The sequence below is a fragment of the Pseudarthrobacter sp. CCNWLW207 genome, assembly GCF_037203945.1.
Lineage (GTDB): Bacteria > Actinomycetota > Actinomycetes > Actinomycetales > Micrococcaceae > Arthrobacter.
The window spans coordinates 1-114,098 of the sequence record NZ_JBBCBS010000010.1 but is presented as its reverse complement, the minus strand read 5'-3'; the positions used below and the strand labels follow the sequence as shown (position 1 = coordinate 114,098).

Sequence of the window (114,098 nt, the reverse complement as noted above, 5' to 3'; positions counted from 1 at the left end):
ATCGGCCGCCTGGTTCAGGAACGGACTCCAGCCCAATGGCGGGTGGTGGACCGGCTCCGGCTCCTGCAGGGCGGTGGCGGCCGGCATGGCAGCCAGAAGGAGGTGGCCAAGGAGTTGGGAATTACGGAACAGTCGGTGAGCCGTGCCGTGCTCAGGTCCGGATGGCAGGAAGAATGGGCGGCTAGGCCCGCCGCGGCAATGCTCCTGGCGCACGCTCATTCCCAGATAGAAGGAGACCGGTGAACGCACTCTGGATAACCGCGGCCCTGCTGGTGGCCGGATTCGCCGGCTGGCCAGTGACCGCGCTGGTCTTTCGGCTGGCCAGGACCATCGATGACAAGGCGGATGCGGCCAGTGCAGCGGACCGGGCGCTCGAGGACCCGTCAGCCGACGTTACGGTGGACACCTTTCCCGCAGTCCCGCAGCCCCGCCCAGGACAATCCGTGGACGGCGAGCTGACAGCGGACGGCGGGAGGCCGTCGTCGGACGTTCCCTCTCCGGCGCCACCCGCTGCGGCCCAGCGGATCCTGCGTGGTGGGGCGATCATCGGCGTGCTGGAGCGCCTTGCGGTTTGCCTGGCCATCCTGGCCGGCCAGCCGGTGGCCATCGCGTACGTGGTGGCGATCAAAGGACTGGGAAGGTTCGCCGAGCTGAAGGAAACACCCGTGGCCGCGGAGCGGTTCATTATCGGGACCCTCACCTCCATGCTGTGGGCCGCCGGGATTGCGGCTATCGTCAAAGTGCTGTTTCTGTCCTAAGCCACCGGCCCGGCATGTGGGGTTTTGCGGCATTGCCCGGATCGGCGAAGGCCCGCCGCGGGGGATAGGGTGTCCTTATGACTGTTTTTGCTGTTGAGTACGTTTACGCTGCCAATTCCTCTGCCGCCCGCGATGAGAGCCGTCCCGCACACCGTGCCTGGCTGTCCACCCTTGCCGAGGACGGCCGGCTCCTGACCAGCGGACCCTATGGCGACGGCGCCGGTGCCCTGCTGATCTTCAAGGTCCAGGACGAGGCGGAGTTGAACGAACTGCTCAAGCAGGATCCCTTCGCGCTGGCAGGCACCATCGCCGGGATCCGGACCACCGAATGGACCCCCGTGATCGGCATCCTGGCCGCCCACGCGTCCTGATATCTGACCTCCCTCCTCTTTCGATCCACCTACCCAAGGAGTCCACGTGACCTCGGTCAGCCTGGGAATGCCGTCAGCACCGCCGCCCGTTCTTGCCCCGCGCCGGAAGACGCGCCAGATCAAGGTCGGATCCGTGGGGGTCGGCTCGGACAGCCCCATCAGCGTGCAGTCCATGACCACCACACCCACCACGGACATCAACGCCACCCTGCAGCAGATCGCCGAGCTCACGGCGTCCGGCTGTGACATCGTTCGGGTGGCCTGCCCGTCCGCGGACGACGCCGAGGCGCTGCCCATCATTGCCCGCAAGTCCCAGATTCCGGTCATCGCGGACATCCACTTCCAGCCCAAGTACGTTTTCGCGGCCATCGAGGCAGGCTGCGCCGCGGTCCGCGTGAACCCGGGGAACATCCGCAAGTTCGACGACCAGGTCAAGGAAATCGCGAAGGCGGCCAAGGACCACGGCACGTCCATCCGGATCGGCGTCAACGCGGGCTCCCTGGAGCCGGGCATCATGAAGAAATACGGGAAAGCCACCCCTGAGGCACTCGTGGAATCGGCAGTCTGGGAAGCGTCCCTGTTCGAGGAGCACGGCTTCCACGATTTCAAGATTTCGGTTAAGCACAACGATCCCGTGATCATGGTGGCGGCCTACGAGATGCTGGCCGAAAAGGGAGACTGGCCCCTCCACCTCGGCGTCACGGAGGCCGGGCCGGCCTTCCAGGGAACCATCAAGTCCGCCACCGCCTTCGGCGCACTGCTGTCCAGGGGCATCGGCGACACCATCCGGGTCTCACTTTCCGCCCCGCCGGTGGAGGAAATCAAGGTCGGCAACCAGATCCTGCAATCCCTCAACCTGCGCCCGCGCAAACTGGAGATCGTCTCCTGCCCGTCCTGCGGCCGCGCGCAGGTGGATGTCTACACCCTGGCCGAACAGGTCACCGCAGGCCTGGAAGGCATGGAAATCCCGCTGCGCGTGGCAGTGATGGGCTGTGTCGTCAACGGACCTGGCGAGGCCCGTGAGGCTGACCTCGGCGTGGCATCGGGCAACGGCAAAGGCCAGATCTTTGTGAAGGGTGAAGTCATTAAGACTGTCCCCGAGGACCAGATTGTTGAGACACTGATCGAAGAGGCCATGCGTATCGCCGAAGAGATGGGGGAGGCCGATGGCGAAGATGCTGTCAAGGGTAGCCCCGTGGTTAGCGTCTCATAAGGACGGCACCGCGCCGGCAGGGATCTCCGTTCGAACCCTGGCCGGTGCGGACACGTCGGCACTGCGGCGCCTGGCCCAGCAGGATCCGGTAGCCAACGTCTTCATCCTTGCCCACTTGCGCTCGGCCGGGACCGCCGCACCCACCACGGGTGGCGCATCGGTCCTTGGCGTGTTCGACGACGGCATGCTGGTGGGTGCCTGCTGGACGGGAGCCAACCTGGTCCCGGTTGAGCTGGATCCCGCCTATGCCGGTCTGGTTGCCGCGGCGGCCAACCGTTCGGGCCGCCGGTATGCCTCGGCTTTTGGCCCCGCGGAACCCGTCCTCGCCCTGCATGCTGAACTGGAGCTGTTGGGCCACACGGCCCACGAGGTGCGCTCCGAGCAGCCTCTCCTGACCCTCGCGGGCCCGCCTTCGGTGGAACCAAACACGGAACTCACCCTGGGCAGGCTCGCGGACTTTGACCGCATCCTCCCTGCCTGCGCCGCCATGTTTGAGGAAGAAGTGGGCTATTCGCCTTTCCTGGGGGGCCGCGAGTTCTACAGCCGGCGGGTCGAAGGGCTGATCCGGCAAGGACATTCGCTGGTACACCTCAACCCCGCCGGCGACGTCGTCTTCAAGGCCGAACTTGGAGCCGTGACAGCGGAGGTAACGCAGGTGCAGGGTGTGTGGATGAACCCTCAATATCGGGGCCAGGGCCTCAGCGCGGGCTACATGGCCGCCGTTGTCGACCACGCCCGGAAGATCGCACCGGTCACCAGCCTGTACGTGAATGGCTTCAATTCCCGCGCCAGATCCACGTATGAGCGCGTCGGGTTCACCCAACGGGGAACCTTTGCCACTGTGCTGTTCTAAGCCAGTATCTTGAGGGGGCCGTGCTCGTCATGGGCGCGTGTCAGTTGTCCAGTCCGTCCAGTTCTCCCGTGAGGTAATGCTGGACGTTCGGAGCCAGCAGCCGAACCACATCCTCAGGCGAGGCAGAGGCAAGCGGTTCCAACTTGACCACGTAGCGGACCAGCATGAGGCCCACCATCTGCGTGGCTACCAGGTTGCCTCGCAATGCCACTTCCTCGGGTGGGCCGGGAATGCCGGCCATGATGCGGCTGATGATCGTCCTGGTCACCACCTCCCGCAGCAACAACGTCTTGGACTTGGAGCCAATGGTGCCCCGGATGAACGCCACCAGGCTGTGCTGGGCCGGGCTCTCCCACAGCCGCAGTACCGCCCGCACAATTGCTTCCGCCCGATGCTCGGGGTCGTGCTGGTCCACGCCCTCCAGGACCTGTGCCGGGTCGGCCGGGAGTGCCACGCTCAGCGCGAAGAGCTCATCCTTTCCCTTGAAGAAATGATGGATCATGGCGGGGTCAACGCCGGCCTCCCGTGCCACCTGCCGAAGGCTTGTGCCCTCGAAGCCATGCTCGGCGAAGAGGCGGCGGGCCGTGGCCAGGATGTGTTCCCGGGACTCGCTTGCTCCTTCGCGCCGCCCCCTCCTGCCCGATCCTGGCTTTCGGACCTCCTGCGTGCCGCTCATGCAGTCTGCCGCCGGAGCGTGAGGGACGCCAGTACCAGGACCCCCAGGACGATGGCCAGCATGGTGGTGGCATCCGACCACAGTTGGTCCGTGGCCTCGGTGTTCGCAGCGATCTCCTGCAGGGCATCGACCGAAAACGTGAGGGGCAGGACGTTCGAGATGGATTCGAGGACCTCGTTCATCCGGTCACGGGCAACGAACAATCCGCACAGCAGAATCTGGGGCACCACCACAACCGGCATGAACTGGACGGCCTGGAATTCGGTCCGGGCGAACGCAGAGCAGAGCAGTCCCAGGGCCACACCCAGTACGGCGTTGATCACCGCAATCATGACCACCAGGCCGGGGCTGCCCTTGATATCCAGGTCGAAGATCCAGTAGGCGACGGCCGTGGCAACCAATGACTGCAGGGCGGCCATGATGGAAAACGCGAGCCCGTAACCGAACAGCAGATCGGCCTTGTGGATGGGCGTGGTCAGGAGCCGCTCCAGCGTCCCGGACGTCCGTTCCCGCAGCATGGTGATCGAGGTGACCAGGAACATCACCACAAACGGGAAAATGGCCAGCATCATCAGGCCCACCCGGTCGAACGTCCTGGGCATCCCCGGCGGGAGCGTCTCATTCTCGAAAAGGAAATACACCGCCGTCAGCAGCAGCGCCGGGACCACCAGGATCAGGGCGACGCTGCGGTGGTCGTGCCGCAATTGGTCCAGGACCCTTCGGGTTGTGGCCAGCATCATCAACAGGTTCATGACCGCACCGTCCTTTTCGGGGTTGTGCTGCTTTCCGGGGAGGCTGTGCCGTCGCGGGTGACTGCGACTTCGGTTGCCGCCGTTCCTTCCGCTTCCCGGATCATATGCAGGAACGCCCTCTCAAGGTCTGTGCTGTGACCGCGCCTGCTGAGTTCGGCCGGCGTCAGCTGGGCCAGGAGCCTGCCTTCGCGCAGCAGCAGCAGGGAACCGCAGTGGCTTGCCTCCTCCATCACATGGCTGGAGACCAGGAGCGTGGTCCCCGCCTCCGCCATGGACCGGAAGCGGTCCCAGAGGTCGGCCCGAAGAACAGGGTCAAGGCCCACTGTGGGCTCGTCGAGGACCAGCAGGCGGGGACGGGCAACCAAGGCGCACGCCAGCGAAACCCGGCTGAGCTGGCCGCCGGAGAGGTCGGCTGTTTTTTGCCGTGACTGCTGTTCAAGCCCGACGGCGGCAATTGCCTCGGCGGCATCGCGTCGCCCTTTCCGGTGCATCGCTCCGAAATAGCGGACATTGGCTTCCACGGTCAGGTCCGGATAGACGCTGGGGGACTGGGTTACGTAGCCCACCCGGTGCCGTAGCGACGGATGGCCGGCCGGAAGGCCCAGTACCGTCACGGATCCCGAGCTCAGCCGCTGTACTCCCACGATGGCCCTCATCAGGGTGGTCTTTCCGCTCCCTGACGGCCCCAGCAGGCCGGTGATCCTTCCGGCCGGGATGGCAAAATCCAGGCCCTGAAGGACGGGAATCTTTCCCCGGACCACGTGCAGGGACCTGGTGGCCACCGCGACGTCATCTCCGGGCCTGGCCAGGGCCGCTGCTGCTGAGTGGGACACGACTGCCTCCGGGTGATGGTGACTGTACGCTGGCGAAAATCTATAAATTCACCACTTGATGAATTAAAAATAGACCCCCATTGGAGGGTCGTCAACAACTTCGAATGGAAAAAACCCTTGTCAAGGTGTCGGCGATCACATAAGTTCGATCTAGCTGCGCTGGAGTGTGGGTGGGCGGTCTCACCAGTCCTCACCAGTACCAAGCGTCAACGCCGTGGAGCCACGCCCGGATGCAATGACCAGCCGTTTACGGCCAGGGGCTTTGCATCGCCGGGCGTGGCTCTATCGCGTCCTGGCCGATGACCTGAGTGGCCCGCAAGGAGTCCTGCCGCAGGGGAAGGGCAGGCTTTGCCGGTAGATTAGTACCCAGACGAATTGCCCGGCCCTGCATCCAGCAGCCATTCCCCAGAAACGGATACCGCCCCGTGGTCACAAGACTGTCCCAGCTTTTCCTGCGCACCCTGCGTGAAGATCCCGTCGACGCCGAGGTGGCCAGCCACCGGCTTCTGGTCCGGGCCGGCTACATCCGGCGCGCGGCGCCCGGCATCTACACCTGGCTGCCGCTCGGGCTCAGTGTGCTGCGCAAGGTCGAAGCCGTCATCCGCGAGGAAATGGCGTCGATCGGGGCCCAGGAAGTTCACTTTCCGGCGCTGCTGCCGCGGGAACCCTACGAGGCCACCAACCGCTGGACCGAATACGGTGAGGGCCTGTTCCGGCTCCAGGACCGCAAGGGCGCGGATTACCTGCTGGCACCCACACACGAGGAAATGTTCACGCTCCTGGTCAAGGACCTGTACTCCTCGTACAAGGACCTTCCCCTAAGCCTCTACCAGATCCAGAACAAGTACCGCGACGAGGCGCGCCCCCGCGCGGGTCTGCTGCGCGGACGCGAGTTCATCATGAAGGACTCCTACTCCTTCGACGTGGACGACGCCGGCCTGGACGCGAGCTACATGGCCCACCGTGGCGCCTACCTCAGGATCTTCGAGCGCCTGGGCCTGGAGGTTGTTCCGGTTGCGGCCACCGCGGGCGCCATGGGCGGGTCCAAGAGCGAGGAATTCCTGCACCCCACCGAGATCGGCGAGGACACGTTTGTGCGCTCCGCCGGCGGTTACGCGGCAAACGTGGAGGCAGTCACCACCGTGGTCCCTGAGGACATTGATTTCACGGATGCCCCCGCCGCGGAAGTCCTGGACACCCCGAACACCCCCACGATCGACACGCTGGTTGCCGCCTCCAACGAGCTTGCTCCCCGCAGCGAGGCCGACGGCGGCCCCTGGACGGCCGCCGACACCCTCAAGAACGTTGTCCTGGCAGTCACCCTGCCCACCGGAGAACGCCAGCTTGTGGTTATCGGCCTGCCGGGTGACCGCGGCGTTGACCTGAAGCGCGTGGAAGCCAACATTGGTTCGTTCCTGCCCATCGCAGGCGAGATCGGACTGGAAGCAGCCAACGACGACGACCTCAAGAAGCAGCCCCTCATCGTCAAGGGCTACCTGGGCCCCGGTCTGACCCTGGACGAACCCCTGCTGGGCAGCGAAAGCTCCACCAACCTCCTGTACCTGGTTGATCCCCGCGTTGTCAGCGGCACCGCCTGGATCACCGGAGCCAATGAGGCCGGCAAGCACGTGTACGGCCTCGTCGCAGGACGCGACTTCGGCTGGGACGGCGTGATCGAATGCACCGACGTCCGCGAAGGCGATCCTGCCCCGGACGGCTCCGGCCCGCTGGAGATTGCCCGCGGCATCGAGATGGGCCATATTTTCCAGCTTGGCCGCAAGTATGCCGAAGCCCTTGAACTGAAGGTCCTGGACCAGAACGGCAAGCAGGTAGTGGTCACCATGGGTTCCTACGGCGTGGGCGTCACCCGCGCCGTCGCCGCCCTTGCTGAGTCCAACCATGACGACAAGGGCCTGACCTGGCCCCGCGCCGTCGCTCCCGCGGATGTCCACGTGGTGGCTGTAGGCAAGGGCGAAGAGATCTTCACCGCAGCCGAAAAACTGGCCCTGGATCTTGAGGCCGCAGGCCTGGACGTCATCTATGACGACCGGCCCAAGGTGTCCCCGGGCGTCAAGTTCGGCGATGCCGAACTTGTAGGCGTCCCCACGATCCTGGCTGTTGGCCGCGGCCTGGTGGACGGCGTTGTGGAGATCAAGGACCGCCGCAGCGGCGAAGCGGAGAACGTTGCAGTGGACAAGGCGGTTGACTACGTGGTCACTGCCGTCCGCAACAGCTGACCCGCAGCGTTGATCTCGGGTTTCGAATCGGTCCAGCTCACCACCCTCATTTTGATTGTGGTGGCTGGATTCGCTGCCGGCTGGGTGGATGCAGTTGTTGGCGGCGGGGGACTGATCCAGCTTCCGGCGCTGCTCCTGGTGCCTGGCATTACCCCCGTCCAGGCGCTGGCCACCAACAAGATGGGCTCGATTTTCGGGACCACAACCAGCGCTGTCACCTACTACGGGCGGGTCAAACCGGACCTGAAGACTGCACTGCCCATGGCGGTGATCGCCCTCGGCGGCAGTTTCGGCGGGGCGGTCCTGGCGGCCACCCTGCCGGCAAGCGTGTTCAAGCCCATCATCGTGGTAGCACTTGTCGCCGTCGCGCTTTTTACTGCCCTCAAGCCCAACGTCGGGGACATCACGGTGCTGCGCCACGACGGACACACGCACTACGTGGTGGCGTGCCTGATTGGGGCGGTGATCGGCTTCTACGACGGCCTCATCGGGCCGGGCACCGGCTCGTTCCTGGTCATCGCCCTGGTCTCAGCCATGGGGTACGCCTTCCTGGAAGCCAGTGCCAAGGCGAAGATCGTCAATATGGCCACCAATGCCGGTGCGCTGCTGTTCTTCCTGCCCCACGGCTCCCTGCTCTGGGGCGTCGGGCTGCTGTTGGGCGCGGCCAACATGGCGGGTGGATACCTCGGCGCCCGCACCGCGGTCAGCCAGGGGAGCCGCTTCGTCCGGATCGTCTTCCTGGTGGTGGTAGGTGCCTTGATCATCAAACTCGGCTACGACGTCTGGCAGGAGAACTTCGCGGAGGCGTAGCATGCTCCTATGTCAGCAGGCGCTGGGCAATATTCCGAGGCACTTGAGGCCGCCGCACGCCACGCCCAGGAGTGGCTGGCGAGCCTGCCGGACCGGCACGTTGGTCCGGGCGTGGCAGCCCACGATCTCGTGGACGTCTTCGCCGGACCGTTGCCACAACAGGGCATGCCCGCAGCAGACGTGGTGGACTACCTCGCGCTCAAGGCGGAGCCGGGCCTGATGGCCATGCCGTCCGGCCGCTTTTTTGGTTGGGTGATCGGCGGGACGCTGCCTGCTGCACTGGCGGCCGACTGGCTTGTCAGCGCCTGGGACCAGAACTCCGGCCTGCGTTACGCCACCCCGGCGATAGCGGCCATTTAAGAAGCCGCCGGCCACTGGCTGCTGCAGCTGTTGCACCTGCCCGGGGACGCCGACGTCGGCTTTGCCACCGGTGCCACCATGGCAAACTTCACCGGGTTGGCCGCCGCGAGGTGGCGCCTTATGGCGGACGCCGGCTGGGACCTGGACGCCGACGGCCTGGCGGGCGGACCCCGGATCAGGTGCTTCGTGGGACAGGAGCGTCACGAGACTATTGACCTGGGCCTGCGCTACCTTGGGCTGGGCCGCCCCGCTGAGGTCCCCGCGGACGCCCAAGGCAGGCTGATCCCCGGGGAGTTGGACCGCATGCTGGCCGAAGGTTCCGGACCAGCCCTGGTGTGCCTCCAGGCCGGAAACCTCCACTCGGGCTCTTTCGATCCGTTTGAGGACGCCATCGGCGTTGCCCGGCAGCATGGTGCTTGGGTGCATGTCGATGGTGCCTTCGGGCTGTGGGCCGCGGCGGTACCGGAACTTAGTGACCTCACCAACGGCATGGAGCTCGCCGATTCCTGGGGGACTGACGCACACAAGACCCTGAACGTACCGTATGACTGTGGCATCGCCGTCGTACGGGATTCCAACGCGCTGCGCAGCGCGATGGGGCTGCAGCACACGAGCTACCTGATCCACGACGCCGAAGGTCCGGGTGACCCGTTCGAAAAGGCCCCGGAGCTGTCGCGCCGGGGCCGCGGAGTACCGGTCTGGGCGGCCCTCCGCTCTCTGGGCAGCGACGGCGTGGCCGCGCAGGTCAGGGGCCTGGTGGAGGCGGCTTCCGGGATTGCAGCGGCATTGGCCGCCGTGGACGGCATCGAGGTGCTCAACGATGTTGAGTACACCCAGGTCTCGCTCGCCTTCGGAGATGACGCCACCACGAGGGCGGTGACGGCCCGGGTGATCGAGGACGGCAAGGTCTGGATGTCCGGATCGCGGTGGCAGGGCAGGGACGTCCTGCGTGTGTCAGTGAGCAATTGGAGCACGGACGCGGACGACGTCGGCACCGCGGTTGATGCGGTCACTTCGGCCTTTGCGGCGGTCCGGGCGGCCAAGGCCTGATATCGCCCTACCCCCAAGAGCCACGGTTTTTGTCAAGATCGGGGGACGTGGCCACCGTTTATCCCGCTGCCTCTGGACAAAAACTTCCAGCCTGTCCCGGTTCCGGCAGGGAATGCGCGGGCGGCAACACGTCCAGGGTCCGGCCGGCCAGGGTGCTGGCCACCCACAGCGAGCGTGCCAGGTCCCCTTCGTGGTGCGGGCGGCCGGCGTAGGAGAGGGCGTTCTCCACTTCGCGGGCAACACCCCACTGGCGTGCCACTTCACTGTCCAGGCCAGCTGCCTCGCTGAAGTCACAGCAGCGTTCCCGCAGCCCTGCCTGCGGGTCGCTGCGGGGGAGGTCCTGGATCCGGTTCCAGAGCAACGGTGCCACCGCGAATTCCGGTTCGCCGATCATGGGCTGCGGGTCGATGGCCGCGAAGCCTGGTCTGTCCTGCCATGTGGGACGGGCCAGGATGTTCAGGAAGTGGAAGTCGGTGTGCACCAGCACGTCGTGTCCGGAGCGGCGCCCCACGGCACCGCGGGTCTGGCAGACTTCCAGGGCGGCTTCCAGCAGCCACCGGGGGAACGGCCGGCCCTGCTGCTCCCAGTCCGCGGGCAGGTCGTCGCTCCACTGCTCGGCCCGCCCGGCGATGTGGTCGAACTCGAGCCATTGTGGCCGGTGGTCAGGCTCCAGGCTCAGCTGGCGGAGCAGGCCGCCCCACACGGTTACGGCGTCATCCATCGGGACATCCTGCAGCGAGGTGTCCGCGTCCAGCCGTTCCAGCAGCATGGAGCACGTTCCGGCGTCGGCTTCCAGCAACCGTACGGCGCCGTGCCCCGCCCACAGCTCCAGGGCGTGCCGTTCGACGCGGGCTTCATCATGCGGAAAGGCAACCTTGAGGGCGGCCAGTGTTCCGTCGTTGCGGCGAACCGGGACGACAATTCCGCCGTGTCCGTTCCATGGCACGCCACCGGGAGCCAGGTCGATGCCAAGGTCCCAATGCTCCATCCGGCCGCTCAACAGGGCAGGCAGTGCGGCCAGCCAGGCCCGTCCTGCGCTGTTTCTGCTGTATCTTCTGGCGAGGTCTACGGGGATCGGCACCTGAATCTGCTGGCTCATCGATTCCAGCGTAGTTGACCCAGGCTTCCAGGGGCGGAGATGCCGACGCGTCCTCATCCCGGCACATTGCGCCGGGATGACAGCGTTAGACCATTCCGCTGGCCCCGAGCAGGTTGCCAATGGTGAAAGTTGCCGCCAGGGCCAGCGCTCCGCCCACCACCACCCGGACTGCCGCGCGTGTTTTGGAACCGCCCCCGATCCAGGCTCCCAGCGCGCCGGTCAGGGCAAGTGCCACCAGCACGGTGCCAAAGGTCAGCGGAACCCGGGTCCCCGGCGGCGGCAGGAGGATGGCCAGCATCGGCAGGACCGCGCCGAGCGTGAAGGCCACAGCCGAAGCGAAGGCGGCGTGCCAAGGACTGACGATGTCCTCTTCGTCGATGTTGAGTTCAGCCGAGAGATGCGCTGCAAGGGCATTGTGTTCGGTCAGTTCCACAGCTACCCGGTGGGCGGTTTCGGGGGTGAGGCCCTTGTCCTGGTAAATTGCGGCCAGTTCCGCGAGTTCCTCTTCCGGCTCTTCGGCGAGCTCGCGCCGCTCCTTTTCGATCAGTGCTTTCTGGCTGTCGCTTTGGCTGCTGACGGAGACATACTCACCCAACGCCATGGACACGGCGCCGCCCACCAAGCCGGCAGCGCCCGCTGCCAGGATAGGTCCAGTGTTCGCGGTTGCACCTGCCACGCCCACCACGATGGCGGCTACGGAGACGATGCCGTCGTTGGCGCCCAGCACTCCGGCGCGCAGCCAGTTCAGGCGCTGGGCCACGTCGTTGTCATGAGGCTCGGTTTCGAGGTGGCGCTGCAGGTCCTTCTTGTCCGCCGGAACGCCGGCTGGCTCCTGGGAATCCATAAAATCAGCAAACCACCACTTGGGCCTGCTTGCCAGCATCAGGAATTACGTGGCTGGCTCAGATGTGGTGGGGACGGCGTTCCCGGGCATGTCCGGCAAGGGGGGAAGCTGTGACTCGTCCAGTTCAAGGCCGGGAATGGCTCCCGGGTCCCCGCCCCAAACGATGGTCCGCTTCGCGGCGGACACGAGGGCCGACACCGCCCAGCCACGGGTTGGAGCCGTGCTGAACGCCACAACGTCCCCATAGGCCGGCAGGGTGCCGGACTCAAGGTGTGACAACCCTGCGGCGGGCGCACTCAGGAATGCACTGTCGAGTACGTATCCGGGCGGCGTTGGCGGCACCGCTGCGCAGTGCATGGTGGCGTAGGCCTCAGCCTGCTCGGCGAGGTCCAGGTGTTCCGCCAACAGGGCGGACGCCTGGGCCGCGGCTGCCGGGTCGAGGCGCGTCAGCGCAGCCTGGTAGCCATAGATAGTCTCACGTTCGGAGTCCAGCGCGGCAGTGAGTGCCGAGTCCTCCCCAACACCACCACGATCGTCGTCCCCTTCGCCTGACGGTCCGGAACTGGGGCACTCGGCCGGCGTGCGGGTGGCCTGGCCCGCGGGAGCGTCGGGCTCCTGCCAGCCAGGCAGTTCCTCAGCCGGAATGCCGGCGGAAGCGGCTACGTTCCGGGCCACGAGTAACTGCGCGGCACCGGCGCCGGCGAGGAGGCGGGCCATGCCGCCGTCGGCTTCCAGCGCATCGGTGAGGCGCCTCGCCCCGCTGGCGGACAGGGCCGCCGCGAACTCGGCCGCGGTAGATGGAACGGCCGACGTCGGACCCCCGGGAGAGGCGGTCTGGCCGGCGGAAGAGTCAGGGGAGGCGGCCTGCCCCGCATCTGACCGGGTGGGGGAGGTGGGGGTGTCACCGGGCAGCAGCAGGGTCCGGGCCTGGATGGTCAGCAAAGTCACAACGCGGTCCAGCACTGCGGTATCCTCGGGCGCACCCGCTCCCGCGCCGGCTTCAGTCAGGTCCCTCCCGGCAGCCCGCAGAGCCAGGGTATCGGCCAGTGCAGCAGCCCGGGCACGCTCGGAAAAAGGCGTTTCCGCAGGTGCAGGGGGCTGATGGGGGATGAGGACCATGCCCAGGCTCATCACGAGCAGGGCTGTGAGCGAAAAAACGGCATACCGGAAATACCGCGTTCGGGCGCTGATTTCGGTGCTGTCGGCTTTCACAACAGACCATGTTGTCACGCCGGACGGCAAACCCGGTGCACCACTGCGCCCGGAAAATCGCTAGGCTAGTAGTCACAACATCATCTATCGGGAGGCGGCCGGCATCGTGAGTAATGCAGAAGCCACGACTTCATCAGACCGTACCGGAACGGGTAGGGCTGACGTTGCGCCTGCCTACAATCCGGAAGCTGCCCGGCTTCGGGCCTTACTTGAACCCTCGGTCCAGGCCAACCGCCTGTACCTTGAGGACGTCTCCATCATTCCCGGCTCGCACCGGGTGGTCCACGTGGTGGTGGACCTGCCGCAGGAGGAGACCGGCGGCGTCAATTTGGACGTCATCGCCGATATCTCCAAAGTCCTGTCCGACGTCCTGGACAACGACCCCGGCGATGACGGCCGTCCCTATGACCTTGAAGTTTCCTCTCCCGGCGTGGGCCGGCCCCTGACGGAAGAGCGCCACTGGCACCGGGCCCGGGGGCGCCTGGTCAAGGTCAACGTCATCCAGGGCGATAACGTCACCGGCAGGGTCAAAGCTGTGGACGAATCCGGCGTGACCCTCGTCCCGGAGATCGCCGTCAAAAAGGGTATGAAGCCCAAGCAGGGCGAACCCGTAAAACTTCCTTTCGACAGGATCCGCAACGGAAAAGTCGAGATCGAATTCAGCCACCTCGACGAGGCCGGTCTGGAACCTGAGCACAATGGACCTTCTGAGGAGGCCTGATGGATATTGACATGAGCGCACTGAGACTTCTGGAGCGTGAGCGTGAAATTCCGCTGGACCTCCTGATCCCCACCATTGAGCAGGCGCTCCTGGTGGCCTACCACAAGTCGCCCGGCGCCTTCGAGAAGGCCCGCGCAGAACTGGACCGCAAGAGCGGACACGTGACCATCTGGGCTGTGGAGATCGACGACGACGGTGCCCCCATCGGCGAGTTCGAGGACACTCCGGCAGGGTTCGGCCGCATTGCGGCAAGCACGGCACGGCAGATCATCCTGCAGCGCCTCCGGGACGTCGAGGACGACGCCGTCCTGGGCGAGTTCAAGGGCCGCGAGGGTGAACTCGTTGCCGGGCTGATCCAGCAGGGCAACAATCCGCACATGATCCAGGTCAACCTGGGCACGGTGGAAGCGCTGCTCCCGCCGCCCGAGCAGGTGCCGGGGGAGAAGTACACCCACGGCAACCGGCTCCGCGCCCTGGTTATCGACGTCCACCGCGGCACTAAGGGCCCGTCCGTCACACTGTCCCGGTCGCACCCGGGCCTTGTCCGGAAGCTCTTCGAACTGGAGGTGCCGGAAATCGCCGACAGGTCCGTGGAGATCGTTGCACTGGCCCGCGAAGCCGGCCACCGCACCAAGATCGCCGTCAAGGCCAACACCCCTGGCATCAACGCCAAAGGTGCGTGCATCGGTGAAATGGGCTCACGCGTGCGGGCGGTCATGACTGAACTGAACGACGAGAAGATCGATATCGTCGATTTCAGCGAGGACCCAGCGACCTTCATTGCCAGCGCCCTGTCCCCGTCGCGTGTGAATTCCGTCACGATCATCGACGAAGCCACCCGTTCGGCCCGGGTTGTCGTCCCGGACTACCAGCTGTCGCTGGCCATTGGCAAAGAGGGCCAAAACGCCCGCCTGGCAGCAAAGCTGACCGGCTGGCGGATCGACATCGTCTCTGACGCCGCGTCGCCGCGCGAAAACTGAACCTGACCAGGTCCGGCAGCCGACGGCGCATACCCTCCGTCGGCACGCCGGTTTCCGGCAGAATGGCCCCGAGGGGCTAGAATAGACAATGACCGCGCCTAACGGCCGGTATTCGTGCGCTCTTGCGTGCCCTCCCTGCAGTTTGCTGTGGCGGGCTGGCATGGGCTGGCAGCTAGTACGTCAGGAAGATGCTCACCGTGGCAGAAGTGCTTCACAGCGAGAATCAACCGCAGCGTACCTGCATCGGATGCCGGAAGAAGGGTCCGCGGTCGGAGCTCCTCCGGCTCGTGGCTGATGCCAGCGGTTCGTCCGCTGTCATAGTCGATGAACGACGCCGGATGGCTGGCCGGGGTGCATGGCTGCACCCCAGCGAATCGTGCCTGGCCCTGGCGGTCAAGCGGCGAGCATTCGGACGTGCCCTTAACGGCGCGACCGGGACCGCCGACGTCGAACGCCGGATCAAGGCAGGCGCGGGCGCTGAAGGCCCGCTGCGGTTACCTCCGGTAGCTGCAGCAACAACCGTCCAACCTGAAAGCGGGTCAGAAAACTGATGGAAACCCGATGAGTTCCCAGCGATGAGTGCGCAACGATGACAACTTTGTTGCGCTCTGCAATGGGCCCTGCAGCCGCAGCCGCGGTGAGGGTCCGCAGTAAGAAGTAGACGGTTCGTGCCTGGCTCGGTGCGGACCGAGACAGGAGAAATGTGGCCAAGGTCCGCGTACACGAGCTCGCTAAAGAGCTCGGTATTACTTCCAAAGATGCAGTGACAAAACTGCAGGAACTGGGCGAATTCGTTCGCTCCGCCTCTTCCACCATTGAGGCCCCGGTGGTGCGGAAACTCCGCAACGCCTACCCCGACGCCGCGGCTAAGGCCGCAGCTCCGGCAGCCGCGCCCAAGGCGCCTGCCCCGTCGGCAGAATCACGTCCGGCAGCACCTGCTCCGGGTCCAGCAGCCCCCAAAGCTCCGGCGCCTGCCGCTGCAGCGCCCGCAGCCCCGGCTGCGCCCGTTGCCGCTTCTGCAGCTCCGGCTGCACCAGCCCCGACTGCTTCGGCTCCGACTGGTTCGGCTCCGGCAGCAAGCGCTCCGTCCACCGGAGCCAAGCCCGGCGCCCGTCCCGCCCCCAAGGCAGAGACTCCGGCAGCACCCACCCGCTCAGGCGGAGCTGCACAGGGCGGCTCTGCGCCGCGTCCCGGCGGCCCCCGTCCGGGCAACAACCCGTTCGCCACGTCCCAGGGCATGCCCCGCGGCCGCGGCGATGGTGAGCGCGCTCCGCGTCCGGGTAACAACCCGTTCGCTACCTCCCAGGGCATGCCCCGCGCCGGTGGCCGTACCGACGGCGAACGCCCCGGTGGTCCCCGTCCGGCAGCCGGTGCCGGTGGCCCCCGTCCCGGTGGTCCGCGTCCGGCAGCCGGTGCGGGCGGTCCCCGTCCCGCAGCAGGTGCCGGTGGCCCGCGACCCGGGGCACCGCGTCCCGGTGGTGCCGGTGGAAACCGTCCTACTCCGGGCATGATGCCTAACCGCACTGAGCGTCCCGCACCGGCTGGTGCAGGCCGTCCGGGTGCCGGTGGCCGTGGTCCGGGACGTCCGGGTGGCGCTCCAGGTACCGGTGCTCCCGGTGCCGGTGGCGGCGCTCCGGCCGGCGGCGGCTTTGGCAAGGGTGGCCGCGGACGCGGTGGCACCCAGGGTGCTTTCGGTAAGGGCGGCGCAGGCCGTGGCAAGCAGCGCAAGTCGAAGCGTGCCAAGCGCCAGGAACTTGAGCAGATGAGTGCCCCGTCGCTGGGTGGCGTGAGCGTACCCCGCGGCGATGGCAACACCGTAGTGCGGCTCCGCCGCGGTTCGTCCATCACGGACTTTGCCGACAAGATCGAGGCAAACCCCGCAGCGCTGGTCACCGTTCTCTTCCACCTGGGCGAAATGGCCACGGCCACCCAGTCACTGGATGAGGAAACCTTCGCACTGCTCGGCGAGGAGCTTGGCTACAAGCTCCAGGTTGTGTCGCCGGAGGATGAGGAGCGCGAGCTGCTCTCCACCTTCGACATCGACTTCGAAGCAGAGCTGGAAGCCGAAGGCGACGAAGACCTCGAGGCACGTCCTCCGGTTGTCACCGTCATGGGCCACGTTGACCACGGTAAGACCCGCCTGCTCGACGCCATCCGCAAGTCGGACGTCATGGCCGGCGAACACGGTGGCATCACGCAGCACATCGGTGCTTACCAGGTCACGCACAACCACGAAGGCACCGATCGCAAGATCACCTTCATTGATACTCCGGGCCACGAGGCGTTCACCGCCATGCGTGCCCGTGGTGCCAAGGTCACTGACATCGCCATCCTGGTGGTCGCAGCGGACGACGGCGTAATGCCGCAGACCGTTGAAGCCCTCAACCACGCACAGGCAGCGAATGTGCCGATCGTGGTGGCCGTGAACAAGATCGACAAGGAAGGCGCCAACCCGGACAAGGTCCGCGGCCAGCTGACCGAGTACGGCCTGGTTCCCGAAGAATACGGTGGCGACACCATGTTCGTGGAGGTCTCTGCCCGCCAGAACCTCAACATCGACGAGCTGCTCGAGGCCGTCCTGCTCACCGCAGACGCCGCCCTGGACATGCGCGCCAACCCGAACAAGGACGCACGCGGTATCGCGATCGAAGCCAACCTGGACAAGGGCCGCGGTTCCGTTGCCACCGTCCTGGTGCAGTCCGGTTCCCTGCGCGTCGGCGACACTATCGTGGCCGGTACGGCCCACGGCCGCGTCCGCGCCATGTTCGACGACGACGGCAGCGCCCTGACCGAGGCCGGCCCGTCCCGCCCCGTACAGGTCCTGGGTCTGTCCAACGTGCCGCGCGCCGGCGACACCTTCTTCGTGACCGCTGACGAGCGCACCGCACGCCAGATCGCCGAGAAGCGTGAAGCAGCCGACCGCAACGCTGCACTGGCCAAGCGCCGCAAGCGCATCAGCCTGGAAGACTTCGACCAGGCTGTGGCCGACGGCAAGATCGACACCCTCAACCTCATCCTCAAGGGTGACGTGTCCGGTGCCGTGGAAGCCCTGGAAGACGCCCTGCTCAAGATCGACGTCGGCGAAGGCGTGCAGCTGCGCGTCATCCACCGCGGCGTTGGTGCCATCACGCAGAACGACGTCAACCTGGCGACGGTCGACAGCGCCGTCATCATTGGCTTCAACGTCAAGCCTGCCGAGCGTGTTGCCGAACTGGCAGACCGCGAAGGCGTGGACATGCGCTTCTACTCCGTCATCTACTCGGCAATCGATGACATCGAGATGGCCCTTAAGGGCATGCTCAAGCCGGAGTACGAAGAGGTCCAGCTGGGCACCGCCGAGGTCCGCGAAGTATTCCGTTCCTCCAAGTTCGGCAACATCGCAGGTTCCATCGTTCGCTCGGGCATCATCCGACGCAACACGAAGGCACGCATCAGCCGCGACGGCAAGATCATCGGCGACAACCTCACCGTTGAGACGCTCAAGCGCTTCAAGGACGACGCCACCGAGGTCCGTACGGACTTCGAGTGTGGTATCGGTCTTGGCTCGTTCAACGACATCACCGAAGGCGACATCATTGAGACCTTCGAGATGCGCGAGAAGCCGCGCGTCTAGTCGTCTGAGCTTTACAGGGTCGGGGTCGTTGGGTTTTCCCGGCGGCCCCGCCCCTTCGCCGGACGGCTGGCGATCTGCGATCGCCAGCCGCCCGGCTCCGACAGGCCCGATGCCACTCCCAGGCCGCCGGAAAAACCCAACGCGGGTCCGTCGTAGGCTCGCCTGAGGCGCGTGGCATCCAAACTAAACGTGCGACGCAGCCGCCAAGCCGCCGTCGTACATCCAAATTTTTAGGAGTTGTTCATGGCTGATCCCGCACGGGCTGCCAAGTTGGCGCAGCGGATTAAGGTTGTTGTTGCCGAGGCCCTGGGCCGGAAGGTTAAGGATCCTCGGCTTGAAGGCATCACTATTACCGATGCCCGGGTGACCAACGACCTGCAGCACGCCACCCTCTACTACACCGTGTTTGGTGACCAGGCTGTCCAGGCTGATGCTGCCAAGGGTCTTGAGAAGGCCAAAGGCGTGCTTCGCCAGGAAGTGGGCCGGAACGTAACGGTCCGGCTGACTCCCAGCCTTGAATTCGTGGCCGACCAGATTCCCGTGGTTGCCTCCAACCTCGAGGAACTCCTCCGGGCCGCGAAGAAGCGCGACGCCGAGGTTGCCGCCCTCGCCGAGAAAGCCAAGCACGCCGGCGACGCCGATCCCTACAAGCGTGACGTACCTGCCGATGTGGAGATCGACGAGGACGATTTCGACGAAGAGGACCTTGACGTCACCGACGACGAAGAACTCGACGAAGACGGCAACAAGTAGGCCTCTGACGCACCACAGCGTGGCTTACAGGAAGGCCCGGACTGCAACTGCAGTCCGGGCCTTCCAGCGTTTGCCGGGCTAGGATCTAGCTATGACCCTGGCGAGCGAGAACCATGAAGCTTCCCGATACCTGGAACAGGCCGTTGAACTGGCCGTGAAGAACGTTGCCGACGGCGGTGGTCCCTTCGGTGCGCTGGTGGTGACCGTGGACGGACGCGTCCATCAAGGCATCAACCGCGTCACCCGGGACAACGACCCCACGGCACACGCGGAAGTCGTAGCGATCCGGACGGCCGCGGCGGCCACAGCGAAGTTTGATCTGCGCGGGGCTGTTCTCTACACCAGTTGTGAGCCATGCCCGTTGTGCCTGGCGGCCGCCCTCTGGGCCCGCATCGACCGTGTCTACTTCGCCGCCGACCGGCACGGTGCCGCGGCAGCAGGCTTCGACGACGCCGTGTTCTATGACTATTTCAGCGGCACCCGGCCGGAACTGTTGCCGGTCGCCCAGGCTGCTGTGTCGGCGTCGGACGCCCCGTTTGAAGCGTGGCGGCGCAATAGGCGCCGCACACACTACTGACCCGGAAGGCAGAGTGCCCAGTGGAGCCCGGCGCAGTGGAACCAACGCTCATCAAGTGCCCCAACTGCGGGAAGACCAACAGGGTTCCCGCCGATGCCGGCGGCCGTCCACGCTGCGGCAGTTGCCGGTTGGACCTGCCCTGGATCGTTACCGCTGGCGATCACAACTTCACCTTGATTGCAGAACGGTCCCCGGTTCCCGCACTCATCGATTTCTGGGCTGCCTGGTGCGGTCCTTGCCGGATGGTGAGCCCGGTGCTGGACAAACTTGCCGTGGAACGGGCCGGCCGGATCAAGCTCGTTAAGGTGGACGTTGACCGTTCCCCGCAGCTTTCCCGGCGGTTCGACGTGCAGGCCATCCCCACGCTGATGGTTATCGTCGACGGAAGAGTGGTAGCCCGGCAGGCGGGGGCGGCGCCTGCGGCGGCGCTTCGCTCTTGGCTGGATGGGGCGTTGGCCGGCAGCCGCAGTTAGGGTTCTTGACTCAGGTCCGCTCCGGCAACCGGCCAACGCCCTCCACCAACTCGTCCAGACCGCCGCACAGCGCGATCCGCACCCAACCCTCGCCGATCGAGCCGAAGGCCGTTCCCGGCGCCAGCGCCACCCCCGAGCCGGCGAGGAACCGGCGGACCCAACCCCGGACGTCGCCGTCGCTCACGTGGGAAACGTCGGCCCAGAGATAGAAGGCCCCTTGCGCGCTCAAGTACGGAATCCCCTTGGCGTCGAGGATGGCCGAAGCCGCATCCCTGTTGGCCCGGTAGTGGGCGTGGGTGTCCCGGACGTAGTCCTGCGGTCCGGTAAGGGCCGCGAGCGCCGCATACTGCGAGGGCGACGCAACGCAGGAGACAATCGACTCCATCACGTTGTTCATCTTCTGCTCCAGCCCGGGCGGGCAGACCAGGGCACCAATCCGGAGGCCGGTCAGGCCGTACGTCTTGGACAGCGTCAGGGACGTGAAGACGCGCGCCTCACCGGGCTCGTCGCTATCGAACCGCGCCGGGCTGACGTGGGGAACATCGTAGGTGAAAGCCTCGTAGCATTCATCGGAAATGATCCAGAGGTCGTGCCGGCGGGCGAGTTCCACGAGTTGCCGGGTTAGTTCCTCGCCGAGGACTGCGCCCAAGGGATTGGAGGGCGAGTTCAGCATGAGCACGCGCGTCCGGTCCGTGATGAGGGCCTCGATGTCCTGGATCCGGGGCTGGAAGTCCTCCTCCGGATACAGCGGATACCCCACCGGGACGGCGCTGAGGAGCCGGCTGGTCATGGCGAACGTTGGGTAGCCGGGGTTGGGGATCAGGATCTCATCGCCGGGGGAGAGCAGCAGGCTCATGGCAAGGTGCAGGCCCTGCTGCGCGCCGGCCACTACGTACACCCGCTCGGCGCCGATGCCATGGCTGACGCCGGCGCTGAACCTGGCAGCAAACGCTTCGCGGAGTGCCGGGATGCCGGCGTTGGGTGTGTAGTTGGTCTCGTCCCTGTCCAGGCATGCCATTCCGGCTTCAAGGACGTGGCGGGGGAGTGCGAAGCCCGGCTCGCCGATACTCAGGACGATCGCCCCGGGACTGCGCCAGGCGGCCTCGGTGATTTCGCGGATCTGGTTGACGGGTACGTCACGCGCGTGCGCGGCAAGCTCAGGCATGATTGCCATCCTAGCCGTGGCCAGGATCCGGGGCAGGCCTTGATCTGGCCCCGGGAGTGTGGGCCGGGTCCGGCGTCGGCGCCGATATACTGGGAGGCGTGCTTTCTGGACTGGTGATAGTGGACAAACCGCAGGGATGGACCAGCCATGATGTGGTTGGTCGGATGCGGCGCATCGCCGGAACCCGGAAAGTGGGGCATGCAGGGACGCTGGATCCTATGGCCACGGGTGTCCTGGTGGTGGGCATTAACAAGGCCACGCGCCTGCTCACCTACATCGTGGGCACCTCCAAGACGTACACCGCCACCATCCGGCTGGGCCAGTCAACTGTCACTGACGATGCCGAGGGCGACGTCGTTGCCTCCACCAGCGCTGCCGCGGTTACGGATGAGGCCATTCACGACGGCGTCGCGGCCCTTACGGGGCTGATCCAGCAGGTGCCCAGCAGCGTCAGTGCGATCAAGGTCAACGGCGAACGGGCGTACGCCCGGGTTCGCTCCGGCGAAGAGGTCAAGCTCGCTGCCCGCCCCGTCACGATTCACCGCTTCGAAGTGCACAGCATCCACCGGGGAGCCGGCACCGGGCAAACGGACTCCACCGTAGTGGACATCGACGTCACCGTGGAGTGCTCCTCCGGCACGTACATCCGCGCCCTGGCCAGGGACCTGGGAAACGCGCTGGGTGTCGGCGGGCACTTGACGGCGCTCCGCCGCACCCACGTTGGCCCCTATTCGCTGGAGCAGGCACGGACCTTGGAACAGTTGGCCGAGGAACTCCAGGTCCTGGAGATGTCCGAGGCCGCCAGGGCGCTGATGCCCAACAGGGAGCTCACCGCCGAGGAAACCACGGAGATCTCCTTCGGCCGCAGGATCGCAGCTGGCGCCGAAGCAGGCAGTCCCAAGGCCGCCACCGCTGATCATCCAGCCGCAGCTTTTGCCCCTGATGGCAGCCTCGTGGCGCTCCTGGCGGATTCGGGCAACTTTGCCAAACCTGTGCTGGTTTTCGCGCCCGGCAATGGCACCCGGGAGTCCTAGGCATGGACGCATACTTCTATATCATCCTGGCTGTCGGCCTCCTCTCCAGCGGCATCTGCCTGGTGGCCGGAATCCTCAAGAAGGCCCCCAACGACCTCACCATCCTGTCCGTTGCCGGCGTCGAACTGGCCCTCGTGGTCTACCTCGTGGGCTCCATTGTCAGGGTGATGGCCGGCGAACCAATCGCAGGCGAAGCCTGGGAGTTCTGGGGCTACCTGGTTACAGCCATGCTCCTGCCACCCGCCGCCGTCTACTGGTCCATCCTGGAACGGACCCGCTGGAGCAACTTTGTCCTGGCCGCCGTCGGGGTGACCGCCCTGGTTATGGCCGCCCGAATGAACCAGATCTGGTACTGAAGTGGAAGAAGCCCGCAACGTGAAATCACCTCGCTCCGAAGCGACGCCGGACAAGGCAAACCCATCTGCCAAGGACACGCGGAACACCGGCCCCGGCAGGCTCCTGATCGCCGTCTATGCTGTGTTCGCCATCTCCGCCACCGCCCGGGCCGGCTACCAGATCCTGACGAAATTCTCCGAGGCGCCGCTGGCCTACCTGCTCTCAGCATTCGCCGCCCTCGTGTACGTGGTGGCTACCGTCTCCCTGGCCAAGCCCGGAAGTACCTGGTTCAAGGTCTCGCTGGCTGCGGTGCTGGTGGAATTGGTGGGCGTGGTGGTAGTGGGAGCACTGAGCGTGTTTGACCCGGTGCAGTTCCCGCACGAAACCGTCTGGTCTTTGTTTGGCCGGGGGTATGCCTTTATTCCGCTGGTGCTGCCGATCCTTGGCCTGGCCTGGCTGTACAGGCGGCGCCCGGGCAAACGCCAAGCAGTGGCTTGATCGTTTTCCGCTCCCGGGCCGGCCGGCCGCCCACGTCCGCGGCGCCGTCCTGGTGGGCCCGTGATACCGGGTAATCTTAGAGAGTTCCGGCGCCGGTCAGGCGCCGCGTACATGTCAGTTGCAGGCAGTAAAAGGCGAGGGTGATGGTCTACATCTGGAACGATCCGTCCGAGGTCCCGGCGGACTTCGGTCCATCCGTTGTCACTTTCGGCAACTTCGACGGCGTCCATCGCGGCCACCAGCAGGTGCTGTCCCAGCTGATCCGGTCCGCCCGCCGCAACGGCACCAAAGCCGTAGCGGTGACCTTCGATCCCCACCCCGCAGTGATCCACCGTCCGGAGTCGGCGCCCGAGATGATCATGGGCCTGCACGACAAACTCGAAGCCCTGGGGGAACTGGGCCTGGACGCCATCCTGGTGATGAAATACTCCCTGAACCTGGCGGCCCTTACGGCCGAGGAGTTCGTGGGCCAGGTCCTCGTTGACAGCCTCCACGCCAGCCACGTGGTGATCGGCCACGACGCCCGTTTTGGCCGCGGCAACTCCGGCGACCTGGACACCATGAAGCAGCTCGGCGAGAAATTCGGTTTCGACGTCCAGGTCATCAGCGAGTTCGGCTCGGAGGGCTACCCCCTGCATGACGACGACGGCAAGGACCGCCGCTGCTCCTCCACCTGGGTGCGTGAGGCACTGCGGGAGGGCGACGTCGCCACGGCCGCTGCCGTGCTCGGCCGCCCGCACCGGATGCGCGGCGAGGTGGTCCACGGTGCTGCCCGGGGACGGGCGCTTGGTTTCCCCACGGCCAACCTCGCCCATGAAGCAACCGGGCTCATCCCTGCTGACGGAATCTACGCCGGGTGGCTCGTTGACCAGGCCGGCACCCGCTGGCCTGCGGCCATTTCAGTTGGTTCCAACCCCACATTTGACGGCGTCAGCCGCCAGGTCGAAGCCCATGTGATCGACCGTCCGGACGAGTCCGTGGAGGACTTCGATCTGTACGGCCAGACAGTAGTGGTGGAATTCGTGGCCAGGCTCCGGGGGATGGTGGCCTATCGTGGGCCTGAGGCACTGGTGGACCAGATGCGCCTGGACGTGGTCCAGGCCCATGATCTCCTGGTCCGCCGCTGATCGGAGCACCCGCCAGGAAAGGCAGCCGAAGTGACCGTTGAAAAGAACACCAGGAAACTGGACAAGGGCATTGTCCGCGATTTCAGTTCCCGCATGAGCTACGCCTCGTACTTGCAGTTGCCCACCCTCCTCAGCGCCCAACAGCCCGTCAGTAAACCCGAACACCACGACGAACTGCTGTTTATCATCCAGCACCAGACCACCGAGCTGTGGCTAAAGCTGGTGCTTCATGAACTCCGCAGCGCAGCGGCCTGGCTCCGCGCCGACGACCTCGGCTCCGCGCTGAAGGGAATCGCCAGGGTCAAGCACATCCAGAAGACGCTCACGGAACAGTGGTCGGTCCTGGCCACGCTCACGCCCACGGAGTACTCCCAGTTCCGCGGCTTCCTCGGCAACTCATCAGGCTTCCAGTCCAGCCAGTACCGGGCCGTCGAATTTATCCTCGGCAACAAGAACCGCAAGATGCTGCCGGTGTTCGAATCCGATCCCGAGGCGCACTCCATGCTGGAGGAGTTGCTCACTGCCCCCAGCATCTACGACGAATTCCTGTCCTACCTCGCACGGCAGGGCTTCGACGTGCCCCTCTCCGTCCTGGAGCGGGACGTCACGCGCGCCCACGAATTCTGCCCGGAACTGGTGCCGCTGTTTAAGCACATCTATGAAAACGCTGCCGATAACTGGGGAGCCTACGAGGCCTGCGAAGAGCTCGTGGACCTTGAGGACAACTTCCAGCTATGGCGTTTCCGGCACCTCCGCACCGTGCAACGGACCATCGGCATGAAGTCCGGAACAGGAGGCTCCAGCGGTGCCGCTTTCCTGCAGAAAGCACTTGAGCTGACCTTCTTCCCCGAACTCTTCGCCGTCCGGACGGAGATCGGCCAGTGAGCATGGATGCCGGGAAGGTGAACGGACAGGAAACACGGCAGGACCCCGACGGCGGCGCCCTCCTCCGGCGGGCGGCAGAACTGGATGCCGCGGACCCGTTGGCTCCCTACCGGGACCTCTTTATCGGCACCGACACGCCACTGTCCTACTTGGACGGCAACTCGCTGGGCCGCCCGCTCAAGCGCACGCCGCAGGACATCAGTGACTTCATCCGGGACAGCTGGGGCGGACGACTGATCCGTGGCTGGGACGAGGAATGGCTTGAACTCCCGCACACCATTGGCGACCAACTGGGGCGCGCCGTCCTCGGCGCCGCCCCGGGCCAGACCGTCATCGCCGACTCAACAACAGTGGTGCTCTATAAGCTCCTCCGCGCGGCCGTGGCAGCAGTGGGCGACCCTGAGCGCACCGAAATCGTCCTGGACACCGATAATTTCCCCACTGACCGTTACCTCGTGGAGGGCATCGCCCGCGAGGAAGGACTGACCCTGCGGTGGATCGAATCCGATCCCTCGGCCGGGGTGACGGTTGCGCAGGTGAGGGAGGCAACCGGCCCTGCCACCGCCGTCGTACTTTTGAGCCACGTGGCCTACCGCTCAGGGTTCCTTGCCGACCTGGAAGCCATTACTGCCGCCGTCCATGACGCCGGTGCCGTAGTGGTCTGGGATCTCTGCCATTCCGCAGGCTCGGTGGAGATCGACCTGGACGGCGCCGGCGTCGATTTCGCAGCCGGATGTACGTACAAGTACCTCAACGGCGGCCCGGGTTCACCGGCCTTCGCGTACGTCAACAGCCGGCACCTGCCGGCGCTTCAGCAGCCGATCTGGGGCTGGATGGGCCGCAAAGACTCGTTTGAGATGGCCGCCGGCTACGAGCCCGCGCCCGGGATCCGGAGTTTCCTCAGCGGCACACCGGCCATTTTTGGGATGCTCGCGATGCGCGGCACCTTGGACCTCATCGAAGAAGCCGGCATGGCGGCAATTCGGGAAAAGTCGCTCAAGCTCACCGGCTTTGCCGTGGAACTGTTCGAAGCATGGCTGGAACCCCTTGGCGTCAGATTGACATCACCGCGCGACCCGCAGCAGCGGGGGAGCCACATCACGGTGGACCATCCGGCGTTCCGCGACGTGACGGCTGAACTGTGGGAGCAGGACGTCATCCCTGACTTCCGCGCACCCCAGGGAATCCGGATCGGTTTGTCGCCGCTGAGCACGTCCTTCGAGGAAGTCCACCGCGGCGTGGCCGCCATCCGGGAACGGCTGGAGGGCCGCGGTTTCGACAACCCGCGCGGCATGCCGGTAAACTAAACGTTGGATCCGGCTGCAGTCCGTGGCGGCTGGTTCTTGTTATGTGCAGGGACTCCGGGAATTTCCCAGGGATTCCCGCGCTGGCACACCCGGCAGTGAATTACTGATTCGGGCCTCACGGCACATCTCTAGGAGTTATTGTGGCACTTGACGCCGCTGTAAAGCAGTCCATCATCAAGGAATACGCAACCGGCGAAGGCGACACCGGTTCACCGGAGGTCCAGGTTGCAGTCCTGACTCAGCGGATCAAGGATCTCACTGAGCACATGAAGGAGCACAAGCACGACTTCCACACCCAGCGCGGTCTGCTGGCCATGGTTGGTCGTCGCAAGCGCATGCTCACCTACCTCAAGAAGACTGACATCGCCCGCTACCGCGCGCTCATCGAGCGTCTCGGCCTGCGCCGCTAGTCTGATTTAGGGGCGGCCCTTTCCTTTGCCGGAACGGGCCGCCTTCTTCAGTAGAAAAACTAAACAGGAGGATCAACCGCATCACGCATTCGCGGTCCTCGGTAGTGATCCCCGGGAAGCTTCGTTGACTGAAGCCCGGCCCGTGGGTCTCGATCGATGACCGGGTGCAGTGCAGGCCAGTAGACAGATGCTGGGCTGGGTTGATGCGGCTGGACTTCCGTTCAAATCAAGAAACGGAGGTGACTCTCTTGGAGGGTCCCGAAATCCAGTTCTCAGAAGCAGTCATTGACAATGGCCGCTTTGGCAAGCGTGTAATCCGCTTTGAAACCGGCCGCCTCGCCAAGCAGGCAGCCGGCGCAGCCATGGTGTACATCGACGAAGACACCGCGCTGCTGTCCGCAACCACTGCCGGCAAGCACCCGCGCGAAGGCTTCGACTTCTTCCCCCTGACGGTCGACGTCGAAGAGCGCATGTACGCTGCCGGCCGCATCCCGGGCTCGTTCTTCCGCCGCGAAGGCCGCCCGTCCACCGAAGCCATCCTGGCCTGCCGCCTGATGGACCGCCCCCTGCGCCCCGCCTTCATCAAGGGCCTGCGCAACGAGGTCCAGATCGTGGTCACCGTCCTGGCGATCAACCCAGACGAGCTCTACGACGTCGTGGCCATCAATGCTTCCTCCATGTCCACCCAGCTCTCCGGCCTGCCTTTCTCCGGCCCGATCGGCGGCGTCCGCGTTGCCCTCGTCGCTGACGAGAACGGCTCCCAGTGGGTTGCTTTCCCGAAGCACTCCCAGCTTGAGAACTCCGTGTTCAACATGGTTGTGGCCGGCCGTATCGCCGGTGACGACGTCGCCATCATGATGGTCGAAGCCGAGGCCACGGATAACTCCTGGAACCTCATCAAGGAACAGGGCGCCACCGCTCCCACCGAAGAGGTTGTCTCCGAAGGCCTCGAGGCTGCCAAGCCGTTCATCAAGGCACTGTGCGACGCCCAGGCCGACCTCGCCGCCCGTGCTGCCAAGCCGACCGTCGAGTTCCCGGTCTTCCTCGACTACGAGGACGACGTCTACGCCGCTGTTGAGGCTGCTGCCGCCGAGAAGCTCGCCGCTGTCTTCCAGATCGCTGACAAGCAGGAGCGCGACACCGCTTCGGACGCACTGAAGGACGAGGTCACCTCTTCCCTGGCCGGCCAGTTCGAAGGCCGCGAGAAGGAGCTGTCCGCAGCGTTCCGCTCGGTCACCAAGCACGTTGTGCGCCAGCGCATCCTCAAGGACCAGATCCGCATCGACGGCCGTGGCCTGACGGACATCCGCCAGCTCACCGCCGAGGTCGAGGTTCTGCCCCGCGTCCACGGTTCGGCCATCTTCGAGCGCGGCGAGACCCAGATCATGGGTGTCACCACGCTGAACATGCTGAAGATGGAACAGCAGATCGACTCGCTGTCTCCCGTAACGCGCAAGCGCTACATGCACAACTACAACTTCCCGCCGTACTCCACCGGTGAGACCGGCCGCGTGGGCTCGCCCAAGCGCCGCGAAATCGGCCACGGTGCCCTGGCAGAGCGCGCACTCGTGCCGGTGCTGCCGTCCCGCGAGGAATTCCCGTACGCCATCCGCCAGGTGTCGGAGGCCCTCAGCTCCAACGGTTCGACGTCGATGGGTTCGGTCTGCGCCTCGACGCTGTCCATGCTCAACGCAGGTGTGCCGCTGAAGGCAGCAGTTGCAGGTATCGCCATGGGCCTGGTCTCCGACCAGGTTGACGGCCAGACCCGCTACGCAGCCCTCACGGACATCCTGGGTGCCGAAGATGCTTTCGGCGATATGGACTTCAAGGTTGCCGGTACTTCCGAGTTCGTCACGGCCATCCAGCTAGACACCAAGCTCGACGGCATCCCCGCCTCCGTGCTGGCAGCAGCACTGAAGCAGGCCCGCGAAGCCCGCCTGCACATCCTGGATGTCATCAACTCCGCGATCGACACCCCGGATGAACTCTCCGAGTTCGCGCCGCGCGTCATCGCGGTCAAGATCCCGGTTGACAAGATCGGCGAGGTCATTGGGCCCAAGGGCAAGATGATCAACCAGATCCAGGAAGACACCGGAGCCGACATCTCCATCGAGGACGACGGCACGGTCTACATTGGCGCCACGAACGGTCCGTCTGCTGACGCAGCACGCTCCGCCATCAACGCCATTGCCAACCCGCAGGTCCCGGAAATCGGCGAGCGTTACCTGGGTACGGTCGTCAAGACCACCACCTTCGGTGCCTTCATTTCCCTGACTCCGGGCAAGGACGGCCTGCTGCACATCTCCGAGCTGCGCAAGCTGGCCAGCGGCAAGCGCGTGGACAACGTTGATGACGTTGTGTCCGTGGGCCAGAAGATCCAGGTGGAAATCACCAAGATCGACGACCGCGGAAAGCTGTCTCTCTCACCCGTTGTGGCTGAAGAGGAAGGCGCCGGCGAGCCCGAGCGCGTTCACGCTTCCGCCGGGGCAGAGGGCTCTGCAGACTCCGAGTAATCGGCTCCTGCACCACACAGCATGAATCGGCGGGGCCGGTGGATGATCCACCGGCCCCGCCGCTGTTACGATGGCAGCCAGATCCGGCTGCCGCTCCCGAAAGGCTTCAATGACTGTTGTACCCCTGCCGCTTGAGCAGAACCAGCCCGGTGACACCTTCGTCCACGGAACCGACGGCGGCTCCGTCGTCAGGCGTTCGGTGCTCCCCGGCGGCGTTCGGGTGCTCACCGAGGCGATGCCGGGCCAGCGCTCGGCAACGATCGGTTTTTGGGTGGGTGTCGGGTCGCGCGACGAGGCCCCGGGACAGCACGGTTCAACGCACTTCCTCGAACACCTGCTGTTCAAGGGCACCAAGCGGCGCACGGCCCTGGAAATCGCCTCGGCATTCGACGAGGTGGGCGGGGAATCCAATGCCGCCACCGCCAAGGAGAGCACCTGCTACTTCGCACGCGTGCTGGACTCCGATCTGCCTATGGCCATTGACGTCATTGCCGACATGATCACCGGCGCCGTCCTGGATCCCGCCGAAATGGAGCAGGAACGCGACGTCATCCTCGAAGAAATCGCCATGGACAGTGACGACCCCACGGACGTGGCACACGAAAACTTTGTGGCTGCCGTGCTGGGCACGCATCCGCTGGGCCGCCCCATCGGCGGCACCCCCGCAGCCATCCGGGCGGTTGCCCGCGACTCCGTCTGGGAGCATTACCGCCGGTACTACCGCCCGGACGAGCTGGTCATCACCGCTGCTGGAGGCCTTGAGCACGACGTCGTCTGCGGCCTGGTGGTGGAGGCGCTCCACGCCGCCGGCTGGTCGCTTGAGCCAGACGCAGCCCCCGTGGAGCGGCGCTCCACTGAGCGGGCGGACATCACCGGCACTGCCGGCCTGCATGTGGTCAAGCGTGCGGTGGAACAGGCAAACATCATCATGGGCTGCCCCACCATAGTGGCCACGGATGACCGCCGCTACGTCATGAGCGTTCTCAACGCTGTTCTGGGCGGCGGCATGTCCTCGCGCCTCTTCCAGGAAATCCGCGAGAAGCGCGGCCTGGTGTACTCCACCTACTCTTTCGCATCCTCCTACGCCGACGCCGGCTACTTCGGGATGTATGCCGGATGCACACCATCGAAGGTCCGCCAGGTGCTGGATCTCCTCGGTGCCGAGCTGGACAAGCTCGCCGAAGGCGGGATTTCCGACGACGAACTCCGCAAGGCCGTGGGCCAGCTCTGTGGCGGAATTGTCCTTGCCCTGGAGGACACCGGGTCACGCATGTCCCGGCTGGGCCGCGCCGAACTGGTGTCCGGCGAGTACCAGGACATCGATGAGACCCTGCGGCTGATCAAGGCCGTCACGGCCGAGGAAGTCCAGGACCTTGCGAAGGAGCTCGCCGCAGCGCCGCGTACGGTCACAGTGGTTGGCCCGTTTGAGGAAACCGAGACTTTCGGGCTCTGAGCGGGATGTTGCTGCGCCCCGACATAATGGAGCTATGAACCGGCCGCAGAGTGGCACCGTGCACGCTGTACTCGAGGACTTCCTGGGACACTGGCGCGGAACCACGCGGCTTGCGGCGTCCGCGTGGGGCCCCGAACGAACCGCCGAAGCGGAAGTGAATTACACCCGGGCGGCCGGTGGCTACGCGGTGGTGCAGAGCTACCGGCATACGGAAGCGGACGGCACCCATTTTGAAGGACACGGTGTCTTCACGGTCGACCCCGATCACGACGACGTTCTTTGGTATTACGTGGACAGCCTGGGGCTGCCTCCAGGGGCTCCGGTCCGCTGCACGTGGGTTGATGGGGTCCTTCGAGTGGAGCGCCATAGTGACCGGGGGACCGCACGCCATACATTCCGGGTGGACAACGGGGTGCTCACGCACACCGCAGAGCTGCGCCTCGGGGACGCACCCCACTTCGTGCCTTTTATGACTTCGGAGTGCCGCCGGGCCTGACTGCCCCGTCTTAGCGCGTACGTAAAGTGCGGCCTCGCAATGGCCGTGAACGTACAGCTGGGCGCGGTGAAAGCGCGACCCTTCAGCCAGTGGTTTCCAGAATCCGCGTCCGTGGCGCCCCGGCCAAGGCGGGAGCGGCGACTGGCGAATTCCACACCGTGGCCTTGAGGTTTGCCAGTAACCGCTCGGCCTGCTCGAGCGCGGCGAAGTCCAGTTCCACCACCACATAGTGGGCGTCGTCCACCGGCCGACATACCCTGTGGGACACTACCCCCGAGGCCGCGCGGTTCACCGGATCGCGGTCAAAAGCGGCCTTCCACATCTCAAAGTCCTTGATGCTGTGTTCTATCTGGAGGGTGAACATTTCGGCATTCTCCTTAGGGTCCGACGGCCACCTGTTCCGGCGTCAATTTTCATGGACACTGCCCAAAGTAGGCGCACCTCCCGGTTGCCGGTATCCCAGAAATCTGGAGTACGCCGGTCGACGCGTTGGCGGCTGAACTCGGGCGCATACTGGGGAAATGACCACTGCCTGGACGCTCACCCGGAGCCTGGATCGGATTCGGCTCCTGAGCGACTTGACCCCCGGCGATTCCAACCTGGACCATCAGGCCCTGCGCGTCGAGGTACTGGCTGAGGTGGGCCGGATAGTGCCGTTTGATGCCTTCGTCTGGCCCCTCTGTGATCCGGTGACCGCTACCGGCATTGCACCGCGCGCGCGAATTCCGTGCCCGGAGGAATTGCCGCTGGTTATCCGGCTGAAGTACGTGTCGTTGCCAGCCAGATGGACCGGCCTGGCGGCTTCGGGGGCGCAGGCCACAACTTTGCTGCACGCCACCGATGGTGACCTGTCCAAGAGCCTGCTGTGGAACGGCGTCCTGAGGCGATACGGAATCGCGGATATCCTGTCCACTGTCTTTGCGGACAAACACGGGTGCTGGGGGTGGCTCGACCTGTGGCGGCGGGATGGCCAAGACCCATTTTCTGACACAGAAGCCGGGTATCTCGCTGACGTGGCAAAGGAGCTGACGCCCGCCTTGAGACGGTCGATAGCCCGGCAATTCGAGGCGATTAAGAGGGACAAGCGCCGTCTACCGGACGATCCAGTCGCGACGCTACCGAATGGCGACAAGGGGCGCGGTGAGCTGCCGCCGCAGGCCGTGCTCACCCTGGACGAAGAGATGGCGGTCGTGGGCGAGACGGCGTCGACCAGGGAATGGCTGGAGTTGCTTCAGCCCGGGCCGCGCCCCTTTCAGGCCGTGCCGGCTGAGGTCCTGAATGTGGCTGCACAACTGCTGGCGCGGGAGGCGGGCGTCGATGATCATGATGCAGGAGCCCGTGTGCACATCGGCTCCGGGAGGTGGGCCATGCTGAGGGCTAGCCGAATGGCGTCTGCAGGTTCCGGTTCAACACCGCCCTTGGCCGTGACCATCCAGGAGTGCCCTCCGGCGGCCAGACTGGACATGTTTGCGCGGTCTTTCGGCCTGACGCCGCGCCAACGGGAACTCTTGGAGCTCGCGTCAGCGGGGGCGAGCACGTGCCTATACGGTCCAGGACCAGTTCAAACAGATCTTTGAAAACTGTGGGGTGCGGAGCCGCGCAGCACTGCTGGCCATAGCACTCGGAATTGTCCTTGGCGCACCCGGAACATCACCCCAAGAGTGACAATCCTCGGCAACAGCACAGTTCGGCCATTCTCCGTACAGCACGCGTACGGATTTACTACCAACTGGGTCCGCGGACTTTTGCTATCGCCAGGTCCGGATCGGAGACATGTTCCAGGTCCATGGAAGGCTCACGTTTCCGATCATTCACTGCATCCTGCAGCGCAGCAGGCAGTTGGGGTGGTTCCCAGTCGTGGTGTTCGCTCGGGTAGTGCCTGCCGGTGGGTGATGTCCAGCCGGGTGGTTTGTCATTGCAGGCGCCGGTGGGGGTCCAGGTTGTGGTGTGCTTGAGCCGGTGGTGTTTGCGGCAAAGTTGCCCGAGGTTGGATAGGCCGGTGGTCCCGCCGTCAGCCCAAGCCAGAATGTGGTCCGCTTCGTTGTCCAATGACTGGTTGTTGCAGCCAGGAAACGAACACTGCCGGTCCCTAAGTCTTAGCCATTGCCGCATCGCCGGCGGGATGCGGTAGCTGTTCCGGCCGATCTCCAGCGGCGCCCCATCACGGGGGTCAACCAGTATTCGGCGAAATGAGGACGACCCGTCAGCGACCAGCTTCCGGGCCATGGACGCCGGGATCGGCCCGTACCCGTCAAGATCGGCAGGTTCGTCCGTCAGCCCCATCAGCGCGAACACCGGCACCGTCACCAGGACCTGCGCAGCCGGTGAGGACACAGGGACCGCGTCCACGTCGGTGACCAAAACGTTGCCGGAGGCCGTGTCGGTGCTGCCATCTGCCGGGCTGCTGGGGGTGAAGCCGGCGCCGAGGAGCAGTTTGGCGGCGACGTCGGCGCGCAGCTGGGTCAGGGTCCGGCCCTCCGCCGGGCCCTGGAGTGCCCGGGCTGCTGCTGTGGTGCGGTTCCAGATCCCGGCGGCCTGGTCCGCTGGAAGGTAGGCCGAAAGCCAGGCCATGCCGTCCCGGTCCGGGGCGTACTCCAGCCTTCGGTCCAGGAAGCCTTTGGCATGGCGTCTCTCGATGCTCTCCGGATGGTGCCGTTCCCGCCACGCCCTGGCATTGGCCCGGAACCTGGACGGGACCAGGCCACCGGCCGGGCACCTCTTGGCTGCGTCCGGTGCGTCCGGGTCCAGAAAGTGGGCTTCCAACGCCGCCGCGCCAGCCGCATCCAGGTCGGTCGTTTCATCGACCATGACCCGCGCGTGCTGCCACGACAGGTCCCCCTCCTGCAGCGCAGCCAACGTCAGCGGCAGTGTGGTGATCAGCTCGTGTGACTGCCCCAGCAGGGCTGAGGCAGTCCGTTCGCTGACCGTCATCACACACGCGAGTTCCGAGACGATGCCCATCTCCTGCGCAAGGCGCTGGTGCGGCTGCTCATCCGGAGGGGACATCGCCCGCGTTGCGTCGGCGAACCCGGCAGCGGCGTGAACGATAAAGGCAGCCGTGGCAGCCTGCAGCCGGCACGCCTCCTGAAGGGAGTCCAGCCAGCCATCAGCCTCAGCCCTCAGCGGATCCGGAACGCAGGCACCAGCGGATTCCGGACCTGGAACAACGACGGCAAGCGCAGCGACAGAAGCCCTAATGACCTCCAAGGCACCGTCCGCTGTTGACTTCTCCATACCCCCATCATCCAGCGACGCACCAACAAAAACAGCACAGCAAATCGCCTATGTGGATAACCTCCCGGCCCCGTCCAAGACCACATTCGCAGTGGGCTTTGGCCGCGCCCGCGAAGCCAGCAAGTATGCGTTCGCGCGAGTGTAAACAGAACGAGTGTAAACGGAAGGGCCTAGCCCCCGGCGAACGGCGGGAGGACGTCCACCACATCTCCTGGCTGAAGTGCCACACCCCGGTCCCGCACAGCCACCTCGTTGAGCAGGAAGCTGCTCCGTGAAAGGATGCGCGGCAGAGGAGGAGTTCCGGCCGGCGGTTCGGGGCGCTGCACAGCCAGCACGGCCTCGAGCAGCGACTCAACCGTGGCGCCGACGGGCAACTCGAATTGCTCCTCTTCCACACCGGCAGCGGCGCGCGCGGCAGCGAAGTATCGTACGTTCAAGAATTCAGCCTCCGATGGCGCTCATGCTGCGATCAGGCTGGACGAAATCCGGGGCGTCCAGGCCCACGTGGTCCATGCCGTGTGCCTTGGGTTTGACCCACATGGCGTCCTGCCACCGTTCAGCCAAGGCGTCATCGCTGGCCCCCTCCCGCAGGAGCCCCAGGAGGTCAAACTCTTCCCTGGAGAAAAGGCAGCTCATGATCTTGCCTTCGGCGGTGATCCGGGTCCTGCGGCAATCAGAACAGAAAGGCTCAGTGACGGAGGCGATGATTCCCACGGTGCCCAGCACGGGCCCGTGCGCGTCCTCAGACCCGGCCACCCGGCGTCGTACTTCAAAGCGTTCCGCGGGGGCACCGTCGCGGGCACGCGGATCCGGGCTTAGGACATAGTCCACGGAAAGCAGCGAACGGATCTCGGCAGCAGTGATCATGTTCCGCCGGGTCCAGCCGTGGTCGGCGTCCAAGGGCATCTGCTCGATGAAGCGCAGTTCGTAACCTCGGTCCAGCGCCCATGCCAGCAGCGATGGCGACTCCGCATCGTTGATGCCCCGCATGAGTACGGCGTTGAGTTTGACCGGCCCCAGGCCGGCAGCCCACGCAGCATCCACCCCGGCCAGCACCTGGTCGAGGAATGGCCTGCGGGTCAGCTTGGTGAAGGTCTCCTCATGCAGCGAGTCCAGGGAGACATTGATGCGGGTCAGTCCGGCCGCCTTCAGCGCGGCGGCCTTTTTGGTCAGGCCCACCCCATTGGTTGTCATGGAGATCGGCAAATCGGGGTGGTTGTTCCGGAGCGCGGCGATTATCTCCACGAGGTCATGCCGGACAAGAGGTTCGCCGCCGGTCAGCCGAAGCTCCCTGACCCCCAGCCTGTCGACGCCGATTCGGACAATCCGAACGATCTCCTCAGCTGACATGACCGCCTGCTTGGCCAGCCACTCCAGGCCCTCGGCAGGCATGCAGTAGGTGCACCTCAGGTTGCACTTGTCCGTCAGCGACAGCCTCATGTCTGTTGCCCTGCGGCCGTAGCGGTCCACCAGCCCCGCAGGGGCATCGGCAGGGCGCGCGGCAGGCCTGGGCGGCAGGGAGGCGCCTGCGGCGTCGCGTGGCTGCGGCATGCCAAGCTGAACACTCATGAATTCAGGCTACGCCAAGTTTCGCCCGGGCAGGACGTCCGTGACGCAGTGAACCGCGACTGACATACCAGTCTCCGCAAATCAGCGAAGCCTTCGCGCCTGGCCAGTGCCGCTGGGCGCGGGCGAACCTATGCTGGAGTTGTGGACAAACCCGAGCGCAGTGAGGGAACGGCCGACGGCGGCACTCGACCCCCGGCAACGCCAGGAACCGCCGGTGCAGGCAACCGGAGCGCCCGCTGGGCCGCGGCTTCCGGAGTGGTGGCGGTGGGCGGCGGGGTGGTGTTCGGAGAGCTGGTCGCCGGCCTGGTGAGCCCGGCTGTATCTCCTATGACCGCGGTCGGTGGAGCCGTGATTGACGCAGTGCCGCCTGCAGTGAAGGACTGGGCCATTGCGGTGTTCGGCACGTCCGACAAAGTGGCGTTGCTGGTGGGGATGGCACTCGTTATCGCCGCGTTGGCTGCCCTGGCGGGAGTCCTCGAATACCGCAGGCGTTTTGCCGGCGCGCTGGTGATAGCTGTCTTTGGGCTCGCTGGGGCGGCCGCTGTCCTGACCAGGCAGCAGGCGACCCCCGCCGCCGTCGCGGTTCCGTTGCTGGTGGCGCTGGCAGCGGTGATTCTGCTGCGTGTTTTGACCGGCAGGCTGCACAGGTGGCCGGACAACCCGGCTTATGCCGATGTCGCAGGGCAGCCCCGGCGAAGCTTCCTGCAGTTCCTGGCCGGCGGGGCGGCGGTCACCGCGCTGGGCGGGGCCCTCGCCACGGTGTGGCGGGGTGCGGCCACCATTGTGAACGAAGCCCGCCAGCAGCTTCGGCTCCCTGCCGCGGGATCGGCCGCGCTGCCCATTCCGCCCGGCGCGGAGGTAGGGCTTGACGGCATGGAACCGTTGGTGACGCCCAACATCGACTTCTACCGAATCGACACGGCCCTCGCAGTGCCCGCGCTTGATCCCGGGAAATGGGTCCTGCGCGTCACCGGCCTCGTGGCTGAGGAAGTCGAACTGACCTTCGACCAACTGCTGGCCAAGCCACTGATCGAACGCCACGTGACCATCGCCTGCGTGTCCAATGAGGTGGGCGGCGATTTGATCGGCAATGCCCGCTGGCTGGGCTGGCCGGTCCGCGAACTCCTTGCCCTGGCCCGGCCGCGGCCGGACGCGGACATGGTCCTCTCCAGGAGCACCGACGGCTGGACGGCGAGCACGCCCCTGGACGTCCTCACTGACAGCCGGGACGCCATCCTGGCCATAGGAATGAACGGTGAGCCGCTGCCGCTGGAGCATGGGTTTCCCGTGCGTCTCGTGGTCCCCGGGCTCTACGGCTACGTATCAGCCACCAAATGGCTCACGGAACTGAAGGTCACCAGGTTCGCGGACGACGTCGCCTACTGGACAACCCGTGGCTGGTCGGACCACGGCCCCATCAAAACGTCGTCCCGGATCGACGTGCCGCGCAGCGGCCGGGCGATCACCACGGGCACGGTCATGTTCGGCGGAGTGGCCTGGGCCCAGCACACCGGGATCGGCAAGGTGGAGGTGCGTGTCAACCGGGGTGCCTGGCAGGAAGCCGAGCTTGCCCCCGGGATCTCGGTGGACACCTGGTATCAGTGGAAGTGCGGGATCGAACTGAGTCCCGGCCAGTATGAGGTCCAAGTGCGCGCCACCGACCTGGATGGCGAACCGCAGGCAGAGGAACGCCGGGCCGTTGCGCCCGACGGAGCCACCGGCTTCCACACCATTAGAGTTGACGTGAACCCGTAACTGGCCGCAACCGAAAGCAGTCACATGCCCAGTGTCCCGCATCCGCACGGCCACGCGCCCGCCCACGACGGCGTCCCCTCCGGCGGCTCGCACCGCACAGGCAACCACCGCGCCAGGTCGGTGGAGGAGCACCGAACGGCTGTCGTGGAGCTGCTGGCACCGCTGCGAGCTGCGGGCCGCACTGAACGGGTGGCCTTGCGGGATGCCCTGGGCAGGGGCCTGGCGCACGAGGTGACGGCGCCGGTCAGCCTGCCGCCGTTCGCCAACTCGCAAATGGACGGTTTTGCCGTCAACAGTGCAGCAATGCCCGACGGCGGCGCGGAGCTCCGTGTGGCTGCCCCGGTCCCGGCCGGTGCCATGCCGGCGCCATTGGAGCCGGGCTGGGCCGCCCCGATCATGACCGGCGCCATGATCCCGGCCGGCGCGGACGCCGTCGTCCCCGTCGAGAAAGCAGTACCGGACCGGTTCCCGGACCCGGAAACGGACAGCACTGTGTGGCTGCCATCCACGGCGTCTGGAACGTTTGTGCGGTCCGTCGGCAGCGACCTCGCCGCGGGAGAGCAGGCGCTGGCTACAGGGACCTTCCTCGGACCGGCCCAACTGGGGCTCCTGGCAGGGCTGGGTATCGACGAAGTGACCGTGCACAAGGGGTTGACAGTCCTTTTGGTCACCACGGGCGATGAAGTGGTGGAACCCGGCCAGCCGCTGCCAGCCGGCAAAATCTACAACTCCAATGGAACCCTGCTGGAGAGCGCCATGCGCCAGGCAGGACTGACGGTGGTGCGCACGCGGATTGCCACGGACAGCCCCGGTGAACTGCAGGCGCTGCTGGGCAGCCAAGCGTCTTCGGTGGACCTGATCGTCACTACGGGCGGCGTGAGCATGGGGGCTTACGAGGTGGTACGCCAGGTGCTTGAGGGGCAGGGCGCCGACTTCGTTCACGTCGCCATGCAGCCGGGAGGGCCGCAGGGGATTGGCACGTTCGAGGGCGTGCCCTTCCTCGGGTTTCCTGGGAATCCGGTGAGCTGCCTGGTGTCTTTCGAAATGTTCCTGCGGCCGGTTTTGTCCGAGCTCTTTGGAACGCCCGCGCACCGGACATCTGTCCGGGCCCGGCTGGCGCACGGCCTCACCTCACCCGCCCACAAGCACCAGGTCCGCCGCGGAAGCCTCCACAACGATGGCACAGTCCGGCTGGAAGGCGGCGAAAGTTCCCACCTGATGCACGCACTGGCAGGATCCAACGCCTTGGTGCACGTCCCTGTTGGGCTCTCGGCTCTCGTGGAGGGTGACGAGGTGGAAGTATGGATGTTGTGAATTCAGAACAAAGCCCCCCTGTGCTGACGCATCTGCGCCAGGACGGCAGTGCGCAGATGGTGGACGTGTCGGAGAAAGCCGAAACCACCCGGGAAGCCACCGCCACGGCCACCGTCAACACCACTGCAGAAGTCCTGGGCCTGCTGGGATCGGGCGGACTGCCCAAGGGGGACGCCTTGGCGGTGGCCCGCGTCGCCGGCATCATGGCTGCCAAAAAGACCCCCGACCTCATCCCGCTGTGCCATCCACTGCCACTGTCCAAGGTGACCGTGGATTTCGAGCTGGGGGCGGATTCGGTCGCCATCCTGGCCACGGTCAAGACCCGGGGAGTCACCGGCGTGGAGATGGAGGCCCTCACGGCGGCCTCCGTTGCCGCCCTCAGTGTGTACGACATGATCAAGGCCGTGGACAAGCACGCTGTACTGACGGACATCAAGGTGCTGGCGAAAAGCGGCGGCAAGAGCGGGGATTGGAAACTGTGAGCACTGAAAGTACTTTCCTGCCGGAGCCGCACCGGCATGGCGACGTCCAGGGCCGGAAAGCCGGCGTGGTCATCGCGTCCACACGCGCCGCGGCCGGGATCTACCAGGACGAAACCGGGCCGGTCATCATCGACTGGCTCACCGAGCACGGCTTCGAGGCGTTCCCTGCCATGGTGGTGCCTGACGGCGAGCCCGTCGGCGCGGCGATCAGGGCGCTGCTCACCCAGCGTCCCGCCGTCGTGATTACCAGCGGCGGCACCGGGCTCAGCCCGGACGACCGCACGCCCGACGTCACGCTGCCCCTGCTGGACCGGGAAATCCCGGGCATCATGGAGGCCATCCGGCGGGCAGGGGCGGCCAAAACACCGCTTGCAGCGCTCAGTCGCGGCCATGCCGGCGCGCACGGCGGCACGTTCATCGTCAACCTGCCCGGTTCACCCAAGGGCGTCATGGACGGACTGTCCGTCCTGGACCCCGTGATCGGGCACCTTTGCGACCAGTTGGAGGGCAGCCATGGGCACTGAATCCATGTTCGAGGTAGTCCACGCAGTCCTGAGCTCCGAGCCCATCTCCGTGGACCAGGCCATCGCGGCCGTCGAATCGGATACCGCCGGGGCAGTGGTCAGCTTCAGCGGCGTGGTGAGGAACCACGACGGCGGCAAGCAAGTCGAGCGGCTCAGTTACAGCGCCCACCCCACGGCCCACCAGGTGATGGCCGACGTCGTCGCCCGGCTCGTTGCCGAACACGCGGGCGAGGGCTCCTCCACCCAGCCGGTGCGGATCTGGGCTGCCCACCGCATCGGCATGCTGGAAATCGGCGATCCCGCGCTGGTGTGCGCGGTTTCGGCGGCGCACCGGGGCCAGGCTTTTGCGGTCTGCTCCGAACTGGTGGACCGAATCAAGGAGCAGGTGCCCATCTGGAAGGAACAGTTCTTCGCCGACGGCACGGTTGAGTGGGTGGGCGCGGGCAGCTGAGCTACCGGTTGCTCCTGCCTGCCGGCCCACAGTGGGAGGTAACGCACAGCCATCGGTTCCATCCCGCGGCCGGCCCGACGGTAGGGTTAATGGCATGACCCAACAACTTTCCGCTCCCCGGCGCGTCGCCGTCCTGGGCGCCAACGGACGCATGGGCGCCGAGGCCGTCAAGGCCGTTGAAGCCGCCTCAGACCTGGAGCTGGTCGCAGCGCTCGGGCGTCGCGACTCCCTGGAGCAGCTGACCGCATCGGGTGCCGAAGTCGTGGTGGACCTGACGGTTCCGGAGAGCACCGAAGCGAACATCCGGTTCGCCGTCGAGCACGGAATGCATGCCGTAGTGGGCACCACCGGCTGGGACACCGGCCGTCTCGCCGCCCTGGAAACACTTCTCGCGGAGCACCCGGAAACCGGTGTGCTGATCGCCCCCAACTTTGCACTCGGCTCCGTGCTGGCCTCCGCGTTCGCGGCCAAGGCTTCCAAGTACTTCGAGTCAGTGGAAATCATCGAACTGCACCACCCGGACAAGGTGGACGCGCCGTCGGGCACCGCCGTGCGCACCGCCCAGCTCATTGCCGCCGAGCGACAAGCTGCTGATGTGCCGCCCAGCCCCGATGCCACCACCAGCGAACTCGCCGGTGCCAGGGGCTGCGAGGTGGATGGTGTCCGCGTCCACAGCGTCCGCCTCCGAGGGCTGGTAGCCCACCAGGAAGTGCTCCTTGGCGGACCGGGGGAGCAGCTGACGTTCCGTCACGACTCCTTTGATCGCGCCTCTTTTATGCCTGGCGTACTGCTCGGTGTCCGCAATGTTTCCTCCCGCCCGGGCCTCACAGTAGGCCTTGACGGCTACCTCGATCTGGGGCTCTGAACCGTGGCTGACGTGGTGGCCGCCTTCCGGAAGAACCGCACCAAGATCTGGGTGGGTGCCATAACGCTCCTGTTGGTGTTCTACCTGGTGGTGTCGTTCCAGCGGTCCGTCCTGCTGTTGCTGGACAGCAACCCTGCCGCCAAGGCGATCGGCGCCGCGTACCTGGTCCTGCCCATCATTGGCGGGTGGGCCATGGTCCGTGAACTGCTCTTCGGTGCCCGCACTGAACAGATGGCGAAGGTCTTGGAGGCCGAAGGCGGGCTCCCCGTGGATGAACTGCCGCGAACCCCTGCCGGGCGCATTGTCCGTTCAGCGGCGGACGCGGAGTTCGAAAAGTACCGGGCAGAGGCTGAGGCAGCTCCTGAGGACTGGCGTTCCTGGTTCCGGCTTAGCTGCGCTTACGACGCCGCGGGCGACCGCAAGCGTGCCCGGGCGTCCATGCGTGACGCCGTGAAGCTGTTCCGCGGCAAGGTTCCCGCATAGCCGCTGCGCAGAATCAGCGGCCGGTGTCCCGCTCCATGCGGCCAAGCCGGTTGGCGCCATGGCCCAGCCATTCCAGGGGGCCCCGCCACTTCAGCAGGACAAAAACCATGCCAACAATAATGGCGGTGGCAGCATGGGCGAAGTACATCCCGTCTTCGGTCCATCCAGCAGGGAGCGGCTTCAGGTAGAAGCCCGCCACCACCCAGACGTGGACGGTATACAGGGTCAGCGTCATGGCACCCGCGCCCCGGAGTGGCAGCAGCAGGTCCAGGTCCAGCCAGTCCGCGAGCCTGCCCAGCAGCAGGCAGGCGCCCACCACAGCGGCCGCCACTGCGGACGTGTGCGCCAGATCAAGGGCGGTGCCCGAGTGGGGCGCAGCAGAAGCCAGCCACCACCAGGAGCCCTCCTGAGGCACGCCGGTGAGGTTGACCTGGAGCACGCTGTCCAAAGGATAGTTGGGCGCATTCAGCACGTCCTCGAGGGCGGCCCTGCCTCCCCAGCTTTCCATCGCTGCAATACCCAAGGACTTGGTGAGGACGGCCAGCAACGTCCCGCCCGCGAGCAGCAGCCATGGCACCAAGGCCTTGGTCAGGGGAAGGCGTCCGATCAGCAGGCCCACCAACAGATAGGACATCCACTGGAGGACGGGGTAGTAACCGGTGAAGAACAGATCGCCCAACAAGGGTCCTGGCGTGGACAGGTCCTCCCAGGAGGGATTGTGCCCAAGGTGCAGGGGCGGGTTGGACGCCAGCAGCCAGGGCCGGAGCAGGTAGGCAAGGACCGGCGAAACCAGGATCCATCCTGCCGCCCAGGCGCACAGCGCCTTCGGCCGAAGGCCCAGGAACGGAAGCACGCACAGGAACAGCAGCGCGTAGTGGACCAGGATGATGGCCAGGTTCACTTCCAGCCCGCCCAGCGTCAGTCCGACGGCGGCAATCACCGCCGCGCGCAGCGCAATCCCGCGGCGCGCCGCCCCCAGCCTGGCACCCTCCGCCGGTACCTGCTTTCCCGTTGACAGGGCGAGGCCGATTCCCGCCAGTACGGCGAAGAGGGCGGCAGCCCGGCCCGAAAATGTCAGCCCGATCCACGTTGGCGTGAGGTCGGCATTGGACTCGAACGTGGGGAGCAGGTGGGTGGCCATCATGCCAAGGAGGGCCAGCCCCCGGGCCGCGTCAATGCCGCGGAGCCGTTCCGTGGCCGATGAGCTTCGGGGCGCCCTGGATGGTTTTGCCGTGGCGCGGGAGGTCATGAGCCGATCGTCTCACACGTTGCCGGGCCCAGGCAGTCACGCGCCCGGGGGCAGCGCTGTAACAGGCAGGACACTGACCTCGAGTCCTTGAATTCGAATATATGTTCGAATAGCATGGTGGGCATGCACACCCCATCGCAGCCACAGCCCCCGTCGGCCATTCCGGCGGGGAAGGGATCGAACCGGACCACCAGGAGCCTGGATGGCCCAGTGGCGCCCGCAGGTCTGATGAAGGCCATGAGCCCGGGCGTTGTGGACTATCTGTTCCGCCAGCTCGTCGCCGGCGAATCACCTGAGGACGTCCAGTGGCAGCAGGAAGGCATTGCCCTGGCTGCGCAGCCGGCCGGAGCGGAGCTGGCGCGCCGGCTGGCGGAGACGGATCTGGACGCCCTGACGCCCACGGAGCTTTTCCACTACGTCAGGGCTGCCCAGCGCCTCGCTGCCTGGGCGGAGGGCCTGCGGGAGGCTGCCGTTGGGCGGTACTGCGGCCCGGACATGCCGCCCGCGGACCAGGGCCGCCAGCGGGGCGGAGTTTCCTCGCCCTGACACGGCCCTGCGCTGACACGGTCCCGGCCTGTTCCCTAGGATGAAGTGGTGACACTAGCCCTGACTGTTTCCGCCATCCAGTACCAGGCCCTCGATGGCGGAGTTCTGCCCAACGTTATGGAGCACGTCCGGCTGATCGAGGATGCGGAATCCCACGGCGCCCGCTTGGCTGTGTTTCCGGAACTTTCCCTGACCGGCTATAACCTGGCCCTCCTGGAATCCCCGGAATCGTGGCTGGTCCAGGATGACAACCGGCTCGAGAATCTCCGTGAAATCTGCCGCCGCACTGGCATTACCGCCGTCGTGGGAGGCGCCTACCGGGAGCCCGGGGGTACCCCGAGGCTGGCTTCGCTGGCCATCCATCCGGAAGGCACCGCCCAGGCCGCGTTCAAGACGCACCTGCACGGCCAGGAAAAGGACATTTTCGTCGCTGGCAGCGGTGCCAGCCTCCTGGAACTTGACGGGTGGAGGATCGGCCTGGCCATCTGCTTCGATGCCGCCGTGCCGGAACATTCCACCGGTGCAGCCGAGGCCGGCGCGGACGCATATGCCGTCTCTGCCGTCTACACGCAGGACGAAGACCACAGGCTTGAGCTGCACTTGGGCGCCCGCGCCATGGACAACAGGATGTTCGGCATCCTGGCCAACCTTGGCGGAACAACCCCGCTGGGCCCCTCCTGTGGCCTGAGCGGCTTCTGGGGCCCGGACGGACTGCGGATGAAGAAAGCGGCAGGAAGGGGCACGGAAGTGGTCACGGCAACCCTTCAGCGGAGCGCGCTGCAGAAATTCCGCTGAGCCGGCGGCCGCAACAACGTGACACCGCAGGGCGTTATTTGACGTTCATCACGTCTCCGCCATTGTCCTAACCAGCCGCAGACAGGGTAACGTTTTTGCCATGCCTCACACCTCCGCGAACATTCCTGCCCTCGGTACCCTCCTGACCGCCATGGTCACGCCGTTCACCAAGGACGGCGCAGTGGACTACGCACAGGCGGCAGAGTTGGCTACCAAGCTCGTGGATGACGGCTGCGACGGCCTGGTGGTCACCGGAACCACTGGCGAGACCTCCACCCTCACAGATGAGGAAAACCTCGGCATGTTCCGTGCTGTCAAGGAGGCTGTCGGCGATCGCGCCGCCATCATTGCCGGAACCGGAACGAATGATACTGCGCACTCAGTGCACCTTTCCCAGCAGGCGGCCGCGCTGGGCGTGGACGGGCTCCTGCTCGTCACGCCCTACTACAACAAGCCGAGCCAGGCGGGCGTCCGGGCACACTTTGAGGCCATCGCATCATCCACCGATGTGCCCGTGATGCTCTACGACATCCCGGGCCGCTCGTCCATTCCGATCGAGCCCGAGACCATGATCCGCCTCGCGCAGCACCCGAACATCGTCGCCGTCAAGGATGCCAAAGCCGATTTCACCGCAGCCACGCGCGTCCTGGCGGAAACCGATCTTTACTTCTACTCCGGGGATGACGGACTGACGCTTCCCTGGATGGCCTTGGGCGCCGTCGGCCTCGTCGGAGTCACCACGCACGTCGCGACCCGCCGCTTCCGCGAACTGATCGACGCCGTCAACGCGAACGACCTCACAACGGCCCGGAAGATCAACTTCGAGCTCTATCCGGTCATTCGGGCCACGATGACCCGCGTCCAGGGAGCCGTTGCGGCCAAACAAATTCTTAAATGGCAGGGAGTCCTGCCCAACTCGATTGTCCGTTTGCCCCTCGTGGAGCCGGACGAAGCCGAGATCGAAACCATCCGCGAGGACTTGGCTGAAGGAGGGCTGGTCTTTTCCTAAGGCTAAGACCGGCACCCTTCCGCCTGGAAAGTAGTGCACTATGACCCAAATCGCCCTTCCCGGCCTTGTTACCCCTCCCGCCCTGCCGCAAGGCACCCTTCGGATCGTTCCGTTGGGCGGGCTCGGGGAGATCGGCCGGAACATGGCCGTGTTCGAAATCGACGGCAAGCTCCTCGTGGTGGACTGCGGTGTTCTGTTCCCTGAAGAAACGCAGCCCGGCGTCGACCTGATCCTGCCCGATTTCTCGTATATCGAGGATCGGATCAATGACATTGTGGCTGTCGTCCTGACACACGGCCACGAGGACCACATCGGGGCCGTCCCGTACCTCCTGCGCTTGCGGGCCGACATCCCCCTGGTAGGTTCCCAGCTGACCCTCGCGTTGATCGAGGCCAAGCTGCAGGAACACCGCATTCGTCCTTACACCCTGACAGTTGAAGAGGGCCAGGTAGAGAAGTTCGGCCCCTTCGAATGCGAATTCGTGGCGGTCAACCACTCCATTCCGGATGCCCTGGCAGTCTTCATCCGCACGGCCGGCGGCACAGTCCTGCACACCGGTGACTTCAAGATGGACCAGCTGCCGCTGGACGGACGCATTACTGACCTCCGCCACTTCGCCAAGCTGGGCGAAGAAGGCGTGGATCTCTTTATGTCCGACTCCACCAATGCGGACGTTCCCGGCTTCACCACGGCCGAGAAGGAAATCGGTCCCACCCTGGAACGGCTCTTCGGCCAGGCCACCAAGCGCATCATCGTGGCCTCATTCTCTTCGCATGTGCACCGCGTGCAGCAGGTCTTGGACGCCGCGGCGAAGCACAACCGCAAAGTTGCCTTCGTGGGCCGGTCGATGGTGCGCAACATGGCCATCGCGGCGAAGCTTGGCTACCTGGACGTTCCTGAAGGCCTCATCGTCGACATCAAGAACATCGACAACCTGCCCGATAACCGCGTGGTCCTGATGTCCACGGGTTCCCAGGGAGAGCCGATGGCTGCCCTGTCGAGGATGGCCAACGGCGACCACCGCGTGGTGGTGGGCGACGGCGACACCGTCATCCTGGCCTCCAGCCTCATCCCCGGCAACGAGAATGCGGTCTTCCGGATCATCAACGGCCTGCTCAAGCTGGGCGCAGACGTGATTCACAAGGGCAACGCCAAGGTGCACGTATCCGGGCACGCCGCCGCGGGGGAGCTGCTGTACTGCTACAACATCCTGGAACCGCTCAACGCCATGCCGGTGCACGGCGAGACCCGCCACTTGATCGCGAACGGCAAAATCGCCATCGAATCCGGCGTACCCACTGCCAGCGTCATCCTGGCGGACAACGGCACCGTGATCGACCTCAAGGACCACCGCGCCGACGTCGTTGGCCAGGTTGAAGTGGGCTTTGTCTACGTGGACGGCTCGAGCGTCGGCGAAATCACCGATGCGGACCTCAAGGACCGCCGGGTCCTGGGGGACGAGGGCTTCATTTCCATCATCACGGTGATCAACCGTGCCACGGGGAAGGTGGTCTCCGGACCGGAGATCCACGCCCGTGGCGTCGCCGAGGATGATTCTGTCTTCGACGACATCATCCCCAAGATCAACGCCGCGTTGGAAGAGGCGGTGCTGAACCACTCCGACCACACCAGCCACCAGCTGCAGCAGGTTGTCCGCAGGGTGGTGGGCACCTGGGTCAACCGGAAGCTCCGCCGCCGCCCCATGATCATCCCCGTGGTGCTTGAGGCGTAACAACCCTGAGCCGCCAGTGGAGTAACTGAAGGGCCCGGTTCTTCGGAACCGGGCCCCTTCCCTTTGGGCAACATGAGGGCCGGAACAGGCCGGAAATCCGCGGAATTCCGCCGTGGTTCGGGTAGCGTGGCACCTATGGCCACTCGTACTACTTCCGCGCCCAAGGGCCCCGCCAGAGGCACCGCCGGAGCCAAATCCGGCACCAGCACTGGCCGCGGGGCCGGCTCCACGGCGTCAAAAACCGGCCGGACCTCCAGCACTGCCCGCACGCGCCAGTTGCCTGCCGTCGAAGAGCGCCAGCCGTGGCCGGTGCGCGTGGTGGGCGGTGCGTGGCTGGGTATTGGCCACCTGGTGGGAGGCGGCGTCCGCAGGATCGGCCACGACGTCAGCGACCTGCCGGCAGAGGACCGCCGGGACGGCGCGGCACTGTTCAACCTTGGGCTCGGCATCTTCATCGCCACCTTTGCCTGGTGGGGTCTCACTGGGTGGTTCCCCGACGCCGTCTACAGCGTGGTCAATGGCACGTTCGGCTGGATGTCACTGCTGCTGCCCCTGATGCTTTTTGTTTGTGCGTTCCGTCTCTTCCGGCAGCCGTCCGACGGGCGGGGCAACAACCGGGTGGGCATCGGTTTCCTCATTATGACTTTCGCCGGCTGCGGCCTGGCCCATATCGTTGGCGGCCAGCCCACTGTTGCTGACGGCTTCGACGGGCTTCGCCAGGCCGGTGGCATGCTGGGTTTCCTGGCCGCTTCTCCGCTTGCTGCCATTCACGCGGCCGTTCCGGTGGCCCTTTATGGGCTGCTGGCATTTGTTTCGCTGCTTATCATTACGGCCACGCCGTTCGGTGCGATTCCGCGGCGCCTCCGGGCAGCCTACGAGCACCTGATGGGAATCGACCTGCAGGATCCGGACGAGGCCGGCGATGGCCACGACCGCAGCTACCTGGAGCAGACGGCGGCTGCGGCGGCGCCGAAAAAGAAGAAGCGGCGTCTGTTTGGAAAAGACGAGGACCCCGACGCCGGCCTTGAGGGTTACGTGGGGGACGAAGCGTTCGAGCATGCCGTCATCGACGACGACGACCCCGCCAACGACCCCAAGCCGGGCTCGGGGCCGCGGCTGGCCCCCGGCGTACGCCGCCCCACCCAGGCGGAAATCGCCGTCGAAAAAATCAAGGCCGCCCAGGGCTTGGGAACGGCATCACCTGCGGCATCGGCTGGGGAGAACGCCACCGAGGCAATTCCACTGGTGACGCCCGGCATGGTTGCTGCGGGCTCATTGAACCCGGTCAAGGTGCCCGCCAACCCGGTCGCCCCGGCGCCGTTGCCCACACCGATTCCGCAGCGGACGGAACAGCTCTCGCTGGCCGGCGACGTCACCTACACGCTTCCATCCTCGGATGTCCTGACGCCTGGCTCCATTCCGAAGGAGCGTACCGAGGCCAACGATGCCATCGTCGCGTCCCTGACTGAAACCCTCAACCAGTTCAACGTCGAGGCGCAGGTGACAGGCTTCAGCCGTGGGCCCACGGTCACCAGGTACGAAATCGAGTTGTCGCCCGGCACCAAGGTGGAACGCGTCACGGCGCTTTCGAAGAACATCTCCTACGCCGTGGCCAGTTCGGACGTCCGGATCCTCAGCCCCATCCCGGGCAAGTCGGCCATCGGCATCGAGATCCCCAACACGGACCGCGAAACTGTCTCGCTCGGCGATGTGCTCCGCAGCCAGAACGCCCGCCGTACGGACCACCCCATGGTGATGGGCGTGGGCAAGGACGTTGAAGGCGGCTACGTCGTGGCCAACCTCGCCAAGATGCCCCACCTGCTCGTCGCAGGTGCCACCGGGGCGGGTAAGTCCTCATTCGTGAACTCCATGATCACCTCCATCCTCATGCGCGCCACCCCGGACGAGGTCCGCATGGTCATGGTGGACCCCAAGCGCGTGGAGCTCACGGCCTACGAAGGCGTTCCGCACCTCATCACGCCCATCATCACCAACCCCAAGAAGGCGGCGGAAGCCCTGCAGTGGGTGGTCCGTGAGATGGATGCCCGCTACGACGACCTCGCTAACTACGGTTTCAAGCACATCGACGACTTCAACAAGGCAGTCCGCGCCGGTAAGGTCCACCCGCCGGTCGACTCCAAGCGCATCATCCGCCCCTATCCGTACCTGCTGGTGATCGTGGACGAACTCGCGGACCTCATGATGGTGGCACCGCGTGACGTGGAAGATTCCATTGTCCGCATCACCCAGCTTGCCCGCGCCGCCGGCATCCACCTGGTCCTTGCCACCCAGCGTCCGTCCGTGGATGTTGTCACAGGCTTGATTAAGGCCAACGTCCCGTCGCGGATGGCGTTCGCCACGTCCTCGGTGACCGACTCCCGTGTGGTCCTGGACCAGCCTGGCGCCGAGAAGCTCATCGGCCAGGGCGACGCCCTCTTCCTGCCCATGGGTGCCTCCAAGGCCATGCGCGTCCAAGGCGCGTGGGTCACAGAGTCCGAGATCCACAAGGTTGTTGAGCACGTCAAGGGCCAGTTGAAGGCCGTCTATCGCGACGACGTCGCTCCTGAGGCGCAGAAAAAGCAGATCGACGACGACATCGGGGATGACCTCGAGGTACTGCTGCAGGCCACGGAGCTCGTGGTCACCACACAGTTTGGCTCCACGTCCATGCTGCAGCGCAAGCTCCGGGTCGGCTTCGCGAAAGCCGGGCGCCTCATGGACCTGCTCGAGTCCAGGGGCGTGGTTGGCCCGTCAGAAGGCTCCAAGGCCCGCGACGTCCTGGTGAAACCGGATGACCTGGCCGCCGTCCTGGCCGCCATGAAGGGCCAGGATGCCCCCGCGGCCCCGGATTCCCAGACTGCTGCCCTGAGCGATAACGCCAACGCCAATATTGCCCAGGGCGGCTACGCCGAGGACCTCGTTGCCAAGGACCTGGACCAGCGCAGCCAGAACGTTGAATACTTCGATGGGGCGGACACCAGTTCGTATAACGACGACGAGGACGGTTCCGAAGACGCCTGGTCACTCACCGGGCGGTAGCCTAGGAAGGTGACTAGCACCGAAGCAACCGCCGCCGGCTCCAGCAGTTCAGGAATCTGGAATCTACCCAACATCCTGACCATGTTGCGCATCGCGCTCGTGCCGTTCTTCGTCTGGTTCCTCGTGGCCGATGCGCCCGGACTGCGCAGTGAGTCGGGGCTGTGGCGCTGGGCGGCCGTGCTGGCGTTCGCCGTCGCGATCTACACTGACAAGCTCGACGGCGACATCGCCAGGAGCCGCGGCCTCGTCACAGACTTCGGCAAGATTGCCGATCCCATCGCCGATAAACTGCTCATCGGCTCCGCGCTGGTCATGCTTTCCGTCCTTGGGGAACTGCCGTGGTGGGTCACTATCGTGATCCTTGTCCGCGAGTGGGGCATCACGGCCTTGCGTTTCTTTGTGATCCGCTACGGCGTTATCCCGGCATCGCGCGGCGGCAAGCTCAAGACGGTGGTTCAGACCGCCGCGATTTTCCTCTACCTCCTGCCGCTGGCCGCCCTCGCCCCGTGGCTGGCTTGGGTGGCTTTCGCCGTGATGATGGCGGCCGTGCTGATCACGGTCTGGACCGGCGTCGAATATGTAGTTGAAGCTTTGCGGCTCCGTTCGCAGGGCAAACGCGCTGCCAGCCAGTAGGCGGCTCTTGATCCGGCACGGCATTGTAGACAAGGAGCAGGCATGACAAACCTTCACCACCTCGCAGGGGAAACAGTCAAGAATGCCTTGGGCCGGGGGTTGACCGTAGCTACCGCAGAATCCCTGACGGCCGGAATGGTGTCCGCCATCCTGGCAGACACCGCCGGTGCCTCCGGAATGCTGCAGGGCGGAGTGGTGGCCTACCAGAACTCCGTCAAGGTGGACGTCCTGGGTGTCTCGCCAGAGCTGCTTGCGTCCGCTGGGTCCGTGGACGCTGACGTTGCCGCTGCCATGGCTGCCGGCGTCCGCACGGCTTTGGGCTCGGACATCGGCGTTGCCACCACGGGTGTAGCCGGCCCCGACGAACACGACGGAAAGGCGGTGGGGACGGTGTACATCGGGATCGCGACCGCGGACGGCACCGAGTCCTTCGACTACGGCTTTTCCGGCAACCGCGCGGAGATCCGGGGCCAAGCCTGCGGCGCTGCGCTGGAGCGCCTCCTAGCGGCCCTATCTTCCTGAAGTTACCGGGGGTAAAGTAGCCGGGAACAAATCCTGGTACCCATTAGTTATTACATTGTGTCGCTTCCGGATAGCGGAGGCGCCTAGGATGAATACACCACCACGGTTCGCTCCACGGCGAACCGGACTTATAAGGAGCAAGGCGATACAGATGGTAAAGCAGCCCGTATCCGTAAACGGCGTTGTCCGCTGGAAGGATGTGGGCCTCGCCGATCAGGGCAAGAGCGAACAGAAGGAGCGCAAGATGGTTGTACTTCGTCACGAAATTGGTGATGTTCTGCGCGATGTCCGCCAGCGTCAGGGGCGTACTCTCCGCGAAGTTTCGCACAGTGCCCGTGTTTCCCTGGGATACCTCAGTGAAGTGGAGCGCGGCCAGAAGGAAGCTTCGTCAGAACTTCTGTCCTCGATCTGCTCTGCTCTGGACGTACCCCTGTCCAGCATGCTCCGTGAAGTCAGCGACCGCGTTGCCGTCGCAGAGGGCGTGGCTGTTCCGGACACCGTTCCCCAGGAGTTCTCGCAGCGCTACGGCCGCGATCTTGACCGCGACCTGAACGCCGAACTCACCAACGAACTTTCCAAGGGACTGCTTTCCGGCGCACGGTAAGCACCCTGAACCACTAACAGTAGCCTCCGGCACCAGCCGGAGGCTTTCTGTGTTTAAAGGCTTTCGGTGTCTCGTGGCTGGGGCTCCGTTTTGGCGGGCGCCACGTCCTGGGGGAAGCCATCGCGTTCATAGGTGGCGTTGAGCTTGGCCATGTATTTCGCCAGTGCCTGCAGATCCTCAAGCGGCCATTCCCCCAGCCGTTCGCGGAAGACTTCACGCCGGGCGTCCTGGACCTGGTGCATTTTTTCTTCGCCCTTGGGCGTCAGCCGGATCGCCTGCGCGCGGCCGTCCAGGGGGTCAGCCTCCTTGGAGATGAGGCCAATGCTCTCCAGGAACGCGATCTGCCGGCTGACCGAGGGTTTCCCGACGCCGATACTCAGGGCAAGGTCAGTGAGCCGGATGGGTCCTTCCCGCCGGATAACCGTCAGCAGCCCGTAGGCGGCAGGTTCCATGTCGGGATGGACCTGGCGGGACAGCTGATGGGAGACGGACCGTGCCCTTCGCCAAAAGACGCTGATCTGGTGCTCCACAGTCTTCAACGCCGCGTCAACGGTGTTATCCGCGGGGTCGGCAGGAGCGGGAACGTCAGGGGAGTTGCTCATGGCAACAATTCTAGGGTCCCGCTCCATGAGAGACTCTATTGGTGCGAATCAGTGACTACTGGCGTCTGATGGACGACGAATTCGGTTCCGGCTACTCCCGGGTCCTGAGCAGTACCCTGATCCTGGCCGGGGTCGGCGGGCGTACCGCGGACCAGGCACTCGCCGCGGGAGTGAGTCCCCGGCAGGTCTGGCTGGCGATGTGTGACGTCCAGGACGTCCCGCCGGAACGCCGCCTGGGCCGGGACATCAAGCCGGCCCGCGACTGACCGCCATCAACCTGACACGCCGCCGGATTGTTCGAATATCTGTTCGGGTAAAGCTATGCTTTTCGTAGTGGGTTATCCACATAGCCGATGTCATCCGGCGAGAATGTCTGTGGGTGCCATTAGCGTCAGAGATGACCAAGAAACGGCCGCTGAGGCCACTCCACAATGAGAAAGCATTAGAGGTGTGAACCATGGCGGCAGCCCCGGATCGTCAAAAGGCGCTCGACGCAGCGCTGGCACAGATTGACAAGCAGTTCGGCAAGGGCTCGGTTATGCGGCTGGGCGACGAAGTCCGCGCCCCCATCGAGGTCATCCCCACCGGATCCATCGCGCTGGACGTCGCCCTCGGAATTGGCGGGCTTCCCCGCGGCCGCGTTGTGGAGATCTACGGACCGGAATCCTCAGGTAAGACCACCGTTGCGCTCCACGCCGTGGCCAACGCCCAGCGCCAGGGCGGTATTGCCGCCTTCATCGACGCCGAGCACGCCCTGGACCCGGAGTACGCCGCCAAGCTGGGCGTGGACACGGACGCCCTTCTGGTCTCACAGCCGGATACCGGCGAGCAGGCCCTGGAAATCATGGACATGCTTATCGGCTCAGGCTCGCTTGACGTTATCGTCATCGACTCCGTGGCGGCGCTGGTGCCCCGGGCGGAAATCGAAGGAGACATGGGCGACAGCCACGTCGGCCTGCAGGCCCGCCTGATGAGCCAAGCGCTGCGTAAGATCACCGGGCGCCTGAGCCAGACCAAAACCACAGCCATCTTCATCAACCAGCTCCGCGAAAAGATCGGCGTCTTCTTCGGTTCCCCCGAGACCACCACCGGTGGTAAGGCCTTGAAGTTCTACGCCTCCATCCGCATCGACGTGCGCCGCATCCAGACGCTCAAGGAAGGCGCCGATTCCGTCGGTAACCGCACCAAGGCCAAGATCGTCAAGAACAAAATGGCACCGCCCTTCAAGATCGCCGAGTTCGACATCATCTACGGCCAGGGCATCTCCCGCGAGGGCGGCATCATCGACATGGGTGTGGAACACGGCATCATCAAGAAGTCCGGTTCATGGTTTACGTACGACGGCGACCAACTGGGTCAAGGTATGGAGAACTCCCGCCGGTTCCTGCGTGACAACCCGGAACTCGCTGCCGAGCTTGAGCGCTTGATCAAGGAAAAGCTTGGGGTTGGCGTCAAGCCTGCCGAGGCGGAGTCCAAGGACACACCGAAGCTGAAGGCTGTTGACGGCTTCTAGGGACACCCCGGACTTCGTGGACGGGCAGGGCCCGGGCGTTGGCACCGGCCCAGGTCGACGCCGGAGGGGCCGGGGCGGCGGACGCTCCGGCTTCGGATCGGACGGGCCCAGCCCGGATTCCTCCGTTGCATCAGACCCGGAACCGGATCCTGCCTCGGTTGCGCGGGCGATAGTGCTGCGGCAGCTGACCAGTTCGGCCAAGAGCCGGCTGCAGCTGTCGCGAAAGCTGGCGGAGCGCAACATCCCCGAGGACGTTGCCGAGTCCGTGCTGGACCGATTCCAGGAAGTGCGGCTCATCGACGACGCCGAGTTTGCGGACATGTGGGTGCGCAGTCGGGCCCAGTCGCGGAAACTGGCCAAGGGCGCTCTTCGCCGCGAGCTTGCCGACAAGGGGATCGATTCTGATACGGCCGCCGCAGCGTTGGAACAACTCTCCGATGAGGACGAGGAAGCCGCGGCCCGCGTGCTTGTGGAGCGGAAGCTCCGTCCGGGCACGGACCTGGCGGACCGGTCAGAGCGGGATAAGACCACGCGGCGGCTCGCGTCCATGCTTGCGCGCAAGGGATACCAGCCATCGCAGGCATTCAGGATCGTGGGTGAGGTGCTGGCCTCGCGCGCCGGCTACGCGGGTGAGGACGGTCCGGCGGATGGTCTGCCCTACGACTAGCCCGTCCGCGTCGTGGGCGCCCCGGTTTGGGTAATCGGTTGTGTAGGTTTGCCAGCGAAGCGGCGCTTCCGCCGACCCGGTACCCTTAACAGGTGAGTTTGACCATTCCTTCCCCCGCATCCGGTACCGTCCCGTCAGCCGACCCTGCCGTGCAGCCGCGTACCTATCAGGTGCGCACCTTCGGCTGCCAGATGAACGTGCACGACTCCGAACGGATGGCGGGCATGCTCGAGGACGCCGGCTACGTGCCGGCAGACGGTGACCACGCCGACGTGGTGGTCTTCAACACGTGCGCGGTCCGGGAGAACGCCGACAACAAGCTGTACGGCAACCTCGGCATGCTGGCTCCGGTGAAGGCGGCCAACCCCGGCATGCAGATCGCTGTCGGCGGGTGCCTGGCCCAGAAGGACCGCGAAACGATCCTCAAGAAGGCACCGTGGGTGGACGCCGTCTTCGGAACCCACAACGTGGGCGCTCTGCCCGCCCTTCTTGACCGCGCGCGCCACAACAACGAAGCGCAGCTGGAGATTCTCGAATCCCTTGACGTGTTCCCCTCCACTTTGCCCACCAAGAGGGACTCGGTCTACTCCGGCTGGGTATCCATCTCAGTCGGCTGCAACAACACGTGTACCTTCTGCATCGTTCCAGCCCTGCGCGGCAAGGAGAAGGACCGCCGCCCGGGCGACATCCTGGCCGAAATCCAGGCCCTCGTGGATGACGGCGCCATTGAAGTCACCCTGCTCGGCCAGAATGTGAACTCCTACGGTGTTGAGTTCGGCGACCGGCAGGCCTTTTCCAAACTCCTGCGTGCCTGCGGAGAGATCGAAGGCCTGGAACGGGTGCGGTTTACGAGCCCCCATCCGGCGGCTTTTACCGACGACGTCATCGACGCCATGGCCGAAACGCCCAACGTCATGCCACAGCTGCACATGCCGCTGCAGTCCGGCTCGGATAAAGTCCTGCGCGACATGAAGCGGTCCTACCGGTCCACCAAGTTCCTCGGCATCCTGGACAAGGTCCGAGAGAAAATCCCGCACGCCGCCATTTCCACCGACATCATCGTGGGCTTCCCCGGCGAATCCGAGGAGGACTTCCAGGCCACCCTGGATGTCGTGGAGAAATCCCGCTTTGCCACTGCCTTTACGTTCCAGTACTCCAAGCGCCCGGGCACCCCGGCGGCCGACCTTCCGGACCAGCTGCCCAAAGCCATCGTCCAGGAACGATTCGAGCGCCTTACCGCCCTGCAGGACAGAATCGCGGCGGAGGAAAACGCCAAACAGCTGGGCCGCAGGGTGGAAGTCATGGTCACCGCACAGTCCGGCCGCAAAGCCGGGGAAACCCACCGGCTCTCCGGTCGCTCCCAGGACCAGCGGCTGGTGCATTTCTCAGTCCCGGTCGGGGCGCCGTCGCCCCGCCCCGGTGACCTCGTGACGGTTACCATCACCGAAGCCGCAGCGTTCCACCTCGTGGCCGACCCCACTGTGGAGGACTACAGCCTTCGGCGTTCACGAGCTGGTGACGCCTGGGACAGGTCGCAGGCCGACTCCTGCGGCGCACCGGTCCCAGGCTCGGCAAAGACCGGAGCCGGCCGCACAGGGGTTTCGCTTGGCATGCCGTCCCTGCCGGTCCGCAGCGCCTGACCGGTGGCACGCCCACCGGTCATAGCCGTTGTTGGCCCCACCGGGTCCGGTAAGTCCGACCTCGCTGTCAACCTGGCCTTGGCCCTGGACGGCGAGGTGGTCAACGCCGACGCCATGCAGTTCTACCGCGGTATGGACATTGGCACGGCGAAAATCACCACCGCCGAACGCAGGGGAGTTCCCCACCACCTGCTCGACACCCTGGACGTCACCGAGGAAGCGAGCGTCTCGGACTTCCAGCGGCAGGCCCGCGCCATCATCGCAGACATCCACCAACGTGGTAAGCGTGCCATCCTGGCCGGTGGTTCCGGACTCTATGTCCGTGCGGCGCTGGACGTCCTGGAGTTCCCGGGAACCGACCCCGACGTACGCGGCCAGCTGGAAGCGGACTATGCGGCCGAAGGTTCCGGGCCGCTCCTTGCCCGGCTCCGTGTCGTCGACCCCATTTCGGCCGACCGTGTCTCAGATGCCCGGCGTATCATCAGGGCGCTGGAAGTCCACCAGCTCACTGGGCGGCCCTTCAGTTCTTTCATGCCCCGGCGGGAGTATTTCCAGCCCGCCCTCCAGATCGGACTGGCCGTAGACCGGGATCAGCTGCGCGAACGGCTGGCGCAGCGCGTTCATAGCATGGTGGACAAGGGGCTGCTGGAAGAGGTCCGCCGACTGGACGCGGCAGGCCTGCGCCGCGGCAAGACGGCCCCGCGGGCTTTGGGCTACTCCCAGTTCCTCAAAGTCCTCGACGGCGGCGCCACCGTCGAGGAAGCCGTCGAGGAGACCATCGTGGCGACCCGGCAGTTTGCCAGGCGGCAGCTGACCTGGTTCCGCGCCGATCCCCGGATCAACTGGCTGGACTGGCAGGATCCCGACCTTGAAACCCGCGCGGCGGCGCTCTGCACCTGAACCCACGCAGCTCCCTGGCCGGGGGCGGGTTTCTGTGGCCCTGCCTTTGGCCGGTAGCCTTGGAGCATGGACGCTACCCCTGCTGTGACTCTCGAGCCCGCCTTCGCCGCCTTGGGCGGACTCCGCTTCTCTAAAGGGCACGGTACAGGAAACGATTTTGTCCTGGTCGCTGACCCTGACGGTGTCCACACTATTGCCGCAGACCAGGTGGCCGCGCTGTGCGACAGGCACCGCGGCATAGGCGGCGACGGACTCATCCGCGCCGTGCCATCGCGATACCTGCCCGAGGGCCGGGAACTGCTCGAAGGAACACCGGACGCGGAATGGTTCATGGACTACCGCAACGGAGACGGCTCCCTGTCTGAGATGTGCGGCAACGGCGTCCGTGTGTTCGTCCACTTCCTCCGGGCCGAGGGCCTGGTTGACCTGCCCGACGGCGGGGCCCTGACCATCGGAACCCGCGGCGGGGTCAAGACCGTCGTCCGCACGGGCGAGGACTACGCCGTCGACATGGGCCCCTGGCAGTTCATCTTCCCCGGCGCGGCCACCGCCAAAGCCATGGACTCCCTGGTCACAGCCGATGGCCTGGAAGTACCCCGCCCCGCCATCTCCGTCAGCATGGGCAACCCGCACACCGTAGTGGCCCTCGCCGAGCTTTCCGAGCTGGAAGCCACCCGGCTCTTCACCGCACCGCATGTCGATCCAACACCCGTCAACGGAACCAACGTCGAATTCGTGGTCCCCGCGGAGCCGCTGGTGCACGACGGCGTAGGCACCATCACCATGAGGGTCCACGAACGCGGTGTCGGCGAAACGCAATCCTGCGGCACAGGCGCCTGCGCCGCTGCCGTGGCAATCCGGCATTGGGCCGGGGCCGGCGCACCAGACGCCTGGAACGTCAAGGTGCCAGGCGGCGTCGTCGGCGTTAAATTCTTTGCCGGAGCCGGTGGGCACGAGCACGTCGAACTCAGCGGCCCGGCCGTGATTGTGGCTAGCGGGACGCTTTCCTGACCCGCAGGATCCTGAAGGATTTGGCCGTGGCTTCCCGGGTGACGGTGAACGAGGCGTCCAGCTCCTGGGACAGCCAGCGCTGAAGGGAATCGGAGCCGAGGTTCTTTTGCACCACCAGCCATGCTGAGCCGCCAGGCGCCAGCCTCGGAATCCACAGCTTCAGCAGCGAGTGGAGTTCCTCCTTACCGATCCGGATCGGCGGGTTGGACCAGATCGTGTCAAAGCGGAGTTCCGGGTCCACATCCTCCGGCATGCTGGCCGTCACGTTGCCCAGGCCGAGCGAAGCCGCATTTTCGTTTGTCAGCGTGATGCAGCGCTCGTTGACGTCCACGGCGTAGACATGGGCTGCCGGCGACTTCAGGGCCATCGTGAGCGCAATCGGACCCCAGCCGCAGCCGATGTCCAGCAGGTTTCCCGACGGCGACGGCGCCGGGACTTCGGCGAGCAAGACGGCGGTGCCCTTGTCTATCCCGTCAGGGCTGAAGATGCCACCGGATGTCTGCAGTGTGCGCGTTTCCCCAGCGAGATCCACCGTGAGCGGCTTGCGGGTAAAGGGCCCTGCGGGCGATGCGCTGAAATAGTGTGCGGACTCCATAACTGGCCAGATTAGTTGGCCCTGAAGCGTAAGGGAAACCGCGGGGGATCGGGTCTGCTAATCTGGAAGGCATGTTCCTGATCTTCGAGTAGCCGGCACGGGTTGAACCCGTCCCGCAGCCATGTCCCGCAGCGATGCAGGTTTCCTACCTTCCGCAGATGCGTCATCGACCAAGCTTTCGCCGGCTGGTCCGACCGCCGGGCAATACTCGAAGCCAGCTTCCCGCTGCGCCCCTCCTGACGTTGCCTGCGCATACCACTTCCTCCACCCTTTCGAAGGCGTGGATCCTACGCTGCACGCCATCGCTTGTACGGTGTGCGCAACAGACAGGAGTCCTGGATGACCGCCAGCCGTCAGCCCAGCGCGAATACGTCCCCACTCACCAGCAATCGGCACTATTCTGGAAATGCCGAATCTTCAAAGGAGACCATGACCAGCCAGCCCAACACCGGATCCGATCCAGCAGCCCAGGATATGAGCCCGGAGGAAATCCAAGCTGTCATCGACCGGATTCTTTCCAAGGATGTTCCGGCAAAACGAGGCCCCGCCGCAGAAGGCGACGGCAGGGCGGTGTTCGGCAAAGCCCAGGCGATCTCCCGCCTAGAAGAAGAACACAGCGCCTACGACGGCGACCAGCAGGACCTCGAAGAGCGCCGGGCACTCCGCCGCACGGCAGGGCTGTCCACGGAACTCGAAGACGTCACCGAAGTCGAATACCGTCAGTTGCGCCTCGAGCGCGTGGTCCTGGCTGGCCTGTGGGCCGAAGGAACGCTCGCGGACGCTGAAAACTCACTTCGTGAGCTTGCAGCGTTGGCCGAGACCGCCGGTTCGGAAGTCCTGGACGGCATGGTCCAGCGCCGAGCCAAACCGGACCCCGGAACGTTCCTAGGGTCAGGCAAAGCCCTGGAACTCAAGGAAATCGTGATGTCCACCGGCGCGGACACCGTAGTGGTTGACGCCGAACTGGCTCCCTCCCAGCGGCGCGGGCTGGAGGACATCGTCAAGGTCAAGGTCATTGACCGTACGGCCCTGATCCTGGACATTTTCGCCCAGCACGCCAAGAGCCGTGAGGGCAAGGCCCAGGTGGAACTGGCTCAGCTCGAATACTTGCTGCCACGCCTGCGCGGCTGGGGCGAATCCATGTCCCGCCAGGCTGGTGGCCAGGTGGGCGGCGCTGGCGCCGGTATGGGTTCGCGTGGTCCCGGTGAGACGAAAATCGAACTGGACCGTCGCCGGATCCGTACCCGCATGGCTAAGCTGCGGCGCGAGATCGCCGCGATGAAGCCGGCCCGGGAAACCAAACGGGCCAACCGGCGTCGTAATTCAGTGCCGTCCGTTGCCATCGCCGGCTACACCAACGCCGGGAAATCGTCGTTGCTGAACCGGCTGACGGACGCTGGCGTTCTGGTGGAGAACGCGTTGTTCGCCACCTTGGACCCGACCGTGCGCAAGGCGGAGACCGCGGATGGCCTGGGCTATACCCTGGCGGACACCGTGGGCTTTGTCCGCTCGCTTCCCACCCAGCTCGTGGAGGCATTCCGTTCCACACTGGAGGAAGTAGCGGACGCGGACCTCATCCTGCATGTGGTGGATGCCTCGCACCCGGACCCGGAAGGCCAGATCGCCGCCGTCCGCAAGGTGTTCAGCGAAGTCGATGCCCGCAAGGTGCCGGAAATCATCGTCCTGAATAAGGCAGACGCCGCGGATCCGTTTGTGATCGAACGACTCAAGCAGCGCGAACCCCGCCATGTGGTGGTGTCGGCGCGGACCGGCGAAGGGATCGCGGAGCTGCTGCGCGAGATCAGCAGCTCGATCCCGCGGCCCAGCGTCAAGCTTGAACTCCTCATTCCCTACAATCGTGGCGACGTGATCAGCAAACTGCATGACACCGACGCGGAAATCCTCAGCCTTGACCATGGCGAGGACGGAACGCGGGCAGTGGTGATGGTCCGGGAAGGCCTCGCGGCTGAACTGGAATCATTCGTCAGCAATGGCTGAACCGGTGGCAGGTGAGCCTTCAGGCACGGCCGGCGAGCAGTTCGTGATCGAACTGCTCGACCGCGCCGTGGCCGGAATGGGCGGACAAAGCCGGAGCGGCCAGCATGAGATGGCCAGGCAGGTGGCCCGTGCCATCGAAACCGGCGACCACCTCCTGGTCCAGGCCGGCACTGGAACGGGAAAGTCGCTGGCTTACCTGATTCCGCTCATTGCGCACTCGCTGGTGAGCAACAAGCCCACCTTGGTTTCCACCGCAACATTGGCCCTGCAGACACAGATTGTGGGCCGGGACCTGCCGCGGCTGCTGAAGACCATCACCCCGGCCCTGGACCGCCCCGTCAAGGTGGCGCTGGTGAAGGGTCGCTCCAACTACGTCTGCCGGCACAAGCTTGAAGGCGGGTTTCCCTCGGAGGAACCCTCCGAAGGCCAGCTTTTTTCCCTTGGCGAGGACACCAGCGTGCCGCACTTCGCAGCCGCTCTCGGGGGACCGGCATCGCAGTTGGGCAAAGAGGTAGTGCGGCTGCGCGACTGGGCGCAAAAAACCACTACCGGCGACCGTGACGAACTCCTCCCGGGTGTCACGGACCGTGCCTGGCGGCAGGTTTCGGTGACGTCGATGGAATGCCTGGGGGCGCAGAAGTGCCCGATGGCCGCTGAATGCTTCAGCGAACTCGCCCGCCAGGACGCGGCCGACGCCGATGTTGTGGTCACCAACCACGCGATGCTCGCCGTCAGCGCGTTCGAGGGGCTGGCTGTCCTGCCCGAATACGACGTCGTGGTGGTTGACGAGGCGCACGAACTCCAGGACCGGGTGACTGGTGCGGTGTCCGGGCAGCTGTCCGTAGCGATGGTCCATGCGGCGGCTGCCGGAGCGCGGAAGCACACGGCCATTACGGTGGACGCCCTCAACGCTGCGGCCGCCAACCTGGAACTGGCATTGGCAGGGGTTCCCAACGGGCTCCTTCCCAACGGCCTAAATGACGAGCAGCTGGACTGCATCGACCAACTGCGTGACGCCTGCAGGGCTGCCCTGTCCGACTCGAAGGGGGACAGCAGCCAGACGGCCGACGGCGGGCGCCAGCTCGCGCGCTCACGCCTGATGCTCATCCTGGAACTGTGTGAACGGCTGATCGTGGCCCGGGAGAACCGGGAAGTGGTGTGGTTCTCGCGCGCCAGCACCTTCGATCCGCAGCAAGGCTATGCGCAGCCCGACGACGCCGCACCGGCACTGATAAACATCGCACCGCTCAGCGTCGCAGGGAAGCTTCGCGAGGGACTGTTCGAAGGCCACACCGTGGTGCTGACCTCGGCCACACTGGCCATCGGCTCCGCTTTCGAGCCGGCCGCCGGCGGGCTGGGCCTTGTGGGCCCGGGCGCCCCGAGCTGGACGGGCATTGACGTCGGTTCCCCGTTTGACTACCCAAAGCAGGGAATACTGTACGTTGCCGGGCACCTGCCCAAGCCCGGGCGCGGTGTGTCCCCGGAGGCACTGGAGGAGCTCGAGGCGCTGATCAGGGCCTCAGGCGGCGGTGCACTGTGCCTGTTCTCCTCACGCCGCGCCGCAGAAGAAGCAGCCGACGCCTTGCGGCCCCGTCTGGGACTGAGCATCCTCTGCCAGGGCGATTCCACGATGACCGCCTTGGTCAAGCAGTTCGCCGACGAGCCCGACACATGCCTCTTCGGAACCATGTCCCTGTGGCAGGGAGTGGACGTACCCGGGGGCTCCTGCCGGCTGGTGGTGATTGACCGCATTCCGTTCCCTCGGCCGGACGACCCCCTTATGACTGCCCGTTCCCGGGCCGTCGCCCAGGCCGGCGGCAACGGCTTTATGTCGGTCTCCGCCACTCATGCCGCCATCCGGCTTGCCCAGGGTGCCGGCCGGCTGATCCGGTCCACCGGGGACAAAGGTGTGGTGGCGGTGCTTGATTCACGGCTGGCCACCGAGAGGTACGCCGGATTCCTCCGGGGTGCGCTGCCGCCCTTCTGGCCTACCACAGATCGCAAGATCGCGTTCGCGGCGCTGGAACGGCTGTCCAAAGAGCACGCCTGAGTTAACTGCGAAGATCAGCTGAGCCAGCCCTTGTGGGAGGGCCCAGCTGATCTTTTTGCTGCTGGGGACTGTACCTAGAGTGAACGCAGAACCGAAACGACCTTGCCCATGATGGTGGCGTGGTCGCCAAGGATGGGTTCGTACTGCGTGTTCTGCGGCAACAGCCACGTGTGGCCGTCCCGCTGGCGGAACGTCTTGACGGTTGCTTCGTCGTCCAGGAGTGCTGCGACGATGTCCCCGTTCACGGCGTCGGCCTGGCGCCTCACTACCACCCAGTCGCCATCGCAGATGGCCGCGTCCACCATGGAGTCTCCGGCCACCCTGAGCATAAAGAGCTCGCCCTGACCGACCAGTTGGCGGGGGAGGGGCATCACGTCTTCAACCACCTGGTCCGCAAGGATCGGCCCGCCGGCTGCGATCCGGCCCACCAGGGGAACCATGGCCGTATCCATGGCAGTGGAAAGCTCCGTTACCTTCCCGCCGCTGATGCCCCGCAGGGTTGCCGGTGCGGCGGAGCCCGGAGCCTTGGCAGTCCCGCCATCCAAGGTGAGCGGCATCAGGACCTCCATGGCCCGTGGCCGCTTAGGGTCCCGGCGCAGGTATCCCAACTTCTCCAGCTGCGAGAGTTGATGCGTCACGCTGGAGAGGCTGGCCAGCCCCACGGTGTCGCCAATTTCGCGCATGGACGGGGGGTATCCGTTGTCATTGACTGAACGCTGGATCGTTTCCAGGATCTTCTTCTGACGGGCAGTCAGCCCCTTGGGAGTCCTCTGGGGCTGTGGACCCCGCTGGGTCGCCCTGCCGCCGGCTGCTGCTGCCATGTTAGCCAATGCCTTTCCGTTGCCCCGGTGCCTCCGGCGCCGGGTGCCGGGAGCCTCCGGCATTGATTGTCAGACCCTGCTGATCAACTACAGAGGTGGCTGTACTTCGGGTGGTTGATCCTTGGTTCAAACGTAGGCCAGCCGCAACACTTTTTCAAACATTTGTTCTAGCGAGTCTCGACAATGTTCGTTGATAAGTGCTAAAACAGAAGAAGCAAAGTTCGAACATGTGTTCTATTCGCTTCCGGAAGCGTTCGAAGATTCGAATACTTCGGGAACGTCCGCTTCGCCGGACAAGCGGAAGGAACACTCCGGGCAGCAAAGCATGGTCCAGGAGGGCTCATTTCATGTCAGCGTTTTCAGCATCGCAGGACTCCCGTCCGCAGTTCGTCTCGGTACAGCACCTCACGTCAGTCCCGCAGGTCCGCCCCGGCAAGCAGCCGTTGCCGCCCCTTCGCCTGACGCGACGCGGACGGGTGGTCCTGATCGGCATCCCGCTGGTCCTGCTCGCTGTCCTGATCTTCCTGCTGGCGGGATTCTTGAACGCCCCCGCCAAGGCAGCAGACTCCGCAGCCGATCTCGCAGTCACACCGACAGTGTCCGTCACCGTGCAGTCCGGGGAGTCGCTGTGGGCGATCGCGGCAGCGGTTGCGCCCGAGCGCGATCCCCGTGACGTGATAGCGGACATCGTCCAGCTCAACAACCTCACTGCCGGCGCTGTCGTGCCAGGCCAGCAGCTGTTTGTACCTGTGAAGTGACGCTGCCGCTGACCGTCACATTTTCGGGGTCCATGCTTCGGCACTAAACTGTTCAGGTGAATGACCAGCTAGAGCGTCTGAACCGCCTTCCCCTCCGCAGCAACCTCCGTGGCCTGACCCCGTACGGGGCTCCCCAGTTGCATGTTCCCATTCTGCTGAACGTCAACGAAAACACCCACGGCGTTCCTGCGGACGTACGGGCCGCGATCAGCGCAGCAGTCACCGAGGCAGCCGCCGGCCTGAACCGCTACCCGGACCGTGAATTTTCCGATCTCCGCGTTGCGCTGGCCGAGTACCTTGGCCACGGTCTTGACGCAACCAACATCTGGGCAGCCAACGGCTCTAACGAAGTGCTTCAGCAAATCCTCCAGGCGTTTGGCGGACCCGGCCGCACGGCCCTGGGCTTCCCTCCCACGTACTCCATGTACCCCCTACTGGCCAGCGGCACCGACACAAAGTACGTTGCCGGCCAGCGCGCGCTCGGCTACGGCCTCAGCGCCGAATCAGCCGCCTTGCAGGTGAAGGAACTCCAGCCGAACATCGTTTTCCTGAGTTCGCCCAACAACCCCACCGGTACAGGTCTGGGGCTGGATGTTGTGGAGGCCGTGTACGCCGCCGGCGAGGAGAGCCAGACCATCGTGATTGTGGATGAGGCTTACCACGAATTTGCCCACGACGGTACGCCGAGCGCCCTGACCCTGCTGCCGGGTCGGGAACGCCTCATCGTCACCCGGACCATGAGCAAGGCCTTTGCCCTGGCCGGAGCCCGGTTGGGCTACATGGCTGCCGCACCCGAAGTGACGGACGCCCTGCGCCTCGTGCGGCTGCCGTACCACCTGTCCGCCGTCACGCAAGCCACGGCCTTGGCCGCCCTCCAGCATCGTGAGGCGCTGATGGCCGATGTTGAGGACATCAAGAAGCAGCGTGACCGCATCGTCTCGGAGCTCACACGGATGGGCCTCAAACCCGCCGCTTCGGACTCGAACTTCGTCTTTTTCGGCGGACTGGACCGGCCCCACGACGTCTGGCAGCAGCTGCTGGACTCCGGCGTCCTGATCAGGGACGTCGGAATCCCCGGCCATTTGCGCGTCACAGCCGGGACTGAGACAGAAACCACTGCCTTCCTCACATCCCTGGAAGCCATCCTGGCGAGCCAGGCAAAGCTGCCCGCCTAAACTTGAGTTAGCCGCGCTGCGCGCGCCGGCAATCACTCCTTCTTCGCAAAGGACATATGACCATGAGTTCCACCGGATCCAGCACTGCCGCGTCCCGCATCGCACGCATGGAGCGTGCCACCAGCGAATCGTCAGTACTCGTGGAGATCAACCTCGACGGAACCGGCGTCTCAGACATCGACACCTCGGTCCCGTTCTATGACCACATGCTCACGGCACTGTGCAAGCACTCGCTCATTGACATGACCGTAAAGGCCACCGGCGACACCCACATCGACGTCCACCACACCGTGGAAGACGTCGCCATTACCTTCGGTGAAGTCCTGCGCACAGCCCTCGGCAACAAGGCCGGCATCCGCCGCTTCGGCGAAGCCACCGTGCCGCTGGATGAAGCCCTGGCGCACGCGGTAGTTGATGTCTCCGGCCGGCCCTACCTGGTTCACGGCGGCGAGCCTGCCGGCCAGGAGTACCACCTGATCGGTGGCCACTTCACCGGGTCGCTGACACGGCACGTCTTCGAGGCCATCACGCTGCACGCAGGCATCTGCCTGCACATGAACGTCATCGCCGGCCGGGACCCGCACCACATCGTCGAGGCACAGTTCAAGGCATTCGCCCGTGCATTGCGTGCAGCCGTGGAGCCAGATCCCCGTGTAGAAGGCATTCCGTCCACCAAGGGTGCCCTGTGAGCGGCCAGATCCTCCGCGATGGAGCCGTTATCGACCCGGCTTCCCTGAAGAAGCCGGAATCACCGGAAGGCAAGCCCACCGTCACCGTGCTCGACTACGGGTCCGGTAACGTCCGTTCCGCCGTGCGCGCCCTCGAACGGGCCGGGGCAGAAGTCATCCTCAGCTCCAAGCCCGAGGACGTACTGAACGCCGACGGCCTCGTGGTCCCCGGCGTCGGCGCGTTCGAAACGGTCATGCGCGAACTGAAAGCCGTGGATGGCATCCGCCTCATCGGCCGGCGCGTCGCCGGTGGGCGTCCAGTGCTGGGTATTTGTGTAGGCCTCCAGGTCCTGTTCGAGGCTGGTGTGGAACACGGCACCGAGGCCGAAGGCATGGGGGAGTGGCCCGGAAAGGTGGAACTCCTTCCGGCGGAGGTCGTGCCGCACATGGGCTGGAACACCGTCAAAGTGCCGGAAGGGTCCACGTTGTTCGCAGGCGTCGAGGACCAGCGTTTCTATTTCGTGCACTCCTACGGCGTCCAGGAATGGAACTTTGACGTGGTGCAGCCGCGCATGGCACCGCCCAAGGTCACCTGGTCCGAGCACGGTGCGCCGTTCATCGCTGCCGTGGAGAACGGACCGCTTTGCGCCACCCAGTTCCACCCGGAAAAATCCGGCGACGCCGGAGCCCGCCTCCTGCGCAACTGGGTGGACGCCCTGCGGAAGCCTGCACCCGCGGATGGCAACGCCTAGATGTGGTCCATTGTCCTGATGGGGCTCGCCGGCCTCCTGGTGGGCGGTGCCCTGTCCTTCCGGCAGCAGCACAAGCCGCTCTGGACCCAAATTGGCTTCTACGTCCTGGCCGGCATGTCCCTGCTGGCTGCCGCCCTGCTGACCTTTCCCGGAAGCTAGCCCGCACCGGGCCACCTCCCACTAACAGCTGCACACCTACCTGAGGATTCTGAGATGACCACCGCAAACGATCTGCCGGTTCTTGAACTGCTCCCCGCCGTCGACGTCGTGAACGGCCAGGCCGTCCGGCTGGTCCAGGGTGAGGCCGGCAGCGAAACGAGTTACGGCACTCCGTTGGAAGCCGCCCTCAACTGGCAGCAGCAGGGCGCCGAATGGGTACACCTGGTGGACCTCGACGCCGCGTTCGGCCGCGGCTCCAATGCAGAACTCCTCCGCGAAGTGGTGGGCCGCCTGGACATCAAGGTGGAGCTCTCCGGCGGACTTCGGGACGATGAATCACTGGAAGCTGCCTTGGACCTCGGCGTGGCACGAGTGAACCTTGGCACCGCGGCCCTGGAAAACCCGGAATGGACAGCCCGGGCCATCGACCGCTTTGGCGACAAAATCGCCGTCGGCCTCGACGTCCGCGGAACCACGCTGGCAGGCCGCGGCTGGACCAAGGAGGGCGGTGACCTCTGGGAGGTCCTCGGCCGCCTGGAGGAAGCCGGCTGCGCCCGATACGTTGTCACCGACGTCACCAAGGACGGCACCCTGCAAGGGCCCAATGTGGAATTGCTGCGCCAGATGGTGGAGAAGACCGGCAAGCCCGTGGTGGCCTCCGGCGGCATTTCCAGCCTCGATGACCTCAAGGTGCTCCGTTCCCTTGTCCCGCTGGGCGTCGAAGGCGCCATCGTGGGCAAGGCCCTCTACGCCGGAGCCTTCACGCTGCCCGAAGCCCTCGACGTCGCCGGCCGCCGCTAAGCCCCGGTCAGCCTGACAGGATGGAACCGAACGGCACTGCACCTGGCCTGGACGGCGCTTCCGGCAGCATTTCCGGCACGGCCGGACCGGCGCAGCGGCACCTGCCCGGCCACATCGCAGCAGCCCTCGCCGGAGCCGGTGGAGTGGCAGACTCGGCGGGCCGGCCGTGGCAGGGCCGAAGCCTGGCCGGGGACGACGGGAAGATCCACAACTTCGAGGACGACGACGGAACGGCCGACGCCGGATACCTCGCCGCGGTTGCGGCGCTTCGGAACGGAAGCGGAGACGAGGCGGCCGTCGTCGCCTCGCTGGCGACAGCAAGGGTGTTTATCCCCATCATTGCCCAGCTCGCGGAAGAAGCCGAAGGCGAAGACGGCCTGACGGCTGACAAGCAAGCGGACATGGCGCTCGTGATGCTGAAGGCAGCCGACGGCAGGACCGCAATGCCCGCCTTCACATCCGCCCAGGCGCTGTCCAACTGGCACCCGGATGCCCGGCCGGTGGCTGTGTACGCCGCGAGGGCTGCCCTCTCCGCGGTGTCGGAACAGGCCGAACTCCTGGTGCTGGATCCCGGTTCTGAAGTCACGTTTGTGGTCCGTCGTCCTGCCGTGTGGGCACTGGCCCAGCAACGCACCTGGGTGCCCTCCTACCTGGACCGCGAAGTGGCCGCCACAATAGCGGAGGCTGCTACCAGATTCCCCGCCGTCCGGAATATCGGACTCCTGCCTGGGGCCGGCGTCGCCTCAACAACTGGGATCGGTGACACGTTGCCGGGTGGGGGCGCGGGTCCCGAACTGCAGGTGGTGCTTTACCTTGAGGACGGCCTTGACGCCGCCGCGGTCCAGGAGCTCGTGGCCGGCCTCCAATCCGCCTGGTCCAGGAATGTATTGTTTGGGGAGCGGGTTGACTCGATCGAAATCAAGTTGAGGCGCGCTGTTCAATAGCTGACGGTCAGCGGGGAGACCCCTCGGGCTGCCCGCGGCAGACCAAAGGAATTTCCGTGAATTTCGCCCTATACCGGGAGCTGCTCTCAGTGCGCCCCATCAGGCGGCTGCTGCTCGTAGGCATGATTGCCCGTATCCCGCACTCCGCCGCCGGCGTCCTGCTGACCCTGCACATCGTCCTGACGCTGGACAAAGGCTACGCTGCCGCCGGGGCCGCCGCGGCCGTGATGACCATCGGCATAGCGCTCGGGGCGCCGTGGCGCGGCCGGCGCGTGGACACAGTGGGCCTGCGCAGGGCCCTCATCCCGTCGGTGGTTTCCGAAACAGTCATCTGGTCTGCGGTGCCCCACGTGACGTACGAATGGCTGCTGCCGCTGGTCTTCATCGGCGGGCTGCTGACCCTCCCGATCTTCAGCGTCCTCCGCCAGTCCCTGGGCGTCCTGGCAGACGGCGACCAGCGGCGGACCGCCTTCGCCCTGGACTCCATCACTACCGAGATGGTGTTCATGATCGGCCCCGCCGTCGGAGCCGTGGTGGCTACCAGTGGTTACTCCGTCCTCGGGCTGACCATCGTTGGCGTCTCCACCTCACTGGCAGGGCTGTTCCTGATGTGGTTCAACCCGCCCACCCGGAGCGTCGTCCAGACCGAGGAATGTGAGGCGGACCAACGCCACGCAGCGGAAGTTGCCGTGGTCTCCGCCGCACCGGCCCACGTCCAGGAGGCGGCGGCAGACCTGATGCCAGCCGCTACCCATGGCGGACCCGGTCTCCGGGGAAGGGTGGCCCACAACTTCGCGTGGTTCACGGCCACTGTCGCGGCCGTCTTTGCGGTTGCGGCGGGCGCCGGGATGGTGCTCAGCGGCACGGACGTCGGCATCGTCGCAGCTCTCGAAACAGGCGGACACCAAAGCGAGATTGGTATTGTGTTCCTTTTCTGGTGTGCCGCGTCCGTGGTCGGCGGCCTCGTTTATGGCGCGATGCACCGTCCGGTCTCGCCGATTGTCCTCCTTCTGGGAATGGCCGCCCTGACCATCCCGATGGGCTTCGCGCACGATACGTGGACTCTGGCGTTCGTCTCGATCCTGCCCGGCCTCCTGTGCGCTCCGGTGTTGTCCGCCGCGTCCGAGAAAGTGGCGGACCTGGTGGCTGAGGAACGTCGCGGAGAGGCAATGGGCTGGTACGGTTCCGCGCTGACTGCCGGCGTGGCACTCGGCGCACCGCTCGCGGGAATTTTTATTGACGGTATGGGGTCCTCCGGCGGGTTCGTGTCCGTCGGCGTCGCCGGCGTTGTGCTGTGCCTCGTGGGACTGGTGCTCCAGCAGCGCCGGCGCAGCCGCACCGCTGCCTGACGGCACCCGCATGACGACCCGCAAAATTGACGACGGCGGCGGGGTGGCCACCATGGTCAGCCCGCCGCCGTCGTCATCCTGCCCAACTAGGTAGCAGCAGGTGTCGTTTTGAGCGTCCAAAACGACATCTACTGCCACTTAGTTGGGCTTGGGAATGGGAGTTTGGGGGAGCGCTGGTCAGTTGACCGCGCCGGTGTACTTCTCGCCCGGACCCTTGCCCGGGGCGTCAGGGATGATCGACTCTTCGCGGAACGCCAGCTGCAGCGAACGCAGGCCATCGCGCAAGGGGCCGGCATGCTGGGACCCGATTTCCGGGGCGGCGGCGGTGACCAGCCCGGCGAGGGCAGTGATGAGCTTCCGGGCCTCGTCCAGGTCCTTGAGTTCCTCGGCGTTGTCCTCGGCAGCGAGGCCAAGCTTCACTGCGGCTGCGCTCATGAGGTGGACGGCCGCGGTGGTAATAACTTCGATGGCCGGAACTTCGGAGATGTCTCGGATTTGCTGGGCGACGTCCCCCTGGGCGTCGGCAGCCTGGTAAACGTGTGAATTACTGTCTGGGGTGCTCATACTGGTAAGCTTGTCACAGACCGACTGGATGTCGTTATTTGTTATGGATGATCCCCACCGGCGCTGGGATGCGCTGAGCGGGTTTTTTTCTGTAGAATGGCAGCCAGTTTGCAAGCGGAGTCCTCTCCCACCCGCGTCAGCCGTTTTCCCGAAGGAAGTATTTCCACAGGAAGCAAGGTTGCCGGGTACCTGGTCGGGCGTCACCCAGCTTTTGCGGGGATGATGCGTGCATCCTCCGCGGAGGACCGCACATCCGATCTTCGAGGCCTTCGATTGCTCCGGCAATTGGGGGCCTTCTCTATTTTGCCGGTGGAATACCCCACAACAATCACAGGAGCTTTAACATTAGCGAGCCAAGAATCAATGAGCGTATCCGCGTCCCCGAGGTGCGGCTGGTCGGCCCTGCAGGTGAACAGGTAGGAATCGTCCGTATTGAGGATGCCCTGCGTTTGGCTGCCGAGTCCGACCTTGATCTCGTTGAAGTTGCACCTCAGGCGAAGCCTCCGGTGTGCAAGCTGATGGACTTCGGCAAGTACAAGTACGAGGCCGCCGTCAAGGCACGTGAAGCCCGGAAGAACCAGACGAACACAGTTCTAAAGGAAATCCGGTTCCGCCTGAAGATTGACACCCACGACTACGAGACCAAGCGCGGGCATGCACTGCGCTTCCTCGGCGCGGGTGACAAAGTCAAGGCAATGATCCAGTTCCGCGGCCGCGAGCAGCAGCGTCCGGAGATGGGCATCCGCCTGCTCCAGCGCTTTGCTGACGACGTCGCTGAGGTTGGCGTTGTTGAGTCCAGCCCCCGCATCGACGGCCGGAACATGGTCATGGTTGTGGGTCCGCTGAAGAACAAGGCAGAAGCCAAGGCAGAAGCACGCCGCGCCACGCAGCGTGCGGAGGCCAAAGCGCAGAACGAAGCCAAGGCCACAGGACGCATCGACGTCTCCGGCGACGACCAGGCACCGTTGACGCAGTCACTGGCTGATCTTCTCCCGGAAGGTTTCGCCATCACCACGGAGCCCGAGACCGAGGCACCCGAGGTTGAGGCGCCGGTTGAAACTCCCGCTGAAGCCGCCCCCGCAGCTGAGGCTCCCGTCAAGGAGGCCGCACCGCAGGAAGCCCCGAAGCAGGAAGCACCGAAGGTTGAGGCCCCGAAGGTTGAGGCCCCCAAGGCTGAAGCTCCCAAGGCGGCAGCCCCCAAGGCAGCACCGGCGCCAGTCAAGGCTCCGGAAGCCCCCAAGGCGCCCGCTGCAGCAAAGGTTCCGGAAGCGGCCAAGCCGGCCGCAGCGGTTCCGGCCCCGGCAGCGCCGAAGCCCGCCGCCGTCCCGATGCCGAAGCCTGTGGCACGGCCCGCAGCGCCGAAGCCTGCTGCGCGCCCCGCCCCCAAAGCGGCGCCTAAGCCGGCTGGCAAGAAGACTACTTAGTTCATAGCTGCCGGAGGCTCTCCTCCGGCAGCAAGCAACCAGCACGCCGCCCGCAGGGGCGGCTGCACGAAAGAACTGCAGACCCTGTCTGCGGATACGTAAGGAGATCGGTTCCCATGCCGAAGATGAAGACCCACAGTGGTGCTAAGAAGCGCTTCAAGCTGACCGGCAGCGGCAAGCTGCGCCGCCAGCAGGCCAACCGCCGCCACTACCTCGAGCACAAGTCCTCCAGGCTGACCCGTCGCCTTGCCGGCGACAAGATCGTCTTCAAGGGCGACGCCAAGGTCATCCGGAAGATGCTCGGCATCTAATTTCCAAGTTTTTTGGCCGCCTGCCTCCTGGCAGCAGCCACCTACCATAAAGCCTTCTCAGGCCGGCCGGGTTTCCGGTAGTAGACGCTTGGGATCAGATTTGAAGGAGTACGCACGTGGCACGTGTGAAGAGGGCGGTAAACGCCCACAAGAAGCGCCGGGTTATCCTCGAACGCGCAAAGGGCTACCGGGGACAGCGTTCACGCCTGTACCGCAAGGCCAAAGAGCAGCTGCTGCACTCGTTTGTGTACAGCTACGGTGACCGTAAGAAGAAGAAGGGCGACTTCCGTCGCCTGTGGATCCAGCGCATCAACGCTGCATCCCGCGCCAACGGTCTCACCTACAACCGCCTGATCCAGGGCCTGAAGGCCGCTGAGGTCGAGGTTGACCGCCGCATGCTGGCCGAGCTGGCCGTCTCCGACGCCAATGCTTTCGCCGCGCTGGTGAAGATTGCCAAGGACTCCCTGCCCGCAGACACGTCCGCTCCCGCCGTCCAGGCTGAAGCCCCCAAGGCCAAGGCAGCCAAGGCTCCGAAGGCAAAGGCTGCTAAGAAGCCTGCTGCTGACGAAGCGGCTGTCTAACAGCCTCCCGTTCTGGGTAGTTCGAGAACCTGCTTGAACAGCAACTAAGGTTCTTATATGAACGAAACCGGGCGCCCGCAAGACCTTCCACTCTCAAACCCCCGAGCTGATCGGGTCAGGGACGTGGCAAGGCTTGCCGGGCGCCCGGCCCGTTTAAAGCGGGGCCGGTTCCTCGCCGAAGGCCCCCAGGCTGTACGCGAAGCCCTGCGCCTCCACCAGCAGCGGCTGGCCGCCGGCGCGCCGGGAGTGGTGCACGAGGTCTTTGCCAGCGAAGCTTGCCTCGACCGCTACCCGGAGTTCGAGGACCTCGCCGAAGGGACATCCGCGCGGCTGGCCACCGACGATGTGCTGGCCGCCATGGCGGACACCGTCAATCCCCAGGGCATCATCGCAGTTTGCGGCTTTGTTGACGTCAGCCTGGAGGAAGTGCTCGACGCCGGTCCCCGCCTTATCGCGGTCCTCTGCCAGGTCCGCGATCCCGGCAACGCCGGAACAGTGCTGCGTGCAGCCGATGCCGCGGGAGCTGACGCCGTGGTCCTCACCGGAGCCAGCGTGGACATCTACAACCCCAAAGCCGTCCGGTCAACGGCCGGTTCGCTGTTCCATCTGCCGGTGGTCCTTGGGGCCGACATTGACGAGGTTGCCTCGGCGTGCCGTTCCCGGGGGATAGGGCTGCTGGCCGCGGATGGCTACGGGACCCTCAACCTGGACACCCTGCAGGACGAGAACGCAGCCCGACGGCTGGGTGCGTCCGCCACCGAATCGGCCTACCCACTGGAAAGCCCTACGGCCTGGTTGTTTGGAAACGAAGCACAAGGGCTTTCGGAGGCTGAACTCGCCCTGGCTGACCACCGCGTGGCAGTGCCTGTCTACGGGGCGGCCGAGAGCCTCAACCTCGGTACGGCAGCAACGGTCTGCCTTTATGCCAGCGCACGGTCCCAACAGGGCGGCCTGCCGGTATCGTCCGCAGCGGCAGCATCAGCGGGTTGATCCCGCGGGACTGTGGCCTGGACGTTCGATCCGCAACTTAAATGGCAGGGCCCCGGATGTTCATCCGGGGCCCTTGCGGTGAAATTCTAAATAGTAGGACGGGAATCAGGGTGCGCGCGTGCTTTTGCTGCGTCCCGTGATTGCGCCGTAGACGCCGGCGACTACCAGGCCGCCAACGATGGCGAGGATCCACGTGCCGAGGTCAAAGAATGCAAGGTCGCCCCTGTTGAAAAGCAGGCTGCCAATCCAGCCGCCTACAATTGCACCAACCACACCAAGAACAAGGCTGGTGACCCAGCCGCCGCCCACTCTGCCGGGCATTACGGCCTTAACAATGGCCCCCACTATGAGGCCGAGAATAATCCAAGCAAGAAAACCCATGTCTCCTCCTTATTTATTCGCCGGGACGAAATCTTCCCGATATTGCATCAAGCTAACACACAGCCCCCTTATTGTCAGTAGCCTTACGGCCTGTAAGGGGTGCGTGTCCCACACCTCGGCAGGTACGGTGTTTATGGGCGGAGCCGTGGCCGGCGCCGCGTTTTTCCTGTCCCAGCCCTGTAATCCTTAAGAGGTGAAGCCCACGTGGCTGCAACTGGCGGTACCAAGGCGATCGTCGCGGCCCTTGCCGCAAACCTGACAATCGCCGTCCTCAAATTCGTCGCATACATCCTGACACTTTCGTCCTCGATGCTCGCCGAAGCCATCCACTCCCTGGCTGACTCCGGCAACCAGATCCTGCTGCTGGTGGGCGGCAATCGGGCCAAGCGGGCCGCAAGTCCCGAGCACCCCTTTGGGTACGGGCGCGAGCGCTACATCTACGCCTTCATCGTTTCCATCGTGCTGTTCAGCGTCGGCGGCCTCTTTGCCCTCTATGAGGCGTGGGAGAAACTGCAGCACCCGCATGCCATCGAAGGCGCCTTCTGGTGGGTTCCGCTGGCAGTCCTGGTGGGCGCAATCATCGCGGAGTCCTTTTCCTTCCGCACCGCAATCATCGAATCGAACCACGTGCGAGGGAAACAGACCTGGGTCAGCTTTGTGCGTACCGCGAAGCAGCCCGAACTTCCCGTAATCCTGCTCGAGGACCTCGGCGCGTTGGTTGGCCTGATTTTCGCCCTCTTCGGTGTGGGGCTCACCCTCCTGACCGGCAACGGTGTCTGGGACGCCATCGGCACCGGCATGATCGGCATCCTGCTGGTGCTGATCGCCGTCGTTCTTGCTCTCGAAACCAAGTCGCTGCTGCTGGGTGAATCTGCCAGCAAGGATGACAGCGACAAAATCCACCGCGCCATCGAGTCTGGTGGGACGCGCGTTATCCACCTGAAGACCCTCCACCTTGGTCCGGAAGAACTGCTTGTGGCGGCGAAAATTTCCGTCGGCGCAGCCGATGCAGGCCGTGACATCGCTGCGGCCATCGATGGAGCAGAGGAAAGGATCCGGGCGGCGGTTCCGATCGCCCGCGTCATTTACCTGGAACCTGACCTCCACCGTGCGGACACCGGGGGCACAGCGCCATCGGAAGCCCCGGCCGGCAAAGCGGGGGAGCAGGACGCCAAAGCCTGAGTCTGCCATGGGACATAGCCCTTGGCCGCTGGCCGCCGATTCACTGGATCAGGCGGTCAGCGGTTTTTTGCGTTCCAGCAGCCCGCTGATGATGGCCACACCCAAGCCAAGGATGGCAAGGACGGCTCCTACAAGGGCTGGAGCAACATAGCCCCAGCCCCAGGCGATCACAACACCCCCCAGGAAGGCGCCCAGTGCATTGGCGACGTTCAGCGCCGCGTGGTTGAGGGAGGAAGCGAGTGAAGGTGCGTCCGGGGAAGCATCCAGCAGGCGTGTCTGCAGTGCCGGTACCAGCATCGAGCCGGCCGCACCCACAACAAACACCATGACAAACGCGGACCACGGCCATTGCGCAGCGACGGCATAAACCACCAGCGCCACGGCGATGCCGGGCAGCACCCGGTAGATGGTTCCCATCACGGACTTGTCGGCGATCCGGCCACCAACGATATTGCCGGCGACCATGCCCAGCCCATAGAGTGCGACCACCAGCGGGATCAGGGACGACGGGATGCCCGCCACTGATGTCATGGTGTGGGCTATGTAGGTGTACGTGGCGAAAAAGCCGCCGAAGCCGACAATGCCAATCAGGATGGCCAGCCAGACCTGAAGCCGTTTCAGCGCCCCGAGTTCGCGCCGGATGCTGGCATCGGGGTGCGCCGCCTGGAATGGCACGAACCTCCAGAGCAGCGCCAGGGTCAACAGTCCGATGGCCCCCACCAGGACAAACAGCAGGCGCCAGCCGAATGCTTGGCCCACCCACGTGGCCAGCGGCACGCCGACGACGTTGGAGACAGTCAATCCGGCCATCACCATGGAGATGGCCCACCCCCGGCGGGTGGGCGACACGAGCGACGCGGCGATGACAGCCGCAACACCGAAGAACGCGCCGTGGGGCAGACCGGCGGCAAAGCGGGAGACCAACATGGTGCCGTAGTCCGGGGCCAGGAACGAGGTCAGGTTGGCAAGGCTGAAGAAGAGCATCAGTCCAAGGGCCAGGTGTTTCCGCGGCAGTTTGGCTCCGACTGCGGCCAGCAGGGGTGCGCCCACCACGACGCCCAGGGCGTAGGCAGAAATGAGGTGTCCGGCTTCCGGCGTGCTGATGCCAAGGCCCACTTCCACTTCCTTGAGCAGGCCCATCATGGTGAACTCTGTCACGCCGATCCCGAAGCCTCCCATCGCCAGAGAAATGATGGCGGGCGCGATGCCGGGGGACTGGGTCTTCCGGGCGGTGGGTGACTGGATGACGCTGCTCATGTGCCTGCTTTTTCGAAAGGGGAGTGGATTGTGGCGCACGCCCGCGGGCGCCTCATCAATTGTCCCCCATAGACTGGAAGGGTGACTGGACGGATACAGGTAGTTGGCGGCGCAATCCTTGACTCGTTAGCGGAGCCCACCCGGATGCTGGTGGCCAGGCGGACGGCTCCTGAGCAGTTCGCCGGGCTCTGGGAGTTCCCCGGCGGGAAAGTGGAAGCCGGCGAACAAAGCGAGGCCGCACTGCACCGGGAACTCAGGGAAGAACTGGGCGTCGAGGTCCGCCTCGGGGAGGAACTGCCCGCCGCAACGCCCGCTGGCTGGCGCCTGAACGAGCGCGCGAGTATGCGGGTGTGGCTTGCGGAAATTTCCGACGGCGAGCCCCGGCCGCTCGAAGACCACGACCTGCTGCGGTGGATCAGCACCACCAACCGTGACGAAGCTCTCAGCCTTCCGTGGATCCCGGCGGACTTCCCGATTGTCCGGGCCCTCCTGGAATCCTTGGGCACGCTCGTGGGTTCAAGCGCTCCCCGCTGAACTATTTCCCCCAGGCGTTCGCTAGAACAACGTGGGCTGCTGCTTAAGGCCGGAGGCCGCCGGTGGGGAATCTGTAGCTGGCTTTTCCTGTGTACCGGCAAAGTGGGCAGGCGGAATGCTCCCGGCGGGATATTGTGCTTCCTCGCCGCGGGGATCGTCCTCAAGGTCACGGTGGCTGAAACCGTGGCCGCTTGAAAAGCCATGCCGCTGCTTGAAGTAGCGGACCTTTGCCGCCAGCCACGCGCGGTATTCCTTGGAGGCGTAGGATCCCGTGCCGTAGAGGCGCCGGTACCTGCCAGCCAGCTCCGGGTGGTTCTTGGCAATCCACTGCATGAACCATTCCCGGGTGCCCGGCTTCAGGTAGAGGGCTCCGGCGGTGACGCCCGTAGCTCCCGCGGCAGCCAGGGAAGCGAACAGGGAATCCAATGCTTCATCACTGTCCGAGAGCCACGGCAGGATGGGCATGGCCATGACACCGCAGGGGAGCCCGGCATCGCGTAGCCGGGAGACCAGTTTCAGCCTTGCCCTCGGGCCCGGAGTGCCCGGCTCCACGGCCTCAGACAATGCTTCGTCCGTCATGGCAAGCGAGATGCCGACACCCACCGGCACCTGGGCGGCAGCCCTCTTCAACAGCGGAATGTCGCGGGCCAGCAGCGTCCCCTTCGTGAGGATGGACAGCGGGGTGCCGGAGTCCGCCAATGCGGTGATGATGCCCGGCATGAGCTGGTAACGGCCCTCCGCACGCTGATAGGGGTCGGTGTTGGTGCCGAGGGCCACCTGATGGCGGCCCCAGGAAGGCTTGGCCAACTCTCTCCGGAGGACTTCTGCGGCATTGACCTTGACCACCACTTGGCTGTCGAAATCGAGGCCGGCGTCGAAATCGAGATACGTGTGGCTCTTGCGTGCAAAACAATAGACGCAGGCATGGCTGCAGCCACGGTACGGGTTCACCGTCCACTCGAACGGCATCCTTGAACCGGCAACCACCTTGTTGAGCACCGATTTGGCAGTGACCTCATGGAAGGTGATGCCGGCGAACTCGGGAGTGGTGACCGAACGGACCAATCCGGCGAGGGGGAGCAGGGCCGGTGATGCCACGCTTCCGGCGTCATTGCCGGGCCGCGGCATCAGTGCTTGTGCATCCCATCTCATGCCTCTATTCGAAGATATGTTCGAACTTAAGTCAAGGATGGGTGCGGTACGGCGAGCCGAAAAGAGTTGAGTCAGCCTGAATCAGGTCCCCTGCTGAGGTGCGGGGAATGAATCGATGAGCCGGAGTCCCTGCTTGCCCCATTCGATCTCCGTCTCCGCCCTGGCGATCAGCCCCTCATAGGTGAAGATCTTGTACTCCAAAGTGCGTCTACGGTCCTGCTCGGGGGTTGCTGCCAACCTCTTGTTCAGCATTTCATTGGTGGCTCCGCGCAACTCTGCGATCATTCCGGTCCACTGAGCCCGCCGCATCGTGTGGTAATCGATATGGGCCTGCATGTGCTGCCTGGCCGCGCTTGGCTCGGCCCACTCCAGGTAGGCGGCCTTGAGGTGGACCGGATCGCGCTCGCGGGAGTACTCCAAGGGTGTGTTCATCCACTGCCGGAAGGCGTCGCGGCCTTCGGACGTGATGCGGTATTGCGTCTTCTTCCCGTTGGGTCCCCAGGAGATTTCCTCCGCCTCGAGCAGGGCCTCCTTAGCCATCTTCCGTAGTTCGGGGTAGATCTGCGAGTCCGGAGCGTGCCAGACGAAAGCAACGGAGGACTCGAACCGTTTGGCCAGGTCGTAACCGGTCATTGGCTCGACCGTGAGCAATGCCAAAAGCGCGTAGCGAAGACTCATGGGGAATTCCTTTCGAGGTCTTGTCAACTAACTATATCTATAGATAGTGTGTGACCCAAGCCACCATCTATGTACATAGATAGTTGCACTCAGAGAACTGCTCCCACATCAGCATGTGACCCCGCAGCAGATGTTTGCCAGCCCCCCCGAAAGAGGTCAAAGATGACTGTGCTCCAATCCACTGGTTCCACCACCAACAAAGTCCTGGGCTATCCCTTGAACGCCTGGTACGTTGCCGCCTGGGACCACCAGGTAACCCGGAAGCCCTTGGCCCGCCGGATCGCCGACCGCCCCCTGGCCCTCTACCGGACGGAGGACGGCCAGGCCGTCGCACTGGCCGACGCTTGCTGGCACAGACTGGCCCCGCTCTCCATGGGCAAAGTGGTGGGCAGGGATGAGATCCAGTGTCCGTATCACGGCATCCGCTATAACTCGGCGGGCCGCTGTACGTCGATGCCGGCCCAGGAGAGCATCAACCCCTCGGCCACGGTGCCTTCCTTCCCGGTAGTGGAGCGCCATCGTTTTGTGTGGGTCTGGCTGGGCGACCCAACCCAAGCGGATCCGGGCCTTGTTCCCGATATGCACCAAATGGACAGCCCGGACTGGGCTGGCGATGGGGAGACGATCTTTGCTCCGTGCAACTACCAGCTGGTCCTGGACAACCTGATGGACCTTACACACGAGGAATTTGTCCACGCCTCCAGCATCGGCCAGGAAGAGCTGAGCGAATCAGAGTTTGTGGTCACGCACGACGACCGGACGGTAACCGTCTCCCGATGGATGCTCGATATCGAGGCCCCGCCGTTCTGGCTCAAGAACCTGCGTGACAAGTTCCCAGGCTTCGAAGGCAAGGTGGACCGTTGGCAGATCATTCGCTTTGAAGCGCCCTCGACCATTCGCATTGACGTCGGCGTTGCCAAGGCCGGCACAGGCGCCCCGGATGGCGACCGCAGCCAGGGCGTCAACGGTTATGTCATGAACACCATCAGCCCGGAGACATCAAAGTCCTGCCACTACTTCTGGGCCTTCATGCGCAACTACTGCCTGGACAGCCAGCTCATCACCACGCAGCTTCGCAACGCCGTGCATGGCGTGTTCGGTGAGGATGAAGCAATGCTGGCCGCTCAGCAGGCTGCCATTGACGCCAACCCGGATTTCGAGTTCTACAATCTGAATATCGACGCTGGCGGCATGTGGGTCCGCAGGATGATTGAACGGATGCTCCAGGCAGAGGGCCGCATGGTGGCGGCACTCTGAGCAACCACGGACTTCAAGGGGAAACACCATGGCAGCAACCAACAACGAAATCTGGCAGTCGGCGACGGTCGTGGCTGTCTTGGACGTGGCCACAGGCATCCGCCGGATTGAGCTGGAACCGGCCGAGCCGAAGCATGCAGAGCCCGGATCGCACATCGATCTCAGCGTGATGATCAACGGGGCGACGGAGAAGCGCTCCTACTCGGTCGTTGAATCCATTGATGGCGGGAAGAGATTGGCCATAAGCGTCTTCAAGACCCCCGTTTCGCGAGGCGGATCCATCTTCATGCACGCGCTGAAGCCCGGCGACACACTTCGAATCACCCAACCGCTGCAGAATTTTCCACTGCGCGTCGGGGCCAAGCGATACGTCCTCCTGGCCGGGGGAATTGGGATTACGGCCGTTATGCAGATGGCCACGGTGCTTCGAAACGTCAAAGCCGACTACACCCTGGTCTACGCCGGCCGGACGGTACCCGCGATGGCCTACCTGCAGGATTTGCGGGATCTCCACGGGGACCGGTTGCAGATCCACGTTGACGACGACGGTGGCAGCCTGGACGTCACAGCCATGGTTGCCGGCCTCGATATGGAAACAGAACTGTACATGTGCGGGCCCATCCGGCTGATGGATGCTGTGCGCCGGGCTTGGGCCGAGCGGGAACTCAACATGCCGAATCTGCGCTACGAAACCTTTGGCAACTCCGGGTGGTACGACCCCGAGGAGTTCCTGGTCCGTATTCCGCGGCTGGGAGTTGAGGCGAAAGTGGGGCAGGGCCGCTCCATGCTCGAGGCGCTGGAGGACGCCGGAGTGGACATGATGTTCGACTGCCGCAAGGGCGAATGCGGACTTTGTGAGGTTCGCATTCTGGATTTGAAGGGCGTCGTGGATCATCGTGACGTCTTCTACAGCGAACGCCAGCAACATGCTGCCCGCAAAATGTGCTGCTGTGTCTCGCGCGCCGTCACCTCTGCCACGGGCTACCGGGAGGACGCTGCAGCCTCCGCGTCATTGGCGGTCGTCACGATCGACGTCTCCTGATCGCGCCTGCTTCGGCACTTCGTGCATCGACTCAAACGGGTTGCGGACATCTCCGCCGCCCACAACAGAACCAGCTCCCACTAGGGAACTCCTGACTCCAAGGAATACAAGATGGATCTTCGCGAACGTATCGACAGGTCCCGGATGTCGCCATACCAATGGTTGATCATCGGGATGTGCGTGCTGCTCAACGCCCTGGACGGCTTCGACGTCCTGGCAATGGCTTTCACGGCCAACGGTGTCACCAAGGAATTTGGCCTTACGGGCTCCGAACTGGGTGTCCTCTTGAGCGCGGGCCTCGTAGGCATGGCCATTGGATCCCTCTGCCTCGCCCCCATCGCTGACGTCATCGGACGGCGGCCGATGATTCTGGCTGCCGTCGGAGTGGCCGGCCTGGGCATGGTGCTGGCAGCCACGGCCGCAGACATGCTGCAGTTGGGCATCTGGCGCTTTCTGACGGGCCTGGGCGTGGGTTGTATCCTGGCCTGTACCAACGTCATCGCCAGCGAATACTCCTCTAAGCAGCGCCGGGGTCTGAGCATTGGGATCTATACGGCCGGCTACGGCGTCGGCGCAACTCTCGGAGGTGCCGTCGCCGTCTACCTCCAGAGCCAGTACGGCTGGCGTTCCGTCTTTGTTTTCGGCGGTATCAGCACGCTCAGCATCCTGGTATTGCTGCTGTTCGTGCTCCCTGAGTCTGTCGACTTCCTCGTGACCAAGAGGCCCCGCAACGTCCTGGACCGGCTCAATCGAATTGCACGCAAAACGGGCCACCCCGAACTCGCCGTCCTGCAGGACGTTCCTGCCCCGGCCAGGAAGAAGTCAAATCCCGTCTCCGACCTCATGTCGCCCGCCAACCGGCGTTCCACGCTGCTGCTCTGGTTGGCCTTCTTCGCCACAATGTTCGGCTTCTACTTCGTCAACAGCTGGACTCCCCGTCTCCTGGTCAGCGCCGGCATGACCGAGAGCCAAGGCATCACCGGCGGGTTGATGCTCACCTTGGGCGGAATTTTCGGAGCCCTCCTGTACGGCGTGATAGCCACCCGGTGGAACAGCAAAATTGTCCTTGTGGTCTTTACCGTTCTCTCGGCCATCATGATGGTCGTCTTTATTTCGGCCGCTTCTGTGCTCATGCTCGCTTTTGGCGCAGGCATACTGGTGGGTGTGCTGATCAACGGCTGCATCGCCGGACTCTACACACTTGCTCCTTCCCTCTACCCCGCGTCCGCCCGCAGCACAGGCGTCGGCTGGGGTATCGGCGTCGGACGTATCGGGGCCATCCTTGCCCCGCTGATCACAGGCGCCCTCCTCGACGCGTCGTGGTCCGCCGTGCAGCTATACCTCGCCGTCGGTGCCGTAGTACTTATCAGCGCTGTCGCTGTTGGAATGATCCGGTCCAAAGAGCCAGTGGCGAAGGAAGCGTCATTGGAGGAACTCAGCGGAGTCTGACCATATCTGCCAACTGCACTGGCTCCTTACGGCTTCCTGACGCCGAGAGCCAGTGCAGTCCCGGACTGCCTTCAGGCCTGCAGTTCCCACACCACGGTGACGCTGGCGCCGACGCTCGAATGGCCGGCCTCCACACTGATGGCGTCCGTGGCTACGGCCCGCTCGAGCCTGGCCACAGGAACCGGGCCGGATGAGAGGGGGTGCTCGGCAACGGACACCACCGCGCCAAGCCTGGCTGAAGCGAGGGATGCAAACTGTTCGGCCGCAGCCGCGGCATCCTGCCACGCAGCTTCCCTGGCACGTGACATCACAGCGGATTCATCCGTGAAGCCGAGCTCCAGGCCGTTGAGGCGGACGTCGTCGCCGCCGGCCTCAACCACGTCCGCGATGACCGTGGAGGCAGCGCCCATCTGCCGGAGGCGGACCGTGAGCATGCTCGACGCCACATAACCGGCCACTTTCTGGCCCTCCCCGTCGCGCCAAATCAGCTCCGGCCGGACGTTCAGCCCGGACGTCCGGATGTCCGCGTCGCCAACGCCGTACTGCCGGAGTACACCGGAGACAGCGGCGGACGCCGTGCCTGCAGCCGCGTAGGCAGCACCCACGCTGTCCCGCCGGCACTCGACGCCGACGGAAATCGTCAGCAGGTCAGGGGGCGCCTCGGCCGATCCTGTTCCCGTCACGGTGATGGTCCTGGTCTTCGCACCGGCCATGGTCAAACCTCGATTCCACCGGCACTGTGCGGAGCCGGCCTAGGTGTCCTGATGTCAACGTAGCCGCCGGCCTCCAGGCCGGCCAGCTTTTCGAAGAAGTTCGCCGACCCCGGATTTCCAGTCCGGAACTGCGACCAGCCGGCGGCCAGGAAATATAGCGGAAGGAAGGGTAATCCCAGGCAGCAGGCGTACTGGCTGCAATGCTTTTCCTCATGGCCCAGAAGTGCCGCGTTGGAGGCCAGCCGTTCAGCGGAGGTGCGGCAGATGATCACATTCCCCACGGCGAAAGCCCCTGCGTGCGGCAGCCTCCACCGATAACCGGCAGCTATGACCAGTCCCCGTGGACCTTGGGTGATGGCGGTTCCCGCAGCCCGGGCAATACCGAGCCCCAGCAGCGTGGTGCCGTTGGCAAGGTTGGCGATTTGCCGCGCCCGCTGGCCTGCCGTCAATGGCCGTGCTCCTGCCAGGCGCCGCCGCAGTGTCATGAGGCCATGGTAGCCGGAGCCTTCAATTAGACTGGAGGATAGTGGCCGCCGGCAGAACTCCCACGGGTAATGTTCTGGCGGTCCTGACCTGGCCATTGAGTGCATTCATGCCGCATGGATTCACTTTCGTGGCCTGCCAGTGACGGACGCGCTGCCGGGAAACCGTGTGGGGCTGCCCTGGTCATTGAGGAAATACGTCAGCCCCGACTCGTAGCTAAGAACAGTAGATGACTGAAACTTTGCCGGGCGCCGCCATCCCGAACCCTACGGATGAAGCCGCCATCACTGCCGCTGTAGACCAGGCCATCGCCGCCATTGCCGGCGCCGGCTCCCTCGACGAACTCAAGGCGGTGAGGCTTGCCCACACTGGAGAGAAGTCACCGCTCAGCCTGGCCAACCGGGAAATCGGTGCTCTGCCGAAGGACCAGAAAGCCGTGGCCGGCAAACTGATGGGTTCTTCCCGGGGCCGGGTGAACAAAGCGCTCGCGGACCGCACGGCCGAGCTGGAAGCCGAAAACGACGCGCGGATCCTGCTGGAAGAAACAGTTGATGTCACCGCCGCGCCGCGCCGTCGTCGGGCCGGAGCCCGGCACCCGCTGTCCACGCTGCAGGACCGCGTGGCGGACATCTTCGTGGGCATGGGTTGGGAAATTGCCGAAGGCCCCGAGGTGGAATCCGAGTGGTTCAACTTCGACGCGTTGAACTTCAAGCCGGACCACCCGGCGCGTGAAATGCAGGACACGTTCTTTGTGGAGCCTCCCGAGGCCCACCTGCTGATGCGCACCCACACCTCCCCGGTGCAGGTCCGCTCCATGCTGGAGCGCGACGTACCCATCTACGTGCTGTGTCCGGGCAAGGTGTTCCGGACCGATGAACTCGATGCCACCCACACCCCGGTGTTCCATCAGTTCGAGGGCCTGGCCATCGATAAGAACCTCAGCATGGCTGACCTCCGCGGAACGTTGGAGCACTTCGCCCGGCAGATGTTTGGCGACGAAGCCCAGATCCGGCTGCGCCCCAACTACTTTCCCTTTACCGAGCCCTCAGCCGAACTGGACATCTGGCACCCTGGCGCCAAGGGCGGCCCACGGTGGATCGAATGGGGCGGCTGCGGCATGGTCAACCCGAACGTCCTCCGGGCCGCCGGCATCGACCCGGACGCCTATTCAGGTTTTGCCTTTGGCATGGGCATCGAGCGCACACTGATGTTCCGCAACGAAGTGGGCGACATGCGCGACATGATCGAAGGCGATGTACGTTTCAGCGAGCACTTCGGGATGGAGATCTAACAGTGCGTATCCCACTTTCCTGGCTGCGGGAATTCGCAGCGGTACCGGCCGGAGCAACGGCCGAAGACGTCATGGCCGAACTGGTCAAGGTCGGCTTTGAAGAAGAAGAAGTCCATCGGCCCACGGACACCCTGCAGGGTCCCATTGTGGTGGGCCAGGTCCTGAGCATCGTCAAGGAACCCCAGACGAACGGCAAGACCATCAACTGGTGCCAGGTCCGCGTGGTCCCCGAAGGGCAGGAGCAATCCCTGTCCGGCGAGGGTATCGATCCGTCCGGCGTGCAGGGGATCATCTGCGGCGCCCACAACTTCGTGGAGGGCGACAAAGTGGTGGTCACGCTCCCCGGCGCCGTCCTGCCGGGAGACTTCCGCATCTCCGCCCGGAAGACGTACGGCCACCTGTCCGCCGGAATGATCGCCTCTGTCCGGGAGCTGGGCATCGGCGAGGACCACGACGGCATTCTGGTCCTGTCCCGGATCGGACTGGATCCCGAAATCGGCACCGACGCGATGGACCTGCTGGGCCTCTACGACGAGGCGGCCGAGATCAACGTGACCCCGGACCGTGGTTACGCGTTCTCCATCCGCGGTGTAGCCCGTGAATACGCGCACGCCACCGGAACCTCCTTCACGGACCCGGCCTCCAAGGTCCAGGCACCGGCCGAGCTCTCCGGCGGCTACGGCGTCAAGCTCAACGACGACGCTCCCATCTACGGCAAGCCCGGCTGTGACCGCTTCGTGGCCCGGACTGTCCGTGGCGTCGACGCCACCAGGCCCACGCCCCCGTGGATGACCTCCCGGTTGCGGCTGGCTGGCATCCGGTCCATCTCGCTGCCTGTGGACATCTCCAATTACGTCATGCTGGAGCTCGGCCAGCCCACGCACTGCTACGACCTGGACAAGCTTTCCGGCGACATCGTGGTGCGCCGTGCGGTGGCGGGGGAGAAGATCACCACCCTGGACGATAAAGAGCGCACGCTCGACGTCGAGGACCTCCTCATCACCGATGGTTCCGGCGCGATCGGCATCGCCGGCGTGATGGGCGGCGCCGCCACCGAGGTGAGCGATTCGACGTCGAACGTCCTGGTTGAAGCGGCACACTTCGACGAGGTGTCCATTGGACGCTCGCGCCGCCGCCATAAGCTGCCGTCCGAAGCGTCCAAGCGCTTCGAACGCGGCGTGGACTGGCAGGTTGCCGGCATTGCCGCCCAGCGTGTTGTTGACCTGCTCGTGGAACTTGCCGGCGGCGTCGCCGACGAGGCCGGGACCGACGTCGGGACCGCGCCGGACGCGGTGACCATCGCCTTGCCTGCGGCGTTCCCCGCCCAGCGGATCGGCATCGACTTCACCGAAGAGCAGATCACCACCTCGCTGGTGGATCTTGGTGCAGTAGTCGAAAAGGCCGACGGCGGATGGACCGTTACCGCCCCCAGCTGGCGCAACGACCTGGAAACCAAAGAGGACCTCTCCGAGGAAATCGCCCGGCTGGTGGGGTACGACAACATCCCCGCCACCCTTCCGGTGGCACCTCCGGGACGAGGGCTGACCCGTGTGCAGCAGCAGCGCCGTCGACTCATCCAGGCATTGGCCGATGCCGGTCTGACCGAAGTGCTGGCCTACCCGTTTGTCTCCAAGGCCGCCAACGACACGTTCGGCGTCGCGGAACAGGGCGCCGACCGCAGCGCGGTTAAGCTGGCCAACCCGATCAGCGAGGAACAGGGCTACCTGCGGACCTCCATCCTTCCCGGGCTCATTGAGGTTGCCAAGCGGAACCACTCCCGCGGCTTCCGGGACCTGGCGCTCTTTGAGTCGGGCCTCGTTTTCCTGCCCGGCGACACCGTGGGTACTGCCTCCATCCCGCCGCTGGGCGTCAAGCCTGCCGACGAGGTGCTGGATGCACTGTACGACGGCGTGCCGGACCAGCCGCTGTACGTCGCCGCGGTCCTGACGGGCCACGATTCACCGGCGGCTGCGGGCCACACCCCCCGCATGTGGGACTGGTCGGACGCGCTGGACATCGCCCGGCTTGCCGGGGACGTCCTGGGCGTCGAAATCGTGGTCAGCCAGGGTGCGCACCAGGCGTTCCACCCCGGCCGTGCCGCGCAGCTTTCGCTGCGGACCGGCGAAGTGGTGGGTTACGCCGGCGAGCTGCACCCGAAGCTTCTTGCCGCGCATGACATGCCGGCCCGCTCGGTGGCGCTGGAATTCAACGCCGACGCCCTCTTCGAAGCCGCAGCCGACGTCATTGTGGCCCGCCATATCTCCACGTTCCCCGTGGCTACCCAGGATGTGGCGCTGGTAGTGCCTAGGGACATTCCGGCGGACCACGTCCTTGAGGCGCTCCGGGAGGGAGCCGGGGAGTTGCTGGAGGATGTCGCGCTGTTCGACGTCTACGTCGGGAAGGGCATTGAGGAAGGCAAGAAGTCGCTGGCCTTCGGCCTGCGTTTCCGTGCGACGGACCGCACGCTGACGGCCGACGAGGCGTCGGCCGCACGCGAAAGCGCGGTGGCCCTGGCCGCCGAGCGCTTCGGTGCCGTCCAGCGCTAGCTGACTGACGTGGAGTCCGGGCTCGTCCTGCAGGCCGTGGATCTCCGCGGCCCCCACGCGGACGGTCCGGACTCAGACGCGCAGCTGCTCGAACCCGTGGAGGCCGCCCGGGCGGCGTCCCTGGAGCCCCGTGCACGGACACGCTTTGTCGCGGGCCGGGTGGCCCTGCGCCGTTTCGCCGCGGACCTGCTGGAACTGCAGGCGGGTGATCTTGAGGTGCGATATTCCTGTCTTCGCTGCGGCTCCGGACCCGACCTAGCCCACGGCAGGCCTGGCTACACCTACAGGGGAGAGCCGTTGCCGCTGCTGCTGAGCATGGCGCGGACGCAACAGTGGATCCTCCTGGCAGGGCTGCCGGCACGAGTTGCCGGTATGCGGCTGGGTGTGGATGCCGAAGATCCCTCGCGGCTGGACTTTGACGGTTTCGACGCCGTGGCGCTCAGCGCCGCTGAACGGCGCGCCGTCGGAAATCCGTCCGGGCCGGGACTGCTGCGTGAACGTGCCCGGCTCTGGGCCCGGAAAGAGGCCTGGCTCAAAATGACCGGCGAAGGACTCCGGGCGGACCCGGGCGCCGTCGACGTTCTCGACAAACCCGGGATCACAGACCTCGACCCGGCGGACACAGGCTTGCCCGGGGCATTTGTTGCCGCTGTTGCCCTCGACGGGTAGTCGGGCCGTTCCGCTAGCCGGAGGCGTGCCGCCCGCGCATGGGCAGCGGCGGCAGGGCCTCCTCAAACAGCCAAGGGTGCAGCAGCGTCTCGGAGTCGAGGCCCGCTACCCGGTCCGCCATCAGGATGAACTCCGCGGTGGACACCGAACCGTGCTGGTGGGTCCGGGTCCATTCCTGCAGTAGCGCAAAGAAAGCCAGGTCACCGCACCGCAGCCGCAGTGCGTGCAATGCCAGGGCCCCCCGCTTGTAGACGCGGTCATCGAACATCAGCTCCGGACCGGGATCCCCGATCACCAGGTCCTGGCCCGCGGAGGAGAGCCTGCGCCAGGCGGCTGCCGCCCGGTCGCCTGCGGTCATCAGGCCGGCGGCTTCTGACCAGATCCACTCCGCGTAGCAGGCAAAACCCTCATGCAGCCAGATGTCGCTCCACCCGCTGGCGGTCAGCGAATTCCCGAACCACTGATGTGAGAGCTCATGGGCGATCAGGCGCTGGGAATCCCAGTCCGGGCTGAGGTGGTTCCGCCCCAGGATGGACAGGGTCTGGGCCTCCAGCGGGATCTCCAGGACATCGTCGGCAACCACAACTGTGTACTCGGCGAACGGGTAGGGCCCAAAGCAATTGACAAACGTGCGCATCATCTCCGGCTGCAGGCGCAGCCCCTGCAGGGCCGTGCTGGCCAGGCCTGCCGGAACAGCCGCCGACTGCAGCACACCGCCGGGCGTGTCCCCGGGGTCCAGGATCAGGGACCCGTACCGGCCGATCTGCACTGTGGCCAGGTACGTGGCCATCGGCTCTTCCTGCTCATAGGTCCACGTTTCGCGGCTGGCCCTGATGCTGTGCCCCACCAGCCGGCCGTTGCAGACGGCACGGTAATTGGCATCGGTGGTTACGGTAATCCGGTAGCTTGCCTTGTTCCGCGGGTGGTCATTGCACGGAAACCAGGAGGGGGCGCCGTTGGGCTGACCGGCCACCAGCACGCCGTCGGTAAGCTCTTCCCAGCCCACTTCACCCCACAGCCCGCGGCGGGGCGAGGGGTTGCCTTCGTAGCGTATGTCCAGCAGGAAGGTGTCTCCCGGGGCGAGATCGGCCTCGAGATGCACCACCAGTTGTTCGGCGCGCTGGACAAAACGCCGGACCCGGCGCCCGTTGAACTGCACCTTGGTGGCCCGGAGGCCCACAAAGTCCAGGACGACGGCGGACGCCTGGCGTGCGGCTGTGGCGTGGAGGACGGCCCGGCCGTTGAGCCGGTTGGCAGACAGCCGGTAATCCAGGTCCAGTTCATACCGCGAAACGCTGTAGGCATTGGTGCCATGGCCCGGCATATAGCGGTCGGACCGCAAGCCGGCCTCGGCCGTTCCCACGGCGGCTTCGGAGCTTGCTGGTTCTGTGAAACTCATGGGGACGGGCCTCAATTTGCAACGGTGGCGGACTAGCGGGTACTTACTTCAGGCGGGGTACGGGAACATCGGGACCCTGCCAGGGACTGACAGGATTGCCCATCCAGTACGTCCCGGCGGGAACGGTCTCCCCGCGCATCACCAGCGATGCCGGACCCACGGTTCCGCCTTTGCCGATCCGTGCCTGTGGGAGGATGACGCCGTGCGGGCCCATGGTGGCTCCCTCCTCGAGCGTAACAGTGTCGATGCTCATGATCCGGTCATGGAACAGGTGGGTTTGGACCACGCAGCCGCGGTTGACCGTGGAGTTGGCGCCCAGGGTTACGAGGTCCGCTTCCGGCAGCCAATAGCTCTCACACCAGGTCCCGGAACCTATCCTGGCCCCCAGTCCGCGGAGCCACCACACCAGCGCCGGCGTTCCGCTCGCCGCCCGGGCAAACCATGGGGCGCTGACCATTTCGATAAAGGTATCCACCACTTCATTGCGCCAGATAAAGGAACTCCAGAGGGGATGTTCTCCGGCCTGGATCCGGCCCACCAGCAGCCACTTGGCCACTACGGCGCTGCCAGCCGCCAGGGCGCCTGCCAGCAGCATGACGAACCCGCCCAGTGCCGCCGCAACGCCGTAGCCAAGGTTGGTGGCCAGCCAATCGAAAGCCAACAACACGCCCGCGGCGAGTCCCACCGTCAGGACCACTGGAACAAAGCGGCACAGCTCCCAGAGGGCCCGGGCCACTTTCAGCCGAATCGGCGGCTGGAACGTCAACGTACTGTCTGAGGCGATGGCCGTGCGGCGCAGCCTCACAGGAGGACTGCCCAGCCATGAGGTCCCGGATTTTGCCTTGGAGGGGGTGGCGGACAGGACGGCTACAAGGGAGTTCTTCGGGACATTCCGGCCGGCTGCCGTCATGCCGGAGTTCCCCAGGAAGGAACGCTTGCCGATTTTCGCGGGTGCGATCCTGAGCCAGCCGCCGCCAAGTTCGTACGACGCCACCATGGTGTCGTCGGCCAGGAATGCTCCTTCACCAACGGTGGTCATCTTGGGCAGGAGCAGCACGGTGGACGCCTCCACGTTCTTGCCGATGCGGGCCCCGAGCAGCCGCAGCCAGACAGGTGTGAAAAGGCTGGCGTAAATGGGGAAAAGGAGGTCCCGGGCCAGGTCCAGGACCCGTTCGGTGGCCCAGACCTGCCAGCCGATCCGGCTCCGCACCCGGTAATAGCCTTCCTTCAGTCCGGTTCCCAGCAGCCGGGTAGTGCCCAGGATCAGCAGGAGATTGGCGCTGAACCAGGCCAGTGCGGCCAGCGGCAGGGATGCGAGGAGCTGCGGCCACGCTGCGGACAGGGAACTGCTGCCCTGGACAAAAAGGAAGATGACCGCGGCAGCTGCAGCCGCGGACACGTAGGGGATCATGGCGAGGACGGCGGATGCGGAGGCGAAGGCGGCGAACCACAGACGGCCCATCAGCCGGCTGCTGGCTGGCGTTTCGGGCCAGTCGTTTTTGGCCTTGCCGCGGCGGCGGGCCGGTGAACCTGCCACCACCTGTCCGGCCTTCACTTTGCCGAGCACTGCCGAACCTGCTTCGACCTGGCCGCCGGCACCGATGCTGGCACCGGGCATCAGCGTGCTGCGCGCGCCCACCGTTGCCCCGGCGCCCACGTGGACCGCTCCGATCCGGACGTGGTCGCCGTCAATCCACCACCCGGAAAGGTCAACCTCGGGCTCGATGTTCGCTCCGCTGCCCAAGGACAGCAGGCCGGTCACCGGCGGCAGGGAGTGCAGGTGCACATTGCTGCCGATTTTCGCTCCGAGGGCCCTGGCGTAGTAGGGCACCCACGGCGCGCTGGCAAGGCTGACGGCGCCAGCCAAGTCCTGGATCTGTTCGGCCAGCCAGAGCCTCAGGTGCACCTTCCCGGAGCGGGGGTAAGTTCCCGGGCCTACGTTGCGGAGCAGCAATCGGGCCGCGGCGATGGAGAGGCCCATTCGGCCAAGGGGACTCACGAAGACCAGCCACGATGCCCCGACCCACCACCATGACACCGTGGGTGCGGCGGCGAAACCGGCCAGGCCGGCGAGGACGTTGTTTCCAGCCATGAGGTAAGTCAGCCAGCGCATGCCCACCAAAATGTGCAGGGGGACACCCATCAGCGTTTGGAAGACCTGGGACTTGCGGGCCGTCGGGCGGACAGTGCGTTCCTTGGCAGGTCCTGCGTTGACACCGTCCGGCAGGGATTGCCGGGCAGTGTCGATCAACGCGCCGACCCGAGGGGTGGCGTAGATGTCGGCGACCGTGACGGTGGGATAGCGGAGCCGAAGGGCGGAGACCAGCTGGGCGGCGGCCAGGGAGCCTCCGCCGTGTGCGAAGAAGTCGGCGTCCAGGCTTGCCGCCGGGCTGCCGAGTACGTTGGTCCACTGTTCGACGATCCAGGCGGCGTCATCCGGCAGGTTCAGTGGGGCGCTGTCACTTTCCGCAGCGCCGGATCCGGCGAGGGGCCACGGGAGTGAGTGCCGGTCCACCTTTCCGCTGGTTTTAGTGGGCAGCGATGTCACGACGGTCAACAGGGGGATCAGTGCAGCGGGGAGGCTGGCTGCCAGCAGTCTGCGTGCGGCGGCGAGGTCGGGCTCATCTTCTCCTGCGGGCGCGAGGTACCCCACCAGGACCTGGTTCCCAGCCGCCGTCGTTTGCACGGCGGCTGCTGCGCCTGCGACGCCCGGCAGGGCCTGCAGCGCGGCATCGATTTCTCCGAGTTCGATCCGGCGGCCGCCAAGTTTTACCTGTTCGTCGGCCCGGCCCATGAAGACAAGCCCGGCGGCTTCGTAGCGGACGAGGTCACCGGAGCGGTAAGCGCGTTGCCAGCCCAGGGTGGGCATCGGAGCGTACTTTTCCGCGTCCTTGGCTGGATCCAGGTAGCGGGCCAGTCCCACCCCTCCGATGATGAGCTCACCGACGGCGCCCTCGGCCACCGGCACACCGTCGCCGTCCACCACGGCTAGGTCCCAGCCGTCCAGCGGCAAGCCGATCCGTACCGGCCCGGGCCCACCCAATTCGGCCGCACAGGCCACCACCGTGGCCTCTGTGGGTCCATAGGTGTTCCAGACCTCGCGGCCTTCCACTGCGAGCCGCTCTGCAAGTTCCGGCGGGCACGCCTCGCCGCCAAAAATCAGCAGCCGGACATTCTCCAGCGATTCTGCGGGCCAAAGCGCCGCAAGGGTGGGGACGGTGGACACTACCGTGATGCCGTGGCTGATGAGCCAGGGACCGAGGTCCATGCCAGTGCGGACCAAGGCACGCGGGGCCGGGACCAGGCAGGCCCCGTGCCGCCACGCGAGCCACATCTCCTCGCACGAGGCGTCAAAGGCCACGGACAGCCCTGCCAGCACCCTGTCCTGCGGCCCGATCGGGTCCGCAGGAAGGAAGATCCTTGCCTCGGCATCGACGAAGGCAGCCGCCGACCTGTGCTGCACTGCGACGCCCTTTGGAGTTCCGGTGGAGCCCGACGTGAAGATGACCCAGGCGTCGTCGTCGGGCGTGGCAAGCCGTGCCGCGGGGAACGGTCCTTCCCTGCCTTTGGTCACGCTCAGGCCCTCACCGGTGATCATGCCGGCGATTTTGGCTTCGCCGAAGACCAGCCGGGCCCGTTCTTCCGGGTCGTCGGCATCAACGGGAACATAGGCGGCGCCAACGAGCAGGATCGCGAGGATCCAGACGTACAGTCCGTTCGTTCCGGACGGAATCCGGACGCCGATCCTGTCACCGGCACCGAGCCCCGCCAGGTGAAGTTCCCGGCCGGCGGAGCGTACGGCCGCCATCAGCTGCGCATAGCTCAGCGACTGGCGGCCATCATCCAGTGCGGACGCATCCGGATAGCGGTTGGCGGTTTCCTGCAGGATATCCACCAACGTCCGCGCCGGGGGTGATACAGCCGACCCGGGCAGCTGGGGCTGATATTCGGCAAGGCCGTCGGGCGCAGGGCCGCTGGTTTGTAGCTCGGTCACCCCTGCAGTCTCCACTGGCAAGGTGAACGGAAAGTGACGCCGTTCGTCTGGTGTCCACACTCCATTCGCCGGGCGTTTCCTGAACGGGGTCAGGGGACCAGGATGACCTTGCCCGTGGTCCGACGGCCCTCAAGGTCCTCGTGAGCCCTCGCGGCGTCGGCCAGCGGATACGTGGCGCCGATCCGGACCTTAAGGTTCCCGTTTGCCACGGCGGCGAAGATCTCGCCCGACCGCCATCGGCGCTCCTGTTCGTTGAGCAGGAAATGGCCCAGGGTCGGCCGGGTCAGCGTCAGCGACCCACCGGCGTTGAGGCGCTGCGGATCCACCGGGGGAACGGCTCCCGAGGCGGCCCCGAACAGGACGAGCGTGCCCCGTGTGCGCAGGCAGGACAGGGAACCGTCAAAAGTGTTGCGGCCCACGCCGTCGTACACCACGTCCACGCCCTTCCCACCGGTGAGCTCGCGGACATGGTGGGGAAAGCCCTCGTACCTCAGTACATGGTCTGCCCCGGCCTCCAGGGCTAGTTCTTCCTTGGCGTCCGAGGAGACGGTGGTGATGACGCGGGCGCCCCTTTCCTTCAGCAGTTGGGTCAGCAGCAGGCCTACGCCGCCGGCACCAGCGTGCGTCAGCACGGTGTGGCCCGGTTCCACCCTGAAGGAAGAATTGATCAGGTAGTGGGCAGTCATGCCTTGGAGCGGCAGGGCAGCAGCCGTGAGGTCATCGACGCCATCCGGCACCGGCAGGGCCTTGACAGCATCGAGTACGGCGTAGCCGGCGTAGCATTTGGTGCCTTCGGCCGTAGCCACCCTGCTGCCGACGGTGAAGTTCTGGACGCCGTCGCCCACCTCCTCAACCGTTCCCGCCGCTTCCGAGCCGGGGGTGAAGGGAAAGGGGACCTGGTACATGCCGCCGCGTTGGTAGGTCTCAATGAAGTTGACGCCCGCTGCCGCCACCTTGATGAGCAGTTGGCCGGGGCCGGGGACGGGGCGCTCGACCTCTGCCAGTTCCAGTACTTCGGGCCCTCCGGGCTCGCGGGCAACGATGGCGTGCGTCATGTATCTCCTTCCCCGGGGCTGGGATTTCCTCGCCCCGGATCCTGGAACCATCCTAGGGAAACCTGAGCGAACGACGAAGTGACGGCCGGTCAGGGCCGTCACTTCGGGTCAAGCTGGGGGCCGGCCGAGTTTCGCCGGAGTTGTTCAGTAGCGCCGGGTGACCGTGGCCATGGGGCACTCAAAGTGCCGGCCGGCGGAAAGTCCGACGTCGTTGAGATAGCGGACAATAATGCCGTAGGACTGCAGAAGCGTGGTTTCGGTGTACGGAACCTGGTGCTTTTGGCAGTACTCCCGGACGATTCTGGCGGCCTTGTCCAGCTGGGGCCGCGCCATGTCGGGGAACAAGTGGTGCTCAGCCTGGCGGTTCAGCCCGCCGAGCAGGATGTCCATGAACCGGCCGCCGGAGATGTTCCGTGACGTCAGGACCTGCCGGCTGAAGAAGTCAACACGGCTGTCCGCCGGAATGACGGGCATGCCTTTGTGGTTGGGCGCAAAGGAGGCGCCCATGTAGAAGCCGAAGACGGCGAGCTGGACGGCGATGAAGGCGAAGGCCATTCCCAGCGGCAAGAAGGTGAAGGCCAGGACGGGCAGGATGCCCAGGCGGACGAGCAGGATAGGCAGCTCCACCCAGCGGTGCGTCACCTTGGCCCGGCGGAAGACGAACCTGACGGAATCGATCTGGAGCCCCAGGCCCACCAGGAACAGCAGCGGGAAAAAGAACCAGCCCTGCTTGCGGGTCAGGAAGGAAAACCGGCCCTGGCGCGTGGCTGCGGCTTCGTGGTGGAAGGCGATCGCGCCGGTGGCAATGTCGGGATCCTTGGAGATCACGTTCGGATGGTTGTGGTGAGCGCCGTGCTTCTGCTCCCACCATGAATAGCTCATGCCTGCCACCGAGGTGGCCAGGATCCGGGCGGTCCAGTCGTTCGCGCGGCGGGACGCGAAGATTTGGCGGTGGCCGGCCTCGTGGGCCAGGAAGCTCAGCTGGGTGCAGATAATGCCGACTGCGGCGGCGATGAGGAGCTGGAACCAGCTGTCACCTATCAGCGCGAAACCGAACCAGGTGGCGGTCATCAGGAGCACCAGGGTGGAAAAGAGTGTGATGTAGAAACCCACACGGCGTTCCAGCAGGCCTGCGGCCTTGACGCTCTTGAGCAGTTCCGAATAGCTCAGGACAACGGCGTTGGGCTGCCGGACGCGCGATTTGGGGCGCTCCGGCGTTGAGAGGGTGGTGGTCATGGAGCCGGGGCCTCGTAACTGTTATGGGCAACGCTGCAGCAGACGTTCGCAACTGCGCGGTCAAAATCACCCTTCCACCAGCATACGGGAGCCTGTCCAGTCGGCCGGGAAGCGCAGAAAACACAATGTATAAATATCGGGCACACTGAATATTTTTGCTGTAAGATTCACTGCATGACTATTTCAGTTGCCGTCTCCGGAGCCAGTGGCTACGCCGGGGGAGAAGTCCTGCGCATCCTAGCGGGACATCCGGACGTAACCATCGGCGCCATCACAGCGCACAGCAATGCAGGCTCCCGCCTCGGCGAACTGCAGCCGCACCTGCATGGGCTGTCCAGCCGCATCCTGGAAGACACCACGGTGGAAAACCTCTCGGGCCACGACGTGGTGTTCCTGGCCCTTCCGCACGGGGCTTCCGCGGAGATCGCAGCGCAGCTCCCCGAGGGCACTGTGGTGATCGACGCCGGCGCAGACCACCGCCTGGAAGATCCGGCCGCGTGGGAAAAGTTCTACGGCTCGGCCCACGCTGGAACATGGCCGTACGGCCTGCCCGAACTTCCCGGCCAGCGTGAGGTCCTCAAGGGCGCCACCCGGATTGCCGTTCCCGGCTGCTACCCGACGTCGGCCCTCCTGGCGCTGACGCCCGGGTTCGCTGCGAACCTCCTGCAGCCCGACGACGTCGTCATAGTTTCCGCCTCCGGCACCTCGGGTGCGGGCAAGGCCGCCAAAGTAAACCTCATCGGCGCCGAGGTGATGGGCTCCATGAGCCCCTACGGCGTGGGCGGCGGCCACCGCCACACACCGGAGATCGAGCAGGGACTCTCCAACGCCGCGGGGGAAACCGTCACCGTGTCCTTCACCCCCACGCTTGCCCCCATGAGCCGCGGGATCCTTACCACCGCGACGGCGAAGGTCAAGCCGGGCACCTCCGCAGCGGACCTTCGCCAGGCGTGGGCTGAGGCCTACGACGACGAACCGTTTGTCCACCTGCTGCCGGAGGGCCAATGGCCGGCCACTAAGTCGGTCCAGGGCTCCAACCACGCGGCAATGCAGTTGGCTTTTGACCCGCACACCGGCCGCGTGATTGTCACCTGCGCCATTGATAACCTCACCAAGGGAACTGCCGGCGGCGCCGTGCAGTCCATGAATATTGCGCTTGGCCTGGCGGAGACCGCCGGCCTCAACCTGCAGGGAGTTGCACCGTGACCGTTACCGCACCCCAGGGCTTCCGGGCCGCCGGCGTCACCGCCGGCCTCAAGGCGTCCGGCAAGCCGGACCTCGCCCTGGTCGTCAACGATGGCCCCTCCAAGGCGGCGGCCGCCGTCTTCACCAGCAACCGCGTGGCCGCAGCCCCGGTCCACTGGTCCCGCCAGGTAGTCTCCGACGGCCGGGTTGACGCCGTCATCCTTAACTCCGGCGGTGCTAACGCCTGCACGGGTCCGGAAGGCTTCCAGAACACGCACAGCACTGCCGAAAAGGTCGCCGAAGTACTGGGCATTTCGGCAACCGACGTCTTTGTGTGCTCCACCGGCCTGATCGGTGAGCAGCTGCCCATGGACAAAATCCTTCCGGGTGTCGAGGCCGCCTCGGCGGCGCTCAGCACGGACGGCGGACCCGAAGCGGCCAATGCCATCATGACAACCGACTCCGTGCCCAAGGCCGCGCTGTTCATCGGCACCGACGCCGACGGCCAGGAGTTCTCCATCGGGGGCATCGCGAAGGGCGCCGGCATGCTGGCCCCCGGCCTCGCCACCATGCTGGTGGTCCTCACTACCGACGCCGACGTGGAAGCAGAAATGCTCGATGTCGTGCTCCGCGACGCCACGCGCGTCACTTTCGACCGCGCTGATTCCGATGGCTGCATGTCCACCAACGACACCGTGGTGCTGTTGGCGTCCGGCGCATCAGGCGCCGTTCCCTCAGCCGAAGCCTTTAGTGCCGGGCTGACCCAGGTGTGCGCGGAACTGGCACGCAAACTGATCGGGGACGCCGAGGGCGCGAGCCACGACATCGCCATCCGCACGTTCAACGCGGCCAGCGAGCGGGACGCCGAAACCGTCAGCCGCTCCGTGGCCCGGTCCAACCTGTTCAAGGCCGCTATCTTCGGCAAGGACCCCAACTGGGGCCGTGTCCTGTCCGCCGTGGGCACCACGGACGCAGTCTTCGAGCCGGACCAGCTAAACGTCGCCATCAACGGTGTCCAGATCTGCCGCAACGGCAGCATTGGCGATGACCGCAACCTGGTGGACCTGGAACCCCGCGAAGTCCACGTGGAGATTGACCTGAAGTCCGGCTACGCCGAGGCCACGATCTGGACCAACGACCTCACCCACGACTACGTGCACGAGAACAGCGCTTACTCGAGCTAGTCCTCGAGCAAATCCACCAGCCACCCTGGAGTAACGCCAAGCATGAACACCCAGACCCGCGAAACCACGTCCATGAGTGATGCCCAAAGCAAGGCAGGCACCCTGATCGAGGCACTGCCCTGGATCCAGCGCTTCGCCGGCACCACCATGGTGATCAAGTACGGCGGAAACGCCATGGTCAACGAAGAACTGCGCCGCGCTTTCGCGGAGGACGTGGTGTTCCTGCACCACGTAGGCATCCACCCCGTGGTGGTCCACGGCGGCGGTCCGCAGATCAACTCCATGCTGGCCCGGCTGGGCATTGAGTCCGAGTTCAAGGGTGGCCTGCGCGTCACCACCCCCGAAGCGATGGACGTGGTCCGGATGGTCCTCACCGGCCAGGTGGGCCGCGAACTGGTTGGCCTGATCAACTCCCACGGCCCCTACGCGGTGGGAATGTCCGGTGAGGACGGCGGCCTGCTCCGGGCAGTCCGGACCGGGACCATCATTGACGGCCAGGAAGTGGACCTTGGCCTGGTAGGCGAAGTGGTCGGCGTGAACCCGGAGGGCATCCTGGACATCCTGGCGGCCGGGCGCATCCCCGTCATCTCCACTGTGGCGCCCGAAATCGAGGACGACGGCAGCGGCGCAGCGGACCAGCGGGGCGAACGGGCCCAGACCACGGGCCAGGTCCTCAACGTCAACGCGGACACGGCCGCGGCCGCCCTCGCCGAAGCGCTGGAGGCATCAAAACTGGTGATCCTCACCGACGTCGAAGGCCTCTATGCCAACTGGCCGGACAGGTCCTCGCTCATCTCTTCCCTCACGGCCTCGGAGCTGCGCGAACTGCTGCCGTCCCTGGAATCGGGCATGATTCCGAAGATGGAGGCCTGCCTTAAAGCCATTGACGGGGGAGTGGAGCGCGCGCACATCGTGGACGGCAGGCTCCCGCACTCCATGCTCCTGGAAACATTCACCACCGCCGGAATCGGCACCCAGGTGGTCCCTGACGAAGAGGTGAACGCATCATGACCCACGCAGAACTGAGCCAGTCCACTGAAGGCCGGAGCAGCGATGGGGGGCCGGGTGTGGTCGGGCACCGCGGAGCGGGCGGGACCCCCATCGCTGCGGAGGCCTCGGCGACCGCCCTCGTTTCTCAAAGTAGTGGAGCCGAGTGGCTTACCCGCTACTCGACGTCCCTCATGGGCGTGTTCGGCACGCCGCAGCGTGTGCTGGTGCGCGGTGCCGGCTGCCTGGTCTGGGACGCCGACGGCAAGGAATATCTTGACCTGCTCGGCGGTATCGCCGTCAACGCCCTGGGCCACGCCCACCCGTTTGTCACGTCCGTGATCTCCAGCCAGCTGGCAACCCTGGGGCACGTCTCCAACTTCTTTACCAGCCCCACGCAGATCGCACTGGCCGAAAAGCTGCTCGACCTGACGCACGCCCCGGCAGGCTCCAAGGTGTTCTTCACCAATTCCGGAACCGAAGCCAACGAGGCTGCCTTCAAGCTCGCGCGACGCAACGGAACCGGCCCGGACGGTGCGCCCAGGACCAAGATCATCGCCTTGGAAGGTGCCTTCCACGGGCGGACCATGGGTGCCCTGGCCCTGACCGCCAAGGAAGCGTACCGTGCCCCGTTCGAGCCGCTGCCCGGCGGTGTGGTCCATATCCCGTTCGGCGACGTAGCAGCCCTTGAAGCTGCCATCGACGAGACCGTGGCCGCCGTTTTCCTGGAACCGATCCAAGGCGAGGCCGGAGTGCGGCCGCTGCCTGCCGGCTACCTGCGGGCCGCCCGCGAGGCGACCACGAAGGCCGGCGCCCTGCTGATCCTGGACGAGGTCCAGACTGGAATCGGGCGTACCGGAAAATGGCTAGCCAGCGAGGACGCCGGGATTGTTCCGGACGCCGTCACGCTGGCCAAGGGCCTCGGCGGCGGATTCCCCATTGGAGCGCTGCTGACGTTCGGCGGGCAGGTGTCCTCGCTCCTGACAGCGGGCCAGCACGGCACCACCTTCGGCGGCAACCCGGTGGCGACGGCGGCCGCCCTCGCCACGCTGCACGCCATCGAAAGCCAGCGGGTGCTGGAAAACGTCGTCACTGTGGGGGATTACCTCCGGGCTGGGCTCGCCGCCGTCGACGGTGTGACCGAAGTCCGGGGTGAAGGCCTGTTGATCGGCTTCGACCTTGACGCCGACGTCGCACCTGCCGTTGTGACCGCTGGGCTGGAGGCCGGTTTCATCGTCAACAGCCCCGGGCCGCGCACCATTCGGCTCGCCCCGCCGCTGGTCCTCAGCACCGACCAGGCCGGCGCCTTCCTTGCCGCGCTCCCGGCAATCCTCCAAACAGCTAAGGACGCGCAGTGACCTCTGTAGTTTCTTCCGCCGGCACAGCCAGCGGCACCCGCCACTTCCTGAAGGACACGGACCTCAGCCCCGCTGAGCAGGCTGAGGTCCTGGATCTGGCCGTCCGCATGAAGGCTGCGCCCTACAGCGTGCAGCCCTTCGCCGCGGAGGGCAACGGCCGCAAAACGGTCGCCGTGATCTTCGACAAAACATCAACCCGTACCCGGGTTTCCTTTGCCACCGGCATCGCCGACATGGGCGGCAATGCCCTGATCATCAACCCCGGTGAGGCCCAGATCGGCCACAAGGAATCGGTGGAGGATACCGCCAAGGTCTTGGAGCGCATGGTTTCCACGATCGTGTGGCGCACGGGCGCGCACTCCGGACTGGTGGCCATGGCGGAAAACTCCGCCGTGCCTGTCATCAACGCCCTGTGCGACGACTACCACCCGTGCCAGCTCCTCGCGGACCTGCTGGCAGTCAAGGAACACAAGGGCGAACTGGCCGGCCTCACCATGAGCTACCTGGGCGATGCCGCCAACAACATGGCCAATTCCTACCTGCTAGCGGGCGTCACCGCCGGGATGCACGTCCGCATCGCGGGGCCGGAGGGCTACCTCCCGGCAGCGGAGATCGTCGCCGCGGCCGAGGAACGTGCTGCCCAGACGGGCGGGTCAGTGCTGATTACCACCGATGCCGCCGAAGCCCTCAAAGGCGCCGACGTCGTAGCCACGGACACGTGGGTCTCCATGGGCCAGGAAGCCGAAAAGGAAGCCCGGCTGCAGCTGTTCCGGGAGTACTCCGTGGATGAGGCAGCCATGGCACATGCGGCGGACGACGCCGTCGTGCTTCACTGCCTTCCCGCCTATCGCGGCTATGAGATCTCGGCGGGTGTCATCGACGGGCCGCAGTCGATCGTCTGGGACGAAGCCGAAAACCGGCTGCACGCCCAGAAGGCCCTTATGGCCTGGCTGATGCACAAGTCAGGCCTGGCGTTCGTCGACGGTCTTTCTCCCGTTGAAGGCACCGGGGAGAGCACGTTCTAGTGTCCACCAACCCGTCGGTGCCGGGCTCCAGCCCGGCAACCAAGACAGCCCGCCAGGCGCGCATCACCGCGATCCTGACGGGCGAATCGGTGCGCTCCCAGGCGGAGCTGGCCGCGCTGCTGGCGGACGACGGCGTCCAGGTCACCCAAGCCACCCTGTCCCGGGACCTCGTGGAACTCGGCGCGGTTCGGGTGCGTGGCAAGGAGGGCGTCCTGGTCTACGCCGTGCCTGGTGAAGGAGGCGAACGCGCCGCGAAGAGCGGCGTCAGCCAGGAAATCCTGGATGCGCGGCTTGCCAGGCTGTGCAGCGAGCTGCTGGTCACGGCGGAGGCCTCGGCCAACATTGCCGTGCTCCGGACCCCACCCGGGGCGGCCAACTTCCTGGCCCTGGCCATCGACCACTCGGTCATGCCATCCATCCTCGGGACCATCGCCGGGGATGACACCGTGCTGCTCGTGTCCCGTGATCCCCAGGGCGGGCAGGACCTCGCCGCGCGGTTCCTGCAGCTCGCCGAGGAAGCGGGCGGCAGCCAGTAATACGCCGTCCCAAGGTGTGACAGGCTTTCCGTAGTCAATTCTTAAACAACGCAAACCCCAACATAGAGGAGCATTTTCGTGACTGAGCGTATTGTTCTGGCCTACTCCGGTGGCCTGGATACTTCCGTAGCCATCGGCTGGATCGGTGAAGCCACCGGCGCCGAGGTCATCGCCGTGGCAGTCGACGTCGGACAGGGCGGCGAGTCGCTGGAGACCATCCGCCAGCGCGCCCTCGGCTGCGGCGCCGTCGAAGCCTACGTGGCCGACGCGTCCGACGAGTTCGCCAACGAGTACTGCATGCCCACGCTGAAGGCCAACGCCCTCTACCAGGGCCACTACCCGCTGGTCTCCGCCATCTCCCGGCCGGTGATCGTCAAGCACCTGGTCAAGGCCGCCCGCGAATTCGGCGCCACCACCGTTGCGCACGGCTGCACTGGCAAGGGCAACGACCAGGTCCGCTTCGAAGTGGGCATCCAGACTCTCGGACCGGACCTGAAGTGCATCGCCCCGGTCCGCGACCTCGCCCTGACCCGCGACAAGGCCATTGCCTTCGCCGAGGAAAAGGGACTGCCGATCGAGACCACCAAGAAGAACCCGTACTCGATCGACCAGAACGTCTGGGGCCGCGCCGTCGAGACCGGCTACCTCGAAGACATCTGGAACGCACCCACCAAGGACATCTACGACTACACCGCCACCCCGGAATTCCCACCGGCCCCGGATGAAGTCACCATCTCGTTCGAAGCAGGCGTGCCGGTAGCGATCGATGGCGTCCGCGTTACCCCGCTGCAGGCCATCAAGGAACTCAACCGCCGCGCAGGCGCCCAGGGCGTGGGCCGGATCGACGTCGTCGAGGACCGCCTGGTGGGCATCAAATCCCGCGAAATCTACGAGGCACCGGGCGCAATGGCACTGATCACCGCGCACAAGCACCTCGAGGACATCACCGTCGAGCGTGAGCAGGCCCGCTTCAAGGCTACTGTCGGCCAGCGCTGGGCCGAACTGGTCTACGACGGCCAGTGGTTCTCCCCGCTCAAGCGCTCCCTGGATGCCTTCATCGAGGACACCCAGAAGTACGTCTCAGGCGACATCCGCATGGTCCTGCACGGCGGCCAGGCGATCGTCAACGGACGCCGCTCCGAGACTTCGCTCTACGACTTCGACCTCGCCACCTACGACACCGGCGACACGTTCGACCAGTCGATGGCGCGCGGCTTCATCGAGCTGTGGGGCATGTCCGCCAAGGTTGCCTCCGGCCGCGATATCCGCGTCGCAGGCCAGTGACGGAGAATCTGGGCCCACGAGCGCAGGGGTCCCCGGCCGAGCGCAGCGAGGTCGGGGTGCGCTCGGGGACGAACGAGGGTGCACTGTGGGGCGGCCGGTTCGCAGGTGGCCCCGCTGATGCCCTGGCAGCCTTGAGCAAGTCCACGCACTTCGACTGGCGGCTGGCCCGCTACGACATCGCCGGGTCACAGGCGCACGCCCGCGTGCTGCACAAGGCCGGGCTGCTGGACGACGCCGAGCTCGAAGGCATGCTCGCCGCCTTGGCACAGCTGGACGAGGACGTGGCCTCCGGCGCTTACCTGCCGGCGGAATCCGACGAGGACGTGCATGGCTCGCTGGAACGCGGCCTCATTGAGCGCGCCGGCACCCAGCTGGGCGGCAAGCTCCGCGCCGGACGGTCCCGCAACGACCAGGTGGCCACGCTCGGCCGCATGTTCCTGCGCGACCACGCCCGGATCATCGCCCGCGGCGTGTTGGCAACGATCGAGGCGCTGGTGGAGCAGGCCAAGGCGCACCAGGGTGTGGCCATGCCGGGCCGCACGCACCTGCAGCACGCGCAGCCGGTCCTGCTCAGCCACCACCTGCTGGCCCATGCCTGGGCGTTGCTGCGTGATGTGCAGCGGCTCCAAGACTGGGACAAGCGCGCCGGTGTCTCGCCCTACGGTTCGGGTGCCCTCGCGGGCTCCTCGCTTGGGCTGGACCCGGAAGCGGTGGCCGCGGACCTGGGCTTCTTCTCCGCCACCCACAACTCGATTGACGGCACCGCCTCCCGCGATGTCTTCGCCGAGTTCGCCTGGGTGACGGCGATGATCGGCGTGGACTTGTCGCGCGTATCGGAAGAAGTGATCCTGTGGGCCACCAAGGAGTTCTCCTTTGTGACCCTGCATGATTCCTACTCCACGGGCTCCTCGATCATGCCGCAGAAGAAGAACCCGGACGTGGCCGAGCTGGCCCGCGGCAAGGCAGGACGCCTCATCGGCAACCTGACCGGGCTGCTGGCAACACTCAAGGGCCTCCCGCTCGCGTACAACCGCGACCTCCAGGAGGACAAGGAGCCGGTCTTCGACGCCGCCGACACCCTGGAACTGCTGCTTCCGGCTGTTTCGGGCATGATCGCGACACTGAAGTTCAACACGGAGCGGATGGAGTCGCTTGCACCGCAGGGCTTCGCGCTGGCAACCGACATCGCCGAGTGGCTGGTCCGCCAGGGTGTTCCGTTCCGCGAGGCGCATGAGCTCTCCGGAGCAGCGGTGAAGCAGGCCGAGTCCCGCGACGTGGAGCTGTGGGACCTGACGGATGAGGAGTACGCCGCCATTTCGGTGCACCTGACGCCGGAGGTCCGCACGGTCCTGTCCACGGAGGGGTCGCTGAACAGCCGCAACTCTCAGGGCGGCACGGCACCGGCCGCCGTCGAACGCCAGCTTGTTGCGCTGGAAGCCGAGCTGCGGGCCGTGCGGGAATACACGGCCTAGCTACCAACGCTCTCTCACTTTCCCCAAGAAAGTGAGAGAGCGTTGTGCGTTAACCGGCGAGCGGTCCCGGCTAGCATGTGGCCATGAGCGACGCCTTCCGCAGCCACCTCCGGGCCCTGCCCGACTTTCCCACCGACCTGCCGGACTTCGACCCGGCCCACGCCCCGGCGGACCCGGTGGCGTTGTTCACTTTATGGCTGGATGAGGCCCTGGAGGCAGGCGTGCTGCAACCGCATGCCTGCAGCCTGGCCACTGCGGCCGGCAATGGTCAGCCTTCCGCCCGGATGCTGATCCTGAAAAATATCGACGACGACGGCTGGCACTTCGCCACGTCCCGCACCTCCAGGAAGGGGCGGGAACTGTCTGTCAACCCGAAAGCGGCCCTGAACTTCTACTGGCCGCAGCAGGGCCGGCAGGTCCGGGTCGCCGGCCCGGTGGTTGAGCTGTCCGCCGAAGCGTCGGCCGCAGACTGGCAGGCGCGCCCTGCAGCGGACGGCAGCGACAATCCGGACTGGCAGCTCTACGCGCTCCAGCCTACAGAACTGGAATTCTGGCAGGCCCGCCACGACCGCCGGCACGTGCGGCACCGCTATGGACCGGACGGCATCCCGCTCGGCTGAGTGTTTGACGGTTAGGATGGGCGCCATGACTGCTCCAGCACCGGCTGACCTTCTCGCCGAACTGCACAAAGCCGCCGACGTCGTGGCCTCAGCCGCCGCGAAATTCACCGATGAGGACATTAAGGCGCCATCGGCGCTGCCGGGCTGGACCCGGGGGCATGTCCTGGCGCACCTCGCCGGCATTACCAACGCCATGGCCCGCCAGCTCGAATACGCGGCCCGGGGCGAAACCATTGAGCTGTACGACGGCGGCCAGGACGGTCGGAACAAGGCCATCGAGATCGCCGCGGGCCACAGTGCGGATGCCCATCGTGCGGATCTGGCCGCAGGCCTCGACCGGGCGCTGAAAGCTTTTGACGCGCTCGACGCCGGCTCCGGTTGGGACGCGCCGATTGCCTATCGAGGGGGAGTTGTCCTCGACGGCGGGCTGGCGTTGTGGCGTGAATTGGTGATCCACACAGCCGACCTGGGCACTGGCCTTGGCCCGGAGACCTGGAGCCGGCCACTCTGCGAACACCTTTTCGGCTTCCTGGCTGCCCGCGTGGCTCCGGGGGACAAGCTGGTGCTCCAGCCGCTTGGGCTTCCGCCAAGGACTCTCGGCACCGGCGCCCGCTCCACTGTCATCAGCGGCATGATCACTGACATAGCGGCGTGGCTTGCTGGCCGTGAACCGTCGCTCGGCAGCCTGCGGGCCTCCGCTGCTGCAGACGGCGTGGATCTCCCCGAACTGCTGCCGTGGCCTTCGGGGACGCCCGCAACAAAGTAGGTCCTAGCCGGCTTCGCGTGCCAGCAGGCCTTCCGTTGCTTCTCGCGCGAGCAGGCTTTCCTTGATGGCCAGGCCCCAGCGGAAGCCGCCCAGGGAGCCGTCAGTGCGGATGACGCGGTGGCAGGGCACAAACAATGCTGCCGCATTGAACGCGCAGGCGCTGGCCGCGGCCCTGACTGCCTTGGGATTCCCTGACAGTTCGGCGTACTCCGTATAGGTGACCGGCGACCCGGGGCGTACTGTCCTCAGCACATCCCAGGCGTGGGCCCGGAAGGGCCCGGATTTCTGCAGCACGGGAACAGCCATGGCCGGTGCGGGGTCCCCGGCGTAGAAGGCCTCCACTGCCAGGGATATGGGACCCAGGTCTGTCACCGACTCAATGTCGCCCGGGCGCAGCTCCGGATGGATTTGCCCGGTCAGCTCACCTGGCCCGGCCGTCCAGCCGGAGGCCAGGACCACGCCGTCCTGCGCGAGGATGGTGAACGGACCGTCTGGGGTGGACATCACTAACAACTGGGCTTTCATTGCATCGCTTTCTCTGGAACAACTGGTTCAGGTTGAGGGGCTTTCGGCGCCGCAGCGGCGCGCCACAGGTGCATGGTGGCGTAGGACCGCCAGGGACTGACCTCACTGAAATCGGGGTTAAGCACACTGGGCCGGGGCGCCGGACCCAACAGTTCAGCGGCGAGTCCATCCCGGCTGGTGGCGGAGGTTGCGAGGGCACGGATGCCGTTTTTCACAGCGGCATCGTTCGCCAGGAAGACGTCCGGCGCACCCAGCACGCGCATCGCCACATAGCCCACCGTCCAGGGACCCACGCCCGGGAGAGGGAGCAGCTTCGCCCCCAGCCCCGGCAGGTCGTCGCCATAGCCGAAATCCAGTTGGCCCTCCGCGAGGGCCGAAGCCGCAAAGCGGATAGCGTCAATACGGCGCTGCGGACCCCGCAGCAGCGAGTAGCCCGACCCGGCAATTTCCGCCGCGGTGGGAAACAGCCGGGAAAGCCCCTCGCCGGGCATCCGGCTGGGACTTCCGGCTGCGGACAGTTGGGTCAGTGCCGTCCGGGCCGCGGCGACCGTGACCTGCTGTCCGATCATCGCCCTGATGAGAAGTTCCTGTGGGTCCACCGCGCCCGGCAGCCGGATACCTGGGGCAGTGGTCACGGAGTTGGCAAGCCGGGGATCCCCAGCCAGCGCGCTGTCAATGGCGACCGGATCAGAGTCAAGGTCGAAAAGCCGGCGCACCCTGCTCAGCAGGGCCGGGAGGTCGCGGAGGTCCACCGCGCCGATGGTGAGGGTAAGCGGGCGCCCCGGCGCGCCGCCGTCGTAATGCACACTGAAGCGGGCATCACCGTGTGGCAGCCGCAGCGTACGGGCGTACGACGTCGGTGTCCCCACCTCGATCCCCGGGATGGCCCGGACCGCGAGGAAGGAAAAGACGCCGGGGTCGAAGGGTTCGCGGTAGGGCAGGGTCAGGGTCAGCGCGGTGGCTGCCATCTCCGGCTTGTGGTGCCGCGCCGTGGAGCGCAGGGCTGTGGGCGTCATGGCGAACACCTCCACCATGGTCTCGTTGAACTGCCGGACGCTGCTGAAGCCGGATGCGAACGCGATGTCGGCAAGCTTCATGGAAGTGGAAACCAGCAGGGTGCGTGCGGTCTGGGCACGGCTTGCCCGGGCAAGCGAGAGTGGTCCGGCGCCGAGTTCATGGCTGAGGATCCGGTTCAGCTGCCGTGCCGAATAGCCCAGCCGGGCCGCCAGGCCCTGCACCCCGTCCCGGTTGATAACGCCGTCGTTGATGAGCCTCATGGCCCGGCCGGCGATGTCTTGCCGGACGTTCCACGCCGGCGTCCCGGGCACCGCCTCGGGTAGGCAGCGCTTGCAGGCCCGGTAGCCGGCGTCGTGCGCCGCGGCTGATGTTTCGTAGAAGGTGACGTTGGCTGCCTTGGGGGTGCGGGCCGGGCAGGACGGACGGCAGTAGATGCCCGTAGTCCGGACAGCAGTGTAGAACTGCCCGTCGAACCGGGGATCGCGCGCATCGATCGCGCGGTAGCGCTGCCAGAAGTCCATGCCCCCTATCCTGCCAGCCCATGATGGCACCTGCTAGCGGAAATCGGACATGGCCGTGGGCCGTTGGGTAGAGTCGGATCATGACCGTCCGCACCAGTCCCACCGAGCCGGAACAGCTCCGCGAACTATTGTCCGGAGATGCACGGAGGATCGCACCGCAACTACTGGGATCCGTCCTGAGCCACAACAGCCATGAGGGAACAGTGGCCGTGCGGATCACCGAGGTGGAGGCCTACATGGGGCCTGGTGATTCCCTGCATCCGGATCCGGGATCCCACACGTTTCGCGGCCCCACGGCACGCAACGCGCCCATGTTCGGGCCGGCGGGCCATCTATACGTCTATTTCACGTACGGCATGCATTACTGCGCCAACGTCGTCTGCGGTCCGGCAGGCACCGCCTCCGCCGTACTGCTGCGCGCCGGTGAAGTGGTGGAGGGGCAACGCCTGGCGGCAGTGAGGCGGCCGACGTCGAAATCTCCCTTTGATTTGGCGAGCGGACCGGCCCGGCTGGCCACTGCCCTTGCCCTCACTACGGCGGACAGCGGGCGGGATGCACTGAGCGAACCCTTCGAGCTGCGGCTTCCGGAAACTGCTGCGATGGAGGTCAGTTCCGGGCCTCGGGTGGGCGTTTCCGGGGACGGCGGCACCGGAGACTACCCCTGGCGCTTCTGGCTGCCGGGGGACCCTACGGTGTCCCGCTACAAGGCGGCCAAGCCACGTCCGGCGAAGTTTCAATCACGTTAACCGAAATGGTTGTAGAATGGACGGTCTGTCTTTTGCGATAGGGGAACGTTTAATGCTCGACGCCGATTTGGCCCACGAACGGGACTATGTTGCTGGCCTGTATGCGCGGCTGGAAGAATTGCGCGCCGAAAAGCGCAAGCAGTTGGCGCAGGTCCGCCGGGCCGGTGCTGTGGGCACCATGCAGAATGTTTCCGAGCGTGACGCCTTCGCCGCGCTCTATGAGGATCGCCTTGCCCAGCTCGACGCCGTCGATGACCGCCTGGTCTTCGGCCGCCTTGACCTGGATTCCGGGGAAGCCCAGTACATCGGCCGCATCGGACTCACCACCGAGGACCTGCAGCGGCTGATGGTGGACTGGCGCGCGCCCGAAGCCGGCCATTTCTACCAGGCAACCGCTTTTGACCGGCAGGGCGTGCGGCGCCGCCGGCACCTGATCCTGCAGGGCAGGGTAGTCAAGGCCATCGAGGACGACGTCCTGGACGCGGACATGCTCACCGACAACGAGTCGCTGCAGGGCGAAGGTGCACTGCTCGCTGCCCTGGACTCCAAGCGGACTGGCCGCATGTCCGACATCGTTGGAACCATCCAGTCCGAGCAGGACCGGATCATCCGTTCCTCCATCTCCGGTGCTGTCGTAGTCCAAGGCGGTCCGGGCACCGGCAAGACGGCCGTTGCGCTGCACCGCGCCGCCTACCTTCTCTACACCCACCGGGACCGGCTCAAGACTGCAGGTGTGCTGCTGGTGGGCCCGTCGTCGTCGTTCATGAAATACATCGAACGCGTACTGCCCTCACTCGGCGAAACCGGGGTGGTGATGGCCAGCCTCGGCCGGCTGATGCCTGGCATCAGTGCGGTGGCCGAACCCGAGGCCGAGGTCGCGGCCATCAAGGGCCGGCTGGACATGGCGGATGTTGTAGCCAATGCCGTGGCAAACCGCCAACGGACCTTTGCCGAAAACCGGGTCGTAGAGGTTGACGGGCGGAAGCTGGTGCTCACGCCGCGGCAGGTCCGCCGCGCCCGGGAACGCGCGCGCTCCACAGGCAAGCCGCACAATGAGGCACGCGTGACCTTCGTCAAGATCCTGCTCCGCGAGCTGACCGAGCAGATGACCGAACTCGTGGAAGCGGGAAGCCTTGGCAACAACGCCGACCGCTCCTACCTTGCGGAGGACGTCCGCACTGCCCGGGATGTACGGATCGCGCTGAACCTGTGCTGGATGCCCATGACCCCGGAGAAGCTCATCAGCGAGCTCTTCAGCAAGCCGGCGATCCTGGAAGTCTGCACCCCGCACCTCACCCCGGCCGAACGTGCGTTGCTGCTTCGCCCGGTGGATGCGCCCTGGACCGAGTCTGATGTGCCGCTCCTGGACGAAGCAGCGGAACTGCTGGGCGAACTTGACCCGGCTGCGGGCCGCGGACTGGCGCAGCAGGAGCACGATCGAGCCCGCGACCTGGCGAACGCGAAGCAGACCCTGGTGAACATGGAGGCTGCCGGTGTCGATGCGCTCATGTCGGCTGAGGAACTGGTGGACCAGAACCAGGAGCGCGAAGCCCGGCAGACAGCGGCCGAACGCGCCACGTCTGACAGGACCTGGGCCTTCGGGCACATCGTGGTCGACGAAGCGCAGGAACTTTCGCCGATGCAGTGGCGGCTTCTGGTCCGCCGGTGCCCGCTGAAGTCGTTCACCATCGTGGGCGACATCGCACAGACAAGTTCCGTGGCCGGCGCGAACTCCTGGCAGGGTGCCCTGGGTCCGCTGTTCGGGGACCGCTGGCAGCTGGAGGAACTGACGGTCAACTACCGGACGCCGTCGCAGATCGCGGAAGCCGCAGCACGGATGGCCAACGCAGCCGGCCTTGTGGTCTCTGCGCCCAAGGCGGTCCGCGAGGGCCGCTGGGCGCCCATCATCGACAAGGTGGCGGCCGGAGAAGTGGTCAGCCGGCTGGTGGAGGCGCTTCCCGAAGAGCTGGAAGCGCTCGACGGCGGCCTGCTGGCCGTGATTGCCGACGGCGACCTCCTGCCGCAGGCGACGGCGGCCTTGCGTGCCGTCTATGGCCGGCGCATCGGAACCGGCGCCGGAAGCTATGAGCAGGACATCGTGGTCATCAGCCCGCGGGAGGCCAAAGGCCTTGAGTTTGACGGGGTTGTGGTACTGGAACCTTCCAGGATGCTGAACCACGAGCACGGGCGGGTGGGGGATCTCTACGTCGCCATGACCCGGCCTACCCAGCGGCTTCGCCTGATCGCAGCAGAGGGTGTGCCTGCCGGCATCGAACGCTAGCCCGGTCGGCGGGGATTGGCGGCCACCGGCCCGGTTCATCCGGCGCCGGTGGCCGCCAATCCTGCTAACTTAGAAGTCGTGTCAGAACTCAACGATCTCGAATCCCAGCAGAACGACCCCACCTTCGCCAACATCTGGCAGGAGCTGAAGTGGCGCGGCCTGGTCCACGTCTCCACCGATGAAGGGGAGCTGGAAAAGCTCCTCGCCGGTGAGCCGGTCACGTATTACTGCGGGTTTGATCCCACCGCGCCGAGCCTGCACTTGGGAAACCTTGTCCAGCTCCTGGTGATGCGGCGGCTCCAGCTTGCAGGCCACAAGCCGTTGGGATTGGTGGGCGGCTCCACCGGCCTGATCGGTGACCCGCGTCCCACGGCGGAGCGGACACTTAACACCAAGGACACCGTTTCTGAGTGGGTGGGCTACCTCCAGGCGCAGGTCCGCCGCTTCCTCAGCTTCGAAGGCGCCAACGCCGCCCGTATGGTCAATAACCTCGACTGGACCGCGCCGTTGAGCGCCATCGATTTCCTTCGCGAAATCGGAAAGCACTACCGCGTTGGCACCATGCTTCGCAAGGACGCCGTTGCTTCCCGCCTCAGCTCCGAAGAAGGCATCAGCTACACGGAGTTCAGCTACCAGATCCTTCAGGGCATGGACTACCTCCAACTCTTCCGAGACTACGGCTGCATGCTGCAGACCGGCGGTTCGGACCAGTGGGGCAACCTCACCAGTGGCACGGAGCTGATCCGCAAGGTTGAAGGCAAGACTGTCCATGCCCTCGGAACTCCGTTGATCACCAACTCGGACGGCACCAAGTTCGGCAAGAGCGAAGGCAACGCTATCTGGCTCGACGCCGGCATGTGCAGCCCTTACGCCTTCTACCAGTTCTGGCTGAACACAGCTGATGCCGATGTTGTGGACCGGCTCAAGGTTTTCACTTTCCTTAGCCGGGCGGAGATTGAGGAGCTGGCTGCCGCAGTGGCCGAGCGCCCCTTTGCGCGGGAAGGCCAGCGGAAGCTTGCCTTTGAAGTCACGTCGCTGGTCCATGGGGTCGAAGCCACAGAGAAAGTTATCGCTGCATCGGCCGCGCTCTTTGGCAATGGCGATCTGTCAGCGCTGGACAAGCCAACCCTCGAAGCCGCAACGTCGGAGCTTCCCTCCGCAACCATCCAGGTGGATGGCTTGGGGATTGTGGACCTGCTTGTGGCATCGGGCCTGTCCGAGAGCAAGTCGGCAGCCCGGCGTACGGTGGGCGAGGGGGGAGCATACGTGAACAATGAGAAGGTTTCCGATCCCGAAGCCGTGATCTCCGAATCCGAACTGTTGCATGGCCAGTACCTGCTTTTGCGGCGCGGTAAGAAGAACCTTGCGACCGTAGAAGTCCTGGTCCCGTAGCCCGTCCAGAACCTCATTGCGCGCTCCTCTTCGGCCGATTTGCACGGCTGGAGGGGAGCGTGTATTGTTTTCTGAGTCGCCGCCGCTGAGTGGTGACAAGCCCCCTTCAAATGAGAAGCAATTCATCATGTGCACTGCACGGGAATTGATGAAATGCTTCACTTTCTGATGGGCGGATTCATTCCGCAGAGTGAATATCGGGAAAATAACCCGGATTTGCAAAGTGAATATGAATGAAATAAGATTGAAACATCGCAGCGAAGAAATGCGAAACAAAAGAATTCATTGAAATGAATTGTTTCGAGAAGTATTCGAATGTGTCTGTTGTTTGAGAACTCAATAGTGTGCCAAGTTTGTTGATACCAATTGTTTTTTGATTGGTTGTTTTGGCCA

At 65.4% G+C, this 114,098-nt stretch carries 110 protein-coding genes and 1 pseudogene (1 of these 111 running past the window's edge); 82 read left to right on the top strand and 29 right to left on the bottom strand.

Translation table 11 applies throughout. From position 1 onward, the window contains the following. The 5 genes from V9L17_RS17030 to V9L17_RS17010 form a co-directional block, all read left to right on the top strand. Positions 1-243: the 3' end of a MarR family transcriptional regulator gene (locus V9L17_RS17030; RefSeq protein ID WP_337347590.1), read on the top strand. The gene continues 423 nt to the left of window position 1, outside the view; the window shows 243 of its 666 coding nt (coding positions 424-666); the start codon falls outside the window, past its left edge; the stop codon is at positions 241-243. Further along, positions 240-758 (top strand): hypothetical protein, encoded by a 519-nt coding sequence (locus V9L17_RS17025; protein ID WP_337347591.1) that lies wholly within the window; start codon positions 240-242, stop codon positions 756-758. Before V9L17_RS17030 ends, V9L17_RS17025 begins: the two co-directional genes overlap by 4 nt. A gap of 77 nt (positions 759-835) precedes the next feature. Next, entirely contained in the window at positions 836-1,129 is a 294-nt protein-coding gene (locus tag V9L17_RS17020; RefSeq protein ID WP_337347592.1) for a YciI family protein, read from the top strand. A gap of 46 nt (positions 1,130-1,175) precedes the next feature. Beyond that, a complete protein-coding gene (gene ispG, locus V9L17_RS17015) occupies positions 1,176-2,342 on the top strand; it encodes a flavodoxin-dependent (E)-4-hydroxy-3-methylbut-2-enyl-diphosphate synthase (protein ID WP_310166360.1) in 1,167 nt (388 codons plus the stop codon). Further along, complete coding sequence (locus V9L17_RS17010; protein ID WP_337347689.1) at positions 2,305-3,195, top strand: GNAT family N-acetyltransferase; 891 nt, start codon at positions 2,305-2,307, stop codon at positions 3,193-3,195. Before ispG ends, V9L17_RS17010 begins: the two co-directional genes overlap by 38 nt. Before the next feature lie 40 nt (positions 3,196-3,235). Here V9L17_RS17010 and V9L17_RS17005 read toward each other — a convergent pair whose 3' ends face one another. Genes V9L17_RS17005 through V9L17_RS16995 form a run of 3 tightly spaced genes read right to left on the bottom strand, consistent with a single transcriptional unit; the run spans position 3,236 to position 5,456 of the window. Continuing rightward, on the bottom strand, positions 3,236-3,871 hold the full coding sequence (locus tag V9L17_RS17005; RefSeq protein ID WP_337347593.1) for a TetR/AcrR family transcriptional regulator: 636 nt from the start codon (positions 3,869-3,871) through the stop codon (positions 3,236-3,238). Then, positions 3,868-4,611 (bottom strand): ABC transporter permease, encoded by a 744-nt coding sequence (locus V9L17_RS17000; protein ID WP_337347690.1) that lies wholly within the window; start codon positions 4,609-4,611, stop codon positions 3,868-3,870. Before V9L17_RS17000 ends, V9L17_RS17005 begins: the two co-directional genes overlap by 4 nt. Positions 4,612-4,619: 8 nt before the next feature. Beyond that, complete coding sequence (locus V9L17_RS16995; protein WP_443198045.1) at positions 4,620-5,456, bottom strand: ABC transporter ATP-binding protein; 837 nt, start codon at positions 5,454-5,456, stop codon at positions 4,620-4,622. Between the two features lie 425 nt (positions 5,457-5,881). On the opposite strand from V9L17_RS16995, the gene V9L17_RS16990 reads away from it, so the two are divergent. The 3 genes and pseudogenes from V9L17_RS16990 to V9L17_RS16980 all read left to right on the top strand — a co-directional run bounded on the left by V9L17_RS16990 (position 5,882) and on the right by V9L17_RS16980 (position 9,913). Continuing rightward, positions 5,882-7,693, top strand: a complete 1,812-nt coding sequence (locus tag V9L17_RS16990) for a proline--tRNA ligase (protein ID WP_337352248.1) — start codon at positions 5,882-5,884, stop codon at positions 7,691-7,693. 9 nt (positions 7,694-7,702) lie between these two features. Beyond that, complete coding sequence (locus V9L17_RS16985; protein WP_337347595.1) at positions 7,703-8,503, top strand: sulfite exporter TauE/SafE family protein; 801 nt, start codon at positions 7,703-7,705, stop codon at positions 8,501-8,503. A 9-nt stretch (positions 8,504-8,512) separates the two neighbouring features. Beyond that, positions 8,513-9,913: pseudogene (locus tag V9L17_RS16980) on the top strand (pyridoxal phosphate-dependent decarboxylase family protein). Positions 9,914-9,971: 58 nt separating this feature from the next. Here V9L17_RS16980 and V9L17_RS16975 read toward each other — a convergent pair. From V9L17_RS16975 to V9L17_RS16965, 3 genes are all read right to left on the bottom strand, one after another. Then, a complete protein-coding gene (locus V9L17_RS16975; protein WP_337347597.1) occupies positions 9,972-11,012 on the bottom strand; it encodes an aminoglycoside phosphotransferase family protein in 1,041 nt (346 codons plus the stop codon). 85 nt (positions 11,013-11,097) lie between these two features. Further along, positions 11,098-11,856, bottom strand: a complete 759-nt coding sequence (locus V9L17_RS16970; RefSeq protein WP_337347598.1) for a VIT1/CCC1 transporter family protein — start codon at positions 11,854-11,856, stop codon at positions 11,098-11,100. A 45-nt stretch (positions 11,857-11,901) separates the two neighbouring features. After that, on the bottom strand, positions 11,902-13,068 hold the full coding sequence (locus V9L17_RS16965) for a DUF4439 domain-containing protein (RefSeq protein ID WP_337352247.1): 1,167 nt from the start codon (positions 13,066-13,068) through the stop codon (positions 11,902-11,904). A gap of 106 nt (positions 13,069-13,174) precedes the next feature. On the opposite strand from V9L17_RS16965, the gene rimP reads away from it, so the two are divergent. From rimP to trxA, 7 genes are all read left to right on the top strand, one after another. After that, complete coding sequence (gene rimP / locus V9L17_RS16960; RefSeq protein ID WP_337352246.1) at positions 13,175-13,789, top strand: ribosome maturation factor RimP; 615 nt, start codon at positions 13,175-13,177, stop codon at positions 13,787-13,789. Then, entirely contained in the window at positions 13,789-14,769 is a 981-nt protein-coding gene (nusA, locus tag V9L17_RS16955) for a transcription termination factor NusA (RefSeq protein ID WP_337347601.1), read from the top strand. Before rimP ends, nusA begins: the two co-directional genes overlap by 1 nt. 188 nt (positions 14,770-14,957) lie before the next feature. After that, positions 14,958-15,320 (top strand): YlxR family protein, encoded by a 363-nt coding sequence (locus tag V9L17_RS16950; protein ID WP_337347602.1) that lies wholly within the window; start codon positions 14,958-14,960, stop codon positions 15,318-15,320. Between the two features lie 152 nt (positions 15,321-15,472). After that, on the top strand, positions 15,473-18,382 hold the full coding sequence (gene infB, locus V9L17_RS16945; RefSeq protein ID WP_337352245.1) for a translation initiation factor IF-2: 2,910 nt from the start codon (positions 15,473-15,475) through the stop codon (positions 18,380-18,382). Between the two features lie 243 nt (positions 18,383-18,625). After that, on the top strand, positions 18,626-19,135 hold the full coding sequence (gene rbfA / locus V9L17_RS16940) for a 30S ribosome-binding factor RbfA (RefSeq protein ID WP_337347604.1): 510 nt from the start codon (positions 18,626-18,628) through the stop codon (positions 19,133-19,135). A 91-nt stretch (positions 19,136-19,226) separates the two neighbouring features. Continuing rightward, the gene (locus V9L17_RS16935) at positions 19,227-19,712 is read left to right on the top strand and encodes a nucleoside deaminase (RefSeq protein ID WP_337352244.1); all 486 of its coding nucleotides are present in this window, start codon (positions 19,227-19,229) and stop codon (positions 19,710-19,712) included. A gap of 35 nt (positions 19,713-19,747) precedes the next feature. Then, the gene (gene trxA / locus V9L17_RS16930; RefSeq protein WP_337352255.1) at positions 19,748-20,185 is read left to right on the top strand and encodes a thioredoxin; all 438 of its coding nucleotides are present in this window, start codon (positions 19,748-19,750) and stop codon (positions 20,183-20,185) included. 10 nt (positions 20,186-20,195) lie between these two features. On the opposite strand, the gene V9L17_RS16925 is transcribed toward trxA, so the two are convergent. Continuing rightward, positions 20,196-21,350 (bottom strand): pyridoxal phosphate-dependent aminotransferase, encoded by a 1,155-nt coding sequence (locus V9L17_RS16925; RefSeq protein WP_337352243.1) that lies wholly within the window; start codon positions 21,348-21,350, stop codon positions 20,196-20,198. A 98-nt stretch (positions 21,351-21,448) separates the two neighbouring features. On the opposite strand from V9L17_RS16925, the gene truB reads away from it, so the two are divergent. The 10 genes from truB to V9L17_RS16875 all read left to right on the top strand — a co-directional run bounded on the left by truB (position 21,449) and on the right by V9L17_RS16875 (position 31,409). Beyond that, on the top strand, positions 21,449-22,384 hold the full coding sequence (gene truB, locus V9L17_RS16920; RefSeq protein ID WP_337352242.1) for a tRNA pseudouridine(55) synthase TruB: 936 nt from the start codon (positions 21,449-21,451) through the stop codon (positions 22,382-22,384). A gap of 2 nt (positions 22,385-22,386) precedes the next feature. Next, entirely contained in the window at positions 22,387-22,740 is a 354-nt protein-coding gene (locus V9L17_RS16915; RefSeq protein WP_337352241.1) for a hypothetical protein, read from the top strand. Between the two features lie 19 nt (positions 22,741-22,759). Further along, positions 22,760-23,218 carry a hypothetical protein gene (locus tag V9L17_RS16910; RefSeq protein ID WP_337352240.1) on the top strand — a complete coding sequence of 153 codons (459 nt, stop codon included), beginning with the start codon at positions 22,760-22,762 and terminating at the stop codon, positions 23,216-23,218. A 143-nt stretch (positions 23,219-23,361) separates the two neighbouring features. Then, positions 23,362-24,345, top strand: coding sequence for a bifunctional riboflavin kinase/FAD synthetase (locus V9L17_RS16905; protein WP_337347611.1), 984 nt, complete (start codon positions 23,362-23,364; stop codon positions 24,343-24,345). 30 nt (positions 24,346-24,375) lie between these two features. Then, the gene (kynA, locus tag V9L17_RS16900; protein ID WP_337352239.1) at positions 24,376-25,230 is read left to right on the top strand and encodes a tryptophan 2,3-dioxygenase; all 855 of its coding nucleotides are present in this window, start codon (positions 24,376-24,378) and stop codon (positions 25,228-25,230) included. Positions 25,231-25,232: 2 nt separating this feature from the next. Continuing rightward, entirely contained in the window at positions 25,233-26,537 is a 1,305-nt protein-coding gene (gene kynU, locus V9L17_RS16895) for a kynureninase (RefSeq protein WP_337352254.1), read from the top strand. Between the two features lie 140 nt (positions 26,538-26,677). Beyond that, positions 26,678-26,947 carry a 30S ribosomal protein S15 gene (rpsO, locus tag V9L17_RS16890; RefSeq protein ID WP_310166300.1) on the top strand — a complete coding sequence of 90 codons (270 nt, stop codon included), beginning with the start codon at positions 26,678-26,680 and terminating at the stop codon, positions 26,945-26,947. Between the two features lie 248 nt (positions 26,948-27,195). Next, positions 27,196-29,460, top strand: a complete 2,265-nt coding sequence (locus V9L17_RS16885) for a polyribonucleotide nucleotidyltransferase (protein WP_337347693.1) — start codon at positions 27,196-27,198, stop codon at positions 29,458-29,460. A gap of 109 nt (positions 29,461-29,569) precedes the next feature. Then, the gene (locus tag V9L17_RS16880) at positions 29,570-30,913 is read left to right on the top strand and encodes a M16 family metallopeptidase (RefSeq protein WP_337352238.1); all 1,344 of its coding nucleotides are present in this window, start codon (positions 29,570-29,572) and stop codon (positions 30,911-30,913) included. A 34-nt stretch (positions 30,914-30,947) separates the two neighbouring features. Continuing rightward, complete coding sequence (locus V9L17_RS16875; RefSeq protein WP_337352237.1) at positions 30,948-31,409, top strand: DUF1579 family protein; 462 nt, start codon at positions 30,948-30,950, stop codon at positions 31,407-31,409. Positions 31,410-31,491: 82 nt separating this feature from the next. Here V9L17_RS16875 and V9L17_RS16870 read toward each other — a convergent pair whose 3' ends face one another. Beyond that, positions 31,492-31,773 (bottom strand): hypothetical protein, encoded by a 282-nt coding sequence (locus V9L17_RS16870; RefSeq protein WP_337352236.1) that lies wholly within the window; start codon positions 31,771-31,773, stop codon positions 31,492-31,494. A 157-nt stretch (positions 31,774-31,930) separates the two neighbouring features. Here V9L17_RS16870 and V9L17_RS16865 point away from each other — a divergent pair, with 157 nt between their 5' ends. Next, positions 31,931-32,986, top strand: coding sequence for a LuxR family transcriptional regulator (locus V9L17_RS16865; protein ID WP_337352235.1), 1,056 nt, complete (start codon positions 31,931-31,933; stop codon positions 32,984-32,986). A gap of 145 nt (positions 32,987-33,131) precedes the next feature. Here V9L17_RS16865 and V9L17_RS16860 read toward each other — a convergent pair whose 3' ends face one another. The 3 genes from V9L17_RS16860 to moaA form a co-directional block, all read right to left on the bottom strand. Further along, a complete protein-coding gene (locus V9L17_RS16860) occupies positions 33,132-34,643 on the bottom strand; it encodes an HNH endonuclease signature motif containing protein (protein WP_337352234.1) in 1,512 nt (503 codons plus the stop codon). Positions 34,644-34,813: 170 nt separating this feature from the next. Then, the gene (locus V9L17_RS16855; protein WP_337347615.1) at positions 34,814-35,080 is read right to left on the bottom strand and encodes a MoaD/ThiS family protein; all 267 of its coding nucleotides are present in this window, start codon (positions 35,078-35,080) and stop codon (positions 34,814-34,816) included. A 4-nt stretch (positions 35,081-35,084) separates the two neighbouring features. Beyond that, complete coding sequence (moaA, locus tag V9L17_RS16850; RefSeq protein ID WP_337352233.1) at positions 35,085-36,212, bottom strand: GTP 3',8-cyclase MoaA; 1,128 nt, start codon at positions 36,210-36,212, stop codon at positions 35,085-35,087. A gap of 327 nt (positions 36,213-36,539) precedes the next feature. On the opposite strand from moaA, the gene V9L17_RS16845 reads away from it, so the two are divergent. The 7 genes from V9L17_RS16845 (at position 36,540) to V9L17_RS16815 (ending at position 42,086) form a co-directional block, all read left to right on the top strand. Then, positions 36,540-37,967: a molybdopterin-dependent oxidoreductase gene (locus V9L17_RS16845; RefSeq protein ID WP_337352253.1), complete on the top strand. Its 1,428-nt coding sequence runs from the start codon at positions 36,540-36,542 to the stop codon at positions 37,965-37,967. A 24-nt stretch (positions 37,968-37,991) separates the two neighbouring features. Next, positions 37,992-39,281, top strand: a complete 1,290-nt coding sequence (locus V9L17_RS16840; RefSeq protein WP_337347617.1) for a molybdopterin molybdotransferase MoeA — start codon at positions 37,992-37,994, stop codon at positions 39,279-39,281. Beyond that, entirely contained in the window at positions 39,269-39,763 is a 495-nt protein-coding gene (moaC, locus tag V9L17_RS16835; protein ID WP_337347618.1) for a cyclic pyranopterin monophosphate synthase MoaC, read from the top strand. Before V9L17_RS16840 ends, moaC begins: the two co-directional genes overlap by 13 nt. Further along, positions 39,760-40,287, top strand: a complete 528-nt coding sequence (locus V9L17_RS16830; protein WP_337347619.1) for a MogA/MoaB family molybdenum cofactor biosynthesis protein — start codon at positions 39,760-39,762, stop codon at positions 40,285-40,287. The genes moaC and V9L17_RS16830 overlap by 4 nt, the downstream gene beginning before the upstream one ends. Further along, complete coding sequence (locus tag V9L17_RS16825; protein WP_337347620.1) at positions 40,277-40,738, top strand: molybdenum cofactor biosynthesis protein MoaE; 462 nt, start codon at positions 40,277-40,279, stop codon at positions 40,736-40,738. The genes V9L17_RS16830 and V9L17_RS16825 overlap by 11 nt, the downstream gene beginning before the upstream one ends. A 94-nt stretch (positions 40,739-40,832) precedes the next feature. After that, positions 40,833-41,603: a 4-hydroxy-tetrahydrodipicolinate reductase gene (dapB, locus tag V9L17_RS16820; protein ID WP_337347621.1), complete on the top strand. Its 771-nt coding sequence runs from the start codon at positions 40,833-40,835 to the stop codon at positions 41,601-41,603. Between the two features lie 3 nt (positions 41,604-41,606). After that, a complete protein-coding gene (locus V9L17_RS16815) occupies positions 41,607-42,086 on the top strand; it encodes a hypothetical protein (protein WP_337347622.1) in 480 nt (159 codons plus the stop codon). A gap of 13 nt (positions 42,087-42,099) precedes the next feature. Here the strand turns inward: V9L17_RS16815 and V9L17_RS16810 are convergent, their stop codons facing one another. Then, entirely contained in the window at positions 42,100-43,335 is a 1,236-nt protein-coding gene (locus V9L17_RS16810; RefSeq protein WP_337352232.1) for a heparan-alpha-glucosaminide N-acetyltransferase domain-containing protein, read from the bottom strand. Between the two features lie 123 nt (positions 43,336-43,458). On the opposite strand from V9L17_RS16810, the gene V9L17_RS16805 reads away from it, so the two are divergent. The 8 genes from V9L17_RS16805 to V9L17_RS16770 all read left to right on the top strand — a co-directional run bounded on the left by V9L17_RS16805 (position 43,459) and on the right by V9L17_RS16770 (position 52,215). Next, on the top strand, positions 43,459-43,881 hold the full coding sequence (locus tag V9L17_RS16805; RefSeq protein WP_337352231.1) for a hypothetical protein: 423 nt from the start codon (positions 43,459-43,461) through the stop codon (positions 43,879-43,881). A 48-nt stretch (positions 43,882-43,929) separates the two neighbouring features. Then, positions 43,930-44,676 (top strand): carbon-nitrogen hydrolase family protein, encoded by a 747-nt coding sequence (locus V9L17_RS16800; RefSeq protein WP_337352230.1) that lies wholly within the window; start codon positions 43,930-43,932, stop codon positions 44,674-44,676. 100 nt (positions 44,677-44,776) lie between these two features. Further along, positions 44,777-45,685 carry a 4-hydroxy-tetrahydrodipicolinate synthase gene (dapA, locus tag V9L17_RS16795; RefSeq protein ID WP_337352229.1) on the top strand — a complete coding sequence of 303 codons (909 nt, stop codon included), beginning with the start codon at positions 44,777-44,779 and terminating at the stop codon, positions 45,683-45,685. 40 nt (positions 45,686-45,725) lie between these two features. Next, the gene (locus tag V9L17_RS16790; RefSeq protein ID WP_337347627.1) at positions 45,726-47,417 is read left to right on the top strand and encodes a ribonuclease J; all 1,692 of its coding nucleotides are present in this window, start codon (positions 45,726-45,728) and stop codon (positions 47,415-47,417) included. Between the two features lie 135 nt (positions 47,418-47,552). Further along, positions 47,553-50,456, top strand: a complete 2,904-nt coding sequence (locus tag V9L17_RS16785) for an FtsK/SpoIIIE family DNA translocase (RefSeq protein ID WP_337352228.1) — start codon at positions 47,553-47,555, stop codon at positions 50,454-50,456. A gap of 9 nt (positions 50,457-50,465) precedes the next feature. Next, complete coding sequence (gene pgsA, locus V9L17_RS16780; RefSeq protein WP_337352227.1) at positions 50,466-51,089, top strand: CDP-diacylglycerol--glycerol-3-phosphate 3-phosphatidyltransferase; 624 nt, start codon at positions 50,466-50,468, stop codon at positions 51,087-51,089. Between the two features lie 42 nt (positions 51,090-51,131). Further along, positions 51,132-51,611 (top strand): CinA family protein, encoded by a 480-nt coding sequence (locus V9L17_RS16775; protein ID WP_337352226.1) that lies wholly within the window; start codon positions 51,132-51,134, stop codon positions 51,609-51,611. 151 nt (positions 51,612-51,762) lie between these two features. Then, positions 51,763-52,215 carry a helix-turn-helix domain-containing protein gene (locus V9L17_RS16770; protein ID WP_337347631.1) on the top strand — a complete coding sequence of 151 codons (453 nt, stop codon included), beginning with the start codon at positions 51,763-51,765 and terminating at the stop codon, positions 52,213-52,215. A gap of 53 nt (positions 52,216-52,268) precedes the next feature. Here the strand turns inward: V9L17_RS16770 and V9L17_RS16765 are convergent, their stop codons facing one another. Next, complete coding sequence (locus tag V9L17_RS16765; RefSeq protein WP_337352225.1) at positions 52,269-52,817, bottom strand: MarR family winged helix-turn-helix transcriptional regulator; 549 nt, start codon at positions 52,815-52,817, stop codon at positions 52,269-52,271. 41 nt (positions 52,818-52,858) lie between these two features. Between V9L17_RS16765 and V9L17_RS16760 the strand changes: the two genes are divergently transcribed. The 6 genes from V9L17_RS16760 to dapF all read left to right on the top strand — a co-directional run bounded on the left by V9L17_RS16760 (position 52,859) and on the right by dapF (position 58,548). Continuing rightward, positions 52,859-53,083 carry a DUF3046 domain-containing protein gene (locus tag V9L17_RS16760; protein ID WP_337347633.1) on the top strand — a complete coding sequence of 75 codons (225 nt, stop codon included), beginning with the start codon at positions 52,859-52,861 and terminating at the stop codon, positions 53,081-53,083. A gap of 191 nt (positions 53,084-53,274) precedes the next feature. Continuing rightward, on the top strand, positions 53,275-54,330 hold the full coding sequence (gene recA / locus V9L17_RS16755; protein ID WP_337352224.1) for a recombinase RecA: 1,056 nt from the start codon (positions 53,275-53,277) through the stop codon (positions 54,328-54,330). Between the two features lie 169 nt (positions 54,331-54,499). Then, the gene (locus V9L17_RS16750) at positions 54,500-54,997 is read left to right on the top strand and encodes a regulatory protein RecX (protein ID WP_337352252.1); all 498 of its coding nucleotides are present in this window, start codon (positions 54,500-54,502) and stop codon (positions 54,995-54,997) included. 92 nt (positions 54,998-55,089) lie between these two features. Further along, entirely contained in the window at positions 55,090-56,637 is a 1,548-nt protein-coding gene (gene miaB / locus V9L17_RS16745) for a tRNA (N6-isopentenyl adenosine(37)-C2)-methylthiotransferase MiaB (protein ID WP_337352223.1), read from the top strand. Between the two features lie 3 nt (positions 56,638-56,640). Continuing rightward, entirely contained in the window at positions 56,641-57,537 is an 897-nt protein-coding gene (miaA, locus tag V9L17_RS16740; RefSeq protein ID WP_337352222.1) for a tRNA (adenosine(37)-N6)-dimethylallyltransferase MiaA, read from the top strand. Between the two features lie 66 nt (positions 57,538-57,603). Beyond that, positions 57,604-58,548, top strand: coding sequence for a diaminopimelate epimerase (gene dapF / locus V9L17_RS16735; protein ID WP_337352221.1), 945 nt, complete (start codon positions 57,604-57,606; stop codon positions 58,546-58,548). Here dapF and V9L17_RS16730 read toward each other — a convergent pair. Further along, on the bottom strand, positions 58,529-59,143 hold the full coding sequence (locus tag V9L17_RS16730) for a class I SAM-dependent methyltransferase (RefSeq protein WP_337347638.1): 615 nt from the start codon (positions 59,141-59,143) through the stop codon (positions 58,529-58,531). The genes dapF and V9L17_RS16730 overlap by 20 nt on opposite strands. Positions 59,144-59,572: 429 nt before the next feature. On the opposite strand from V9L17_RS16730, the gene hflX reads away from it, so the two are divergent. Then, positions 59,573-61,141 carry a GTPase HflX gene (gene hflX / locus V9L17_RS16725; protein WP_337347639.1) on the top strand — a complete coding sequence of 523 codons (1,569 nt, stop codon included), beginning with the start codon at positions 59,573-59,575 and terminating at the stop codon, positions 61,139-61,141. Then, positions 61,134-63,191, top strand: a complete 2,058-nt coding sequence (locus V9L17_RS16720; protein WP_337352220.1) for an ATP-dependent DNA helicase — start codon at positions 61,134-61,136, stop codon at positions 63,189-63,191. The genes hflX and V9L17_RS16720 overlap by 8 nt, the downstream gene beginning before the upstream one ends. A gap of 74 nt (positions 63,192-63,265) precedes the next feature. Here the strand turns inward: V9L17_RS16720 and lexA are convergent, their stop codons facing one another. Continuing rightward, the gene (lexA, locus tag V9L17_RS16715; protein ID WP_337352219.1) at positions 63,266-64,012 is read right to left on the bottom strand and encodes a transcriptional repressor LexA; all 747 of its coding nucleotides are present in this window, start codon (positions 64,010-64,012) and stop codon (positions 63,266-63,268) included. 347 nt (positions 64,013-64,359) lie between these two features. On the opposite strand from lexA, the gene V9L17_RS16710 reads away from it, so the two are divergent. The 8 genes from V9L17_RS16710 (at position 64,360) to V9L17_RS16675 (ending at position 70,618) form a co-directional block, all read left to right on the top strand. Further along, the gene (locus tag V9L17_RS16710) at positions 64,360-64,770 is read left to right on the top strand and encodes a LysM peptidoglycan-binding domain-containing protein (RefSeq protein WP_337352218.1); all 411 of its coding nucleotides are present in this window, start codon (positions 64,360-64,362) and stop codon (positions 64,768-64,770) included. Between the two features lie 56 nt (positions 64,771-64,826). Further along, the gene (locus tag V9L17_RS16705) at positions 64,827-65,945 is read left to right on the top strand and encodes a histidinol-phosphate transaminase (protein WP_337352217.1); all 1,119 of its coding nucleotides are present in this window, start codon (positions 64,827-64,829) and stop codon (positions 65,943-65,945) included. 62 nt (positions 65,946-66,007) lie between these two features. Then, positions 66,008-66,634 carry an imidazoleglycerol-phosphate dehydratase HisB gene (hisB, locus tag V9L17_RS16700; protein ID WP_337352216.1) on the top strand — a complete coding sequence of 209 codons (627 nt, stop codon included), beginning with the start codon at positions 66,008-66,010 and terminating at the stop codon, positions 66,632-66,634. After that, positions 66,631-67,365: an imidazole glycerol phosphate synthase subunit HisH gene (gene hisH, locus V9L17_RS16695; protein WP_337352215.1), complete on the top strand. Its 735-nt coding sequence runs from the start codon at positions 66,631-66,633 to the stop codon at positions 67,363-67,365. The genes hisB and hisH overlap by 4 nt, the downstream gene beginning before the upstream one ends. Continuing rightward, complete coding sequence (locus V9L17_RS16690) at positions 67,366-67,524, top strand: hypothetical protein (protein ID WP_337347646.1); 159 nt, start codon at positions 67,366-67,368, stop codon at positions 67,522-67,524. A 54-nt stretch (positions 67,525-67,578) separates the two neighbouring features. Then, entirely contained in the window at positions 67,579-68,325 is a 747-nt protein-coding gene (gene priA / locus V9L17_RS16685; RefSeq protein WP_066285946.1) for a bifunctional 1-(5-phosphoribosyl)-5-((5-phosphoribosylamino)methylideneamino)imidazole-4-carboxamide isomerase/phosphoribosylanthranilate isomerase PriA, read from the top strand. Between the two features lie 20 nt (positions 68,326-68,345). Next, positions 68,346-69,269, top strand: a complete 924-nt coding sequence (locus V9L17_RS16680) for an SseB family protein (RefSeq protein WP_337352214.1) — start codon at positions 68,346-68,348, stop codon at positions 69,267-69,269. 56 nt (positions 69,270-69,325) lie between these two features. Further along, positions 69,326-70,618: an MFS transporter gene (locus V9L17_RS16675; RefSeq protein WP_337352213.1), complete on the top strand. Its 1,293-nt coding sequence runs from the start codon at positions 69,326-69,328 to the stop codon at positions 70,616-70,618. Positions 70,619-70,795: 177 nt separating this feature from the next. On the opposite strand, the gene V9L17_RS16670 is transcribed toward V9L17_RS16675, so the two are convergent. Further along, on the bottom strand, positions 70,796-71,182 hold the full coding sequence (locus V9L17_RS16670; RefSeq protein ID WP_310166219.1) for a DUF1844 domain-containing protein: 387 nt from the start codon (positions 71,180-71,182) through the stop codon (positions 70,796-70,798). Positions 71,183-71,568: 386 nt separating this feature from the next. Between V9L17_RS16670 and infC the strand changes: the two genes are divergently transcribed. The 4 genes from infC (at position 71,569) to V9L17_RS16650 (ending at position 74,488) form a co-directional block, all read left to right on the top strand. Next, positions 71,569-72,606, top strand: a complete 1,038-nt coding sequence (infC, locus tag V9L17_RS16665; RefSeq protein WP_337352212.1) for a translation initiation factor IF-3 — start codon at positions 71,569-71,571, stop codon at positions 72,604-72,606. A 116-nt stretch (positions 72,607-72,722) separates the two neighbouring features. Further along, positions 72,723-72,917 (top strand): 50S ribosomal protein L35, encoded by a 195-nt coding sequence (gene rpmI, locus V9L17_RS16660; RefSeq protein ID WP_009358635.1) that lies wholly within the window; start codon positions 72,723-72,725, stop codon positions 72,915-72,917. Between the two features lie 116 nt (positions 72,918-73,033). Next, positions 73,034-73,498, top strand: a complete 465-nt coding sequence (gene rplT, locus V9L17_RS16655) for a 50S ribosomal protein L20 (RefSeq protein ID WP_337347651.1) — start codon at positions 73,034-73,036, stop codon at positions 73,496-73,498. Positions 73,499-73,555: 57 nt separating this feature from the next. Then, positions 73,556-74,488, top strand: a complete 933-nt coding sequence (locus V9L17_RS16650) for a TrmH family RNA methyltransferase (RefSeq protein WP_337352211.1) — start codon at positions 73,556-73,558, stop codon at positions 74,486-74,488. Between the two features lie 105 nt (positions 74,489-74,593). Here the strand turns inward: V9L17_RS16650 and V9L17_RS16645 are convergent, their stop codons facing one another. Continuing rightward, on the bottom strand, positions 74,594-74,869 hold the full coding sequence (locus tag V9L17_RS16645) for a GlsB/YeaQ/YmgE family stress response membrane protein (RefSeq protein ID WP_337347653.1): 276 nt from the start codon (positions 74,867-74,869) through the stop codon (positions 74,594-74,596). 204 nt (positions 74,870-75,073) lie between these two features. Here V9L17_RS16645 and V9L17_RS16640 point away from each other — a divergent pair, with 204 nt between their 5' ends. Then, positions 75,074-76,051: a cation diffusion facilitator family transporter gene (locus tag V9L17_RS16640; protein ID WP_337352210.1), complete on the top strand. Its 978-nt coding sequence runs from the start codon at positions 75,074-75,076 to the stop codon at positions 76,049-76,051. A 48-nt stretch (positions 76,052-76,099) separates the two neighbouring features. Here V9L17_RS16640 and V9L17_RS16635 read toward each other — a convergent pair whose 3' ends face one another. Beyond that, a complete protein-coding gene (locus V9L17_RS16635) occupies positions 76,100-77,308 on the bottom strand; it encodes an MFS transporter (RefSeq protein WP_337352209.1) in 1,209 nt (402 codons plus the stop codon). A gap of 81 nt (positions 77,309-77,389) precedes the next feature. Here V9L17_RS16635 and V9L17_RS16630 point away from each other — a divergent pair, with 81 nt between their 5' ends. Then, the gene (locus V9L17_RS16630) at positions 77,390-77,842 is read left to right on the top strand and encodes a (deoxy)nucleoside triphosphate pyrophosphohydrolase (RefSeq protein WP_337352208.1); all 453 of its coding nucleotides are present in this window, start codon (positions 77,390-77,392) and stop codon (positions 77,840-77,842) included. Between the two features lie 21 nt (positions 77,843-77,863). Here V9L17_RS16630 and V9L17_RS16625 read toward each other — a convergent pair whose 3' ends face one another. After that, entirely contained in the window at positions 77,864-78,994 is a 1,131-nt protein-coding gene (locus V9L17_RS16625; protein WP_337352207.1) for an Rv2578c family radical SAM protein, read from the bottom strand. Between the two features lie 81 nt (positions 78,995-79,075). Continuing rightward, positions 79,076-79,672 carry a PadR family transcriptional regulator gene (locus V9L17_RS16620; protein ID WP_337352206.1) on the bottom strand — a complete coding sequence of 199 codons (597 nt, stop codon included), beginning with the start codon at positions 79,670-79,672 and terminating at the stop codon, positions 79,076-79,078. A gap of 162 nt (positions 79,673-79,834) precedes the next feature. On the opposite strand from V9L17_RS16620, the gene V9L17_RS16615 reads away from it, so the two are divergent. The 3 genes from V9L17_RS16615 to V9L17_RS16605 all read left to right on the top strand — a co-directional run bounded on the left by V9L17_RS16615 (position 79,835) and on the right by V9L17_RS16605 (position 83,420). Further along, positions 79,835-80,929: an aromatic ring-hydroxylating dioxygenase subunit alpha gene (locus V9L17_RS16615; RefSeq protein WP_337352205.1), complete on the top strand. Its 1,095-nt coding sequence runs from the start codon at positions 79,835-79,837 to the stop codon at positions 80,927-80,929. A 28-nt stretch (positions 80,930-80,957) separates the two neighbouring features. Further along, a complete protein-coding gene (locus V9L17_RS16610; protein WP_337352204.1) occupies positions 80,958-81,971 on the top strand; it encodes a PDR/VanB family oxidoreductase in 1,014 nt (337 codons plus the stop codon). A 111-nt stretch (positions 81,972-82,082) separates the two neighbouring features. Continuing rightward, on the top strand, positions 82,083-83,420 hold the full coding sequence (locus V9L17_RS16605; protein ID WP_337352203.1) for an MFS transporter: 1,338 nt from the start codon (positions 82,083-82,085) through the stop codon (positions 83,418-83,420). 71 nt (positions 83,421-83,491) lie between these two features. Here V9L17_RS16605 and V9L17_RS16600 read toward each other — a convergent pair whose 3' ends face one another. Next, entirely contained in the window at positions 83,492-84,133 is a 642-nt protein-coding gene (locus V9L17_RS16600; protein ID WP_337347662.1) for an SIMPL domain-containing protein, read from the bottom strand. 2 nt (positions 84,134-84,135) lie between these two features. Then, positions 84,136-84,618, bottom strand: a complete 483-nt coding sequence (locus V9L17_RS16595) for a hypothetical protein (RefSeq protein ID WP_337347663.1) — start codon at positions 84,616-84,618, stop codon at positions 84,136-84,138. 227 nt (positions 84,619-84,845) lie between these two features. Here V9L17_RS16595 and pheS point away from each other — a divergent pair, with 227 nt between their 5' ends. The 3 genes from pheS to V9L17_RS16580 are packed head-to-tail and all read left to right on the top strand — an operon-like array spanning position 84,846 to position 89,122. Beyond that, a complete protein-coding gene (gene pheS, locus V9L17_RS16590; protein ID WP_337347664.1) occupies positions 84,846-85,907 on the top strand; it encodes a phenylalanine--tRNA ligase subunit alpha in 1,062 nt (353 codons plus the stop codon). A gap of 2 nt (positions 85,908-85,909) precedes the next feature. Continuing rightward, the gene (gene pheT / locus V9L17_RS16585) at positions 85,910-88,453 is read left to right on the top strand and encodes a phenylalanine--tRNA ligase subunit beta (RefSeq protein WP_337347665.1); all 2,544 of its coding nucleotides are present in this window, start codon (positions 85,910-85,912) and stop codon (positions 88,451-88,453) included. A gap of 9 nt (positions 88,454-88,462) precedes the next feature. Next, positions 88,463-89,122, top strand: a complete 660-nt coding sequence (locus V9L17_RS16580; protein ID WP_337352202.1) for a 4'-phosphopantetheinyl transferase family protein — start codon at positions 88,463-88,465, stop codon at positions 89,120-89,122. Between the two features lie 13 nt (positions 89,123-89,135). On the opposite strand, the gene V9L17_RS16575 is transcribed toward V9L17_RS16580, so the two are convergent. The 4 genes from V9L17_RS16575 to V9L17_RS16560 all read right to left on the bottom strand — a co-directional run bounded on the left by V9L17_RS16575 (position 89,136) and on the right by V9L17_RS16560 (position 96,806). Beyond that, the gene (locus tag V9L17_RS16575; RefSeq protein ID WP_337347667.1) at positions 89,136-90,521 is read right to left on the bottom strand and encodes a M1 family metallopeptidase; all 1,386 of its coding nucleotides are present in this window, start codon (positions 90,519-90,521) and stop codon (positions 89,136-89,138) included. 43 nt (positions 90,522-90,564) lie between these two features. After that, positions 90,565-94,515, bottom strand: coding sequence for a Pls/PosA family non-ribosomal peptide synthetase (locus V9L17_RS16570; protein WP_337352201.1), 3,951 nt, complete (start codon positions 94,513-94,515; stop codon positions 90,565-90,567). A gap of 89 nt (positions 94,516-94,604) precedes the next feature. Beyond that, positions 94,605-95,570 (bottom strand): quinone oxidoreductase family protein, encoded by a 966-nt coding sequence (locus V9L17_RS16565; protein ID WP_337352200.1) that lies wholly within the window; start codon positions 95,568-95,570, stop codon positions 94,605-94,607. A gap of 144 nt (positions 95,571-95,714) precedes the next feature. Next, positions 95,715-96,806, bottom strand: coding sequence for a fatty acid desaturase family protein (locus V9L17_RS16560; protein ID WP_337347670.1), 1,092 nt, complete (start codon positions 96,804-96,806; stop codon positions 95,715-95,717). A gap of 174 nt (positions 96,807-96,980) precedes the next feature. On the opposite strand from V9L17_RS16560, the gene argC reads away from it, so the two are divergent. From argC to V9L17_RS16510, 10 genes are all read left to right on the top strand, one after another. Then, positions 96,981-98,012 (top strand): N-acetyl-gamma-glutamyl-phosphate reductase, encoded by a 1,032-nt coding sequence (gene argC, locus V9L17_RS16555; RefSeq protein WP_337352199.1) that lies wholly within the window; start codon positions 96,981-96,983, stop codon positions 98,010-98,012. Further along, positions 98,009-99,175, top strand: coding sequence for a bifunctional glutamate N-acetyltransferase/amino-acid acetyltransferase ArgJ (argJ, locus tag V9L17_RS16550; protein ID WP_337347672.1), 1,167 nt, complete (start codon positions 98,009-98,011; stop codon positions 99,173-99,175). Before argC ends, argJ begins: the two co-directional genes overlap by 4 nt. 42 nt (positions 99,176-99,217) lie before the next feature. Continuing rightward, a complete protein-coding gene (gene argB / locus V9L17_RS16545; protein ID WP_337352198.1) occupies positions 99,218-100,186 on the top strand; it encodes an acetylglutamate kinase in 969 nt (322 codons plus the stop codon). Continuing rightward, positions 100,183-101,520 carry an acetylornithine transaminase gene (locus tag V9L17_RS16540; RefSeq protein ID WP_337352197.1) on the top strand — a complete coding sequence of 446 codons (1,338 nt, stop codon included), beginning with the start codon at positions 100,183-100,185 and terminating at the stop codon, positions 101,518-101,520. Before argB ends, V9L17_RS16540 begins: the two co-directional genes overlap by 4 nt. After that, positions 101,517-102,545 carry an ornithine carbamoyltransferase gene (gene argF, locus V9L17_RS16535; RefSeq protein WP_337347674.1) on the top strand — a complete coding sequence of 343 codons (1,029 nt, stop codon included), beginning with the start codon at positions 101,517-101,519 and terminating at the stop codon, positions 102,543-102,545. Before V9L17_RS16540 ends, argF begins: the two co-directional genes overlap by 4 nt. After that, positions 102,545-103,081 (top strand): arginine repressor, encoded by a 537-nt coding sequence (locus V9L17_RS16530; RefSeq protein WP_337347675.1) that lies wholly within the window; start codon positions 102,545-102,547, stop codon positions 103,079-103,081. The genes argF and V9L17_RS16530 overlap by 1 nt, the downstream gene beginning before the upstream one ends. A gap of 78 nt (positions 103,082-103,159) precedes the next feature. Beyond that, positions 103,160-104,365 (top strand): argininosuccinate synthase, encoded by a 1,206-nt coding sequence (locus V9L17_RS16525; protein ID WP_337347676.1) that lies wholly within the window; start codon positions 103,160-103,162, stop codon positions 104,363-104,365. Between the two features lie 56 nt (positions 104,366-104,421). After that, on the top strand, positions 104,422-105,837 hold the full coding sequence (gene argH / locus V9L17_RS16520) for an argininosuccinate lyase (RefSeq protein ID WP_337352196.1): 1,416 nt from the start codon (positions 104,422-104,424) through the stop codon (positions 105,835-105,837). An 83-nt stretch (positions 105,838-105,920) separates the two neighbouring features. Continuing rightward, complete coding sequence (locus V9L17_RS16515; RefSeq protein WP_337352195.1) at positions 105,921-106,457, top strand: pyridoxine/pyridoxamine 5'-phosphate oxidase; 537 nt, start codon at positions 105,921-105,923, stop codon at positions 106,455-106,457. A gap of 25 nt (positions 106,458-106,482) precedes the next feature. Further along, positions 106,483-107,223 carry a maleylpyruvate isomerase family mycothiol-dependent enzyme gene (locus V9L17_RS16510; protein WP_337352194.1) on the top strand — a complete coding sequence of 247 codons (741 nt, stop codon included), beginning with the start codon at positions 106,483-106,485 and terminating at the stop codon, positions 107,221-107,223. A gap of 3 nt (positions 107,224-107,226) precedes the next feature. Here V9L17_RS16510 and V9L17_RS16505 read toward each other — a convergent pair whose 3' ends face one another. Both V9L17_RS16505 and V9L17_RS16500 read right to left on the bottom strand, forming a co-directional pair. After that, complete coding sequence (locus V9L17_RS16505; protein ID WP_337352193.1) at positions 107,227-107,748, bottom strand: methylated-DNA--[protein]-cysteine S-methyltransferase; 522 nt, start codon at positions 107,746-107,748, stop codon at positions 107,227-107,229. Beyond that, positions 107,745-109,286, bottom strand: coding sequence for a DNA-3-methyladenine glycosylase 2 family protein (locus V9L17_RS16500; RefSeq protein WP_337352192.1), 1,542 nt, complete (start codon positions 109,284-109,286; stop codon positions 107,745-107,747). Before V9L17_RS16500 ends, V9L17_RS16505 begins: the two co-directional genes overlap by 4 nt. An 80-nt stretch (positions 109,287-109,366) precedes the next feature. On the opposite strand from V9L17_RS16500, the gene V9L17_RS16495 reads away from it, so the two are divergent. From V9L17_RS16495 to tyrS, 3 genes are all read left to right on the top strand, one after another. Next, a complete protein-coding gene (locus V9L17_RS16495; protein WP_337352191.1) occupies positions 109,367-110,032 on the top strand; it encodes a DNA-3-methyladenine glycosylase in 666 nt (221 codons plus the stop codon). A 52-nt stretch (positions 110,033-110,084) separates the two neighbouring features. Continuing rightward, the gene (locus tag V9L17_RS16490) at positions 110,085-112,313 is read left to right on the top strand and encodes a HelD family protein (protein ID WP_337347682.1); all 2,229 of its coding nucleotides are present in this window, start codon (positions 110,085-110,087) and stop codon (positions 112,311-112,313) included. 78 nt (positions 112,314-112,391) lie between these two features. Continuing rightward, positions 112,392-113,705 (top strand): tyrosine--tRNA ligase, encoded by a 1,314-nt coding sequence (tyrS, locus tag V9L17_RS16485; protein WP_337347683.1) that lies wholly within the window; start codon positions 112,392-112,394, stop codon positions 113,703-113,705. Between the two features lie 178 nt (positions 113,706-113,883). Here the strand turns inward: tyrS and V9L17_RS16480 are convergent. Then, the coding region (locus V9L17_RS16480) for a hypothetical protein (RefSeq protein ID WP_337352190.1) at positions 113,884-114,098 on the bottom strand (215 nt) is incomplete at its 5' end.

What these genes read in the sequence shown, in the direction of transcription:
- V9L17_RS17020 (WP_337347592.1), top strand. Translation starts at nt 836, where the DNA reads ATGACTGTTTTTGCTGTTGAGTACGTTTACGCTGCCAATTCCTCTGCC.
- V9L17_RS17010 (WP_337347689.1), top strand. Translation starts at nt 2,305, where the DNA reads ATGCTGTCAAGGGTAGCCCCGTGGTTAGCGTCTCATAAGGACGGCACC.
- V9L17_RS17005 (WP_337347593.1), bottom strand. Translation starts at nt 3,871, where the DNA reads ATGAGCGGCACGCAGGAGGTCCGAAAGCCAGGATCGGGCAGGAGGGGG.
- V9L17_RS17000 (WP_337347690.1), bottom strand. Translation starts at nt 4,611, where the DNA reads ATGATGCTGGCCACAACCCGAAGGGTCCTGGACCAATTGCGGCACGAC.
- V9L17_RS16975 (WP_337347597.1), bottom strand. Translation starts at nt 11,012, where the DNA reads ATGAGCCAGCAGATTCAGGTGCCGATCCCCGTAGACCTCGCCAGAAGA.
- V9L17_RS16970 (WP_337347598.1), bottom strand. Translation starts at nt 11,856, where the DNA reads ATGGATTCCCAGGAGCCAGCCGGCGTTCCGGCGGACAAGAAGGACCTG.
- nusA (WP_337347601.1), top strand. Translation starts at nt 13,789, where the DNA reads ATGGATATTGACATGAGCGCACTGAGACTTCTGGAGCGTGAGCGTGAA.
- V9L17_RS16950 (WP_337347602.1), top strand. Translation starts at nt 14,958, where the DNA reads ATGCTCACCGTGGCAGAAGTGCTTCACAGCGAGAATCAACCGCAGCGT.
- rbfA (WP_337347604.1), top strand. Translation starts at nt 18,626, where the DNA reads ATGGCTGATCCCGCACGGGCTGCCAAGTTGGCGCAGCGGATTAAGGTT.
- V9L17_RS16935 (WP_337352244.1), top strand. Translation starts at nt 19,227, where the DNA reads ATGACCCTGGCGAGCGAGAACCATGAAGCTTCCCGATACCTGGAACAG.
- V9L17_RS16925 (WP_337352243.1), bottom strand. Translation starts at nt 21,350, where the DNA reads ATGCCTGAGCTTGCCGCGCACGCGCGTGACGTACCCGTCAACCAGATC.
- V9L17_RS16915 (WP_337352241.1), top strand. Translation starts at nt 22,387, where the DNA reads ATGGACGCATACTTCTATATCATCCTGGCTGTCGGCCTCCTCTCCAGC.
- V9L17_RS16905 (WP_337347611.1), top strand. Translation starts at nt 23,362, where the DNA reads ATGGTCTACATCTGGAACGATCCGTCCGAGGTCCCGGCGGACTTCGGT.
- kynU (WP_337352254.1), top strand. Translation starts at nt 25,233, where the DNA reads ATGGATGCCGGGAAGGTGAACGGACAGGAAACACGGCAGGACCCCGAC.
- V9L17_RS16880 (WP_337352238.1), top strand. Translation starts at nt 29,570, where the DNA reads ATGACTGTTGTACCCCTGCCGCTTGAGCAGAACCAGCCCGGTGACACC.
- V9L17_RS16875 (WP_337352237.1), top strand. Translation starts at nt 30,948, where the DNA reads ATGAACCGGCCGCAGAGTGGCACCGTGCACGCTGTACTCGAGGACTTC.
- V9L17_RS16870 (WP_337352236.1), bottom strand. Translation starts at nt 31,773, where the DNA reads ATGTTCACCCTCCAGATAGAACACAGCATCAAGGACTTTGAGATGTGG.
- V9L17_RS16865 (WP_337352235.1), top strand. Translation starts at nt 31,931, where the DNA reads ATGACCACTGCCTGGACGCTCACCCGGAGCCTGGATCGGATTCGGCTC.
- V9L17_RS16860 (WP_337352234.1), bottom strand. Translation starts at nt 34,643, where the DNA reads ATGGAGAAGTCAACAGCGGACGGTGCCTTGGAGGTCATTAGGGCTTCT.
- moaA (WP_337352233.1), bottom strand. Translation starts at nt 36,212, where the DNA reads ATGAGTGTTCAGCTTGGCATGCCGCAGCCACGCGACGCCGCAGGCGCC.
- V9L17_RS16845 (WP_337352253.1), top strand. Translation starts at nt 36,540, where the DNA reads ATGACCGCGGTCGGTGGAGCCGTGATTGACGCAGTGCCGCCTGCAGTG.
- V9L17_RS16840 (WP_337347617.1), top strand. Translation starts at nt 37,992, where the DNA reads ATGCCCAGTGTCCCGCATCCGCACGGCCACGCGCCCGCCCACGACGGC.
- moaC (WP_337347618.1), top strand. Translation starts at nt 39,269, where the DNA reads ATGGATGTTGTGAATTCAGAACAAAGCCCCCCTGTGCTGACGCATCTG.
- V9L17_RS16825 (WP_337347620.1), top strand. Translation starts at nt 40,277, where the DNA reads ATGGGCACTGAATCCATGTTCGAGGTAGTCCACGCAGTCCTGAGCTCC.
- dapB (WP_337347621.1), top strand. Translation starts at nt 40,833, where the DNA reads ATGACCCAACAACTTTCCGCTCCCCGGCGCGTCGCCGTCCTGGGCGCC.
- V9L17_RS16810 (WP_337352232.1), bottom strand. Translation starts at nt 43,335, where the DNA reads ATGACCTCCCGCGCCACGGCAAAACCATCCAGGGCGCCCCGAAGCTCA.
- V9L17_RS16805 (WP_337352231.1), top strand. Translation starts at nt 43,459, where the DNA reads ATGCACACCCCATCGCAGCCACAGCCCCCGTCGGCCATTCCGGCGGGG.
- dapA (WP_337352229.1), top strand. Translation starts at nt 44,777, where the DNA reads ATGCCTCACACCTCCGCGAACATTCCTGCCCTCGGTACCCTCCTGACC.
- V9L17_RS16790 (WP_337347627.1), top strand. Translation starts at nt 45,726, where the DNA reads ATGACCCAAATCGCCCTTCCCGGCCTTGTTACCCCTCCCGCCCTGCCG.
- V9L17_RS16785 (WP_337352228.1), top strand. Translation starts at nt 47,553, where the DNA reads ATGGCCACTCGTACTACTTCCGCGCCCAAGGGCCCCGCCAGAGGCACC.
- V9L17_RS16775 (WP_337352226.1), top strand. Translation starts at nt 51,132, where the DNA reads ATGACAAACCTTCACCACCTCGCAGGGGAAACAGTCAAGAATGCCTTG.
- V9L17_RS16770 (WP_337347631.1), top strand. Translation starts at nt 51,763, where the DNA reads ATGGTAAAGCAGCCCGTATCCGTAAACGGCGTTGTCCGCTGGAAGGAT.
- V9L17_RS16765 (WP_337352225.1), bottom strand. Translation starts at nt 52,817, where the DNA reads ATGAGCAACTCCCCTGACGTTCCCGCTCCTGCCGACCCCGCGGATAAC.
- recA (WP_337352224.1), top strand. Translation starts at nt 53,275, where the DNA reads ATGGCGGCAGCCCCGGATCGTCAAAAGGCGCTCGACGCAGCGCTGGCA.
- dapF (WP_337352221.1), top strand. Translation starts at nt 57,604, where the DNA reads ATGGACGCTACCCCTGCTGTGACTCTCGAGCCCGCCTTCGCCGCCTTG.
- V9L17_RS16730 (WP_337347638.1), bottom strand. Translation starts at nt 59,143, where the DNA reads ATGGAGTCCGCACACTATTTCAGCGCATCGCCCGCAGGGCCCTTTACC.
- hflX (WP_337347639.1), top strand. Translation starts at nt 59,573, where the DNA reads ATGACCAGCCAGCCCAACACCGGATCCGATCCAGCAGCCCAGGATATG.
- V9L17_RS16720 (WP_337352220.1), top strand. Translation starts at nt 61,134, where the DNA reads ATGGCTGAACCGGTGGCAGGTGAGCCTTCAGGCACGGCCGGCGAGCAG.
- lexA (WP_337352219.1), bottom strand. Translation starts at nt 64,012, where the DNA reads ATGGCAGCAGCAGCCGGCGGCAGGGCGACCCAGCGGGGTCCACAGCCC.
- V9L17_RS16710 (WP_337352218.1), top strand. Translation starts at nt 64,360, where the DNA reads ATGTCAGCGTTTTCAGCATCGCAGGACTCCCGTCCGCAGTTCGTCTCG.
- hisB (WP_337352216.1), top strand. Translation starts at nt 66,008, where the DNA reads ATGAGTTCCACCGGATCCAGCACTGCCGCGTCCCGCATCGCACGCATG.
- V9L17_RS16690 (WP_337347646.1), top strand. Translation starts at nt 67,366, where the DNA reads ATGTGGTCCATTGTCCTGATGGGGCTCGCCGGCCTCCTGGTGGGCGGT.
- priA (WP_066285946.1), top strand. Translation starts at nt 67,579, where the DNA reads ATGACCACCGCAAACGATCTGCCGGTTCTTGAACTGCTCCCCGCCGTC.
- V9L17_RS16680 (WP_337352214.1), top strand. Translation starts at nt 68,346, where the DNA reads ATGGAACCGAACGGCACTGCACCTGGCCTGGACGGCGCTTCCGGCAGC.
- V9L17_RS16670 (WP_310166219.1), bottom strand. Translation starts at nt 71,182, where the DNA reads ATGAGCACCCCAGACAGTAATTCACACGTTTACCAGGCTGCCGACGCC.
- rpmI (WP_009358635.1), top strand. Translation starts at nt 72,723, where the DNA reads ATGCCGAAGATGAAGACCCACAGTGGTGCTAAGAAGCGCTTCAAGCTG.
- V9L17_RS16650 (WP_337352211.1), top strand. Translation starts at nt 73,556, where the DNA reads ATGAACGAAACCGGGCGCCCGCAAGACCTTCCACTCTCAAACCCCCGA.
- V9L17_RS16645 (WP_337347653.1), bottom strand. Translation starts at nt 74,869, where the DNA reads ATGGGTTTTCTTGCTTGGATTATTCTCGGCCTCATAGTGGGGGCCATT.
- V9L17_RS16635 (WP_337352209.1), bottom strand. Translation starts at nt 77,308, where the DNA reads ATGAGCAGCGTCATCCAGTCACCCACCGCCCGGAAGACCCAGTCCCCC.
- V9L17_RS16625 (WP_337352207.1), bottom strand. Translation starts at nt 78,994, where the DNA reads ATGAGATGGGATGCACAAGCACTGATGCCGCGGCCCGGCAATGACGCC.
- V9L17_RS16620 (WP_337352206.1), bottom strand. Translation starts at nt 79,672, where the DNA reads ATGAGTCTTCGCTACGCGCTTTTGGCATTGCTCACGGTCGAGCCAATG.
- V9L17_RS16615 (WP_337352205.1), top strand. Translation starts at nt 79,835, where the DNA reads ATGACTGTGCTCCAATCCACTGGTTCCACCACCAACAAAGTCCTGGGC.
- V9L17_RS16610 (WP_337352204.1), top strand. Translation starts at nt 80,958, where the DNA reads ATGGCAGCAACCAACAACGAAATCTGGCAGTCGGCGACGGTCGTGGCT.
- V9L17_RS16605 (WP_337352203.1), top strand. Translation starts at nt 82,083, where the DNA reads ATGGATCTTCGCGAACGTATCGACAGGTCCCGGATGTCGCCATACCAA.
- V9L17_RS16600 (WP_337347662.1), bottom strand. Translation starts at nt 84,133, where the DNA reads ATGGCCGGTGCGAAGACCAGGACCATCACCGTGACGGGAACAGGATCG.
- V9L17_RS16595 (WP_337347663.1), bottom strand. Translation starts at nt 84,618, where the DNA reads ATGACACTGCGGCGGCGCCTGGCAGGAGCACGGCCATTGACGGCAGGC.
- pheS (WP_337347664.1), top strand. Translation starts at nt 84,846, where the DNA reads ATGACTGAAACTTTGCCGGGCGCCGCCATCCCGAACCCTACGGATGAA.
- V9L17_RS16575 (WP_337347667.1), bottom strand. Translation starts at nt 90,521, where the DNA reads ATGAGTTTCACAGAACCAGCAAGCTCCGAAGCCGCCGTGGGAACGGCC.
- V9L17_RS16565 (WP_337352200.1), bottom strand. Translation starts at nt 95,570, where the DNA reads ATGACGCACGCCATCGTTGCCCGCGAGCCCGGAGGGCCCGAAGTACTG.
- V9L17_RS16560 (WP_337347670.1), bottom strand. Translation starts at nt 96,806, where the DNA reads ATGACCACCACCCTCTCAACGCCGGAGCGCCCCAAATCGCGCGTCCGG.
- argC (WP_337352199.1), top strand. Translation starts at nt 96,981, where the DNA reads ATGACTATTTCAGTTGCCGTCTCCGGAGCCAGTGGCTACGCCGGGGGA.
- argB (WP_337352198.1), top strand. Translation starts at nt 99,218, where the DNA reads ATGAACACCCAGACCCGCGAAACCACGTCCATGAGTGATGCCCAAAGC.
- V9L17_RS16540 (WP_337352197.1), top strand. Translation starts at nt 100,183, where the DNA reads ATGACCCACGCAGAACTGAGCCAGTCCACTGAAGGCCGGAGCAGCGAT.
- V9L17_RS16515 (WP_337352195.1), top strand. Translation starts at nt 105,921, where the DNA reads ATGAGCGACGCCTTCCGCAGCCACCTCCGGGCCCTGCCCGACTTTCCC.
- V9L17_RS16510 (WP_337352194.1), top strand. Translation starts at nt 106,483, where the DNA reads ATGACTGCTCCAGCACCGGCTGACCTTCTCGCCGAACTGCACAAAGCC.
- V9L17_RS16505 (WP_337352193.1), bottom strand. Translation starts at nt 107,748, where the DNA reads ATGAAAGCCCAGTTGTTAGTGATGTCCACCCCAGACGGTCCGTTCACC.
- V9L17_RS16500 (WP_337352192.1), bottom strand. Translation starts at nt 109,286, where the DNA reads ATGGACTTCTGGCAGCGCTACCGCGCGATCGATGCGCGCGATCCCCGG.
- V9L17_RS16495 (WP_337352191.1), top strand. Translation starts at nt 109,367, where the DNA reads ATGACCGTCCGCACCAGTCCCACCGAGCCGGAACAGCTCCGCGAACTA.
- V9L17_RS16490 (WP_337347682.1), top strand. Translation starts at nt 110,085, where the DNA reads ATGCTCGACGCCGATTTGGCCCACGAACGGGACTATGTTGCTGGCCTG.